The sequence below is a fragment of the Paenibacillus nanchangensis genome, assembly GCF_046543445.1.
Lineage (GTDB): Bacteria > Bacillota > Bacilli > Paenibacillales > Paenibacillaceae > Paenibacillus_AQ > Paenibacillus_AQ nanchangensis.
The window spans coordinates 1-115,343 of the sequence record NZ_JBHOFD010000010.1 but is presented as its reverse complement, the minus strand read 5'-3'; the positions used below and the strand labels follow the sequence as shown (position 1 = coordinate 115,343).

Here is a 115,343-nt window from a genome sequence, read left to right as displayed (position 1 = left end):
CACTTCAAAATCGTTTGACATGCCCATCGACAGCTCGGTAATCGGCTCGCGCGTCAGGCCTTCTCTGTTCAGCCGGTCGCGCAGCTCCCGGAGCCCCCGGAACACCGGGCGGGTCGCCTCCGGCTCCGCTTCGTAAGGGGCCATGGTCATCAGTCCGATCACCTTGATCCGGTCCATCGCCGCAATCTCGTTCAGGAAGGCGGGAACATCCTCCGGGCGCAGTCCGTATTTGCTCTCTTCCCCCGAAATGTTCACCTGAACAAAAGCCTGAACGGTCAAATCCTCCGCGGCCGCTTTGCGCTGCAGTTCTTTCGCCAGCGACAGCCGGTCCAGCGAATGTATATATTGAAACTTCCCGATGACATCCTTCACCTTGTTCGTCTGCAGGTGTCCGATGAAATGCCAGACGCCCTTGTCCCCAAGCGCACGCCACTTGCTTTCCGCGTCCTGCCAGCGGTTCTCTCCAATGTGCAGCAGCCCCTGTTCCAGCACTTCAGCCGTCTTCTCCAGCGAGACATATTTCGTTACCGCGATGAGCTTGACTTCTTCAATGCTGCGGTTGCTGTTCCGGCACGCGCGTTCGATGCGCTCCGTTACTTCGGCGATTCTGTCATGCAGTGTCAAGGCCAACGTTCAACTCTCCTTTAATCCGACGAAGCTGGCCATCCTTCCGGTCGTCCCTCCATCCTTGCGGTAGGAGAAGAACTCATCATGGTTGCAGCTTGTACACCAAGTAGTACATTCGATATGCGTCGGCAAAATTCCTGCTTTAATCATAATCCGTCGATTTAATTCTTTCAAGTTCAGCACGGACTTGCCGCTGCCTGTCCCGCGGGCCACGGGTAGATCACCTATCTGATCCTCGTCCATCCCCTCCAGCACCCGCCGGACCTCAGTCATTACCCGTTCGTCCACCTCGTAACAGCATTCGCCGATACTTGGGCCGATGGCGGCCAGCAGCCGTTCGGGCCGGGTGCCGTACGCTTCGCCCATCCGTTTCACCACAGCCGCGGCAATTTCGGCAACGGTGCCTTTCCAGCCGGCGTGGGCCAGCCCGACCGCCGGGCGGTCCGGATCAAAAAAATACAGCGGCACGCAGTCCGCATAAAACGACGTCAGCAGCACGCCGGGGACATCCGTCACCAGCGCATCCGTATCGGCAAAAGCGGAAGCCCGGTCCAGGCTGCCCCGCCCTTTATCGGCAGCGGTGACTACGGCCGCTTCGGACCGGTGCACCTGCTCGCCGCAGGTCCAGTCCTGCAGTCGGTAGCCCAATGCCCCGGCTACGGCCTCCCGGTTGCGGATCACATCCGCCGGGTCGTCTCCGACATGAAACGCAAGATTCAGGCTCGTGTAGGGAAATGAGCTTACGCCGCCTTTTCTTCCGGTGAAACCGGCGGTAATCCGGGAATCCCGGGCTCCCCAAGGCTCCAACAGATAGATTTCGGGTTCTTTGTTCTTCAAAACAAACGGTTCCATCCTCTCACCTCCGCTCCAGTGTACCATAAAACTGCCGGAAGCCGCTTTGGCGCTACATAAAAAAGGCGCTTCGTCAATACGAGCGCCGATCCATCCGGTCCATCCGGTCTCCCCGCTCCAGGTAGACGGTTTCCCGTTCCTCCGGCGGCAGCTTGACCTCATCCATCTTCACCAGCACGACATCCGAGCCGATCTTGACAATGTTCCGCCACGGGATGATCAGATCCGTCCCCCCGCCGAACAGCCCCATGAACCGCGTGTAGCCGGGCACAACAATCGCCTCAATGACGCCCCGCCGGAGATCAAGCTCCAGGTCGCTGACCTGGCCGAGCCGTTTCCCGTCCACAATGTTGATGACATCCTTTGTCTGAAAGTCGGAAATCTTCATTTTTTTGCCGGAAGCCGTATCCTGATTCACCCTGCCGCCTCCTCCAGGCCGTTATCGCTTATTACCCATTTATATGAGGTCTGCAGGGGGGAACATGTCAACCCGGACAAAAAAGAACGCCAGCGGCAGATGCACTCCCCAGTCGCACGGCGAGGCTGTCCGCTTGCGGCGCGCAAACGGGACAGCCTCGGGATTCCTGCCGAATGCTCCGGTTAGCCCGCAGCGGGCGGGAAGAGCATTCGCTTTTAGGTTTTTACATGCTTTTGCATTTGCTGAATCGCCGACTTCTCCAGCCGTGACACCTGTGCTTGGGAGATGCCGATTTCCTCCGCTACCTCCATTTGGGTTTTCCCTTCAAAAAAACGCATGGACAATATCCGTTTTTCCCGCTGGCCGAGCCGCTGCATCGCTTCGCGAAGCGCAATTTCTTCGATCCAGGATACATCTTTGTTTTTGTCGTCGCTGATCTGGTCCATCACATAAATGGGATCGCCGCCGTCATGATAGATCGGCTCAAAGAGTGATACCGGGTCCTGTATCGCATCCAGCGCGAACACGACATCCTCTTTCGGCACGCCCAGCGCTTCGGAAATTTCGAAGATGGTGGGCTCCCTCGAGTTTTGGTTCGTCAGGTTGTCCCGAACCTGCAGCGCCTTGTAGGCGATGTCCCGCAGCGAACGCGACACCCGGATCGGGTTGTTGTCCCGTAGATACCTGCGGATTTCGCCGATAATCATCGGCACCGCATACGTGGAAAATTTGACGTTTTGCGATAAATCAAAGTTATCGATGGCCTTCATCAGCCCGATACAGCCGACCTGGAACAAGTCGTCCACAAGCTCGCCGCGGTTGTTGAACCGCTGGATGACGCTCAGGACCAGTCTCAGGTTTCCATTAACCAATTTCTCTCTGGCGGACCGCTCGCCCTGCTGCTGCAGCGACGTGAACAGCTCCCGCATCTCCACGTTCGTCAGAACGGGCAATTTGGCGGTGTCCACCCCGCAAATCTCGACTTTATTTCGGGTCATGATGATTAACCTCCCAAGGAGAAACATTAATGTACATTATCTCCCCGGCGGTCCATTTTATTCCTTGCTGAGCGTCCTCAAACCATCTTGTTGAACTCCTTGCGCAGGCGTTTGATAATCCGCTTCTCCAATCGCGAGATATAGGATTGGGAGATGCCGAGCAGGTCGGCCACATCCTTTTGCGTCTTTTCCTCGCCGCCTCTAAGGCCGAAGCGCAGCTCCATAATCAGGCGTTCCCGCTCGGTCAGCTTCTCCAGCGCTTTTTGCAGCAGCTTGCGGTCCACCTGTTCTTCGATGTTCCGGTAAATCGTATCATTTTCGGTGCCCAGCACGTCCGACAGCAGCAGCTCATTGCCGTCCCAGTCGATATTCAGCGGCTCATCGAACGAGACTTCGCTGCGCGTTTTGTTGTTGCGGCGGAGGTACATCAATATTTCATTTTCGATACAGCGAGAGGCATAGGTGGCGAGCTTGATTTTTTTTTCGGGGTCAAAGGTGTTGACCGCCTTAATCAAGCCAATCGCTCCAATCGATACCAGGTCCTCAATATTGATGCCGGTGTTCTCAAATTTCCGTGCGATGTAGACGACCAGCCGCAGGTTGCGCTCAATCAGCATGGCCCGGACGGCCGCATCGCCGCTTGGCAACCGCTGCAGAAGAAAATCCTCCTCCTCCCGCGTTAGCGGCGGCGGCAGCGCCTCGCTGCCTCCGATATAGTAAATCTCCTGGCTTTTCAGCCCAAGCAGAAACAGCACCCGGTAGTATTGCAGCTGCAGTCTCATTCTCCAATTCAGCATGTTACGTTCCTCCTCCAAGAAGTGGGCGGTCCGGCAGTCCACGCCCCTCGTAGGCAAGCGGCCGGTTTATGCCCCTTCCCCTGTCCGCGCCAAGTCCGGATGAATGACGGCGCGGTATGCCCCTTCGCCGGACAGCGTGCCGCCGTCCAGCCCGATCAACGCCCGTTCGCTTCGGTACACTGCTTCGCCCATCGTTACCGTCACCTTATCGGGCTTCAGCGCCAGCATAAAAGCGGACGCGCGGTTGATGCCCCGGTAAGGGACCAGCCGCACCCTGTCCTGCCAGGCAAACGCGGGCCCGTCCGTTTCCAGCAGCAGGCGGTCCGCTCCGTCTTTCGAGAGCCGGCCTTTCCAGGCAGCCGGCAGATGATCCTCCCAGAGCTCCGCCTCCATCACCATCACGGGAGTGCGGGTCAGAGGGTCGCTCAGCCGGTTGCCCGTGTCGAGCAGCCCTTGGCAGGTAACGGTAACCCCTGCAATTTCCACTTCCACCGTCCCGATGTACGACATCAGCCGGTCGCGCCGTATCCGCGAAGCATACACGGCCTTGAATCCGGCCAATACAACCGCCAGCGCGGCGAGCACAAACCAGAAGCCGATCTTCAGCCGGTGGGCGATGCCGCCGGAAGAGGTAAACAGCAGGCCGTTCCAGATATCGCCCGAGCTTTGCAGCAGATAATGCAGCCCCAAAATCCCGCCTGCTGCCGCAAAATTGATAACATAAAACGCTCCCACAGCCCGGGTGAAGCCCTGCAGTCCCGGATAGCCAAAGGTAATCAGCAGCATGACCAGGGACAGCGCAAATTTCACCAGGAACATATACAGGAACGACAGCTCGGGCACAAACATCATCAGCACATACGACGCGCCCGCCAGTGCGCCAAGCAGCAGCCTGCGCAGCCTGAGCTTATGCCGGATCATCCAGCCGGTCAGCCACAGGAGCGCCCCGTCGATCAGCAGATTGGCGGCAAACATCAAATCGAGATACACGGTCAATGCATACACCTGCCCAACTGCGCTTGAGCCGGCCGCCATAAGACGGCTGCGCTCTATTTTTTGGACGATATGCTTAGTATAGGAAGTACGAGACTCAATGTCTGTCTAATCATGGGTGCAGAGACGGACTTTTTTTGTCGAGAAAAAAAGCAGCCTGCAGTAGTCTGTCCGGATGCAAAAAAAACCGCAAAGCGATCCCCTTCCCTCTAACGGGTTCGGGTGCTTTGCGGGAAATTTCGGGAGATTATGTTTGGTGGTCAGACAAAAAACACCGCGTTCCTGCCGGAGCGGGAGCGCGGTGTTGCGGATGCTGTGTCTAGAGAATGATAGAAATCAGTCATTGTTGTGCGTACCGCGGGTGCGGTTGCGCAGGAAAGTCGGAATATCAAGCTGGTCGGGACTTGTGTTATTCCCGAATGGACGCAGGTTCGCATTCTTGTCTTGTGCCGGCTCGCTTTGAGGCGTGGCAGGACGGCGTCCAGGTACGACAGGCGGAGCTTTGTGCTCAAAACCCGTGGCGATTACCGTTACTTTGATATCGTCTTTCATGTTCTCGTCGATGATTGCGCCGAAGATCATGTTCACTTCCGGATCGGAAGCGGAGGTTACAATTTCGGCGGCTTCGTTGACTTCATAGAGCGAGAGATTGATGCCGCCGGTGATGTTCATGATTACCCCGCGCGCGCCTTCAATCGATGTCTCCAGGAGCGGCGACATAATCGCTTTGCGGGCCGCTTCCGCTGCCCGGTTCTCGCCGTTGGCGATCCCGATGCCCATCAGGGCCGATCCGCGTTCGGTCATAATGGTCTTCACGTCAGCGAAGTCAAGGTTAATCAGGCCCGGTACGGCGATCAGATCGGAAATGCCCTGAACGGCCTGCCGGAGCACGTTGTCCGCTTCGCGGAACGCTTCCAGCATCGGGGTCTTCTTGTCTACAATTTCGAGCAGCCGGTCGTTAGGAATAACGATCAGCGTATCGACTTTTTCCTTAAGGGCTTCGATTCCAAGCTCCGCCTGGTTCGACCGCTTACGGCCTTCAAAGGTAAACGGACGGGTGACGACACCTACTGTCAACGCTCCGCATTCTCGCGCGATTTCAGCGATAACCGGCGCGGCTCCCGTTCCGGTGCCTCCGCCCATGCCCGCGGTAACGAACACCATATCCGCGCCTTTCAGCGTATTCGAGATCAAATCGCGGGATTCTTCAGCGGCTTTTTTGCCGACCTCCGGATTCGCTCCGGCTCCCAGCCCCCGGGTCAGCTTGTCCCCGATTTGCAATTTATGCTCGGACTTGGCCATGTGCAGCGCCTGGGCGTCTGTATTAACCGTGATGAATTCCACGCCCTGCACACCGTTCTCGATCATCCGGTTGACCGCGTTGCTTCCGCCGCCCCCTACGCCGATGACCTTAATCTGGGCCAAGCTCTCCATTTCGAAATCAAATTCCAACATATTGTTCCATCTCCCCCTCGATTAGTGCCTGGATGGCCGGTCCGAGTTTATTTGGACTTACGCTTATATGAAATCGCTGAAAATATTCTTGAGCTTGTCCATGATTCCCTGCTTGCGTTCCGCCGGTTCCGGCTTCGGCGCTGCGGTTGCCGGCTTGTTGCGGGCCGCCGTCTTCTTGTTAGCGCCGGCAGGAATACTCCGGCCTCTGAAGCTGCGGACCACATGGTGAAGAATACCGACACCTCCGGTGAACCCGGGATCGCGCACGCCAATGTAATCCGGCACGGCAATGCGCACCGATGCGGCAAGCTCCGATTGGGCCGCCTTGAGAACACCCGGCATGGACACAGTGCCGCCCGTAAGTATATAACCCCCGGGGAGCTCCGTATAACCAAGCCGTTTCACTTCCTGGCGGATCAGTTGGAAAATCTCCTGCACACGCGGCTCGATAATTGCTGCCAGGTCCTCCTGGTTGAACTCTTTCTCGACATTGCTGCCGATTCGGACGACTTTGAATACGACGTCCGCCGCGGCGTCGTCGATCCAGGCGCAGCCGTACTTCAGCTTCACCTTCTCAGCCTGATCGGTCAACGTCCGCAGACCGTAGGCAATGTCGCTTGTCACAAACTCTCCGCCGATCGGGATCGTGGAGGTAGCGACCAGGGAACCCTCTTCGTATACGGCTATCGTTGTTGAACCCGCACCGACATCCACCAGTACGGAGCCCATGGTCTTCTCGTCCTTGGAAAGGGCCAGACCGCCGGCTCCAAGCGACATCAGCACAAGATCCTTGACTTTCAGTCCGGATTTCTCCACACAGCGCAGCAGGTTATGTATGGGGGTCTTGGCACCGGTGATAATCGTCGCATCCGCTTCCAGCCGTACGCCGATCATTCCCCGGGGATCCTGAATGCCTTCGAGTCCGTCAACGATATATTGCTTGGCGACAACGTCAATGATCTCGCGTTCCGGGGGGAGGGCGATCACTTCCGCGGCCTTCAGCACGCGTTCAATGTCGTCTTCCCCGATCTCCCGGTCTTCGTTCTGCACGGCCACAACGCCATGGCTGGACTGGAGACCGATATGGTTGCCGGATATGCCGACATACACCTCGGATATCTGAATGCCGACCATCTGCTCCGCATGGTCCACCGCATTTTTAATGGACTGCACCGTCTGGTCGATATCAACGATTGCGCCTTTGCGTATACCCTCTGAATCGGCTGAGCCGACTCCGATAATATTTAAGGTTCCATTGGTTACTTCTCCGATGATTGCCCGAACTTTGGATGTACCGATGTCCAAACTAACAATGATGTCATTGTTGCTCAAGCCCTATGGCACCTCCCGAATAAAAAAATGAATGATAAAGAAATTGGCGGGCGTAAAATAGCTCTTCTACATATTCAACGCGCCCTGACCTTTCCCTCTTTTTTCTACAAATTTTTTGGCTGGAAGGTTATGCCTATCCGCTAAAAAATCCGGAGAAAAAAGAGGGAGACAAGCGTTACAGCCCATAAAACCGATTGTAGCATTTTTTACTCCCCATTAGTAGGGACTTTTTACTCTTGTGCAGGATCTGCATCCTCAGTCTGGCCTTCTTCGTCAGGTGCCTCCACATAAAACGGCACATAAGAATCAGCCTCAAGCATCTTGATTAATCCCGGCTGTTCAGTCTCGATGACCTGATTTAAATATTCCACCTTGTCCCCCAGCAGCGAAATTGAGGTGATGACCTCAAACCGGGAACGGGTGTACAGCTTAATCCGGTCGGGAAAAGACAGCGTCGGCGACGGCACGATCTCCGAAATGTCGCTGGTCAGCTCATTGGGTATCTCGCCAAGCACCTTGCACAGCTTGGCTTTGAAGCTTGCAGAGCTGTCCCAGCCGGTAAGAATCGGCTTCTCCACCGCAATCCCCGCTTCATCCACAGGAACGGAGGCGCCGCTGGAGAGAATCGCCTTTAAGCTTCCCTGCCCGTCCAATTCATAAGCGACAGCCGGAAACTCTTCGACCGTGATGGTGACATCTCCCGGAAATTTGGTCTTGACGACCGCATCCTTGACGGTGCTCAGCTTCTTCAGCTCTTCCGCCACCTCCTCCTCCGACACGGCAAAAAATTGTCCGCCTATGCGGATTCCGCTCTGCTGCAGGAGTTCGGCTTCCGTCGTAAACTTGTTTCCTTGGAAGTGAATATCCGTAATCCGGCTCACGGACGAACGGAAAAAAATCACGGCAAGCAGCGCGATAAACAGCAGCAGAAGCAGCAGCGTGAGCTTGCGGCTCGGTTTTCTTTTGGGCTTGTCCTCTTTCAGGACGGGAAGTCGGGTAGTTGACATGTTCGATTTCTCCGTATTGTATCCCGTCTCCCCCACTGCCGGGTCCGCACGCGGGAGGAGACAGGTCATATTAATTGGCCAAGTCCAGCGGTCCGGGCACCGGTACCTTGCGGCTGATCCGCCCGCCCAGCTTCTGAAACAGCTGCTCGATCCGGTCGTATCCCCGGTCGATATGATGAGCCTGTTCCACGATGGTTGTGCCCTGGGCGGCCAGCCCGGCGATGACAAGCGCGGCTCCCGCGCGGAGATCCGTCGCTTCGACCGTGGCTCCATACAGCCGCTGTACCCCGCGGATAAATGCCCGGTTCAGATCGGTTGAAATTTCCGCTCCCATGCGGTTCATTTCCTCCACATGCTTGAAGCGTCCCTCGAATACTGTTTCCTTGATGACGCTGAAGCCGTCGGCCAGCGCCAGCAGCACCATGACCTGTGACTGCAAATCCGTCGGGAAGGAGGGATAAGGAGAGGTCACCACGCGTTCCACCGCGCGGGGCCTGCCCATACAGCTGATATTAATTATATCATTGCAGACTGCGATTTGAACACCGGCGCGCTTGAGCACATGAATCAGGGAGGTCAGATGCGCCGCGTTGGTCCCGGTCAAAGTTACATTGCCGCGCGTCGCGGCGGCAGCAATCATCACCGTGCCCGCCACAATCCGGTCGGGAATGATTTCGTGCGTGCAGGGCGTAAGTCTTGTGACTCCCCGGATCGTGATCGTATCGGTCCCCGCTCCGATGATGTCAGCGCCCATGGCGTTCAGAAACTGCTGGAGGTCCTGGATTTCGGGTTCTCTGGCCGCCCCGGAAATCGTAGTTGTGCCTTCCGCGGTGGCGGCGGCCATCATGATATTTTCCGTTGCGCCCACGCTGGGATAGTCCAGATGGATCTCGGTCCCTTTCAGCCGGGCGGCCCGGCAGACGATCTGCCCGCTGCGTTCCTCAATGCTCGCTCCAAGCGCCTGCAGCCCCCTTAAGTGCAGGTCGATTTTGCGTTCGCCGATCGCACAGCCGCCGGGCTGATAGATCGTCACTTCGCCAAACCGGGCGAGGAGCGGGCCCATCAGAAAGATCGACGATCTCATCTGGGACATCAAATCTTCCGGAACATGCGCCGTATGGGCGGGCGCCGTGTCGATCGTCACCGTTCCGCCTTCATGTCTGGTGCCGCAGCCCAGCCGGTTCAGGATGCCGAGCATTGTCTCGATATCCAGCAGCTTCGGCACATTGTGCAGTGAGTGAACGCCTTCGGCCAGCAGGCTCGCCGCCATAATCGGCAGCGCGGCATTTTTCGCTCCATGGATACGAATGGTGCCTGACAGGGGAAATCCGCCCTCAATCACCAATTTGTCCAATGTATCACCTCCGAGTTCACCGCTCACCCACCACAAACACTTTTGCAGCCAGCTTGCAAGGAGCTTCCGGCTGGCCGCGTTAGACGGCTGCATGCGGCCGGACCGTACAGCAGGCCAATCAAGCTTGCCAGCCAGGCAAGCAGGGACCGTCATGCGGCCAACAAGCAGGCAAAGACCGTCATGCCGGTCAGCCGGCAAGCGAAGACCGTCATGCCTGCCAGCAAGCGGGGATCGTCATGCCTGCCAGAAGCAGAGACCCTCATGCTGGTCAGCCAGCAAGCAGTAACCGTCATGCTGGTGCTGGTCAGCCGGCAAGCGAAGACGTCAGCCGGGAGGGCTAGAAGGCCCCGCCCCCGGCAAAGCGGCCGACCGGCTAAGCAAGCCGGCATTGTCTGTTACGCCATAGTCCTGCTCCGCGCTATCCTGCCTGCGGATACAGCCGCCGGACCGGCTGCCGCGTTCCTTACGGCCGCGATCCGCTTGCCGTCCGGTTCTTAGGCCGCCTGCTCTGCTCTCCCCCATATCCGCACTGCCGCCGCAGCGGAACAAAGCGGCAAAACATGGAGGCAGAGCGTCAAGAGCAGCCTTTAAAAAACGGTCTAAAGGGGGCCCGGATACGCCGCTGACTGCTGTGCAAAAGTGTCTGGGTGATTGTCACGATTATAGGATATCCTATGTAACATGACCTTAGGTGGTGACTGGAGGCCCCGGAGGCGGCCAAATGTGCGCCACATGCCGTTATTTGCGCCGGGCAAGCGCCCGCAGTTCTTCGGTGATCAGGGATGCCGCATCGCGTTTGCCCAGCCGGCGGGCCGCCGCGGACATCCGCATACGGACCGCTTCGTCTCCGATCACGGCGCGGACCGCCTCATGCAGCTTCTGCCCCGTCAGCTCGCGCTCAAGAATCACCGAAGCGGCGCCTTCCCGCTCAAGCTGGCGGGCGTTCGCTTCCTGATGGTTGTTGGTCACATTTGGCGAAGGAATCAGCACGGATGGAATGCCAAGCGCCGTAATTTCGGCGAGAAACGAAGCGCCGGCCCGGTTGACGATCAGCGAGGTAGCGGCAAGCACCTCCGGCATGTTGTGCACATAAGGGAGCACATGCAGCCAGTTTGGCAGCCCGCCGAGCTTTTCGCGCAGTCTTTTTCGCGTCTCCTCGTAATAGGGTTCGCCCGTAACATAAACGTAATGAACCCCTTTACCCTTACCCGCAAGCGGGGCCATGTCAATCATCGCTTCGTTTATTGCCTTCGCTCCGCGGCTGCCGCCCACTACAAGCACAACCGTGCTGCCGGAAGGAATGCCGAGACTGGCGAAACCCCGTTCGGGATTAGCCGCCGCCACCGTCGTCGCCCGCGGATTGCCTGTGTAGATGACCTTTTTTCCTGAAGGAAACGCGCTTTCGGTCCCTTCAAAGCTGACGGCCACCGTATCGGCGTACCGGCTCAAAAATTTGTTCGTCAGTCCCGGAATCGCATTCTGCTCGTGGATCATGCAGGGAATGCCGAGCTTGGCGGCGGCGTAAACAACCGGACCGCAGACATATCCGCCGGTCCCGATGACCGCATCCGGCTTGAACTCTTTCAGCAGCTTTTTGGATTCTTTGACTCCGCGCAGAAACCGCATGACAGTCCGCACATTCTCCATCGACAGCTTGCGGCGGAACCCCGTAATGTCGATCGCTTCAAAAGGAAGGTTCTCCTGGGGCACCAGTTTGCTCTCCAGCCCCCGGGTCCCTCCGATATACAGAAAAGCGGAGCCCGGTTCCTCGGCCTCCATCTGCCTTGCAACGGCGACGGCCGGGTAAATATGTCCGCCCGTTCCGCCGCCGGATAATACGATGCGCATAGCGCTCACCTCGCATAACGGGATAAATTCAGTAAAATGCCGAGCGCGGTCAGCATCAGCGTCAGCGAAGAACCTCCGTAGCTGATCAGCGGCAGCGTAATGCCGGTGACCGGCATCAGTCCGATGACCACGCCGATGTTGATGACCACCTGAACGGCAACCATCGAGACAATCCCGACGGCAAGGTACCCGCCGAAACGGTCGGGCATCCCCATTGCCACGCGCATGCCGCGCCACACCAGAACCATAAACAGCGCAAGCACCGTGATCCCTCCGATGAAGCCCAGCTCCTCCGCCAGAATCGAAAAAATAAAATCCGTCTGCGGCTCCGGCACATAGCTGTATTTTTGCCGGCTCATGCCAAGTCCAAGCCCGCCGAGGCCGCCGGGGCCGATGGCGTACAGCGACTGGATGATCTGGTAGCCCGCTCCAAGCGGATCAGACCAGGGATCAAGGAAAGCGGTGATACGCTTCAGCCGGTAAGGCGCGGCCGCAATCAGTCCGGCAAAACCGGCGACCCCGGTAAGCCCGAGCAGCGCCAGATGCTTCAGCCGTGCGCCAGCCGTAAACACCATCATCAAAGTGGCGCCAAGCATCACCGTGCCTGTCCCCAAATCGGGCTGCAGCATAATCAGGCCAAACGCACTGCCGATCAGCGCCAGCGGCGGCATCAGCCCTTTCATAAACCCTGAAATGTCGTAATCATCCCGTCCCAGCCAGTTCGCCAGAAACAGAATCATCCCAAGCTTCATGAATTCGGACGGCTGAATGCCGAAGGAGCTGATGCCAAGCCAGCTGCGCGCGCCGCCGCGCACAACCCCGATTCCCGGGATCAGCACGATCACCAGCAGAATGAAGCAGACAATCAGCGCGGGCCGCGCCATTTTGCGCCACACCCGGTAATCCGTATTTGCCGTCACATACATTGCCACAAGGCCGAGGCCGGCGAACAGCAGCTGTCTTTTGACAAAATAAAACGGATCGCCGTAATTGCGGAAGCCAAGGACCGAGCCGGCGCTGTAAACCATGATCATGCCGATCGTCAGCAGACACAGAATCGGAATCAGCAGCCAGATATCGGGTGCGGGCCGGGATTTGTTCATGGGAGCACACCTCTTGCTTGCGTAGTAGGGGCTTATCCGCCCCCCTACTTACAGGTTATGCACCGCCTCTTTAAAAATACGCCCGCGCTCCTCATAGGAAGCGAACATATCCCAGCTCGCGCAGGCCGGAGACAGCAGCACCACGTCTCCCGTGTCCGCGAGACGGTGCGCTTCCCTTACGGCCTGCCGCAGCACATCGGCGGCGCTCTCCCCAGCATCGACCGAAACGATGCGTTCTACACCGGCCAGCTTCGCCACACCCGCCAGCTTCCCGCGGGTCTGTCCCAGCGCCACAACCGCCTTGACCCGGCCTTCCAGCACCGGCAGCAGCTCCATATAGTCGGAGCCGCGGTCCAGGCCGCCGCAGATCAGCACGATCGGCTGGCGGAAGGAGACAAGCGCCATAGCCGTTGCTTTGGAGTTGGTCGCCTTCGAGTTGTTGTAGTAGGCCGCGCCGTCTTTGTCGGCAACATACTCCAGCCGGTGCTCCACACCGCGGAACGACCGCAGCGGCGCTTCCAGCTTGTCCGGAGCCGCGCCGGCAGCAATGGAAATGGCGCACGCCGCCAGCGCGTTTCCGACGTTGAACTGGCCCGGAAGCGCAATGTCGCCGATCCGGACAAGGGTATGCCGGTTCCCGTCCGCATCGCGGTAGACGATTGAACGCTCAACCTGGTCCTCCGTATCCGGCAGATAGCTTGGGCTGGCAAAAACGCCTTCCTCCAGCTCCTCGGTCATCGAAAACGGCAGAATCCGGCCACGCATATACGGAACGAGGCTGCGGCAGAACGGGTCGTCCCAATTGAGGACGGCCGTGTCGCCTTCGCCTTGATTCGCGAACAGCTTGGCTTTGGAGCCGACGTAATCCTCCATGCCGCCGTGATAATCCAGATGCGTTTCGGCAATATTCAGCAGCGCGCCGATCCGCGGCCGGAATTCCTGCGTCCCTTTCAGCTGGAAGCTGCTCAGCTCGGCCACCATCCAGTTGCCGGCGTCGGCTTCCTGGGCGGCTTCGCACAGCGGGGTGCCGATGTTGCCGGCCACAATCGGCCGGAGTCCGGCCGCCCGCAGCATTTCGCCCACCCAGGTCGTCGTCGTTGTTTTGCCGTTCGAGCCGGTGATGCCGATGATGGGGGCCGCGCAGATGCGGGAGGCGATTTCCACTTCGGTCACCACTTCAATCCCCAGCTCCAGCGCCCGGGCTACCGGCGGCGCACTGTACGGAATGCCGGGATTCTTTACGACCAGCGCCACACCGGCATGGATCAGCCCTTCGGGGTGTCCGCCGCATAGAACAGAAATTCCCAAAGACTCCAGCTCGGAGGCTTCGGGACACTGTTCTCTATCTTTTTTGTCATTGACTGTAACGATTGCTCCGCGTTCATGCAGCACCTTCGCCGCCTGCACGCCGCTCTTGGCCAGTCCAAGAACGACAACTTCCTTGCCGCTGTATTCATCCGGATGTTTCATGGTTTACAACCCCTTGCTGATATAAAGTCCCAGACCGGCGAGCACCAGGCCTACGGCCCAAAATGTCGTGACAACCCGCCACTCCGACCATCCGCTAAGCTCAAAGTGATGGTGAATCGGGCTCATTTTGAAAATCCGTTTGCCGCGCGTCTTGAACGATGTCACCTGAATGACAACCGACAGCATTTCGACAACAAACACGCCGCCGATTACGAGGAACAGCAGCTCGCTTTTGGTGACGATGGCAATCGCGCCAATTGCGCCGCCGATTCCAAGCGAACCGGTGTCGCCCATAAACACCTTGGCAGGGTGCGCGTTAAACACCAGGAAGCCGAGCACCGCGCCGATCATGGCCGCCGCGCATACGCCCGCTGCAATCGAGGTCGCCTGCATCGCGACAACCGCGTAGGCTGCCAGTGCGATGGCGGACGTGCCTGACAGCAGGCCGTCCACGCCGTCCGTAAAGTTAACAGCGTTCGTGATCGCCATCATCATCACCACGATAAACGGGTAGTAAAACCAGCCGGTCCAGTCGAAGCTGATGTCTGTGCCCGGTACGGCAATGGCCGTACTGTGGCCTGCGGAGATCAGCAGCGCGCACATCGCGGCGCCTACAACAAGCTGGCCCAGCAGCTTTTGTCTCGGCGTCAGTCCCAGCGACCGTTTAAAGACGATTTTGATGTAGTCGTCCAGGAAACCGATCAGCCCGTAACCGAGCGCGGCGACAAGCAGTACGTAAAAGTCGGTGTTGACGACGGAAAATTTCAGAAAGGCCAGCGTAAACGCAACTATGATAATGATGCCGCCCATCGTCGGCGTGCCCGCTTTTTTCAAATGGCTCTGCGGCCCGTCGTCTCTGACCTGCTGTCCGAATTTCATTCGCCGCAGCAGCGGAATAAAGAGCGGAGCGGCAATGACCGCAAGGATAAAGGATACGGCGATAGTCAGTAGTAGCAGTTGATAATCCATGGGTTCACCCCCTCCAAAAGTATGATCAGCTCCGCTGTGCGGAGGCCAGCAGCGCGGCCGCCGCTTCTTCCAGTTTCATCCCGCGGGACGCCTTGAACAGCACGATGTCGCGTTGTCCCGCTAGCTTCGCCAGCTCGCCGATCAGCTCAGCTTTGTCCTCAAACGCGTGCACCCGGTCCGTTCCAAACACGGCAGCGGCGGCTTCGGCTGTATGCCGGGACAGCGGTCCGTATGTGAACAGGCGGTCCACACGGTCCGGGTCGAGGTATTCGCCGATTTCAGCGTGGAATCTGGCTTCGTCCGGTCCCAGTTCCAGCATGTCCCCCAACACGGCGATCCGGCGGCCGCTGCATTTCATGCCCTGCAGCACATCAATCGCGGCTTTCATCGAAAGCGGACTCGCATTATAGGCGTCGTTCAGCACGGTCAGCCCGGACGGTGCGGTGATGACTTCAATCCGCATGCCCGTCAGCTTGAGCTTCTCCAAGCCGGCGGCCATTTCTTCTGGCGTGACGCCGAAATGCCCGGCCACCGCCATGGCCGCAAGCGCGTTGACGACATTGTGCAGACCCGGCAGCGGAAGCGTAAAGGCGCGTTCGCCATACTTGAAGGTGGTGAAGGTCACGCTTTGCCCGTGGTTCATAATGCCTGTAGGGTAGTTGTCGTTGTCTTGGGACAGGCCAAAACGGTAAGGAACAGCATCCCCCGCAGCAGCGAACTCCGGTTCCTGAAGAGCGGCCGCCAGCAGCGGCTCGTCGCCATGGTAGACGAACAGGCCGCCCGGACGGAGTCCAAGGACAATCTCCAGCTTCGCACGGGCGATCTCTTCCCGTGAACCAAGCTGCAGCAGATGCGCTTCGCCCACGTTTGTGATCACCGCCGCATCCGGGCGGGCGATGTTGGTCAGCACCGCGATTTCGCCCCGGCCGCTCATGCCCATCTCCAGCACCGCGATTTCCGTATCCTCCGGCATCGACAGCACCGTCAGGGGCAGTCCGATATGATTGTTGAAATTGCCGGACGTCTTATGTACGCGGAAACGGGTCTCCAGCAGTGCAGTGACCATGTCCTTGGTTGTGGTTTTTCCGTTGCTGCCCGTAATGCCAACGACGCGGCAGCCGGTTTCCGCGAGATATGCGGAAGCCAGCGCCTGCAGCGCGGCCAGCGTATCCTCGACGAGGATAACCGCTCCGTCCGGCGCTTGACCGCGGCCTCGCTGCCAGAGCGTTGCTGCTGCGCCCGCTTCCAGCGCGGCGGCGGCATAGCCGTGCCCGTCATACTTGTCGCCAACCAACGGCACAAACAAGCTGCCCGGGACAAGCTTGCGGGAGTCGGTAACGACTCCCGCAACCGTTATATTGTCATCCTCCGGACGGCTCAGTTCTCCGCCGCACATGGAGGCAAGCTGTGCGAGTGTTCTTTTTATCAATGTCTCCGGCCCCTTATCCATTCTTTGGCAACCAGCCTGTCATCAAAATCCAGCACGGCGCCCTGAATCAGCTGGTAGGTCTCATGACCTTTCCCCGCAATCAATACTACATCGCCGGAGCTTGCCATATCAATAGCCTTTCCGATCGCTTCCTTCCGGTCCACAATCAGCTCATACCGGTCCGAAGACACCCCGTCTTCACGCAGGCCGGCTTCGATATCCTGAAGGATGAGCTGCGGATCTTCCGTGCGCGGATTATCCGAGGTTACCAGCACATGGTCGCTGTAACGGGCTGCGATTTGGCCCATAATCGGCCGTTTGGTCCGGTCGCGGTCCCCACCGCAGCCAAATACGGTCAGCACCCGGCCTTCCGCAAATTCACGCACGGTGCGCAGCACGTTCTCCAGTCCGTCCGGCGTATGGGCATAATCGACGATGACCGCGTAGGGCTGGCCTTCGTCCACCGGCTCGACACGTCCGTCGACACCCGGCACCGCTTCAAGGCTGGCCTTGATCTGCTCCAAAGGGATATTTTCCAGCAGCGCGGCTGTGATGGCGGCCAGCGCGTTGTATACATTGAACTTGCCGACCATCCGCAGCTTGATATCCGCGGCGCCCGCAAAGGACTCCACATGGAACGAGGTGCCTTTGGCGGTAATCGAAATCTGCGAGGCTCTCACGTTGGCAGGTCTATCTATACCGTATGTAATTACCTCGGCCGCCGTCTGGGCTGCAAAGTAACCGGAGGCTTCATCATCCGCGTTAAGAACAGCGTATTTCCGCTCTTCCTTCCAAGGAGAAATGGCATTGCCCAAACGGGAGAAAAACAGCCCTTTTGCTGCCCGGTATTCCTCCATCGAATGGTGATAATCCAGATGGTCCTGCGTCAGGTTGGTGAATACCGCTGTCCGGTAATCCGTCCCTTTGACCCGTCCCTGCACAAGCGCATGCGAGGAAACTTCCATCACACAGCAGGCTACGCCCTGGGAAGCCATATTGTGCAGATGGCGCTGCAGCTCCAGCGCTTCCGGCGTTGTCCCGGACGTCGGATAGCTTTGTCCGCCGTAGCGCATCTGGATCGTTCCGATCAGACCGGTCTTGATGCCATGGTCGAGCATAATTTGTTCGATCAGGGAGGTGGTTGTCGTTTTGCCGTTGGTCCCCGTAACACCGATTACTTTCATCCGTCCGCTCGGCGAGCCGAAAAAGACATTGGCCAGCACGGCCATCGCAAACCGGCAGTCGTCGACGACGATCTGCGGCAGGCCGGTTTCAAGCGGCCGCTCGGTTACCAGCGCAACAGCTCCCGCCGCTTCCGCCTGCGGCGCGTAATCATGTCCATCGACCGTATGTCCCGGCAGACAGATAAACAAGTCGCCGGGCTTCACTTTGCGGGAGTCGATCTGCAGGTCGGCTACTTCCACGGAGCCGTCTCCGATCAGACGGGCGGCTGCCAGACAGGAAGATAATTCGTTAAGCTTCATCACTATCCCTCACTCTGCGTTTTCATTTCCTCATGCTACCATTATGAACCGGGCGAGCCCATATAAATCCGGATCGTGGAACCCCGCTCTACCCTTGCGCCGGGTTTGGGCGCCTGGCTGATCACGGTATTGCCGGTGCCCGAACGGGCCAGGTTGAAATTCATGTTAAGTTCCTCATAAAGGTCCTGTACCGTCGCACCCACCAGGTTCGGCACGGTAACAAGAGGCGTTTCCCCATATTTGTATTCCTTCGGAATCTGGTCGGTCCGCGGCGGCACTTTCAGCACGTGCAGCGCGTCTTCCAGAATGTTTTGCACAATCGGTGCGGCTACCACGCCGCCAAACTGGATGCCCTTCGGATTGTCCACAGCGGTGTACACGACCACTTGCGGATCGTCCGCCGGCGCAAAGCCGATAAATGAAACTATATGCTCGGTCGGCGAGTAGCGTCCGTTAATGACCTTTTGGGCCGTACCGGTCTTGCCGCCGACCCGGTAGCCGTCGATAAACGCCGGCCGGCCCGTGCCTTTGGCGACCACGCTCTCCAGCGCGCTGCGCACCTTGGCCGAAGTTTCGGCGGAAATGACCTGCCGGACCGGTTTGTTGTCCGTCTCGGACACGGTTTCGCCGGTTTCGGGGTTGATCCAGGCTTTGGTCACATGCGGCCGGTACAGCTTGCCCCCGTTTATCGCAGCAGACACCGCGGCAATCTGCTGGATGGGGGTAACCGATACCCCCTGCCCGAAGGAAGTGGTCGCCAGCTCGACCGGACCTACCCGCGACGGCTTAAACAGGATGCCGTTTTCTTCGCCGCCGAGATCAATGCCGGTTTTGCTGCCAAAACCGAAGTTCCGGATATACTGGAACAGCGAATCTTTGCCCAGCCGCTGGCCCAGCGCCACAAACCCCGGGTTGCAGGAGTTCTCCACCACCTGCAGGAAGGTTTGGCTGCCGTGGCCGCCTTTTTTCCAGCAGCGCAGCCTCGCTCCGCCCACTTCGACATACCCCGGGTCAAAAAACCGCTCCCGGTTCAGGTCCACCTTGCCTTCCTCCAGCGCCGCGGCCAGCGTAATAATCTTAAACGTGGACCCCGGCTCGTAGGTCATCCAGATCGGCAGGTTCCGGTTATATACTTCCGAATTGTAGGCTTTGTAATTACCGGGTTCGTATCCGGGCCGGCTGGCCATCGCCAGAATTTCGCCGTTTTTCGGGTTCATGGCGATGGACCAGGCGCCCTTCGCCTGATATTTGACCATCGCCTGATCCAGCTCGCGTTCCATAATCGACTGGATCTGCTTATCGATGGTCAACATCATAGTCAGTCCGTCTTCCGGTTCGGCGTACTTCTCCGACGAGCCGGGCATCAACCGTCCCCCCGCGTCCGAGAGATACGAGATATTGCCGTTTAGTCCGCTTAGCAGCTTGTCATACTTCAGCTCCACGCCTGTAATCCCTTGATTGTCGATGCCGGTGAAGCCAAGAATATGGGCGGCCAGGCCGCCATAAGGATAATAACGTTTGTTGTCCTCAGCCACAACGATGCCCGGAAGCTGCAAATTACGGATTTTCGCGGCAAGCTCCATCGTAATTTTGCGGCCGCCGGGCTGAAGCTTCACTGTGGATTCCCGTTTGGACAGCAGGGCCGTCAGCTTCTCGCGGCTCATTCCAAGCAGCGGCGCAAGCGCTTCGGCCGTCTTTTCCTTCTCCTTCACCTGCACCGGTATGGCCAGCACTGTCGGCGAACTGATGTTATAAGCCAGGGAGATCCCCTCCCTGTCCACAATTTCGCCGCGTTTGGCCGTAAAAGGAATGTTGCGCCTCCATGAATCTTCGGCCCTGGCGGACAGCTCCTTATTTTTCGAGAGCTGCACGTAGCCGAGCCGGACCGCAAGCGACGCGAACAGCACGGCCAAACCAACCAGACTCCAGAGCATCCGGCGTCTGGTCACCACTCTAGATCCTTTCACTTCCGTCCCCCGCTTTCGCCCCGAGAGGCCATGAATTGTTTGATTCATGACTATTCGGGACAACCCGGGGTTAGAACCGTTTGTCCGGCGCGGAGGTCCCGCCAGGGCCTGTTAGCCCGGCGGGACCTCCGCTTCCTCTTCGCCTTCCTCCGGATCCGGAGTCACGGGAATCTGCTCGCCGTAGGAATTAACCGGCTTCAGCTTCAGGGTGACCGTTCTCTGTCCGTCCTTGGTGTCTTCGGTTTGACTCTCGACATACCCTTCGCCTTCAATCCGGATCCCGATTTTCATCAGCGACAAAATTTCCAGCGCATCCCGCAGCGATTCGCCCTTCAGATCGGGCAGCTTCATCTTGTCGCTTTGTTCGCTCAGCAGGAAGATCCGCTGCCCGGGGGCAAGCTTTGTTCCCGCCGCAGGATATTGGCTGACCACGTCCGCCCCTGTACCGACGGCTTCAAAATCGTAGCCGTCTTTCAGCAGCTGCTCGCGCGCCGCTTCCACGCTTTTGCCGGTAAGGTCCGGCGCGGAGCGGAGGGCTGCCGTGGCGGCCGTACCCGCTGCGGGGTCCGAAGCCTTGTCTTTGCCTTTGGTTTCCGTCACCTTGGGGACGCCCATATACGGCAGCGCCTGGCTGACGATCTTCTGGAAGACCGGCGCAGCCGCCTTGCCGCCGCCGTCCGAGTCCTTCGGCTCGTCGATAATAACGATCATGGCAATCTTCGGATCATTGACCGGCGCATAACCGATAAACGAGGCAAGCACCTTGGAACGGTCGTAGTCGCGAAGCGACTGGCTGTATTTAATTGCCGTCCCCGTCTTGCCCGCAACCCGGTAGCCTTCAATATAGGCATGACGTCCCGTGCCCTTCTCCTGGTCGGATACGACTGCTTCCAGGTAGCTGCCCGTTTCTCTTGCTGCGGACTCGGAAATTACCTCGCGCACCACTTCTGGCTGAATCAGCGTTTTATCACCCGTGTTTGGATTGGTAATTTCTTTAACCAAATGGGGTTTCATCAGCTTCCCGCCGTTGGCGATCGCCGCTACCGCCGCAAGCTGCTCGATCGGTGTAACCTGCACCTTGCCGTGCCCGTACGCCAGGGTCGCGTACTCCACATCATACTGCGGCGTTATCCGCCCGCTGACTTCGCCTGGAAGATCGATACCCGTCTTTTCCTTGAAGCCAAAGTTCGTGATATAGTCGACCAGCTTTTCTTTGCCCAGCATTTCAAAACCAAGCTTGACGAACGCAACGTTACTCGAACGTTTTACGCCTTCAAGGTAAGAGATTTCGCCCCAGCCGCTGTGGTTAATGTCGCGCAGTACCCGGGATGAGCCTTTGATCCGGATTGACCCTGATTTAAAAAACGCATTCGGGTTAAATAGCTTCTCCTGTACCGTTCCCGCCAGCGTAACGATTTTGAAAGTGGAACCGGGCTCGTAAATAGATTTGATGGCGTGATTATAGAAGTTCCCGTAGTCCGTGGTTTTCCAAAATTCGTTGGGGTTAAACGTCGGCAGGTTGGCCATACCCAAAATGTCCATCGTTTTCGGATCGGCGGCGATGACCGTCATGCTTTTCGGCTGGTATTTGGCAAAAGCCTCTTTCATCGCATTCTCGATATAATACTGGATTGTACTATCGATTGTCAGCCTGAATTTACTTCCATTGACAACCGGCTTAAAGGTCTCTTCGGCATCAGGAAGCTTGGTGCCTTTCCCGTCACTTTTGTAATTCAGGGACCCGTCCGAGCCCTTCAGCTGCTTGTCGTAATAGGCCTCCAGCCCCGCCACCGCCTTGCCGTCCCGGTCAGTATAACCAAGGATATGAGCGGCAAGCTCGTCTTTCGGATAATACCTTTTCTGCTCGCGGACGAGATCGACGCCAGGCTCCTGGACGCCATGTTTGTCTTTCAGTTCTTCCCGGAAATCCCGGACCTTCTGGGCCAGCTCCTCGTCGATTTTCCAGCCCTCGTTGCGGACCTCACGGTTCTTCGCATACTTGCCGGTCTCCTTGTCCTTGTACTCTACAATCTTCCGCAGCGATTCCTTGTCTTTGCCAAGGATGGTATGCAGGCCGTCGATTACCTCGTCGGTAAGCCCGTGCTCATGAATGACATCCGGCATGACGACCACCGTGGAAGTGGGGACATCGCTGGCCAGTACAATGCCGTTGCGGTCAACAATTTCACCCCGTTCCGCCTTGATGATCGAGGTGTGGGACCACAGCTCCGCAGCCTGTTTCTGCCAATATTCCCCCTGCACAATCTGAATAAAAAACATTCGTCCGACCAGAACAAGAAAAAAGAGGGAGATAAATCCCCCTATGAGCAGTGTGCGAAGTTTTATTCTTTTCATCATAGGCAATTCTCACAACCCTTTATAAATAAAATTCCGATGATACGCCGGTTCAGTTGCCAGCGGATTTTGTTTCCGTCCGGGGAACGTGAATCGTCTTGCCTTCGTCGGGCACCTGCCAGCCCCAGCTTTGGGCAATTTCAACAACCTTTTGTTCCAGCGTCTGCTTCTGCATCTGCAAAGTCGAAATTTCCTTTTTGTACTTCGCCGTGTTCTTGTCCAGTGCCTGTGCTTGCGCGTTCAGATCGTAAATGTGGGCATAGCGCCCGATCAGCACGGCCGAGACCGCAATAAATACGGCAAGCGTCACCAAATACAGCAGCTTCTCCTGCATGGGCAGCGCCAGACGGCGGGTAACGACCTTGGTCTTCTCGCGGTATCGCGGGTTTGTTTTTTCGTTTTGTTGCTGCTGTACAGCCAGATTTCCGCGGGTATACGCCATGTGCGACTCTCCTTTTGTCCTCATTTACGTGGGTTGTCCAATTTCTCCGCTACGCGCAGCTTCGCCGAACGCGCCCGGGGATTCGCTTCAAGCTCTTCTTCCGACGGGACGATAGGCTTACGGTTGACAAGCTTGATGATGCCTTCACCGCCGCAGACACAAACCGGAAAATCAGGCGGACAAGTACAGCGTCCAACATATCCGTTCAGTATCTGCTTGCAGATCCGGTCTTCCAGGGAATGAAACGTAATGACGGATACTCTGCCGCCGGGCGCCAGGCAGCGGACCGCGCTGTGCATGGCTTCCTCCAGTGCGCCAAGCTCATCGTTAACCGCGATGCGCAGTCCCTGAAAACTCCGTTTGGCCGGATGGCCGCCAGTGCGGCGCGCGGCCGCCGGGATGCCCTCTTTTACCAGTTCAGCCAGTTCGCCCGTCGTTTCAATGGGCTGCTTGCTGCGCCGTTCCGCGATGACCCGGGCAATTCTGCGGGAAAATTTCTCTTCCCCGTACTGGAACAGCACTCTGGCAATCTCCTGCTCCGGCCATTCGTTGATGATCTCATGCGCGGTAAGCGCTGCATCCTGATCCATCCGCATATCGAGCGGCGCGTCGTGATTGTAGCTGAAGCCGCGCTCGCCTTCATCGAATTGGGGGGAGGATACGCCGAGATCGAACAAAATCCCGTCGACTTGCGGAACCCCGTCTGTCTGCGGTACGCCTTCCATTCCGGCCAGCACCTGTTCTAAATCTCTAAAGTTGGTTTTGACCAGGGTCACCCGGTCGCCGTAAGGCGCAAGTTTCGCCTTGGCGTTGTTCAGCGCCCAATCGTCCTGATCCAGGGCGATCAGCCTGCCGCCGGAACCCAGCTGGGAGGCGATCAGGGAGCTGTGCCCCGCCCCACCAAGCGTACAGTCAACGTAGATGCCGTCCGGCCTGATGCGCAGCCCTTCTGTCGCTTCTTTTTTTAGCACCGTGATGTGATGAAACAAAGCCGCAGCCCTCCAGACCGGTCACATTAATGATGTCGTGTTTATAAATCGAAGTTGAAGTCAACCAGCTTCTCGGCGATTTCGTTAAACGAATCCTCCGATTGTCCGAAATACTGCTCCCATAGGTCCTTGTTCCAGATCTCCACCCGGTTCGATACCCCAAGAATGACACAGTCTTTCTCCAGCTTGGCATACTGGCGCAAATTGGCCGGCAAATTTACCCTTCCCTGTTTGTCCCAAACGCATTCCGCTGCCCCCGAGAAAAAAAACCGGGAGAACGCGCGGGCGTCCGACTTCATGAGCGGCAGACTTTTCAGCTTCTGTTCCATGACTTTCCATTCGTCCATGGGGTAAACGAACACGCAGGAATCAAGGCCACGGGTTGCCACAAAGGAAGCGCCAAGCAGCTCGCGAAATTTGGCCGGGATAATGATGCGGCCTTTATCGTCAATCGCATGCTGGAATTCTCCCATGAACATCGGCAGCCCACTCCTAACCCCTTAATCCCCACTTTACCCCACTTTCCACCACCTAAGCATAATAGATTCGCTATTAAAAATCAAAAACCTTTTTTACCGTTCAGGAATTTTTTTCCTGTTCAAAAAAAGAAGCTGCTTCACAAGGTATAGGATCAGGCTTAGGCTCTTTACGGGCCAAAGGATCCGCCTTGAAAACAGCTTCTTTTAACCCTCACAGAAATTAGCTTTCTGCGAGGGCGATATGTGTAATCCGCTTAAGCCAAATTCCAGCTGTCGAGGTAAGCAATTTGCTCGGGAGTCAGCGTGTCAATGCCAAGCCCCATGCTCTCCAGCTTGTAGCGGGCGACCTGCTCATCCAGCTCGTACGGCACGTTTTCGACTTTGACGCCGATTTCCTGGTAACGGTCGTTAACATATTTTAGCGACAACGCCTGCAGCGCAAACGTCATGTCCATAATTTCCGCCGGATGGCCGTCCGCGGCGCCGAGATTGACCAGCCGGCCTTCCGCCAGCAGATACAGCTTGCGTCCGTCGCGCATCTCATATTCTTCGATGTTTTTACGCACCGTCCGCTTGCTCACCGCCCGCTCGGACAATTCCGGCTTGTTCACTTCTACGTCAAAATGTCCCGCATTGCACATAATCGCGCCGTCCTTCATCACATCGTAATGCGGTCCGCGGATCACATACCGGTTGCCGGTTACGGTCACGAAGAAGTCGCCCAGCTTGGCTGCTTCCAGCATCGGCATCACATGGAAGCCGTCCATATGCGCTTCAACCGCTTTGATCGCATCCACTTCGGTTACGATGACGTTGGCGCCCAGGCCTTTCGCCCGCATGGCAACCCCTTTGCCGCACCAACCGTAGCCGACGACAACCACGGTTTTGCCGGCAACCATCAGGTTGGTTGTGCGGATAATGCCGTCCCAGGCGGACTGGCCTGTGCCGTAGCGGTTGTCGAACAAATGCTTGCAGTACGCATCGTTTACCGCCACCATCGGGAACTTCAGCACTCCCTGCTTCTCCAGCGCTTTAAGGCGGATAATGCCGGTTGTTGTCTCTTCGGCTCCCCCGCGCAGATTCTCCATCAGGTCGGGACGCTCCGAATGCAGCAAGGTCGCAAAATCGCCGCCGTCGTCAATAATAAGATCCGGCTTGGATTCGAGCGCCTTAATGTTGAGAGCTTTAAATTCCTCGGGACTCGGGTTGTATTTGGCAAACACAGTAATACCGTCTTCGACAAGCGCCGCACAGACATCGTCTTGGGTCGACAGCGGGTTGGAGCCGGTAATCGTTACTTCCGCTCCGCCGGCCTGCACGACTTTGGCGAGGTAAGCGGTTTTGGCTTCCAGATGGAGCGTAATCGATACCTTCAGCCCTTTGAACGGCTGCTCCGCTTCAAACTGCTTGCGAATCCGGTTCAGCACCGGCATATGGCTCGAAGCCCAGTCGATCTTCAGGCGGCCTTCCGCTGCAAGCGAGATATCGGCGATAATGCTGTTTTCTTTCGATAATGAACTCATTGATCTGCCTCCTTTAGGTTCATTGAATTACATATGCAGAATCCGATGGGTACCGCTGAAGTCCGGTTCCAGCTCCAGCAGCTGGTCAATCCACTCGAACCCGTAACGGTTTAAATAAAATAGCACGTTGTACACCCGCTCCTGCGGCTTGCCGAGCGGATACAGCCCATGCTCAATCCGTTCCCACTGCCGCAGCGCGGCTTCGTGCTGTTTGGCCGCCGCTTCGGCGGTTTTGCCGGCCAGGAAATTAATCTGGTCAACAATTTTATCGCGGTTACTGCCCCCCAGCTTAACCAGCCCCGGCTGAACCGTGCCGATTTTGCCGATCAGCGGCTCATACAGCGCCAAAAATGCCGCTTTTACCTCTTCAAACTGGCGGTCCAGCTGCAGTTCATCCTGCGCTTTCAGCCAATCGGCCCGTTTCTCCGCCATCCGCTCACGTACATCCGCAAACGTTAGCCCATATTTATCCATGTGCTTCTGCAGTGTACCTTCCACCATTGTATAGGACATCCGCGGAGCGATCAAAGGCATCTGCAGCCCCGCCACTCCAAAAGCGCGGGATGTGATCGCCCAATACGCGATTTCCCCGGGTCCAAGCACTGTTGCCAGAACAGGCAGGACGTAATCCTGCATAAGCGGACGGCTCAGCACATTGTTGCTGAACCGCTCGGGATGAGCGTCCAGCTCCGCCAGCAGCTCAGCTTCGGTGAAGCTGACGATTCCCTTCCGGTCCAAAAAACGGCCATCCTGCTTATGCAGCAGCAGCCTGCTTCCATCATGCACATAAAACAGATTCGCTCCGCCATCCGCTACCTCGGCCTGAAGGGTATAACCCGCTTCCCGGATTCCGGCGGCCGCTTCATGATACGCCTGCTCATATTCATCGTTTCTCTGAATGAACTGGCGGAAAAACGGCTGCTCCAGCCCGCGCAAAGCGGGATCGGCCGAGTCCAGCAAAATCAGCCCGTAGCGGCCGAACAGCGCCCCGATCAGCTTTGCAAAGCTGTCCGTCATCGTTTCCGCACTTTCGATCGATGCCCTTACCGTCTGCATCAGCTCTTCTTTGAAGTCGCTTGGCTGCAGCAGCTCATCCAGCTGGCCAATCGCTTCTTCCCAATGCTCCGCCCCGACGGGAACCTGGCTGACCGGCGCCCGGCCGGCGCCGGCCGCTTCAATCTTGATTTTCGCGATTTCATTGGAGCGGCCAAGGACATACGTATGATTCACTTCGTCCCAATCATGGTCCTCGCCGGCAATCCAGAAGACGGGGACGACTGCCCGCCCCAGCTCGGCCGCCGCTTCGCGGGCCGCCATAATGAGGGTGGCCGCCTTGTAAATCACCAAAAGCGGGCCGGTAAACAGCCCGCTTTGCTGGCCTCCCGCCACCGCCAGCGTTCCCGGCTGCTCCAGCCGTTCGATCGCCGCCATCACTTCAGGGCGGGCGTTATGTTTGCTATTGTAAGCGCGCAGTACCAAGGCCAGCTCCTGCCGCGACGCTCTTTGATCTTCTGTTTGGTCCAGCCATTCCGCCCGGTTGCGGCGGCTGCCGGAATCGCGGAAGTCTCCGCCGAACCATTGCTGTGCCGCCGGCTCTCCCTTCACCAAATCACGGGTAAGCGCGGGTCCGTCCCGCAGCGGTTCCGTCACTGCTTGCATCGCCAGATAGCCTCCTGTCTTTTCGCCTTAGCTTATGTAATGCCGAATGATGATACCCGAAACAAATACTCTATGATTGTAGCGGAAGACAGCCATGCCGTCAAAACGGTCTGTTTCTCCAGGAGGGTAAACAAAACCGCCGGCACTTTCTCCGGCGGTTCCATCCAAATGGTTATGCGTATTTTTTGGCGACCCAATGTCCTTTGGACACTTCCACCAATTCTGTTTCCGATTCGTCGGTTTTGTCGTCCACCGAATAAATCGGGCTGCCCAGCTCGTCATGCAAAATGATCCGTTTCTTGTTCACTTCGATTTCCGGGTCCGGAATCGGAATCGCCGATAAAAGCGATTTGGTGTAAGGGTGGATCGGGTTGGCGTACAGCTCTTCACTTTCAGCCAGCTCCACCATTTTACCCAGATACATTACCGCTACCCGGTCACTGATATGCTTAACCATGGACAGATCATGCGCGATAAACAGGTAGGTGAGACCAAGACGGTCCTGCAGCTCTTTCAGCAGGTTGACGACCTGCGCCTGGATCGATACGTCGAGCGCGGAAATCGGCTCGTCGCAGACGATAAATTTCGGATTCACCGCCAGCGCTCTTGCAATCCCGATCCGCTGGCGCTGACCGCCGGAAAATTCGTGCGGATAACGGGTGGCGTGGTCATGGTTCAGACCAACCATATCCAGCAGCTCTTCAATCCGTTTTTTGCGTTCAGCGCGGCTGCCGGCCATTCCGTGAATATCCAGCGCTTCCCCAATGATGTCCGATACAGTGAACCGGGGGTTCAGCGAAGCGTACGGATCCTGGAAAATCATCTGCATATCGCGGCGGATCGCCTTCATTTTGCGCGGAGCCAGCTGGTAAATATCCGTGCCGTTGAACTTGACGCTTCCCGCCGTCGGCTCATACAGCCGCAGAACGGTACGTCCAGCTGTAGTCTTGCCGCAGCCTGACTCGCCTACCATGCCAAGTGTTTCCCCTTCGCGGATCGAGAAGTTCACATTGTCGACGGCCTTGAGCACCTTGCCCTTGCCGACATTAAAATATTTTTTGAGGCCTTGGACCTCGATCAGTTGCTTTGTCAAGATTGGTGCACCTCCTTGGCCATCGGATGAAGATTCCAGCAGCGCGCCATATGCGAATCGCTGAATTCCGTAGCGCCCGGATCAATGCGTTCGCAGACCGCCATTGCTTCACTGCAGCGTGCGGTGAACGGACAGCCGATCGGCGGCTTGATCAAATCCGGCGGGGTTCCCACGATCGGAATCAGCGGTTCGCCTTTCTTCTGGTCAAGCCGCGGCATGGAGCGCAGCAGGCCTTTGGTGTAAGGATGCTGCGGGTTCTTGAAGATTTCCCAGCGTGTTCCCGTCTCCACCACTTCTCCCGCATACATGACGATGACGCGGTCGCACATCCCGGCCACAACGCCAAGGTCGTGCGTGATGAGGATAATGGAGGTGCCCAGCTTTTGCTGCATATCCTTCATAACGTCCATAATTTGCGCCTGGATCGTTACGTCGAGCGCAGTGGTCGGCTCGTCGGCGATCAACAGCGAAGGCCGGCAGGCAAGCGCGATCGCAATCATTACACGCTGGCGCATACCGCCCGAGAACTCGTGGGGATATTGGTAAAAGCGGGATTCGGCGTTCTTGATGCCGACAAGCTTCAGCATTTCGATGCCCTGCTGCTTGGCTTGGTCCGCTGACATTTTCTGATGTTTGATGAGCACTTCCGTAATTTGTTTGCCTACTCTAATCGTAGGATTAAGAGAAGTCATCGGATCCTGAAATATCATGCCGATATCTTTGCCGCGAATCGCTTCCATTTGTTTCATGCTTTTCTTCAGCAGGTCCTGCCCCTGAAAAATAATTTCACCACTTTTCACTTTCGATGGAGGCGACGGAATCAGCCGCATGATCGACTGGGCTGTCACGCTTTTGCCGCTGCCGGATTCACCGACGATTGCCACTGTCTCTCCCTTGCCGATTTCAAAGTTCATCCCGCGGACGGCCTGCACTTCTCCGCCCTTTACAAAAAACGAAACATGCAAATCTTTAACCTGCAAAATGGGTTCCATTTACGTTCACCTCCTATTTCTTCAATTTGGGATCAAGTGCGTCGCGAAGACCGTCGCCGAAAATGTTAAACGAAAGCATCGTCAAGCTGATAACCAGCGCCGGGAAAATCAGACGCCAAGGATACAGCATCCAGCCTGTGAGCGAGTCGTTGATCATAGAACCAAGCGATGCAACCGGAGCCTGGATACCCAGACCGAGGAAGCTCAGGAAGGCCTCGGCGAAAATGGCGCTTGGAACGGACAGGGTTACCGTAACGATAATCGGGCCCATGGCGTTCGGCAGCAGGTGACGGAACAGCAGACGTTTCCAGTCGGCGCCCATGGAGCGGGAAGCCAACACGAATTCGCGGCTCTTCAGCTGCATAATTTCACCGCGGACAATCCACGACATGTTTACCCAGCCGGTAATGGTAAGGGCAAGGATGATATTGAACAAACCGGGTTCAAATACCACCAGCAGCATGATAACAACAAGCAGGTAAGGAATGGAATACAGAATCTCGGAGAATTTGTTCATAATCAAATCGACGCGGCCTCCAAAGAATCCCATGATTCCGCCGTAAATAACGCCGATACAAAGGTCGATCGCCGCTGCGACAACGCCGACGATCAGCGAGATCCGCGCGCCCATCCAGGTGCGGACAAACATATCACGTCCATAATCATCCGTTCCGAACCAATGCGCGCCGGAAGGACCTTTGTTGGTATTCATCAAGTCATTGGAGTCATACGTATAAGGAACAAGATGAGGCCCGATAATAGCCATGATGACGATCAAAACGATAAATCCAAGCGCCGTCATCGCCATTTTGTTCTGACGCAGGCGCTGCCAGGCGTCCTGCCATGCCGACAGACTTTCCCGCTGAATGACTTCAGCTTCTTTTTCGTCGACGCCGATTTTGCGGAAATCATCCGCCGTCAAATTGATTCCGGATACTTGCTTTGTGTGCTCAGATGCCAACGTTACTCCTCCTTCCCGCCGGTAAGCTTAATGCGGGGATCCACTGCTACGTACGCAAGGTCGGTAATGAAACGCGCAACCATCAAAATAGCGCCATAGAAAATCGTAATCCCCATGATAATCGGATAATCCCGTGTGTTAATCGCTTGGACGAACTGTTTGCCGATGCCGCCGATACCAAAGATCTGTTCAATAACAACCGAACCGGTAATGATGTTGGCAGTCATAGGGCCTACATACGTAATAACAGGCATAATGCCGTTGCGCAGCACGTGACGGACCAAAATCGCTGGCCAGCTGAGACCTTTGGCCTTGGCAGTTTTGATGTAATCCGAATGCAGCACTTCCAGCATACTGGAACGGGTCAGCCGCGCAATAACCGCGATAGGAGAAGCGGTCAGGGCCATAACCGGCAGGAAATAGTACATCGGTCCGTTAAATCCGCTTACAGGGAAAATCGTCCATTTGAAGGCAAACACATACTGCAGCATTGAGGCCACGACGAAGCTGGGCACTGCAATTCCCAACACCGCCAGCACCATTGCAACATTATCTATAAGCCTTCGGTGATAAAGTGCCGCCATCATCCCTAGGAAGACGCCGACGATAACAGCCACGATGATAGCGATAACCCCAAGCTTAAGCGATGCCGAGAACGTCTGCGAAATAATGCTGGATACATCCTGATTCAGCATTTTCATCGAGATCCCCAGATCCCCTTGAGCTACATCCTTCAAATACAAACCATACTGCTCCCAGACGGGCTTGTCTAAATTGTATTGCGCACGCAATCTTTCCAGAATTTGTTCCGGAACTTTTCTTTCGGCGGTAAATGGATCACCTGGAATAGCTTTGGTCAAGAAAAATGTAATGGAAACCAGCACAAAAAGAGAAACAAACATAAACAGAAATCGGTTAATTACATAACGAAACATGCCCGTCATCACCTCCTCATTAATAATAAGTCAGAAAACACGGAATGTGTAGGATTCTGTTATTTCCTGTACTTCTATAAAATAGCAAAAAAACACCTATACAAAAAAAAGGGATATATATGGAAGTCCACATATATATCCCGAAGTAATATAACACTTCAGATTATATTACTTATCCAATTGTAAGAGGTTTTTGCTTATTTTTCGATCTTGTAGGCACGAGATACATCAAGCGCTCCGCTGAAGTCGATGTTAACGCCCTTCAGGTTTTCTTTCTGGAGCGAAATGCTTGTGTAGTAGTAGATCGGCAGAAGGATCATGTCGTCCATCATCATCTTCTCGAGCTGTTTGAATTTCTCCAGACGAGCAGCGTCATCGGACAGCGTGATAACTTCAGATACAATCTTGTCGTACTCAGGGTTTACATAGCCAGTGTCGTTATTGTTGTTGTCGGATGTCCACATATCCAGGTAAGTCATCGGATCGTTGTAGTCAGCAGACCAACCGGCACGTGCTACTTGGTAGTTCAGAGCTTGCTTATCAGCCAGGAAGACTTTCCATTCGCTGTTAGCCAGCTTCACGTCGATTTTGTCGCCGAAAGTCTTTTTCCACATGTCGGCTACAGCAACCGCGATCTTTTGGTGGCCTTCGCTTGTGTTGTAGGACAGGCTGAAGCTCAGTTTATCAAGACCTTCTTCTTTCAGGCCTTCATCAAGCAGTTTCTTAGCTGCTTCTACGTCTTCAGTAAAGTAGTCGTCTTTCACTTGTGTACGGTATTCTTGACCACCGATTTGGATGCCCGGAGGTACAAAACCGAATGCAGGCGTTTGACCGCCAAGTACGATGTTGTCGATCAGAGGCTGACGCTGGATACCCATAGCCAGAGCCTTACGGATCTTCACGTTGGAGAACGGTTTGTCTTTTACGTTAAACTGGTAGTAGTAAACGCTGGAAATGCCTTTTTTGTGGAACTCGTTAGGCAGTTCTTTTTCTACAACAGGGAGCTGTTCGCTCGGAATACCGCTGATACCGCCGCCGACCATATCGATCGAACCGCTCTTGTAGTTCAACAGTTGCGTTGCATCGCTCGATACGATCGAGAAGTTGATCGTTTGAGCTTTGATGTCATCAGCTGCATAATAATTCGGGTTTTTTGTATAAGATACCGATTGGCCCGTCGTCATGGAAGTCAGGGTAAACGGTCCGTTTACGATCATAGTGTCCGGCGAAGTAGCCCAGTTTTTGTTGCCTTCAACGGAGCTGTGAACCGGATAGTACGTGTAGAAGCTCAACATGCTCAGGAAGTAAGGCGTCGGGTTTTTCAGCTTAACTTCAAGCGTTTTGTCGTCGATAGCTTTTACGCCAACTTGCGAGAAGTCAGTAACTTTACCTTCGTTGTATTCTTGAGCATTAGCGAGGTATTTGGAAATTTGGGTTACATACGGTGCAGGCTGTTCAGCCTTCGGATCCAGTACGCGCTGCCAAGCAAATACGAAATCTTTAGCAGTTACAGGATCGCCGTTGCTCCATTTAGCGTCGCGGATTTTGAAAGTATAAACCAGGCCGTCAGCGGAAACTTCCCAGCTCTCAGCCATACCAGGCTCAGGCTGCCCGGTTTCTGCATTAGGACGAGTCAGTCCTTCGTAAAGCAGTTTCAACATTGCGTTCGTCGTGCTGTCCTCAGCCAGCGCCGGATCGAATGTTGGGGGTTCAGACGTCAAAGTGAAATTCAAGGTTTGATCGGCGGCAAGCTTCTCTCCGGTAGAAGCTGTGTCTCCACCTGTGTTCTTGCTGCCTTCGCTGTCTCCGGCAGTTGCCGTCGGAGCTGTCGTCGAGCTGGCCGTGTTGCCGCTGTTGCCGTTGTTTCCGCCGCAACCGGCAAGCACTGTGCCGATTACAAGAACGAGTGCGAACAGAAGCATTAGACTTTTACTCTTCTTCATCTAGCAGTTCCCCCTAAATAGAATGTGGTATATGGTTTATGATTATACAACCAGTGGTCAAAAAAATCTAGATAAATGTTTTCTGAAAACACATTTTTTTTAAAACTTTAAATTTATGTGACAGTGACGCTTTACCGAGGCAGTGAAACATTACATTGTCTGTGATATGTACTTGATAAGACCAACGATCATAAATAGCAGATAACCCGCGCCCATAAACAAAAAACTGAATCTCCACACGGCCCGCAGCAGTCTTTTTCCGTTCACCTGCCCCTTCAGCCGGGTCTGAGCGCCTCCGATCAGGCCGGTAGCAAGCAGGACAATCAGCAGCGTCAGATAAAATCCGTAGCTTGCCGAAAACAGATTGTTAAACAGCGCGGAGACGGACAGCATCAAAAAAAGCGTCGTAACATCCATGGCAAGCATCAGCGCCTTCCGTGGTTCGCGGCCTGTGGCGACGCTGATGAAATATACGAGCAAGAACGGAAATATGGGGATCACGCTTAGGGTGATCAACGAATTGCGCAGCAAATCCAAAGCTTATTCCCTCCTCCTTACGTCTTCATGCCTTCCACCAGCCGGCAGATCATCCGGTGGGCGGGCACTTCAACTCCCGCTGATTGGGCCAGTTCCACAATCCGTCCGTTAATCCAGTTGATTTCTGTCGGGCGTCCGGCCAGTATGTCGGCCAGCATGGACGACACGTTCGCCGAGGTAGACTCGCATACCCTCAGGATGCCGTCCCAGTCCGCCGGAATTACCGGAATGCCGCTGGCTGCGTATACCGCAGCCGCTTCGTCGAACAGCTCCTTCATCAGCGACACTCTCCGCGCGTCAGCAAGCAGCTCTCCGTTTGGAATCCGCCAAATGGCCGTCAGCGGATTAATCACCGCGTTGATCAGCAATTTCCGGTAAATGATGGTATCCACTTCATTCGACAGAATGACCGAAAATCCTGCCGCTTCCAGCACTTCGGCCAAACTTCTTGCCGGATCGTTATCCGCACCCGCCGAAGCGGCGGCAGCGAACCGGTCTTTCTCCGTACTCCGCCAGCGTCCGATAGTCGTAACGCCCCGGCCGGATCGGACTACTTCGGCCGTGCCCGAGCGTTTGGCGCCTTCCGTGGTAATGGCTGCATACAGCGAAGCTTCCGGCAGCGCTTCATGCAGCCGTTCGAGATGTCCGCTGCCGTTCTGCAGACAAACGATCCGCAGCGGCCCGCCGCCGGAGGCTTCCGCAAGCAGGGGAAGCAGCGGCTCCACCGCCTGCTGCTTCACGGCAAGCAGCAGCCAATCCCCCGGGTGCCGCCGCGCCGTCTCTGCATATTTTTCCGCCTCCGCTGCTTCAATCCGGTCAGCCGGGACCTGCTGCGGCTCAGCTCCGCCGGAAAAATTGACCGTAATGCCGCCTGCACGCACGGCTTCCGCCTGCTCCTGCCCTCGGCACCAGAGGCGGACCCGCTGCCCCGACGCCGCAAGGCCGCCGGCAAACAGCAGACCCAAAGAACCCGCGCCAATGATATCGATGATCATAAATTCAGCCCGCCATTTCTGTTTTTCTACCAGTATATCCCGGGCTTGGTCAAATTCAAAGACAGAGGATAGCCTCCCCAGCCTTTCCTATCAATCTCAGGACTATGGAAAAACTGGGCACCCGTCCGCAGTAAAAGCTGTACACGCAAAAAATCCCGCTTGCGCGGGTTCGTGACCGGCGCAGTGCGGGATACCTGCTTGCTTTTTATTCAATTCGCTCCAGATTGCCGTTTGCATCCATTTTAAACCGGGTCCCGAGCTCGTCATCATCTTCATTAAGGAAGGCCAGCCGGCGGGCCCTGTCCATAATTTGAATCAGCGCCTTGTAGTCGTCGTTCACGACCCGGTAATCGGTCTGCGCCGTGTTCACTTCCTTGGACAGCCGCTCGTTTTCCATCCGCAGCTCGGCCAATTCCTCATCCTTTTCCCGCAGCTCCCGCTCCAGCATTTTCAGCTGTCTGCCGGCCTCCTGAAAGGTGCCCTTCCATTGACGCAAAAAGCGGATGACCGCGTCGATCGAAAGCGAACTTTCGCTCGCGCTATCGCTTCTTCCGTAATCGGCATCCTCCGGTCCGAGGGCGAGTCCCGCTACCTGTACGCCACGAGCGGACGATTGCTTTTTCAAGTAACTGCGTTTCTGGCGCTGCCCTTTGGCGAGCACAATCGCATCCTCGTAGCTTTTGCGGACACAGCTGTTCCACCGGAATCCGCACGCGGCGGAGGTTCTCCCGATTTTTTCCCCTACTTCCTCAAATGCGGCAAGCTGGGTGCTGCCTTCCCGAATATGGCGGAGCGTCACCTCGGCGAGAATCAAATCGTCTTCCGCGCTCCATGCATCTTGTCTAACGGCTGTCATAAAAGCCCTTACCTCCTAACGACATCTTCAAAGTCACCATCTTCATCCAGCCGGTTGCTTGCTCCGGCGCTTGAATTAGGTATAAAAGCTGCTTACTCCATTTCTATGCCTCTTAAAGAGTTCATAGAATCTATTTGATACTAAATTGTATTTCCAAATCAGAGGCCAAACATACCCGCATGCCTGCAATTTCTCTACATCAAAATAAGGCACTCAGTTCTGTCTATATATTTTGTCACTTAAACTCAGGAAATCGTTTACACTTATTTGTCTACCGGGTATAATCAGGGTAACTAAGTTTCGAGTGGTACATAAGGAGGGGATTTGCGGGTGGCTCGCATGTTTCGGGTGCTTGGCTTCTTCACGCTGACGATCGGACTGATGGCATTCGCCGGAGATTTAACCGAGATGGCCTTGCTGTTCTTTTTACAGACTGCCTTCTTCGTTGTTCTGGGGTATATGAAATTTACCGAGCGAACGTATATCCTGCTATTCTGGGGATACATGATCGTCACCTTTACCGGATTCAGCTATTGGACCATATTCGAAATGGGGCTGCCGCTGTAAAACGCAGAGCCCCGGGTAAGAACGGACGCGCTGCCCGCCATAACCGGGAAGCGCGTCTTTTTTTGTATACTGGCTGTAAGCGGAAATCCTAATCCGTCGGAAGGGACAGCCCCACCATATATAGACTGAATTATTGAAAGACAGGAAAAAGGAGATGTCAAGGAGGTGTTTGGGACTGCATGACCGGCTGCTTAAGCCTTATCTTTGGAGTTCTACGTCCTATCCAGACTGAATTCTAGAATTACAGGAGGCGGGGATGGCACGGAGGGAATTTAGAGATGGAGGAGCGAACGCGTTTGCCTTTATTTTCGGAGTTCTCCCGCTAACTTAAATACCAATCAAGAACTCCGAAAATAACAGCAACCGGAAGTCCCAAATTCGCCGCAGTGCCAGCCCCGCCCCACCTGTATGCCATTCATTCAGTCTACACTGAGCATTGTTGAACTCCGAAAATAACAAGCCAGCTCCGCTTCACATGTCCCACTTAAGCCCAGTCTATGTAACAAAGAGAGTTTTTCCCTGTCTTAGAATTTTGGGGCTAGGTGCGCGGCCCAAAAAGGGGTATGATATTTTATTGGGAGCTGACATATCATTACATAGACATATAACGGTGCCGAAGCTATCATTTCAACCCACAAAGGAGGCGATGCACATGCTCTCCGTAAGACGGACGCTGGCCAAACTGCTGCTCCCGTTATGCTGTCTGCCGCTGCTGCTGCCGCAAGCCGCGGCGATATCCGCCGGGCCGGGCACACATGCTCCCCCTCTGTCCGCACCAGGTGTACCCGACGACGAACAAACGCGCGCGCTGCTTCAAAAAAGCCTTTCCGTCGCCGAACTTGAACGCGATATCGCAAGAATTGCCGCCGACCAGGACCGGCTGGAGCTGCAGATTGCCGATTTACAAGAGGAAGCGGAACGAAAACAGGTGTCGATCGAGCAAAAACAGGAGAAAGCCGGCGAAATTTTGCGGGCTTATTATATGGGGGAACGGGACGGGCTTGTCGTGGCCATGCTGACCTCCAGGAATTGGCGGCAGCTGTTGGCGCTGTTCGAATATTACGAGCTTACCGCCGGAAGAGAACAGGAAGAATTAAAGGCTTTTGCCGCCGATTACCGCGATCTGCAGAAGACGCTGGGCGCAGCGCAGCGGGGGGCCGAGGAGCTTGCCGCGCTCCGGACCGCACTGGAAGAACAGCGGCTGCGCGTAGCCCGGCTGGATGAAGAGATTAAGACGGATACCGCGGACAGCGGGGACCCCGAGAGTCTTCAGTCCCTGCTGGAAGAATTTACGCGTTACTGGGAGACCATCGGACTGCACGAGGTAAAAACCTATTTTAAAGCCTTGTCCTCTGCCATGAATTCCCTTCCGTCTTTTGTGCAAAATACCGAAGGGCTGCTCACCCGCAAAGGCGGTTCCTATCACCTTGCGCTGCGGGAGGATGATCTAAATGCGTTCCTCCGGTCGCAGAACAAGCTGTTCCAGGATTTTGGCTTCCATTTTCAGGACGGTTCGGTCAGCGCCACCGGCAAAAGCGGCAATCTTACCCTCACCCTTCAGGGGCATTATACCATTCAGGACAAACCGGTTAACGGACTTATTTTTCATGTAGACCGCATTGTCTTTAACGGCCTGGACCTGCCCGATACAACCCGCACCGAGCTGGAAAACGAATTTGATCTTGGTTTTTATCCCGAAAAAATTGTGAAGATGCTGCGCGCGACGGAGGTCGAGAGCGCGGACGGCGTATTGCGCGTGAAGCTTTCGTTGTCCTTCTAGCTAAAAAGAAGAGGCCGGCTGTGCGACCCTTTCCTGGGTCCACAAGCCGGCCTCTTTGCCGTAACCGGCAGTGTCGAGCTTGCCGGTGAGAAATGCGGTAACCGCCGCGGCGAGGCGGCTCCAATGCAGGCCGGCCGCCTGCGGAAGCGCCGCTTCTTCGAGCAGCTGGGACGGCTGAAGCGGCGACAGGCCGGAGGCATCCAGCTGCGGCGTCCGGTACATTTCATCCAGTGCCGGCAGCCTGCCGGTCTGCTCCCGCCATTCGCGCTGTACCGCCGCGGAGGTCATATGCGTGACCCAGGCCACAGCCTCTTCCGGACTGGAGGATTGCGCGGATAAGGCGAAGCAGCGGCTCTGCAGCGCTTGCGGAGCGGAGCCTGCGGACAGCGCGGAAGCAGCAAGGCCGCTGCTGGAGTGTCCACTCCATACGGACAATGGTACAATCGCGGCAGCTACTTCTCCGGTGTGAAGCCGCTCCCATAATTCAGGCCGGTCCGAGGCCGAATAATACATGCGGCTGCGTGCGCCGCGGATCCAGTCCAGCAGCGCCGGATCCGCTTCCGCCAAGCCGCTCCCCAAGCTCTCGAGCAGCGCGCCCATTCCGTATGGACTGCGGGGATCGATGGAGAGCATGTATTTTCCCTGCTTCCCCGCGGCCGCCAAAAGCTGCTGCCATTCTTCCCGGCTGCCCGGAGGTCCGCCTATACCCAGTTCCCGCAGCCGCTCAGGCGCGTACACGATCACCATTGGATCGATATCGAGCGGCACGCCCCAACCATATCCGTTCCACTGCACCTGAGACAGCAGACGGGGGAGCGGCGTGTCGCCCGGAACACTCTGGTAGATGTCCACCGGGAGGAGATAACCTCCCGACGCCAGCTCCAACACCCGGTTTCCGTCCGTCATGACGATATCGGGGCTGTCCCCGGCAGTCAGGTCAGTCATCAGTCCCTGCCTGGGCTCCTCCGGCTCCCGGTTGCGAAGCTCCACCTTGATCCCGCTGGACTCCGCGTAACGGCTGCTGATCGACTCCAGCACAGCAAATTCCCGCTCAGGCAGGGAAACACTGATGCGGATCATCCGCTCCCTGCCTTCCGTATTGGTGGAGGGGCGGTCCGACATCCGCTGCGGTGTCCGCATCGAATATAATTCCTGATCCGTATCCAAACGGATCGAAGGCGACAATCCGGTCAGCGCCAGCAGCAGAATCGCAAACAGCGCCCAATAATTTTTGCGTTTCAGGCTGTTCCCCTCCCCCGGTCATTTTCACTTGGTTCCCCCATTTTACCAGAACCTGTACAGGTTTGTCTGCGTTTCGAAACGTGTTCCTTCTATATAATAGTAGAAAAAACTTACGTGGTTTGTAAGCTGGCGTTATACAGTCTGCCCAGCGTTTCTGGCTGAGCGAGCTGCCGGAACAAAAAAACGCCGGGCGCTTAAGTTCGCCCGGCGATTATTTGAAGTTATTTCATTTGCCATGTCCGGCATGCACAGCACTGCCGGCCAAAGCACTACAGCAGATCGGCGGCGAGCTGGGCCAGCTTGGAGCGCTCCCCTTTTTCAAGCGTGATATGTCCGCCAATCCCCTGCTGCTTAAACTGCTCGACGATATAGCTGAGCCCGTTGCTTGCGGCGTCCAGATACGGGTGGTCGATCTGTTCCGGATCGCCCATGAGGATGACCTTGCTTCCTTCCCCGGCGCGGGAGACAATCGTCTTCACCTCATGCCGCGACAGATTCTGCGCCTCGTCGATAATGATAAACTGGCCGAGGATCGACCGCCCGCGGATGTAAGTGAGCGCTTCGACCTGGATGCTGCCGAGGCCCATCAATATTTTGTCGATGTCGCCAGCTTTTTTTGTATCAAACAAAAACTCCAGGTTGTCGTAAATTGGCTGCATCCACGGCCGCAGCTTTTCGTCCTTTTCGCCCGGCAGGTAGCCGATATCCTTACCCATCGGTACGACGGGCCTTGCGATCAGCAGTTTTTTGTACCGGTGTTCATCCTCCACCTTCATCAGACCGGCCGCCAAAGCAAGCAGCGTTTTGCCCGTACCGGCCTTGCCCGTGATGGTCACAAGCGGAATTTCGTCGTTCAGCAGCAGCTCCAGCGCCATCCGCTGCTGGGCGTTGCGGGCCGTGATACCCCAGACCGGCTCGTTGCTCAAATACAGCGGCTCCAGCCGGGCGGCCTCCCCGTTTACTTTCAGCAGCGCCGACTTGCCGGTGCCGATTTCGTCTTTCAAAATGATGAACTCATGCGGATAAACCGGATAATCCAGCCCCAGCTGGCTGACCTGCAGCGAACGGTTGCTGTAATATTCGTCAATCAGCGAAGGATGAACCCTCAGCGACTGGCAGCCCGAGTACAGTTCATCGGGGTCCGCCGTCCGGCCGGACAAGTAATCCTGAGGCGTGATGCCGAGGACATCCGCTTTCACCCGGACCAGCACATCTTTGCTGACCAGCACAACCGGTCTCGGGGACGCTTTTTCATTCTCCTCGTTCAAATAATTCAGGGCAACCGCCAGGATCCGGTTATCGTTGGATTCCTCGCCGAACATTTCCTGGACTTTAACGAAGCTGCGGTGGTTTAGTTCGACCTTAAGGGTTCCTCCATGCTCCAGCTTCACTCCGCTGTGCAGGTGACCAAGCGAGCGAAGGCCATCCAGCAGCCGGGACACGGATCGCGCATTGCGGCCGATTTCATCAGCGTTGCGTTTCTTGGAGTCAATTTCCTCGAGGACGATTGCCGGTATGATCACTTCATTCTCCTTGAACGCAAAAATCGAATTGGGGTCGTGCAGCAGCACATTGGTATCAAGTACAAAGATCTTGTTCATCGAATCCCCTCCACAGCGCCTCATTTTGATGGATCATACATAATTCATACGGCCGGCGGCCACACTACAAATGCTTCGTCCCACACGGATGGAATTCATTGAAATGGAAGTGGCATGAGCCTTTCAACCATCGCAGCTGCGAATTTCACGGCTAATAAAGGAGCGATTCTCTATGAAAAAATCCATAACACTGCTGCTGGCGATGCTGCTGCTGTCCAGCTGCGGCGCTGCCAGAAACGCCTCCCCGTCTCCCAACCAGCCAGCCGGCCAGCCGGCGGGTGTGGAGACCCGGCAGGACACAGGGCGGGTGCGGCCGCTGGCAAACGATGGCGGCAATGCTGCGAATAACGGTGCCGGAGATACAAGCGACAATGCTGCGCTGCGCGATCATCTGGAGCAGCTTGCCGCAAGGGTTCCCGGCGTAAACGGCGTCAACTGCGTGGTTCTTGGGCGCACAGCTGTCGTCGGCATCGACGTTGATTCGAATCTCGACCGGGCCCGTGTCGGCACGATCAAATACACCGTAGCCGAAGCGCTGCGTGAAGACCCGAACGGCGCCCGCGCCCTGGTAACCGCGGACGCTGACCTGAACGGCCGCCTGGCGGACATGCGGCGCCACATCGATGAGGGCCATCCGGTCTCCGGCTTCGCCTCCGAGCTGGCCGACATTATCGGCCGGTTGATTCCCCAGCTTCCCGATGATATGGGAAGACAAAACGAACGCCGCTGATCCCGGCGGGCTTACCCCTCCGTCAAACTTCGCCATAAAGCGCAAAAAAGCCCAGTGAATAGTCACTAGGCTTTTTTCATGGCGTCAAACACTTGTCCATCAAGTTTCTCGGCCGCACGTACATCATACACCTTGGCGTACCGCGGAGCGGCTTCCAGCTGGGCCCCGTAAAAAAGCGCATTACGGACCGCTTCGACGCCGACATCGAAACAGCACATGTTAAAGGGCACGCCCGCAAGCGGGTCCTGGCGCACCTCGGCTCGGCCGTTGATCGCGAACACCGTCCCTTCGCCAAAAACCGTAATCGTAACCAGCGGATTCGATTTCATGTTCCGGACCAGACGGGAACGGTGGTCGACCGCAAGCCGGATTACCGCAGGGCTGACCGCGTACACCCAGGAAATGGCCGTTGACGTTGGCCCGCCGGTCTCGGCATCCACCGTGTTCAGGAGGACAAACGTTTCGGATTGGAGCATCTGGCGCAAGGATTCAGTGAGCTGTGCTACGGCTTCGGACATCAGTGCTAGCCCCCTTAATGTTGCAAAAATGCTTTCAATTTTATTGTATTATAGCATATCCGTGAACTTGCATTCAATTTTGTCCGGCTGGCAGTCAGGGTGCTGCCGTCCCCCCGGCAAGCCGGTTCTTAAGCGCCTGCTTCGCACGGTCCAGCTCGGATTCGTTCAAGTATACGTACGGGCTGCGCCAGCTGCCGGTGACCGGAACAAATTCGACATCTTCCTTGGAGATGTTCCAGTACTTTGCGATCATGTCCTTCAGCTGCGCGTTCTCAATATCGGTCAGCATGTTATTGTCAACCGCATCCAGGATGTCCCCCATTTTGGACAAGCCGTCAAAAGACTGGAGTTTGCCAATCAAGGAATGCAGCACCTCGCTTTGCCGCCGGTTCCGGTCAAAATCGTCCGAAGCGGCCGTACGCGGCTTACAGTTGGATTTGCGGTAACGGACATAATCGAGCGCTTTATCGCCGTCCAGCTCCGCCGGTCCTTTTTTGAGATTGATGTTGGTGCCGTCCGCTGTGTCTTTGTAACACATATCGGCGCTGACGTTGACCGATACGCCGCCCAGCTCGTCCACAACCTCGCGGAAGGCCTGGAAATCCAGCACGACGGTGTAATCGATCGGCACGCCGAGATAGGTGCCCAGCATTTTTTTCATCGCGTCTTCGGCCTTGCTGTTGCCCGCCTCCTTCTCCTGAGCTTTGAAGGCGCCGTAATAGGCGTTGATCTTGCGCGTCTTGTAGCCGTCAAGGTCGAAGTAGGTGTCCCGGGGAAGCGAGACGATAGTCGCCGATTTGGTGTCCGGATTCAGCGAGGCGACCATAATGACGTCCGTCAGGTAGGATTGGTGTTTCGGCCGGCTGTCTGTTCCGAGCAGCAGCACGGTCAGCGGCTTAACCTTGGCCGATTGCCCCGGAGGCACCGGTTTGTCGATTCCGGTATCGAGGATGCCTTGATCCAGCTTGTAATACAAAAATGCGCCGTATCCCAATCCTCCCAGCACCGCCAGCAGGAGCAGAATCAGGAACATGCGGAGAACCCGCCGTCCCGCCGTCAGCTTTTTCTTCTTTTTTGTACGTTTCGGATTTGCAGGTTTTCTTGCTACAGTGCCCGGCTGGGGTTTGCCTGCTGTCTGCTTGCCCGCCGGTTGTCCGTTTTTTCTGGGCGGAAGTCCGCCGTTGGATGAACTCATGTTAAACTACACCTTTTTCTTTAGCATTTAATTTTCACATATAAAAGCGCAAAAAGACCTCCGCCGGAAGTCGGCAGCGGCCCCTCTCGCTAATGTATAGACGATGTTTGCGGCAAAAAGTTGCGGCTTTCGCGCCGGAAGCAGCTCCGTTCCGGTCTGCCGGACGGCCGCATTACGAAACCTCAAACGGCTTAGCCCGGCGGCCGTGCCTGCTTAAGAGGTACGTTTGGCGGAGGCAGCGGCTTTACGCTTTTGCCTTGCTTCGGCGAAATGCCTTACTCGCACAAGCAGCATCAGGCCAACAGCCACAAGCAGACACTGAATAATCGGCAGCTTGTCATGCTGAAAAATGAGCAGCATGCCTGAGCCGAGCGCCATCATAATATACAGGGCAATCTCTTTGCCGATCGGCAGCCTCTCGTGGTTGGCCCGGAACACCTTATTATATACGTAAGTGATTAGAACAAAAATAACGATATACGCGACCACGGGATGGTCGGCAAACCAGCGCTGCAAGGCGTCCACTCCTTCCCTTTTGGCGAAAACTTCACAATCTGTTCATATTATACCATCCCGTCAGCCAAATAGGATACTGCAATATAGACAGAACATAAGAAGGAGCGGCGGAGCGAAGCTGCCATTCAATATACTTTCAGACCCATGGCTTGTCAGTTGCAAAAAAGCGGACCGCCCCATGATCGGGCAGTCCGCCGTGTTAACCGGAGCAGCCGCTCCGGTTATATTCAGGAACAAGAGCGAATAAGGAGATTAGGAATTGGCCTCTGCCATTTTGCGGTGCTTCTCGGCACGTTCCCGCTCACTCTTATTCAGGATTTTTTTGCGCAGACGAACGGACTTCGGTGTAATTTCGCAGTATTCGTCGTCATTCAGGTACTCGAGCGCCTGCTCCAGGGAGAAGAGACGCGGCGTCTTCAGCTTGACGGTCTCATCTTTTGTGGCGGAGCGCACGTTGGTCAGCGCCTTTTCTTTACAGATGTTGACGACGATGTCGTTGTCGCGCGTATGCTCGCCTACGATCATGCCTTCGTAAATTTCCGTACCCGGCTCGAGGAACAAAATCCCCCGGTCTTCCACGCCCATCATGCCGTAGAAGGTGGACACGCCGGTTTCGGTCGAAACCAGCACGCCTTGATGGCGGCCGCCGACCTGCTCGCGGATCAGCGGAGCATAGCTGTCGAACGCATGGTTCATTACGCCATAACCGCGCGTCAGCGTCAGGAAATACGTGTTGTATCCGATCAGGCCGCGTGCCGGAATCAGGAACTCCAGACGGACTTGTCCGGTACCGTTGTTGATCATATTGACCATTTCGGCTTTGCGTGTGCCCAGACTTTCCATCACCGCGCCCATGCTCTCTTCCGGAATGTCGATCATCAGGCGTTCAACCGGCTCCATTTTCACGCCGTCGATTTCCTTGACGATAACCTCCGGTTTGGATACCTGCATCTCGTAGCCTTCACGCCGCATGTTCTCGATCAGGATGCCGAGGTGAAGCTCGCCGCGTCCGGACACGATAAATGCGTCAGGGCTGTCGGTTTCCTGCACGCGCAGCGATACGTCCGTCTCCAGCTCTTTGAAGAGACGCTCGCGGAGCTTACGGGAGGTAACCCATTTGCCTTCCTTGCCCGCAAACGGGCTGTTGTTGACGAGGAATGTCATTTGCATGGTCGGCTCGTCAATTTTCAGCACAGGCAGCGCTTCAGGATTTTGCGGATCGGCGATGGTCTCTCCAATGTTGATATCCTTGATGCCCGCGATGGCGATAATATCGCCCGCACCGGCCTGTTCTATCTCGACACGTTTCAGTCCTTGGAAACCGAACAGCTTCTCAATCCGCGCCGATTTGTTTTTGCCTTCACGCGTAATGACCGTAACCGGCTGGCCTTGACGGATAATGCCGCGGTTCACACGTCCGATGGCAATCCTGCCCAGGTATTCATTGTAGTCCATCAGCGTTACGAGGAACTGCAGCGGCTCTTCGACATTTTCAGTCGGCGCCGGAATATGCTCTACAATCGTTTCATACAAAGCCAGCATGTTGTCGTCCTGTTTCTCGGCGTCAAGGCTCGACGTGCCGTTCAGCGCGGAGGCGTATACCACCGGGAATTCCAGCTGCTCGTCATTGGCTTCCAGCTCGATGAACAGGTCAAGCACTTCGTCGATAACTTCCGCCGGGCGTGCAGCCGGACGGTCGATTTTGTTCACAACTACAATCGGAGTCAACTTCTGTTCCAGCGCTTTGCGCAGCACGAATTTCGTCTGCGGCATGCAGCCTTCATAGGCGTCAACCACCAGCAATACGCCGTCTACCATCTTCATAATCCGTTCCACTTCGCCGCCGAAGTCGGCGTGTCCCGGCGTATCGACAATGTTGATCAGGAAATCTTTATAGGTAATGGCCGTATTTTTGGCCAGAATCGTAATGCCGCGTTCCCGCTCCAGGTCGTTCGAGTCCATCGCCCGTTCCTGTACTGTCTCGTGTTCCCGGAAAATACCCGACTGCTGCAGCAACTGGTCAACCAGCGTTGTTTTGCCATGGTCAACGTGGGCGATGATCGCGATGTTGCGGATCTGTTCTCTTGATTGCATGATTTGTATCCAAATCCTTTCATTTATCAAATTCAAAACATTGAAATTTTGAGTATATTCCGGCGTTGTCACAAAACAACCCCACAAAGTGGGGTTCAGCCACGAAGCGGATGTGAAGCTTGAGCGGCAAATCCTTAGTCAGCCTATCAGACAGATCAAGAAAAGCACCGGTAAAACGGTGCCCGCAGACGGACTGCCGCAAGAGCTGTTCCCCGCAGCAGTCCCAAAAGAAGCGCCGGGCGGAAAGCCGACGCTTCAACATATCAACAATTTTATAATGAAAGCTCTATGAAAAGCAAGTCTTTTCAGAAAAAGAGCTTACCAGCCCCGGTTCCATTTTCCACCGCTGCGCGCGGTTCCTTTTCCGGCGACCATCCATATCCCTGCAATGACGAGCAAAATCCCCACTACATACATAATTCCGCTGCCAGCCAAGGTGAAGAACAGCAGCACAATGGAGATCACGCCAAGGATAGCGCCCCCTGCCGTTACCCCGGGCACCCGGCGGGAAGAAAACATTCCGTATTCATACACGCCGGCCGCGATGCCAAGGAGCAGCATCGGCCACAGCAGTTTCATCAAATCCCAGCCCCAGACGTTGCAGATTCCAAACAGCAAGCCGTACACCGTCAAAATACCTGCGGGCACCAGCGCGCTCGCCGGCAGCCGGCGGCCAAAAAACAACGCATGCAGGATCAGACCCGGCACCAGCAGCACGAGCGGCCATAGCGTCCGGCCCAAAAACCCGAATACGCCAAGCTTGCCCAGCAGGATCACGATACCGGCGGCTGCAATCAAGAGGCCGAGCTTCACATCGTTTTTGGAAGACATCCGTACCACCCGTCCCTTCAACGTTTAAATGTTCGTGTCATTTCTCCGGCCCCGTTATGATTGCACCGGGCTGGAGTTCTCTTCCTATTTTAGCCGAAAAAACGACAAAACACCACTTGGAGCCATATTTTCACCGAAAAGCCGCAAATTAGCCAGCTAAAGCGGCGTTATGACCCGTAAATCGGTTGTGCGCAGCTGCTGCTTTTGCTGACTGCTCCATTGTATGGCGCCAAAACTCCACGCAAAAAACAGCGGCAGGCGGGCTCTCCCCTTGTCCTGCCGCTGTACTCTATTGCTGCCTTATGCAAAGCGGCTCGCCGGGCAGCCTTACGCTTCCGCAGCACAAAGTGTGCGGGCGTAGCTTCGGGCAGGTCCGCTCCGGCGGCTCGCTTCGGCCGCGCCGTGTCCGCTGCGCGGCTTTCGCCTCTGCGCGGCTTTCGCCTCCGCAGCGGAAACATCAGCGGCCGCAGGTTACCGCGCCGCTGTACGGCGGCGCATCCCGCCCGCCGCAAGCACCGCCACGCCAAGCACAAGCGGCAGAACCGTGTGCAGCGTCGGGAGCGCGTAAGCCAGAATCGGCCCAAGCTTCGCGTCTTCAAGCAGCATTTTACCGCCCGTAAAGGCCAAAATATACGCTCCGATATACACAAGCACCGGAAAACGGTGCAGCCAGCCAACGATAATTCCGCTGCCCCAGACCACGATCGGAATGCTGATGGCGATGCCGATAACCACCAGCATCATGTCACCGTTCGCCAGGCCCGCAATCGCCAGCACATTGTCCAGACTCATGATGAAATCAGCGGTCAAAATCAGGCGGATCGCCCGCCACACCGACGAGACTTCCTCCACCCGCATGTCCTCTTCGCGCTCAGCCAGCAGCTGGTAAGCGATAAAAAGCAGCATCAGTCCGCCGCCCGCCTGCAAATACGGAATTTTCAGCAGCAGCACGGCCGCAAAGGTCAGCAGGCAGCGCAAAATCACCGCACCCGCCGACCCCCACCATACCGCCCGCCTGCGCTGCCGTTCGGGCAAATCCTTGCTGGCCATCGCGATTACCATCGCGTTGTCTCCGCTCAGTACCAGGTTGATCATTAAGATTTCGCCAAGCAGCCAAATCGATTCCATAAGCTCCCCTCCCCGGACTCCTCGTAACTACATGTATGTCCAGGGAGAACAAGCTATGCCCGTTTCCTTAAAACCAGTCCTCTTTGATTCCCGCGGCGCCTGCCTGAACTTCGGAAGGCTGCTCGTTACCGTAAGGCGTAATGACAACCGTCTCCGTCGTTTCGACGGCTTTCGTAATCCGCTCGGCCAGCCCCGGCAGCGTCGCCTCAATTTTTTCCACAATCCGCAGATTCGGGTTGGTTGTCGGCGATTTCGGCACAAACAGCGTGCAGCAGTCTTCAAAAGGCAAAATCGACAGCTCGTACGTACCGATCGTCTGCGCCATCTCGATGATGCTTTGCTTGTCCGACATCACCAGCGGGCGCAATATTGGCAGCTGTGTTGCTCTGCCGATAACGTTCATGCTCGGAAGCGTCTGGCTGGCCACCTGGCCCAGGCTGTCGCCGGTAACAATGGCAAGCGCGCCTTCCTGCTCCGCCAGCCGGGTGGCAATCTTCAGCATGGAGCGCCGCATCAACGTAATGATCAAATTGTCCTGGCCAATGCCGGTAAAGGCAGTCTGCACGTCCGTGAACGGCACGAGATGCAGCCGGATCGATCCGCAGTACCGGGACAGCACCCGGGCCAGATCAACCACTTTTTGCCTAGCCTGCGGGCTGGTGTAGGGATAGCTGTAAAAATGCACGCACTCCAGTTCAAGGCCCCGGCGCATGGCGGACCACCCGGCAACCGGGCTGTCGATGCCGCCGGAGAGCAGCAGCATCGCTTTCCCATTAGTACCAAGCGGAAACCCGCCGACCGCCGGAAAGCTGTCGCAAAAAATATAGGTTTCCCGCTCCCGGATTTCCACTTTGAGCTCCAGCTCCGGCTGCCGCACGTCAACGGACAAGCCGGGGTTTGCCTTCAGCACCGGCCCTGACACAAGCCGGTTCATCTCCTGCGAGCCATGCGGGAACTCCTTCCACACCCGGCGGCAGTCCACCTTGAAGGTCGTGCCGGCGGACGGGGACGCGGATTCCATAAACCGCAGCGCGGTTGCAATAATGGCTTCCAGTTCGGATGGCGAAGTCCGGACAGGGCTGATTGAAACGATGCCAAACACATTTTTTAACGTCTCCAGCAGCGGAGCCGCAGGTTCCCCGCCAAGACGCACGTACAGGCGCCCGTATTCCCGGATCAGCTCCGCTTTCGGGTACGGCTCAAGCAGTGCTTTGACCTGGCGGAGAATGGTTTTTTCAAACCGGGTGCGGTTTTTGCCCTTCAGCGTAAACTCGCCGAAGCGCAAGAGCAGCATATCCGCCTGCTCTAAACGGCCGTAAGCCGCGTCATCCGGCAGCTTCGTCCGGCGGGGGACAGGGTGATCTATAGTCATGAACGGTTCAGGCCTCCTTGAATCGATTTCAATGAATGTACCGCTTCGGCAATGGCCTCTATAAGCTTATCCACGTCCGCTTCAGTATGCGTATCGCCAAAGCTGATGCGAATGCCGCCGAGCGCCTCCGGAACACTCCGGTCCATGGCCAGCAGTACGCGGCTTGGCTCGGCATGCCGGGAGGAACAAGCCGACCGGGTCGATACCAGCATGCCGAGCTGCTCCAGCTTCCGGGCAAACACTTCGCCGCTCATGCCCGGGTAAGAAAAATGCACGATATGCGGCGCGCCGTCATGCCGGCTGTTGACCGTCAGCTCGGGGACGCCTTCCAGGAACCGGATCAGCCGGTCCCGCAGCGGGGTAACCCCGCGCACAAAGGTTTCCCGACGCTCCTCCGCAAGCCGGATGGCTTTGGCGGAGGCTGCAATAGCGGGAACGTTTTCGGTGCCGGCCCGCATGCCGTTCTCGTGGCTGCCGCCGCTGAGCAGCGGGAACAGCCGGACGCCTTCCCGTTTGTACAAAATGCCGGCGCCCCGGGGGCCGCGCAGCTTATGCGGCGACAGGCTGTACAGATCGGCCTGCCAGTTCCCGAGCCGGACCGGCAGCTTCCCGAAGCCCTGCACGCCGTCGACATGGAACAGCGTAAGCCGGTTGGCCTTTTTGATCCGGACGCCGATTTCCCCGACGGGCTGGACGGCCCCGGTTTCGTTGTTGACATGCATGACACTGACCAGCACGGTGTCCTTGCGCATAGCGGCTTCCACCGCAGCGGGATCAATCTTCCCGTCTTCACCGGGACGCAGGAAGGTCACCTCCCAGCCAAGCGACTGCAGCTGCTTGCAGGTTTCGTAGACGGACGGGTGCTCGATCTCCGTCGTAATAAGATGTCTGCCCCGGTCCTTGTATTGAAGCGCGGCGCCTTTAATCGCCAGGTTGTTGCTCTCCGTCGCTCCGGAAGTAAAAAACACTTCCGGGGAGCTGGCGCCCATTGCGGCGGCGCAAACTTCCCGGGCACGCCGGATGACTTCGGCGGCTTCCGCGCCGGCCTGATGCAGCGAAGAAGGATTCGCGTATATGCGCTGCATAATCTGTTCCATCGTCCGCACCACCTCATCGTAAGGCGGCGCGGCGGCGGCGTAATCCCAATAAAGCATCCTGATATTCTCCTTCGCCTGCTTGTTTGGATAACGTAAAAGAACCGTGCACTGGAAGGGGTCTCCCGGCACGGTCCGTACGGAAGTTCGTGATAAGGACAAGAAAGGACCAAACGAATTCCCGCGCGGGCAGCTCCCGCCGGACAATTCATTTGATCCTATATATTATAACGCGTATTTGGCGCGAGCGCGCTCGATTTTGCCGATATAAGCCTGGGTTTCTTCCGGAAGCCGTTCCAGCTGCTGCATTAATTCTTCATCGCTGCTTACACCAAGCTTCAAAACACGGCCCGGTCCGGCGTTGTATGCCGCAAGCGCCATATTCTCTTCGCCGTCAAAGCGCTTAAGCTGGTAGGACAAATACCGTACGCCGCCGTCTATGCTTTGGGCCGGATCAAACGGATCCGATACGCCGAGTCCCGCCGCCGTTCCGTCCATCAGCTGCATCAGGCCTTTGGCGCCAGCCGACGACACCACATTTGGATTAAAAGAGGATTCCGTATCAATTACCGCTTTGATTAAATCGGTCGGAACGCCATATTTGGCGCTTGCCGCCGCAATCAAATCGTCATAATCGGTCGGTTTGCTTGGTCCCGAGCCTTCCGATCCGGCTGCCGGTGCGGCCGCCTCAAAGGTTCTTGCCGTCTCGGTCTCTCCAGCGGCGCCGATCGTCATCCACAGCAGCTGCGGATCGTCTAGATCCGGGAGCGGTGCCGTTCTGGCGGTTTCGTTCGCAGATGCGGTAGCAGCTGCGGCTTGTCCGGCCAGCATGGCCGAAAATTCGGCAGAACCGCCGTCATCCTTCTGCTTTGGCTTTTGCGCGTTATGTGCACGGGTCTCCGCCGTCACGCCCTTCAAATTGATCCATTTCAGTTGGCCAGCGGAATAGCTTACGGCCGGATTAACTGTCATACTGACGCATTCCCTCTTCCTGCGATCATGCTGGGATATAGATCCTCCCTTTATATTACAGTTTAAACGACAGAATGACCAGATGATTCGACAAGAAAACAGACTTCAGTCCCTGAAAATTAGGTCCTGAAGCCTGTTTGAAAGCTCGTTAACGTGGATTCCTTGTTCGCATTTCGCTTAACGTGCGAATGGAATCATCAGCAGCTGGCTGACGGCGGACAGCAGTCCAAGGCCGATCGACCAGGCGCCCAGTGTCTTCTGCCCTTGGCTGTAGGCATAAAACCCGATAACCGCAGCGGCCGGGCCCAGCAGCAGCGAGAACATGAACAGGGAAGCGATACCAAGGCCAAGGCCGATATATCCGGCCGTCTTTGAGCCGGATGCGGTTTTTGATCCGGCTGCAGAGCCTGCTCCCTGCTGATCTTGTGCTTCTTGCGACCGCTGCGGCTCAGGCCGGCTGGTTACAGGCATAGGCGCTACCTCGGCGGCATACTCCTCGCGGTGCGGCTCCCGTTCGATCCGCGGATAATCGACGCGGCGCGGGCGCAGGTATACCGTTTTGCTTTTGCGGTCGCTGCGGCCGTTTGCGGACGATTTGTTGTCACGGTCCATAGCGGTTTACGCCTCCCCCGTCTTTGGCTTAAAGGTAAGGCAGCAGGTAGCGGAGGAGGTGCTGGCTAAGTCGTGATGGTCGCCCTTCAGGGTCATGTCTTCGGCATACTCTTCCATATGCCGGCTGCGGACGTGCTTGTCGATCTCAATAATGATTTCTTCGGCGCGGCATACGTTTTGTTCTCCCCAATAATGACAGTTGCTGACACTGCAGTTTACATATGTTTTCGCCTCTGTCGGCATGGTTATCACCTCGGGAGTCATTATGCCCGCGCGCCGGTTCCCCTATGCTGCATCCAGCCTGCCAGTATGTTGAAGCCAGACGTTTAGTCCCAACATTTGCACAAAAAAAGAACCGGCTGTTTCAGCCGGCCCTTCTGGCGCTTCCCGTTACACCTGATTCTGCATCCGGCGTTCGGTTAAATAGTCGCTCTCATAATAGGTCAAATCGTCGCGAAGCTCCTCATAGACCTTCGTGATCTCCAGGATGATATCCCGCGCCGGACGGACCGGCTTCTTACGGAACCGGATTGCGTCTTGACCCGTGTACGCGTATCTTCCGTCCTCGGAATAACTTTCGTTCTTCGGGTAGAAGAAATTGTTGACGCCGTAGTGATACACGTTATAAAGCGCCTTGTGGGCGAAAGATTCGTCAAATGTCGCACGGCGGAGCGCTACCCCGAGCTTCTCATAGGACATTTCCGAGAAGACAAGCAAATGGCGCAGGTCCGACAGGAAGCCCTGGTAAAAATGCGTCATTTCCTCGTCCTGCTCCGTGGCCAACTGCGGAAGCGCATGTTGATTCAGGAACAACTCCATTTTATCAATGGCGATTTTCAGCTTTTCTCTCGTCGTTTCACACAATTTCTGCAAATTGGCTGGCATGGCGGCTGCTCCCCCTTATTCATCCTTGCATGGTGGTGGTGTTCACTGATCGTTCACTCAAGTCATACATTTGTCAAAAAATCGTTTTCATGTACTATCCTATCACAGATTTCCCGCCGGCGGTATCCCTTTTGTTGGACATTCCGCCCCTGCCCCGGACCAGCCGTAGCTTCCTCCAAGTTAACGTGCATAAAACACTGCGGCTCATCCCAACCTACGAACATTACATTCGACTGGAGGCTGGGCATTATGTTCGGAAAAAAGCTGGCGATCGGAGCGATGGCGGTGATTGCCCTCGCAGCGGGTGTGCTGATCCGGTCCTCGCGTCCCCCCGCTCCGGAGGCGGCTCCGGAAGCGGCAGTGCCGGCTCCGCCGCAGGAAACCCGGCTGAAGCAGGCGTCGCTCAGCCGCGACCTGGAGGCCACAAGCAGGCTATGCCGGCTTGATGCGGACAGGGATTTGACGGCGCTGCTGAACCAGAGCGGGGACCGCAAGCGGCTTGCCGCCGGCTCGGAAGCGCTGCTGCGCTCCCACCGGCATATCGCTCTTTTGCAGTGGTATGATCTTGGAGGCCGGCAGGACAAGCTATACAAACCCCGCATCCCCAGCGGCGGCGAACGGGAGCTGCAGCTGATGCGGTCTTACCTGTCAGCTGGCCGCAAGGCCGCTTCGGCGGGCCGGGCTTATGAATCGCCATCCTTTTCCATCGGCGGGCGGCAGTATTTCGTGATGGCCCGTGCCTCGGAGAACCGGAAATTCGGCACCGTGGCACTGTTTAGCCAAAGAGTGCTGGAACGGGTATCGGATCATCAGCGAAAAAATTTGCGGCTTGTGCCTTATCCGAAGGAAGGCAGCTACCGGATGGAATCGGTCCACGCGGATACGCTGCGGGAGCTGACCGTCCGTACCGGACATGACAACGAACAGGCCAGCCATTATTACGAAAACGAAATCGTCGTCCGGTTCCGGAATAACGCCCCGTCGGCTGGCGAATTACAGCGCATCGCCGGCGACATCCAATGCGGGACACCGCGCAAGCTTGGATACGCGTATATTTTTAAATCCCGGAAGATGCGGTACCCTGAACTGAAACAATATTTCGCGGACCGCTGGAATCCGGCCTACATGGAACCTCACTATATTTACTTAACCAATGAAACTGAAGGTGAACAAGCGATTCCCGCCGCTCCGAACGACCGTTTCTTCGCCGAATACCAATGGAACTTGCCGGCCATTGAAACGGAACGCGGGTGGAGCCTGACCCGGGGCAGCAAAGAGGTCATCATCGCCGTCGTGGACACCGGGGTTCAGGCCGACCATCCCGATCTTAGAGGCCAGCTGCTGACAGGCTATAATGCGGTCGGCGGGGGCAAAGCCGAGCCGTTTGACGATGTTGGCCACGGCACCCATGTTGCCGGGGTAATCGGAGCGCTGGTGAACAATGCCGAGGGCGTTGCAGGCATCAGCTGGTACAATAAAATTTTGCCGGTCAAGGCGCTTGACGCCACGGGCGTCGGCACCACTTACACCGTTGCGGAAGGCATTATTTGGGCAACGGACCACGGCGCCAAGGTAATCAACTTAAGCCTTGGCAATTACGCCGATTCTGATTTTTTGCATGACGCTATCCGCTATGCTTACGACCGCGATGTCGTGCTTGTGTCCGCCGCCGGGAATGACAATACCGAACGGCCGGGTTTTCCGGCCGCTTATCCCGAAGTATTCGCCGTTGCGGCCACAAATGCCTCCGGTGAAAAAGCGTCGTTCTCCAACTACGGCGATTACATCGACGTAGCCGCGCCGGGCGAAGCAATCGCCAGCACCTATCCGGACAACCAGTACGCCGCTTTGTCGGGCACTTCGATGGCCAGCCCGCATGTCTCCGCATTGGCCGGGCTGATCCGTTCGCTAAACCCCGAGCTGACCAATACCGAGGTGATGGAGCTGATGCGCGGCAGCACGGTCGATCTCGGAGATCCCGGACATGATCCCTACTTCGGCTGGGGCCAAATCGATATTTACCGCGCGCTGCAGGCCGCGGGCGGCGGCGATACCCCGCTGCAGCTGTACCCGCAGCATGTCGCGGAACGAATGGAGAACCTGCGGCTGCAATTAAACAAAAACAAATAATTACTTCTGCCCCTTCCGCTTCTGTGAGGGGGCTTTTTTATGGCCGTTTAGCCTTATGCACCGGTGTTTACGTTCTACCGTTCACTTCCTCAAGCTCCGCGTCTAGCGCCCGCAGGAACACTTGCAGTCCGCACTCGAGGTCTTCTTCCGTTGTGCGGGCATAGCAGATCCGCACATGCTGCTGGCCGCCTTCGCCGGCAAAGCAGACCGCGCCCGGCAGGAAGGACACGCCTTCCTGTTCGGTCCGGCGGGCGAGCCGCGGGATGCTGCATCCGCGCGGCAGCTCCAGCCACAGGTTCAGCCCGCCGCCTGGGAGCAGCCAGCGCAGCCCTTCGGGAGCCTGCAGCTTAAGCAGGGAGGCTGCCTTGTCTCGGCGGCGGCGCAGCGCCGTCCGCAGCCGTGCGGCATGGGCTTCGTATTCCCCGGCGATAAACGGCAGGAGCGCCCGCTGGGTGAGCAGCGGACTGCCAAGATCGGTCGCTGATTTGGCGGCGATCAGCCGGGCGAGGATGTCCCTTCCGGCTGCTACGGCGGCGAGCCGGGAACCGGGAGCCAGCACTTTGCTGAAGCTTTTCATGTATACCACCGTGCCCTCATCGTCGAGCGACTTGATGGGCGGAGGCGGAGGATTGTCAAAAAATAAATCGCTGAACGGATCGTCTTCGACAATCAGACAGCGGTAGCTTCGGGCCAAATCCAGCAGCTGCCGCCTTCTGGCCAGACTAAGCGTCAGTCCGCTCGGATTCTGGAATGTCGGTACGGTATAAATCAGCTTCGGCGGCCTGTCGTCGCACATTCGCGTCAGCGCATCAAGCTTCATTCCTTCCCCGTCCATCGGAACCGTGATAATGTCGGCACCCCGTCCGGCCAGCACGTCAATTGCTCCCGTATAGCTTGGGCCTTCCACATAGACCGCATCTCCCGGACCAACAAACGTCCTTGCTACAAGATCAATGCCCTGCTGCGCGCCGCTTGTGATCAGGAGTTCTTCGGGCGGCGTATGAATTCCCCGTTTTGCCAGATGTGTGCTCATAACCGCCCGGAGCTCGGCGTCGCCTTGAAAATTCCCGTAATCCGCCATCAGCTCCGGGTGCTCCAGCACAAGCGAGGCCATATGCCGCCCAATAGCGCCAAGCGGCAGCAAATCGGCATGGATCGCCGCCACATGGAACGGGCAGCGCATCGAGGAGGAATTAAAATGATGCCACAGCTGGGCGCGCGGCAGATAGTCGGGGAGCTCTCTGCCATGCCGCCCGTCCGTCTTCCCGCCTTTCAAGGTGTCCGGCACCCGGCCTTGTCCCCCGTCCGCTCCCCTGCCAGCCTTCTTGCCGCTTTCCGCTCCGCCTGCTGCCGCTCCACCCCTCAGCTTCATCCCCAGAGAGGCCTCCGTTTCCCGGACATAACAGCCTTTTCCGTGCAGGCATTCGATGAGTCCGCGCCGTTCCAGCTCGCCGTACGCTTTGCTGACCGTCATCTGGCTGACGCCGAGCGTCACGGCCAGCCGCCGGACCGAGGCAAGCCGGCTTCCCGGCGCCAGCAGCCCCGATTCGATCCGGTGCCCAATCGTGTCTCCGATTTGTTTGGGCAGACTTTTGCTTCCTCCCCGCGTCAGATCGATATGCATGTTCCGGCAGCCTCCTTCCCTCTCCAACTGTTATCATCGTGCCTTTACTGTTATACGCTTCTGCCGCTATGATACCATCAAATCGAACAAGTGGGGGCACAAATCATGAAGATCACCTATTCCAAAACAGCGGGGTCGTTTGGTTCATCGGCTGTCCGCGATATCCTGAAAGTTACGCAGGGCCAAAATATGATCTCGCTTGCGGGGGGCCTTCCTGCCGAAGAGCTGTTCCCCGCCGAAGCGATCCGCGCAGCCTACGACCGGGTGTTCTCCTCGGGTCCATCCGTCCTTCAGTACGGCTTGACCGAAGGCCACCGCCCGCTGCGCGAGCGCATTGCGGCCCGGCTGGAAACCAAAGGCCTGTCCGCCGGTCCGGACGATCTTCTGTTGACCACCGGTTCCCAGCAGGCGATCGACCTTCTCTGCCGCGTGCTGCTTGACCCGGGTGATGCGGTGCTGGTCGAGTCGCCGACCTACCTGTCGGCCCTTCAGACACTGAGCGCTTACCAGGCGGATATTCATGCGGTGGACAGTGACCGGGAAGGGATGTGTACGGACGACCTCGAGTCTAAACTCCGGACGCTTCGACCGAAGCTGCTGTATGCGGTGCCAACGTTCAGCAATCCGGCGGGAGCGCTGTGGAGCGAACAACGGCGCGAAGCCATTGTCCGTCTGTGCAGACAATACGGCACACTTATTCTGGAGGACGATCCTTACGGGGAGCTAGCGTTTGGAAAAGGTCCGGTTCCGCCTTCGATGGCGGCGATTGACCGTCGGATCGCAGGCGGAGACGGACCTGCGGTGGTGTACGTCGGCTCATTTTCCAAAATCGTCGCCCCCGCCCTCCGGACCGGCTGGATGACGGGGAACCGCGAACTGCTTGCGGCCGCGGCCAAAGCGAAGCAGGCCGCCGACCTGCACTCCAGCACCATCGACCAATGCGCGCTAGGCGAACTGATGGACCGCTTCGATTTGGACGGCCATATCGCCGCGGTCTCCGCCGAATACGGCCGCCGGATGCGGCTGTTGTCGGCGGAGCTTGCCGCCCGCAGCTGGACCGGAGCCGAGTGGCAGGAGCCCGAAGGCGGCATGTTCCTGTGGCTGCGGCTGCCGGAGACGGTCCGGACAGCGGAACTGCTGAAGCTTGCGGTCGAGGAGGGGGTGGCGTTTGTGCCGGGGGAAGTATTTTATGCGTCGAACCCGGTACGCAGCGCGATGCGCCTGAACTTCACGCATACCGCGCCCGGGCGGATTCCGGAAGCCGTGGACCGGCTGGAGCGGGCGCTCCGGCGCTGGCAGGCCGGGGAGCTGAAGCAGACAGGAGAGCTGAAGCAGGAACCCGCCGCCAGCCAAGTTCGCCAACCTTCTATATAGACCGAACCACAAAAACGGCGGCGCTTCCGTTACCGGAAGGCGCCGCCGTCTGTTCATAACCGTATGAAAAATCATAACCGTTGCAGTTGGGAAAGTTTGCCGTAAGCCGGGTTCTGTGCTCGTTGTGGTTCAAACGGGAACTACCCTCCCACCTTAAGCGACAATCATCTATCTAGGCTGTACATTGCTGCACAGCTCCAGCGACCAACCCAGACGCGCCTCAGGCGAAGGCTGCCGCGTGGTTAGCGGCTGCGTCTCATTAGGTCTTGCTCCGAGTGGGGTTTACCAGGACCGATGTCACCATCGCTCCTCGGGGTCTCTTACACCTCGGTTCCACCCTTGCCTGTGCCGCTAAAGCGGCCATCGGCGGTCCGTTTCTGTGGCACTATCCTTCGGCTCGCGCCGACTGGACGTTATCCAGCACCCTGCCTTATGGAGCCCGGACTTTCCTCCCGCGGCCGCAAAGCCGCCGGCGATTGTCTGTCAAACTTTCCGGACAACATCAAATATTATACAGGCTGGCACGTCTGCGCACAAGCCTGTTTTGCTGGATTTGCAGGAACTTTTCTCCGTACAGCTGCATACTCAGCTGCTGACGTTGCTGACGCCGTCGTCTTTTCGCTTACATAAACTGAAACGGCTCGGTATCCAGCTCCGATGCATGAACGGCGGTGGTATACTTATTTTCCGCCAGCTTGCCGGCCATCCAATCCGCCACATGCCGCTTCATGATTTTTTCGGCGTTGTGCCCGGGATCGATCAGCGCGACGCCTGCAAGCAGCGCGTCATGCGCTGTATGATAGTCGATATCGCCGGTAACCAGCACATCGGCTCCGCGGAACGCCGCACTGGACAGGAATTTCGCCCCCATGCCGCCGAGCACCGCAACCTTGCGGACCGGCTTGTCGAGATCGCCCACTACGCGCACATGGCGCACGTCCAGCCCTTTTTTAACCGTCTCCACAAAATCCCGCAGGCTAACCTGCTCCTGCAGCTTGCCGATCCGGCCCAAGCCGAAGCTGCGGCCCTTCAGATCCATCGAATACAGGTCGTAAGCCACCTCTTCATACGGATGCGCCTTCAGCATCGCCTGGACAACCTTGGCGCGGACACCTTCGGGTACAATCGTTTCGATGCGGATTTCTTCCGCCCGCTCCATTTTGCCCTGCTCACCGATGTAAGGATCGGTGCCTTCGCGCGGTACAAACGTGCCGAAACCTTCGATGTTGAAGCTGCAGTGGCTGTAATTGCCGATCCAGCCCGCCCCGGCGTTCAAAATGGCGTCAAGCACCTTCTGATGATGATCCTTCGGCACAAACACAACTAGCTTCGACAAACGTTCCGTGCTGCTGTCTTTTAGCGGACTGGTCTCGCCAATACCCAGCGCCTCCGCCATCCAGTCGTTCATGCCGCCTTCGGTCACATCCAGGTTCGTGTGGCTGATGTAGACGGCAATATCGTTTTTGATCAGCTTTTCGTACAACCGCCCCATCGGCGTATCGGTCTGAATATGGGACAGCGGTCGGAAAATAATCGCATGATGGGCGATAATCAAATTGCAGCCAAGACGGATTGCTTCGTCCACAACCGCTTCGGTCACATCCAGCGCCACCAGCACTCCGGTAATGTCTTTGCGGAGCGTCCCGAGCTGAAGCCCGATTTTGTCGCCTTCTTCGGCCACATGCTTAGGCGCCAGCTGTTCCATATACTGAATTACCGTTTGTCCTTTTGCAAGCATTGCAGCACCTCCGTGATTTCTTCGATTTGCCGCGTCAGCTCTGCCCGCTTGGCTTCAGCGGAGGCCAGCTCCGAACGCGACAGGGAGCGTAGAATTCCTTCGAGCTTGCCGATTTCACTGTTCCATTTGGCAAAAAAGACCGGGTCCGGCTCGCGCAGCAGCCAAGGCCCAAACCGGAGCAGCGATTCCCGCTCCAGCACCAGGCGCCCGCCGTCCAGCGCCAAAGGCGCGTACAGCGCTGCGTTGGTCAGCGGCAGCTCGCCCGAAGCCAAGCCGGCGGAGTCCCCCGGCGGCACAGCGGCTGCACTCTCTTCGCGTACGGCGTGCAGCACTTCGTAGATTTTGCCGTCTTCCTCCAAAATCCGCTCCGACACCAGCAGCCAGCCATTGTCGGCCAGCCAGCGCCGCAGCATGTCCTCGCCGACGTTTGGCTGCAGCAGCAGCCGGCTGACGCCTTCCAGCCGGCCGAGCCGGCGTCCGCGCTCCAGGATGGACGCGATTAGCGCGCCGCCCATCCCCGCAATCGTCACGCAGTCGGCTTCGCCGGGCTGAAGCACCTCAAGCCCGTCTCCCAGCCTAACTTCAATCGTACCGGTATAACCGCTGTCCTGCACGCCTTTGCGCGCCGCCTCAAACGGGCCGGCGTTAACCTCCCCGGCGATAGCGGATACCGCTCTGCCGCTCTGCACGGCAGCCACCGGCAGCAGCGCGTGGTCCGATCCGATGTCGGCCAGCCGGCTGCCCGGCGGAATTTGCTCGAGCAGCTGTGTCAGCCTGCGCGAAAGTTTGGTATTGTTCATGAAGCCACCCACGTTATCCATTTTTTTCGGAAGCCGAACAGCAGCGCCCCCGCCGCCGCCAGCTTCACAATGATCACCAGCGCAATCCAGCCCGGCGCCGTATCCCGCAGCAGCATGCTGTCGATTTCGGGCATCATCCAGATCGTCGCCCCTACGGCAAAATAGACGGAAGACATTCCTTGTGTCCGGTGATGCAGCAGCCAGCTAAGCCAGATCATCAGCACGCACAGCGGCAGCCAGAAGAGCTGCAGCTCCCACACCGACGCATCCGGACGAATCTGGATAAAAAAGCCCGCATAAAGAAGCAGCATTGCGCCGAACCCGCAGTATTGCAGCAGGCCGATCCGCAGCAGCATGCCCAGCACGGCCCACACAATCCCGCACAGCGTCACCAGAATCGGCAGCCACAAGCCGCGGTTTAGATCATGCAGTGAAATGAGCCATACGCCAAATCCCAGCATCAGCACACTCCCGGTTCCGGCCAGGAGCAGGCTGGTCAGCGGCTGCCGTTTGCGGAGAACGCCCGCATAACCGTAAACAACAATCAGCGTCGATACGGCCACAGCAAGTTGCAAACCCCAGGGAAACACGCTAAAATAAAAAGCGATTAAGAAAATAAAGGAAATAACGCCAAAACAAAGCAACCAAATTTTGATGCTTCCCTGCTGCAAATTTTCCAGCGACAGCGGATTACGGCGTGCCGCTTCCTTGTCGTCATACAGATTGGTCAGGAAATCGCAATACTGCTCAGGCAGCAGGCGGTTCCGGCGCCAATATTCGATCTCGTTCAGAATAATTTCGCGTTTGTCCGCGTTCACGGCCCATTCCCTCTTTCCGGTTGGCACAGGTATCCATAGCTCAGCCGCCGGCGTTTACCGCCAGCCGGGACATCCTTCTCAGGCCCGTCCCACAAAAAAGACCTCCTGCCACCCTTTCAGCAGAAGGTCTAGTGCCGAACTATTCGAGAAAATCTTTCAGCCGTTTGCTGCGGCTGGGGTGACGCAGTTTACGCAGCGCTTTGGCTTCGATCTGACGGATCCGCTCCCGGGTAACGCCGAACACCTTGCCAACTTCCTCCAGCGTTCTCGTCCGGCCGTCATCCAGTCCAAAGCGGAGACGAAGCACATTCTCTTCCCGCTCGGTCAGCGTGTCGAGCACATCCTCCAGCTGTTCCTTCAGCAGCTCGTAAGCCGCCGCGTCCGCAGGCGCAAGCGCCTCCTGGTCCTCAATGAAGTCTCCCAGATGCGAATCGTCTTCCTCGCCGATCGGCGTCTCCAGCGATACCGGCTCTTGGGCGATCTTCATAATCTCCCGCACCTTCTCAACGCTCAGTTCCATTTCAGCCGCAATTTCTTCCGGCGTAGGTTCACGCCCCAGCTCCTGCAGCAGCTGACGGGAAACGCGAATCAGCTTATTGATCGTTTCGACCATATGCACAGGAATCCGGATCGTCCGGGCCTGGTCCGCAATCGCGCGCGTAATCGCCTGCCGGATCCACCAGGTGGCGTACGTACTGAATTTGAAACCTTTGTTGTGGTCAAATTTCTCCACAGCTTTGATGAGGCCCATGTTGCCTTCTTGAATCAGGTCAAGGAACAGCATACCGCGGCCGACATAACGTTTGGCGATGCTGACGACCAGACGCAGGTTCGCTTCGGCCAGACGGCGTTTGGCTTCCTCGTCGCCGTTCTTGATCCGCATGGCCAGCTCCACTTCATCGTCCGCGGACAGAAGCGGCACCCGTCCGATTTCTTTCAGATACATGCGGACCGGATCGTTGATTTTAATGCCTGGCGGCAGCGACAGGTCGTCGTCGAAATTAAAATCGTCGCTGTCTCCTTGTTCGTTGTCTTCGCTTTGACGGAGAGTCGTCACTTCTTCATCGTTTTCATTGACCACCTCGATGCCGAGGTCGCTGAGCTGTTCATAAAATTCGTCCATCTGCTCGGGATCCTGATCGAATGGCGACAACTTCTCCATAATGTCTTTGTAGTTCAGGGTGGATCTTTTTTTGCCGTGCTCAATCAGTTGGTCCTTGACCTGGTCAAGCGTAAATTCGGTTTCCAGCTCGGTGTGCTGATCGTTCGCCATAATACGACTCCCTCCTCCCTAGGATCTTCCTGCGTACAGTTTATTGTCTCTCTAGGGCTATAATCTCACTTGCTATTTGTGCGGCACGCAAAAAATCGCCGGATTTATCCGCCTGGATCATTTCCTCCCGCTTCTGCTCAATCTTGCGCTGTACGGGGTACTTCCTCACTTCCCGGATGCAGTCGTCCAGCACCTGGGGACTCCAGTCCGGCGGAAGCTCCATCATGGATATGGAAGTGGCGGTTTTCTCCAGACGGTCATCCTGGAGCGACGACAGAAACCGGCTGATATCCGGCGGTTTGCCTTGTGCGTAATAAGCGTATAGATAAGCGGCGATTGCCGCATGATCACTGATGTTGAACTCCTCGCCGAGGCGGTCGCCGACATATTTGGCAGCCTCGGGATCCTGCAGCATAATGGATAGCAGCCGGCGTTCGGCTACATGATAAGCGGGCAGCAGCGTCGGCGCCTGGACCTGCCCTTTTTTATGCCTACCATTATTCCACCTTTTGTCGTTATTATCCCCTTCCGGCATGTTTTTTTGCATGGAGGCCCGGAGCAGGTTGCAGTCCTGTTTCAGGCTGTCATAAGACAGCTCGAGTTCGGATGCCAGTTCTTTCAGGTACACTTCCCTTTCCGTCGAGGACGGAAGAACGGCGATAATCGGCAGCGCCTCCTTGACATAGGCGACTTTCCCGTCTTCTTCTAGCAGTATATGGTTTTTTCTCAGATATATAAGCTTAAATTTTACGGTTGAAACGGCAGTGTCAATTACCTGATCCCTGAACCGTTCCCCGCCGTGCCGGTTGATAAAATCGTCCGGATCGAGCCCGCTTGGCAGCAGCGCCACCTTCACGCGCAGCCCGCCGTTCTCCAGCATCGGCACCGCCTTCATGGCGGCCGCCTGACCCGCGCGGTCCCCGTCGTAGCAAACTATAATTTCATCGGCCATCCCGCGCATCACGGCGATATGACTTTCCGTCAGCGATGTGCCCATCGTGGCCACGCCGTTCTGAACCCCCGCATCCCAAGCCGAAATGACATCCCCGTATCCTTCGAACAGTACGATTTGCCGCGTTTTGCGGATGGACGCTTTGGACTGGTGCAGGTTGTACAAGACCCGGCTTTTGTTGAACAGCCGGCTTTCCGGCGAATTTAAATACTTCGGCTGACCCTCCCCCAGAATGCGTCCGGCAAACGCAATCGCTTTGCCGCTGCGGTCAAAGATCGGAAACATAATCCGGCCGCGGAAGCGGTCGACGTAACCTCCGCCTTCATTCCGTGCGGACAGCAGCCCGCCCTTCTCCATCTCCTGAAGCGGGAATCCCCGTTTCTCAAGAAATTGCAGCAGTGTATCCCAGCGCTCCGGAGCGTAGCCGATCTGGAACTGGTCGATCATCTTGTCGCTGAAGTTTCTGGACCGTAAATAGTTCATCGCGGCTTGGCCGTGTTCCGTATTCTTCAGCAAAAAATGATAAAACTTCGCAGACCATTCATACGCCTGAAGCAGACGTTCCCTCTCCGGATCGGGGGGTACGCCAATGCCTCCTTTTCCTTCGGGAAGCGCGATGCCGCTTTCGTCGGCCATGATTTTGACGGCTTCCGGAAACGAGAGACCTTCGATCTCCATTCTAAACTTGATGGCGTTGCCGCCCATCCCGCAGCCAAAACAATGGAACACGCCCCGGTCGGGCGTCACGGTAAAGGAAGGGGTCTTCTCGGAATGAAACGGGCACAGTCCCTTCATATATTTACCCTGTTTGGTCAGATGGACAACCTTGCCGACGGTATCGACGATATCGTGCTTGGCAAGCACGCTCTCGATGACTTCCTCGGGAATACTGCCGTGTCCGGTACCCATACGCAACCACCTTCATCCCTTAACACGTAAATAATATTCGATGCTTTTACTGAATCTCCTGCAAGTTTTCCAAAAGTTTTGTCAGTTTATGTTGAAATAAGGTCTTTTCCTCCGGCGTGATGGGCTTCGGCCCCTTTCCGTAACGGCCTTTTCTCCGTTCCCGGGCGGCTGCATGCCGGGTTTCGAGCATAAAATCCATTCGTTCGGGTTCAAACACAAGCCCCCGGGGAGAGAGGGCAAATGCCCGTTTGCCGAGCGCAAGCGCGGCTAACCCGTAATCCTGGGTGATGACGATATCTCCCGGCTTCATATGATTGGCGATATACAGGTCGGCGCTTTGATCGCCCCGGTCCACCCGGACCGCGGTCACTCCCGGCCCTCCCTTCAGCTCATGGTCATAAGAGGATACGAGCAGCACCGGCACACCGAAGCTGCGTGCCGCCTCGGCCGTTTCCCGCTTGACCGGGCAGGCGTCTCCGTCGACCAAAATCGTCCTCTGGCGCAATTCCGTCATAGGCATCACCGGTTTCCTGTAATATATACGCGTTCTGCGGACAAAAATCCTTCTTTGCCAAAAAAGCCTCATAGCGTAAATACGGAACGGTGCCAAAGCGAAAACGCCGGTGCCACCGTTCCGTATATTTATCCCCTTACTTCCCGTTATTTATCTGCTATATGCCGCAGTTCTTCGTAAACCTTGCCTTGACTGCCGTACGGCTTACTGCCACACGAGTTTGTTGAAGTCGGCGAACCGTTTCAGACCTGCGTCGATTCCAGCCAGCAGGGCCAGCCGGTTCCGGCGCACTTCCGGATCTTCCGCCATGACCATAACCGAATCAAAAAATTCGGTTATGCTTGGCGTCAGTCCGGAAAGCAGCGTCAGCGCTTCATCCGCGTCGCGGCGTTCCAGTGCTCCGGTGTAAGGAGTCTGCACGGCCTGCCACGTTTCGAACAGCTTTTGCTCCGCTTCCTCGTTCAGGGATTCGGCCCGGACCTCGCTGGACTCCGCTTTTGCGGCCAGATTGCCAACCCGGTTGAACGATTCCACCGTGGTTTTGAAGTCCGCCCGCTCTTCGAGCGCCTTCATCAGTGCGCGGCTGCGGGATACAATCGCAGGGATATCATCAAAGCCCGCCGCGGCCCCCGCATCAACGGCGTCGTACCGCACGCCTTGATCCAGCAGAAGCCGTTTGACGCGCAGTCCGAAGAACTCGTACAAATGTATACGCAGCTCCTCGCCGGAATGTTTCTGTTTCTCCGTATTTTCATACGCTCCGATCGCCATGCCGAAAATTTCGCCAAGCGTGACGGGAAGTCCGCGCTCCAGCAAAATCTGCACGATACCGGCCGATTGACGGCGCAGGGCGTAAGGATCCTGCGAGCCGGTCGGGATCATGCCAAGCGAAAAGCAGCCGACGATTGTGTCGATTTTGTCTGCGATGCTGACGAGCGCGCCTGCGTCGGTGGACGGTACCGCGTCCCCGGCAAAGCGGGGCTGGTAGTGTTCGAAGACCGCTTTGGCTACCGCTTCGGGTTCACCCGCTTTGCGGGCGTAGTCTTCGCCCATCGTGCCCTGCAGTTCCGGGAACTCATAGACCATCTGGGTAACGAGGTCGAACTTGCAGATGTCCGCGGCGCGGGACACTTCGGCGCGCGTTTCGGCCGGCAGTCCAAGCCGGTCCGCCAAACGGTCGGCCACACGGCGGATCCGCCGGACTTTGTCGCCGATGCTGCCGAGCGCTTCCTGGAACACGATCGTTTCCAGCTTCGCCAGCGCGTCGGCAATTGCGAGCTTCTGGTCTTCTTCATAAAAGAATTTGGCGTCCGACAGCCGTGCGCGCAGCACCTTCTCGTTCCCTTTGGCGATGACGTCCAGCGACTCGGCGTTGCCGTTGCGCACCGTGACAAAATACGGCAGCAGCTTGCCCGCCTCGTCGAATACCGGGAAGTACCGCTGATGCTCCCGCATAGAGGTAATCAGCACCTCCTGCGGAATATTCAGGAACGCCGGGTCGAACGTGCCGAACAGTACCGTCGGCGTTTCGACCAGGAACAGAACCTCTTCCAGCAGATCCTCCTTGACTCCAATCGTCCAGCCTTTCGATTGGGCCAGCGCTTCGATCTGGGAGACAATCAGCGCTTCGCGCTCCTTCACATCCGCAATAACCTTCTGGGCCCGCAGGCTTTCCACGTAAGCCGCCGGCTCCGCAATCACGGTTTCTCCGCCCAGGAATCGGTGTCCCCGGCTGACAGTGCCGGACTTCACGCCCGCAATTTCCAGCTCCACAAGCTCTGTTCCGAACAGCGCAACCATCCAGCGGATCGGGCGGACGAATTTGAACTCATAGCTGCCCCAGCGCATGTTCTTCGGGAACGTCATCGAGTGGACGATGCCGGACAGACCTTCGGCCAGCAGCGATGCCGTTTCGACGCCGGCGCTGTTTCTGACGGCGTACACATATTCCACGCCGCCCAGCTCTTTAAACGTGAACTGCTCGGGGTCCACGCCCTGGCTGCGCGCAAATCCCAGCGCCGCTTTGCTCCATTCGCCGTTATCGCCGAGGGCGATTTTGCGGGACGGGCCTTTCACTTCTTCGCTGACATCCTCCTGCTTCTCGGCAACGTCCTTTACAAGAACAGCCAAGCGGCGGGGCGTAGCATAAGCCAGCACTTCCCCGTGAGCGAGGCGGGAGGATTCCAGCCATTTGGCTGTCTTCTCCTGCAGTTGATCCATCGCGGCGCGCAAGAACCGCGCGGGTACCTCTTCAAGTCCAATTTCAAACAGCAGATCCTTAGCCACGGACCTCGCCCCCTTTCTTCAGCAGCGGGAAGCCCAGCTTCTCGCGTTCCTCCAGATAGGTCACGGCCACATGCCGCGCCAGGTTCCGGACTCTGGTGATGAATCCGGTCCGTTCCGTCACGCTGATCGCTCCGCGCGCATCCAGAAGGTTGAAGGTGTGCGAGCATTTCAGCACATAGTCGTAAGCCGGGAACACCAGATGATTTTCCATCGCCCGGTGCGCTTCAGCCTCGTACATGTTGAAGAGGTTAAACAGCATAGGAACGTCCGAAACCTCGAACGTATATTTGGAATGCTCGACTTCCGGATGGTGGAAGACGTCGCCGTAGGTCAATCCCCCGACCCACTCCAGATCGAACACATTTTCCTTATCTTGAATATAGGACGCAAGCCGTTCCATACCGTAGGTGATTTCCACCGCGACCGGATTGGTTTCGATGCCGCCGACCTGCTGGAAATACGTAAACTGGGTGATTTCCATTCCGTCCAGCCATACTTCCCAGCCGAGACCCGCGCAGCCGAGGGACGGGTTCTCCCAGTTATCCTCGACAAAACGGATGTCATGCAGCAGCGGATCGATGCCAAGCCGCTTCAGGCTCTCCAGATACACCTCTTGGATGTTATCCGGGGAGGGCTTGATAATCACCTGGAACTGGTGATGCTGATACAGGCGGTTCGGGTTCTCCCCGTATCGTCCGTCCGACGGACGGCGGGAAGGCTCGACATAAGCGACCTTCCAGGGCTCTGGCCCGAGGGAACGCAGGAACGTCATCGGGTTCATCGTACCTGCGCCTTTTTCCGTGTCGTACGGCTGCACGATCAGGCATTCATGGCCCGCCCAAAATTCCTGCAGCGTCAAAATCATTTGCTGAAAGTTCATGTTACCGGCTCCTTCGCATGGATTTAGGAATCAGCCGCGCGATGGAGGCTAGCCGTTTGGCGCTGTGCACTAAAGCCCGCACAATTCGCGCAAAAAAGCTCCCGCCCCCATGCCTGCTGTACAGACATAGGGACGAGAGCCGTATTTATGCTCCCGCGGTTCCACCCTACTTGATTCTATCCCCGATTCCCATATCGGCAACCGCTTCGCGAGAGTACCTTCGCATAAGGTCCTTCACGAACATCCGGATAAAATCCACTTTTGGCCGTTGTTTCCTTCACGCTCCCGGGTGCCAATTTCATGAACACTTGTTCCACCGGGCTCGCACCCTCCCCGGTTCGCTTACGAAACTGCTGGTCCACTACTTTCCCGATCTTCGCGCGTCTTTCCGCCTGACTGGCAGACGAAAAAACGGAAACTGTTCCTAGTTTACCGGAAATCGGCCGATTCGTCAAATATTATACCGGTCCAGCTGATCCAGGAAGCTCTGCGACTTGAGCCGCAGCCCGAGCTGAACATCCATAAAGGCCCGCATCAGCTTCTTCAGCTCCGCTTTGGTCTCTTCCTTGACGCTCACGCTGCCGAGCCGGGTAAGGTCCAGCCGCGCAAACAGCCGGAGCAGCTTCAGCGCCCGGGCGGATACCTCCGGCGCAGGCGGGTCGTTATGCCTGCATGCCCGGCACAGGACGCCGCCGAGCCGCGGGCTGATGAACGTTCCTTCCTCTGGGCACTCCCTGCCGCAAGCGACGCAGTTATCCAACTGCGGACCGTAGCCCGCCGCCTGCAGCACCTTCATATCAAAAACATTTAGAATAACGCCGGGGTCTTTATCTTCTTCTAGCGCGTCCAGACAAGCGGACAGCTGCCGAAACCAGAAGACGCCGGTCTCCTCGTCATGCAGCACCCGGTCCAGCAGCTCGCAGGCGTAAGAGGCATAAGCCGCCTTCACCAAATCTTCGCGCAGCGGATGATGGGAATTCGAAATTTCACCGGCATTCAGCGTACCCAGCCCGCCGCTGTTCCGGAAAAACACATATTCGCCGACAGTAAACGGCTGGATCAGAGCCGCATGGCGGCTCTTTACTTTTTTGGCGCCCCGGACCAGCACGCCGACCTTGCCTGCATTTTCAGTGCAAAGGGTAACAATTGCGTTCCCTTCCCCGTAATCCATGCTGCGGATGACAATTCCCTGCACCCTGTATAGCATGCCTTTTCCCCCAACCGTCCGGCCAGCCAGTTCCTACTGCGCTTCCTCCTCGTACTCCGGCTCTTCGTCTTCCAGGACCCCTTGATCGCCCGCCGGCGCTTCCGTCTCCCGGTAGAGCAGATAAGCATCGACATCTCCAGTCATCGCAAAATACTTCCACGAAAAATCTCGCATTCGTATTCATCCTTTCTTCGGAAACACGATGTCTTTTCCATTCCCAAATTAGGATGTGCGCTTAAGCGGGATCTATCCTTGCAATTCCTGCCAGCCGGCTCGGCCCGGTCCTGTCCGGACGATTACAGATCGCGGTGGAAGCCCAGATCGCGCAATACGCGTTCCTGGTTGCGCCAGTCTTTTTTTACTTTCACCCACAGCTCCAAAAATATCTTCGAGCCCAGCAGGTTTTCGATATCCGTCCGCGCGCGCCGGCCGACTTCCTTCAGCATCGCGCCTTGTTTGCCGATAATAATCCCTTTTTGCGAATCCCGTTCAACAAAAATAACGGCGGAAATATGCACAACCCCGTTGTCCTCCACCCGCATGTCCTCAATCGTTACGGCGATGGAGTGGGGCACTTCCTCCCGGGTCATATGCAGAATCTTTTCGCGGATCAGCTCCGCGCAGACAAACTGCTCGGGATGGTCCGTAACCTGGTCCTCCGGATAATATTGCGGGCCTTCGGGCAGGTATTTCTCCAGTTGGGCCAGCAGGGTATCCACATTGTTCCCCAGCTTGGCCGAAACTGGCACAATCTCCGCAAAGGTGTGCAGCTTGCTGTATTCCTCAATCAGCGGAAGCAGCGCTTCCGGCTCCAGCTTATCGATCTTGTTCATGACCAAAATAACCGGCGTGGACACGTCCTTCAGCTGCTCGGCGATATAGCGGTCGCCCCCGCCAAGGCCGTCGGCGGCGTCGATGAGAAACAGCACCGCTTCCACCTCTCCCAGCGTGCTGATGGCCATCTCGTTCATATAATCGCCCAGCTTCGACTGGCGTTTATGAATGCCCGGCGTGTCCAAAAAGACGATCTGCGACTCGTTTGTCGTGTAGACGCCGTGAATTTTGTTGCGTGTCGTTTGCGGCTTGTCCGACATAATGGCGATCTTTTGTCCGATCACCTGATTCATCAAGGTGGACTTGCCGACGTTCGGTCTGCCGATAATGGCGACGAACCCGGATTTAAATGTCATAATCTCTTCCTTCCGGCGAATCCTATAAAAGCCGCGGCCATTTCACATAGCCTCACGCGAGCTGTCTGTACAACCGCTGGCGCAAGGCTATGCTGACTGAGCGCAAAAACACACTTATTCCAGGTCCGCCTTGTGTATTCGTTTTATTCATGATGGGCTTATACAGGATCGGCATTTGCTTTGGCTTGTTCCAGAGAATCGGGGCCAAAGCCGCCGGGAAGCAGCTCGCCGACGGTCGTCTCGGTATAATCCCCTTTCATATTGCCGAGGACCACCTTCATCTCCGGACCGCACAGCTCCAGCATCACCTGCCGGCAGACGCCGCAGGGCGCCACCGGTCCGTCCGTGTCGGCAATCACTGCGATCATCTGAAAGGAACGGGGCGCGGATCCGTCCGCTATAGCACTGAACAAGGCTGAGCGCTCCGCACAGTTGGTCGCGCTGTAAGCTGCGTTTTCGATGTTGCAGCCGTGGTGCACCCGGCCTTCCCGGTCCAGGAGCGCCGCGCCGACACCGAAGCCGGAATAGGGAATATAGGCTTTGACCCTGGCTTTGATTGCTTCTTGCAGCAAGGTAATGGAATCCATAGTGCCCCTCCTGAAATGTGATTATTCCCCTAAGGTACAACGATTATCGCATAACCGCGGCGATCCAGTCCATCACCGGACCGTAAAACACGAAAATACCCGTAATAACGGCAAAGACCGCCGTCAGAAGCACGGCTCCGGCGGCGGTATCTTTTGCGATTTTGGCCAGGGGATGATAATCGGGCGACACCAGATCCACCACCGCCTCAATGGCCGTGTTCATCAGCTCAGCCGACAGAACCAGCGTAATGGCAAGCAGGAGCTTCAGCCAGCTGGAAGGCGGCAGCCGCAGCAGTCCGGCGCACAGCAGCACAAGCACGGCGGCCCCGGTATGCACTTTCATATTCAGCTCGCTCCGGAACGCCTGCCGGATGCCTTGGGCCGCATAGACGAAAGAGCGCCAAAATTTGCGGGGGCCGGCAGCCGTATTTTTCATTAGCGGGTCAGCCCCACCTGGGCCAGCACATCTTCCTGCTTCGCCATCATCACCGCTTCGGCTTCTTTGTCTTCATGGTCATAGCCCAGCAGATGCAAAAAGCCGTGCACAAACAGGAAGCCAAGCTCACGCTCCAGCGAATGGCCGTATTCCTCGGCCTGTTCACGGGCGCGTTCCACGGAAATGATGATGTCGCCGAGCATTTCAGGCAGGTCGGACAGCTCTTCCTCTTCTTCGATTTCGTAGACGATATCCGGCTCCTCTTCCCCGCCTTCGTTCATCGCAAACGACAGCACGTCGGTGGGCCGGTCGATCCCCCGGTAATCCCGGTTCAGCTCATGGATGCGTTCGTTATTCACGAACGTCAGCGCCACTTCGCCGTCCTGGACGCCTTCCGCTTCCCCAGCTTTCGCCAAAATCGTCTCGAGCAGTCCGATCAGGCTGTCGCCGATTTCCAGCTCCTCTTGTTCATTGCTCCACACCAGCTGCAGGCTCATGCGTTAACGGCCCCTTCCTCTTTCTTTGGTTTGCGCGTTTCTTCGGGATATTCGATCCGGGAGTGGAAAATACCCATTACAGCTTCCTTCAGCGTCCGCGCAATGACGTCCAGCTCCTTCATCGTCAGGTCGCAGTCGTCGAACTGGTGATCGTCGAGCCGGCCTTTGATGATCTTGGCAATCATGGTCTCAATCTGCTCCACCGTAGGCTTGCGCAGCGAGCGGACGGCGGCCTCGACACTGTCGGCAATCCCCACCACCGCGGCTTCTTTCGATTGTGCTTTGGGGCCCGGGTAGCGGAAATCCTCCTCCGTAAAGTCCGGCTCCGTTCCGTTTTCTTCGGCGATCCTTAGCGCCTTATGGTAGAAATAATGCAGGAACGTTGTGCCGTGATGCTGCTCCGCGATATCGCGGATCGGCTTCGGCAGCTTGTATTCCTTCAGCATTTCCACGCCGTCGCGGGCATGGGCAACGATGATGGATTTGCTGAGCATCGGCTCAATCGAATCATGCGGGTTATCCATATTATTCTGATTTTCGATGAAATAAAAAGGCCGTTTGGTCTTGCCGATATCATGGTAATAGGAGCCAACCCGGCACAGCAGCCCGTCCGCGCCGATCGCTTCGGCCGCAGCCTCGGACAGATTGCCCACCATCACGCTGTGGTGGTAGGTGCCCGGCGTTTCGGTCAGCAGCTTGCGCAGCAGCGGATGGTTTGGGTTGGACAGCTCCACCAGCTTCAGTGCGGACAAGATACCAAAGGTAGCCTCGAAAAACGGCATCAGGCCGATCACGAGCACCGCGGTTATCAGACCGCCGGCAAACGCAAAGCCGACCCCGTACAGCGTATCGATCTCCTTCCAGTTCCCGCCCGCGAGCAGACTGGTCACGAACACCGTCAGCGCGCCAAACAGGCTGACCATAATGCCTCCCTTAAGCAGCGTGGAGCGCTGGCCGGCCCGGTGCGTGGCGAACACGGCGACATAGGAGACGATAAGGGCAAGAAAACCGAACGTAAAATCAAACACGGTATTCTGCTGCACATTCAGGATAACGCTTGCCATCACAGCGAACAAAATCGAGCAGAAATAAGCAAGCGAAATATCCAGCAGCATCGCCAGCAGCATCGCGCCGATGGCAACCGGAGCGCCGAAGCCGATAAATATCCGGTCATCGGTCTGAAGCAGAGCGGTCAGCCGCAAGCAGACAAGGGTGATGACAAAAACGAACACAAGCATCAGCAGCTGCGAGTTGTTGTACTTGAAGCCCGAGGTTCCCGTCTGCCGGATAAACATCAGCAGACCTACGGCGAGCATAGCGGACAAAAGCAGCAGCCCCAGCTCCGGCCAGTAATTGACCTCGTTGTTCAGCAGGCCGTTTTCGTCCAGCAGCTGGTACAGCTCGGGCGTAATCAGCTGGCCTTTGGAGACCAGGACGTCGCCCTGCTTGATATACATCGTGGGCGTATTCTCGCGGGCTTGTACCTCCGCCTCTTTTGTGGCTTCCTCATCGTAGAACTTATTGCTCACAATGGCGAGCCGGGCGAGCTCCTGAACCACTTCCCGAGCCGTGCGCTGGGACAACGAACTGATGCTGACCAGCTCCGCCACCTTGGCGCGGGCCGTCTGGGCATCCGTAACCTGATCGTTCATCAGCTGGGTGACAATATTGCGCGCCACCGGCTTCATCTCAATGATGTCCTCCGTCGTCAGCCGCGGAATCTTGATGAAGGTCTCCTCCGGAATCACGTACGTCTGCTCCCGGATCTTTGACTGCATTTCCTTAAGCAGCGTCTCCGAGTAGGTGCCGTTCTTGCGGCTGCCCGCCACAAAGTTCAGCACAAAATCACTGGCCCGGCGCGGAATTTCTTCCCGGTAAATCGTCGTTTTCTCCCTCTGGGAGATGGTTTCGTCCTGATTCAGCCGGTCGATCCGGTCGAGCAGCGACGTCACGAGATTTTCGGTGCGCAGCGGAATAATCTCATACCTTGGCTGCACGTTTTCGGCCGCTTTCTCCTGGGCCTGCAGCGTCGCTTTTGTGTCGGGAATCTGCATCGGCGCGGTGATTTCTTTGGCGCTGTGTGTTCCTTCCCGGATATCATACCGCTTTGGCAGCAGGTCGGGCGCCAAACCAAAGTAGAGAATGACGCCAAGCAGCACAAACAGCGTGTACCGGACCGCAGGGCTGTATTTCCAGCCGCCGCCATTCTGAACAAAGCCGCTGAATTTAGACGGTTCCTTTGAAGCCATGGTGACAATCCCCTTTATTCGAGGTTTTCGGCAGATCGGTCATAGGCAACGATGATTTTCTGCACCAGGGAATGCCTTACTACGTCTTCTTCCGCGAACTGGACAAATCCGATCTCTTCGATGCCGGACAAAATCGTCTTAGCTTCGATCAGGCCGGATTTTTTGCCCCGCGGAAGGTCGATTTGGGTAACGTCGCCCGTAATGACCATCTTCGAGCCAAAGCCGAGCCGGGTCAGGAACATCTTCATCTGCTCCGGCGTCGTATTCTGGGCCTCGTCCAAAATAATAAACGAGTCGTCCAGCGTCCGTCCGCGCATATAGGCCAGCGGAGCAATCTCGATCAGCCCGCGCTCCAGCGCTTTGGCGACCTGGTCCGGGCCCATTACGTCGTACAGCGCGTCGTATAGCGGGCGCAGGTACGGATCAACCTTCTCCTGCAGGTCTCCGGGCAGGAAGCCGAGACTTTCGCCCGCTTCCACAGCCGGCCGAGTCAAAATAATGCGTTTGACGGAGCCTTCCTTCAGCGCCGCAACCGCGAGCACGACGGCAAGATACGTCTTGCCGGTTCCCGCCGGTCCGATGCCGAACACAATGTCGCGTTTCTTGATGGTGGTCACATAATGCTTCTGACCAATGGTCTTGACGCGGATCGGGCGTCCGCGGAAGGTCGTCGTAATCTCTCCCTTAAACAGGTCGAGCAGCTGGTCCGCCCGGTAATCCTTCGCCAGCTCCACGGCGTACTGCACGTCGCGTTCGCTAAGGATATAACCGCTGCGGATCAGCTGGAGCAGCACGTCGAACAGCTGCTGCAGCTTATCCACTTCCCGCTCTCCCCCGCGCACGTTCAGCTCCGCTTCACGCGAAGCGATGTGTGCGGGAATTTCGCTCTCGATGATCTTCAGAAATCCGTCCTGCGGGCCGAATAATGCAAGCGCCTCTGCCGCGTTCTGCAGCGGGATCTTTATGCTTGAAGTCTTATCTGACAAATAGCCTCATTCTCCTTGGTTGTATACTATGGGAAGCTCTTGGGCAATTCTCTCTTCCACCTCAAAAAGCACTTTCATATAAACTTTACCATTCTCTTTCTTCTCATGCAAAATTTTTTGGCTTTTGACAGCGCTGTCCGTCCCGTAACGGGTCAAGAGATCCGCTTTGGCCAGCCGGATTCCTTCGTTCCTCGCTTCCTCCGGCGTGCGTGTCCGGCGGCTCTCACGGACCTCCAGCTCCTTTTCCGTCATCCAGCCGAGCGGCAGCGGCTGCCCCCGCCAGGTCAGCGGACGAAGCTCCTCCAGCAGGCGCGTCTCGGCGTATCCGCTTTTGCCGTAGCCCCACAGCTGAACGGCCCAGTTCCCAAGCACCAGATAATACCGGTCCTTGCGTTCGCCCGTATAGGTGCCGCTGACCGCTTCCAGCGGAACGGCGATGTTGTATTCGTGCCACACCAGGCCCCGGACCTCGCCTTTGGCCACCACCAGCTCCGAATTTTCTTCGTCCCCCAAAATGCCCGAGATGAGGATGTCGCCTTTTTTCACCCGGGTGTTGCGGGAGACGGCGGGACGCCCCTGCTCGGCGATGATCTCCGTAATAACAGCGTCGCTGCGGCTGACGAGATGCCGGGGGCTGTACAGCTCCTGCTTTTCCGGTTCGGCGGATTCGACAACCTGGATATTTACCGCTGTTCCCTGGCGCTCCACACCGACCCAGGAGACGCCGGGCAGCCGCAGCGTCAGCGCTTTGGACAGCTTGTCCGGCGTCTCCAGTCTCCAGATCCACTGGTAGGGCCGGATGCCCTCTAGTTTGGCGGCCTCAAGAATGTCTTCCGAGGCGATGCGTTCGTTGCCTGAGACGCGCACCGTCCACACCATGGAGGACAAGAGGACAAGCAGCACCGCGAAGCAGACCGCACCGGCGACAAAAAACTTCCGTTTCCACAGCCGGGCCAGCCGAAACGGCAGGCCTGTCCGGCCGCGGATGCGCATGCGGCAGCCTGTCCGCTTCAGCAGCGGACGCAGCGCATAAAAATCAGGCAGCAGCAGATGCAACCGGACGCCCTCCGGCTCCGGCTTGACCCCCCACAGGGGAATCCCCGCCTCGCCTAATGCGTTGATCAGCTCCTCCACGCGCGGGCCGGAGACGCTGACCGTAACCACTCCCCGCAGGGAAGACAGAGCGGGACCCTTCATTTACGTTTCCTCGCTTTCCTTGAACTTAATTTCGCTAATCCGGCCCTCAACCGCCAGCTCCCGCCCCAAAATGGACGAGATGGACAAGTCTTCGCCGGTAATCTCCAGCAAACCCCTGTTTAACGCGAGCGTAAGCCGCCCGGGGGAGAAGCGCAGCACGCCGCGGTGGTTCTCGATATACAGCTCCCTGTCGCCGATCAGGGTGATCCGGGGCAAATCGTGCACAATATCCTGCGGCAGATTCAGCATCCCACTAGACCATCCCCGCAGCCTGACGCCGATCCGGGTCATAGGTAGACGTTCCCCCTTCCTGTATTACAACCTTATGCGGGCGATGTCTGATTTATGAGAGGATGGGTACCGCTGAAATGGCGAATGAACTGCATTAGGATATGACCGGGCCTACCCGAGACATTCCGCTAAAAAAATAAACCGGCCAGCTAAGGAAATTTCCCTAACCGGCCGGTTGGCCATACAGAAGTATTCGATTAATATTTAGGCCGCTATAACCGGGATTCTAAGCTGTGCCGCCCGCCTCTACCGCCGGCTGAGCCTCTATAGCTCCGGAACCGGCATCCTGGAACAGGGCCGCCGCGCCGATCAGGCCGGCATCGTCGCCAAGCTCTGCACCTGTAATCCGGTACGTGCCCCGGTATGGCGCCATTACATATTGCTCGGTCCGCGTGCGGACAGCCGACAGCAGCAGTTCGCCCGCCCGGCTGACCCCGCCCCCGATCACCAGAACATCGGGATTGTAGGCATGCACGATGTTGGACAATCCCAGCGCCATATAATGAACTGTGCGTTCAAAAACTTCACCGGCTACCCGGTCCCCGCGCCTTACCGCTTCAAAAACATGCTTCGCCGACAGGCTCTCGCCCTGTTCATCCGCGATTTCCGCGATCAGGGAAGTCTGCTGCGCAAGCCGCCGCAGCGCCTCGTTCCGGATCGCCGTGCCGGAAGCAAACGTCTCCCAGCAGCCCCGACGGCCGCAGCTGCAGACCGGTCCGGCCGGGTCAACCACCGTATGCCCCAATTCGCCGGCGAACGAATGGGAGCCAAGAAACAGCCGGCCGTCCAGGACAAGCCCCGCGCCGATTCCGGTGCTGAACGTGATATACACCATATTTGTGCTTCCGCGCCCCGCTCCGCGCACAAATTCTCCCCAGGCGGCGGCGTTTGCGTCATTGACAACCTGGACTTCCGTCCGCAGTTCGGCTTCCATCCATTCCTTCAGCGGCACCCCGTTCCATTCCGGCAGGTTGGTTCCGTTCAGGGCAATGCCTTTGCGGCTGTCCACAGCTCCCGGAGAAGCGAGGCCTACACCGGCAAGCGGCTTTCCGCCTGCAACCGAACGGATCATTCCGTTCATCCGGGTGACCAGCTCCCTGGCCGTCCCTCCTTTGCCGGTCTCCAGCTGTTCTCGCCCGATCAGCACGCCGCGGGCATCAAACAGGCCCGCGGCGATTTTGGTTCCCCCCAGATCCAATCCGACGACATAGGTTTCCGCTTGCTGCATCACGCCTCACCCTTCTCTTCTGTCTATTCTCATCCCTTCCGTGTGTAGACGCTCCGCCAAAGCGCGGAGCGCTTCCGGATCGATCGGCGCAAGCCCCGAACGCTGAAAGCGGATGGAGGAGCCGAAATGAACTTCGCCGACTCCGGTTTCCCGGCAAAATCCTTCGATTCCCTCCGGCGTAAGGCCATGCCCCGCCAAAATGCCCAGCGGGCCGTCCCCGCAGCGCTCCACCAGTCCGCGGATGACCGGAACCGACTGAGGGGCGGGGAGCAGGCCGCCAGATGTCAATACCCGGGTAACCGCCGGGTATTGTTTTAATACGTCCAGCCCTTCGAGTAAATCCGCCAGCTCGTCGAAGGCCCGGTGAAACGTGACCTGCATCCCGTCCGCAAGCGGGAGCAGACGCTCCAGCAGACGGACGTCAATCCGGCCGTCCCCGGTCAGAGCGCCGACGACGATGCCTGCAGCGCCCGCCGCGCAGACCGCTTGAATTTCCTCCGCCATGGTGTCCGCGTCAGGCGGACCGTACACAAAGGAACGGCTGTGCGGCCGGATCATTACATGCACGGGAATGCTCAGCGCCCTTACCGTCTGCCGGACCAGGCCGATGCCGGGCGTCAGGCCGCCTTCGGTCATGGCGGTAATCAACTCGATCCGGTCCGCGCCGCAGGCTTCCGCCGTAAGCGCGTCGTCTATACAGGTCGCGATAACCTCCAGCTTCATCATACAGGCCCCTCCTCTCCCGGCATTACCGGCCCTTCCTGCGCACGCGCAGCCGCATAGTCGGCCAGCAGGCGGACGCCGTATCCGGTCGCCCCTACCTCTGCGTAGGGCAGCTCCCGTTTGTACTGAACGGTGCCTGCCATATCGATATGCACCCAGCGCATGGAGGGGGACACGAACTTGCGGATAAACAGCGCTGCCGTTATCGCCCCCGCATACACGGAGGTTCCGACATTGCGCAGATCCGCGTAATCGCTCTTTAGTTCAGATTCGTAATCGTCAACCAGCGGCATCGGCCACAGGCGTTCGCCGTTCTCCTCGCCGATGGCGGCCAGCTGCCGGGTCATTCCGGCATCCCCCCAGATCCCGGCAAGGCCGAGGCCAAGCGCCTGGCCGACGTTTCCCGTCAGCGTGGCGATATCGATCGCCTCCTCTGCGCCAAGGGCGGCGGCGTGCAGCAGGGCGTCCGCCAGCATCAGCCGCCCTTCCCCGTCGGTGTTGGCCACCTGAACGGTCAGCCCGTTCGGGTAGGTGACGACCGACGAGGGCAGCATCGCCGCCGCGCCCGGCAGATTGTCGGCGATGGCAATCAGCGCCGTCACCCGCACAGCCGCGCGGGTACGGGCCAGAATCTCCATCGCCCCGGCTACGGCTGCGGCGCCGCCCATATCCATCCGGGCGTCGCTGATATCGCGGCCCGTCTTAACGTTCATGCCGCCCATGTCGAAGGTGACGCCTTTGCCGACGAGGGCAAGCAGCGGCGAGCCGGAGTTACCTTCATACGCGATTTCCACAAGCGCGGGCGGGTGCGGACTGCCTGCACCTACCGCCAGCAGTCCGTTCATGCCCCGCCGGACAAGCTCTTCTCCGCGGTACACCGTGACCTGCACCGGCAAATCAGCGAACTGCTGCTTGATCCGCTGGACAAAGCTGTCCGGATTCAGCCGCTCCGGCGGTTCGTTCACGTAGTCCCTCGCCTGCCGTACCGCCCGTTCGCGGATCTCCGCCGTCATCAGCGCGCGCATAGCGGCGGCTTCGTCCAGGCCCGGCCACTCCTCAAGCCGCAAGCTGAGCCTGACGGCACCCGGGCGCTTCGTTCTCCCCCGGCTGGCATCGTACCGGTATTGGCCCATCCGCCATCCTTCCGCTGCCGCCTGCAGTCTGGCTTCCGGCCCGGCGCTGCCGGGGACGCCGCCGGTCAGCCGCGCGCTGCGCCGTTCCTCCCGCAGCAGCGCCCGCGCCGCAGCCCCTGCCGCCCGCCGGAGCGTCTCCAGCGAGGGTTCTTCTGCCGCCCCAAGGCCAACCGTCAGCAGATCGGTCTCCCCGTCCCGCCGACCATAAAACCAGGTGACCGCTCCCTCGCGGGCCTGCCCGGAACGCAGCCGCGGTCCGTCTGTTTGGCCTTCCTTGACGAACCGGAGCTCCACTTCAGCCGCTTCCCAAGCATCAAAAACCACTTCCATCCCAAAGCACCTTCTTCCGCTGCTTATTTCACTGCCCCGCTGACTTCAGCGCCGCTTCATCATACAGATGGCAGGCCACCCAATGCTCGGGCTCCGCTTCCTGGAACACCGGCTCTATCCGCTTGCAGATCTCCATGCAGGACGGACAGCGGGTGTGGAACCGGCAGCCAGTAGGCGGATCTACCGGACTTGGCAGATCGCCTTTCAGGATGATCCGTTCTTTCTTCAGCTTCGGGTCCGGCACGGGCACGGAAGACAGCAAGGCCTGCGTATACGGATGCAGCGGGCGGTCGTACAGCGCATCCTTGGGCGCCGACTCCACCAGCGTTCCGAGATACATCACGCCAATCCGGTCGCTGATATGCTCCACCACACTGAGATCATGCGAGATAAAAAGATACGTAAGCCCGTACTCCTCCTGCAGATCCTGCAGCAGGTTCAGCACCTGCGACTGGATGGACACGTCAAGCGCGGACACCGGCTCATCGGCGACGATCAAGCTCGGCCTCACCGACAGCGCCCGGGCAATGCCGATCCGCTGGCGTTGACCGCCGCTGAATTCGTGCGCAAAGCGTTCCGCATGCAGGCTGTTCAGGCCCACTGTGTCCAGCAGCTCGCCGGCCAGACGGTCCCGCTCTTTTGGACTAAGCTTCGTGTGGATCAGCAGCGGTTCAGCCACCAGCTCCTTGACCTTCATCCGCGGATTCAGCGACGCGTAAGGGTCCTGAAACACCATCTGCATCTCTTTGCGCAGGGGTCTCATTTTGTTATCGCTGAACGAGCTGATATTTTGACCGTTAAACCAGATTTCGCCTTCGCTTGGCGTCAGCAGCCGGGTGACCAGCCGGCCGGTCGTCGATTTGCCGCAGCCGCTTTCTCCCACGAGACTGAAGGTCTCGCCTTTACGAATGGCAAAAGAGATGCCGTCCACCGCACGCAGCCGTTTCGACTGTCCAAAAAAGCCTTTTTTAATCTCGAACGATTTCCGCAGCCCTTTGACTTCAATCAGCGCCGGTTCATTCATCCGCGTCCCCCTCCTTCCGCTGCCGGCGTTCCGGCCGGCTGGGTCAACCAGCAGCGGCTCAGCCGCCCAGCCTCTCCGCCTGGCGGCAGCAGCGCTGGTTCGGCCGCTGTGCACCGGTCCATCACATGCGGGCAGCGCGGCGCGAATTTGCACCCGGCCGGCATCTGGGACAGATCGGGGACGTTGCCCGCGATCGAATCGAGCCGCCGCACCTTTTGGCGCAGCTTCGGCACAGACCGGATCAGTCCCTGCGTATACGGATGCTGCGGATTCTCAAACAGCTCGCCCACGGCGGCTTGCTCGACCACCCGTCCGGCGTACATCACCACAACGCGGTCGCACATTTCCGCCACGACGCCGAGATCATGCGTAATCAGCAGCATGCCCATGTGCTGCTCTTCCTTCAGCCGCTTCATCAGGTCGAGAATCTGCGCCTGAATCGTTACATCAAGCGCGGTCGTCGGCTCGTCGGCGATCAGCAGCTTGGGATTGCACGACATGGCCATCGCAATCATGACCCGCTGCCGCATCCCGCCGGACAGCTGATGGGGATAATCGCCGGCCACCTCTTCGGCGCGGGGGATGCCGACCTGGCGCAGCATATGGACCGCATGTTCTCTTGCCTGTTTCCGGTTGTATTTTAAATGCAGCATAATCGGCTCTTCGAGCTGTTTGCCAATCCGCAGCACCGGATTCAGCGACGTCATCGGTTCCTGAAAAATCATCGCCAGGTCCTTGCCGCGAATCGACCGCATTTCATTTTCTTTCAGCTTGGTCAGATCGACGCCGGCGAAACGGACCTCGCCTCCCGTAATTTCGCCGGGCGTGTCTTTCAGGAGCCGCATGATCGACAGCGAGGTGACGCTTTTGCCGCAGCCCGACTCGCCAACGAGTCCAACAACCTCGCCCGGGTTAATGGTAAAATCAATCCCGGCGACCGCCGTAACGCTGCTCCGCCCGCGTCTGAATTCCGTTTGCAGCTGACGTACTTCCAGCAATGCCTCAGCCATGGCCGCCCCTCCTAGTTTTTGGATTTGGGATCCAGCGCGTCCTGCAGTCCGTCTCCCAACAGATTAAAAGCAAGTACGGTGATAAAAATAACCGCGCCGGGGAAATACACGATATGCGGAGCAATACTCAGATAATCGCGCGCCATACTCAGCATCGCGCCCCAGTCCGGTTCGGTCGGCTTTGCGCCCATGCCGAGGAAGCTCAGCGAAGACGCCGCCAGAATCGCCGAACCGATTTTCATCGTCACGTTGATGATAATCGTCGGCACCGTCTCCGGAAAAATATGCTTCCAGATAATCCGGCCGTTTTTTGCTCCCATGGAGCGGGCCGCTTCCACGAACAGCGTCTCCTTTGCGGACAGCGTCACGCTGCGGATAATCCGGGCAAACGACGGGATGCCGAAGACGGCAACGGCGATCACGACATTCGACAGACCCGGCCCGAGAATCGCCACAATGCCGATGGCCAGCAGCAGGTCCGGGAACGAAAACAGCACATCGCTTCCCCGCATGATCAGCCGGTCCAGCCAGCCGCCGTAATACCCGCTGATCAGTCCGAGAAACGTCCCGGCCACCGCGGCAATGGCCACTGAGCTGAGGCTGACACCAAGCGACAGCTGCGCCCCGATGATCAGCCGGCTCAAAATATCGCGTCCATATTCGTCGGTTCCCGCCCAATGCTTGGCCGAAGGTCCGGCCATCAGGGCGTCATAGTCCGGCGCGTTGGGATCGTAAGGCGCGATAACCGGCGCCAGCGCGGCAATTATAAACAGCAGCACAATAAAAACCGCCGCTGCCAGGGACAGCTTTTGCCGGCTGAATTTGGCGGCGAACTGCCGGACTCTGCCTTTGGGCAGACTCTGCGGCGCCGCTTGCGCGGCCAGCGCGGGGCCGGCCTCCATCACGGTCGGTTGTTGACTCATGGCGTTGTCCTCCTTTTAGTTCGCCGCGTATCTGATCTTCGGGTTCAGCACTCCATACAGCAGATCGACGGCCAGATTAATCAGAATAAATTCGGTTGCAAACAGCAGCAGTTCAGCCTGGATGACGGTGTAATCCCGGAATTCGATTGAATCGACAAGCAGCCTTCCGAGGCCCGGAATACTAAAGACGGTTTCCACCATAACCGATCCGCCCAGCAAAAAGCCGAACTGCAGGCCCGCTACCGTGACGACTTGGATCAGGGAATTGCGCAGCGCATGCCGTCCTACGACCGCAAATTCCCGCAGCCCTTTGGCGCGGCCGGTCCGGATATAATCCTCGCGCATCGTTTCAATCATGGACGAGCGGGAAAAACGGGCCAGCATAGACATGATCCCAAGGCCCAGCGTAATGGACGGCAGCACATAACCTTTCCAGGTGTCTACGCCGCCTGTCGGGAACCAGCCCAGCTCCACTGAAAAAATCTGAATCAGCACCAGGCCGCTCCAGAAGCCCGGGATAGACAGTCCGGAAATCGCGGTCACCATGGTGACGTAATCGGGCCAGCGGTTCCGTTTGACCGCGGCGACAATGCCCGCCAGCACGCCGATGACCAGCGCCCAGCCCATGCTGAGGAGCGTAAGCCATACCGTCGGCATCATCCGGCTTTGCAGCATTTCCGTTACCGGCAGACCGGACACCAGGGAGGTGCCGAGGTCGCCCCGGAACAGGTTGCCCATATAGTCCAGATACTGCTTCCACAGCGGAAGATCCAGCCCAAGCTGCGTCCGGATGGCGGCGATTTCTTCGAGCGTCGCTTCTTTGCCGGCCACCAGCCGGGCGGGATCGCCCGGAATCAGATGGATGAACAAAAACACCAGCACCGAAACGACGAACAGCAGCGGGATGACTCCGAAGAGCCTTTGCAAAGCGTATCGTCCCACGTGATTGGCCTCCTTCGGGTTGTCTAAATAAAAGCGGGGCCGTCTTCCCGGTTGCTATTCAGGAAGCGGCCCCTTTTTGAACCAAAGCTTGATTAAAGGACCGGATTCGCCTTAGGCTTACTGCTTCACTTCGGCGTTCAGCAGGTTGATGCTGCCGTCCGGATATACTTTTACGCCTTCCAGGTACGGCTTCTTGCCGGACACGATTTGGTCAACGCCCATGAATGCCCAAGGCGCTTCTTCCCAGATTGTCTTCTGGATATCGGCATAAATCGCTTTGGCTTTCTCCGGATCGGTCGACTTGTTTGCTTCGGCGATCCATTGGTCAACCTGTTCGTTTTTGTAGTAAGCCGTGTTGGAGCCGGCCGGCGGGAACATTTCGCTGCTGAACAGTCCGCGCGTCGCGCCATCGGCGTCGCCGGAGGACGGCGACCAGCTTACATACCACATTTGAATGGCCGCATCTTCAGGGGTAGCGGAGTTGATTTGATCGGACAACGTGGCGCTTTCCATCGACTTCACTTCCACATCAATGCCTACCAGCGCAAGCTGCTGCTGGAAGAACTGCATGCCTTTTACCGTCTCCGATTCATTGCCGCCCCAGATTTCGGCTTTGAAGCCGTCCGGGTAACCCGCTTCGGCGAGCAGCTGTTTTGCTTTTTCCGGATCATAGTCGTAGCCGGTCTGTTGGGAGTAGTACTGCGTCTTCGGGGACATCGTGGAATCCAGCTTGGTCCCGAGGCCCGAACGCACAACTTTTACATATGCTTCTTTATTGATGGCATAGTTGATCGCCTGGCGGATTTTAACGTCGTCGTAAGGCTTTTTCATCGTGTTCAGGGTAACGTACCGGACGATGGTGGAATCCACTTTGTCGATCACGACACTGCTGTCGCTCTCAAGTCCCGCCACCTGCTCTGCCGGCATCGGATAAATAAAATCGGCTTCGCCCGTCTTCAGCATGGCAATCCGCGCGCCGTTTTCAGGCACTGGCTTGAATGTCAGGCTGTCAACCTTCGGGAGCCCTTCCTGCCAGTACTCCGCGTTTTTCTCTACAACAAGCTTGTCGCCCTGCGTCCACTCTTTGAATTTAAAAGGACCTGTGCCTACCGGCTTCTGGGCAATGTCTCCGCCTTCCGCCAGCGCCTTCGGGCTGACGATCAGCAGCATGGCCATCTTGTTGAGCAGCGCCGCATACGGCTCGCTCAGCGTAATCACCACCGTTTTTGCGTCAGGCGTTTCCACCTTGCTGACTTTGGTGAAGCTTCTGCGCATTCTCAGGCTTTTGCTTTCGTCCAGCACGCGGTCCAGATTCGCTTTCACCGCTTCAGCGTTGAACTCCGCGCCGTCCTGGAACTTGATGCCTTCCTTCAGGGTAAAGGTATACACCAATCCGTCGTCGCTGATTTTGTAGCTGTCTGCGAGCACTTCTTTGAGCTGCATATTCTCGTCAAAACCCATCAAACCTTCATACATGGTGCGAACCGCAGTGATTGAATTCGTGTCGCTGATATTGTGGGGATCAAGCGTCGTAAAGTTGGCGTCCACACCGATCACAAGGTTGTTGCCATTTTTGGAGACCACCTTTGCGCCGTCCGAAGCCGGTGCGGTACCTTCCGGCGCCGACGAAGCGGCACCGCCGTTAGCCGCCGCGTTTCCCCCGCTATTGCCGTTTGAACCGCCGCCGCAGCCTGCTGCCGTAACGGCGATGGTGAGCAGCAGCATCATCATCGGCCATACTTTTCTTCTTTTCTTCATGTCCAATCACTCCCCTTGAAGTTTGATGTTATAGAGAAATACGCCTTGCGGGCGTGCTTTCACAGTTCCAGGGCCGCCTCTTCTTAAGAGCGTTCACGGCAAAAGAGTTCATCACGATTCAAGCTGGAACACCGCTCGGCGTTCGCCGACAGCCGCACCCGCGTCGTTCGTAATTTCATTGGGTACAAGCGCGTACAGACGGTCGATCGTCGCTGTGTTGCCGTAGCCGAGACGCTCCAAAATGGTGGCGATAATGCACGGCCAAACCTGCTCCGATCCGTCTGACACCTTCAGGGAAATGCCAATGCGTTCCTTGCGGAGACCGATCGCATATACGCCTTTGGCGCCGCCTTTTGCCACCAGATTGTCGTCCTTCAGCAGGGCCGAACAAACGAACTGCCGGTCGGCGATCATATCGGGATATTCGTTCATCAAGGCGGCGATATCCGCCGCTGCTTCCCGCGAAGCGGGATCGGAGATCAGATCGGGGCAGGCGAGCTTCAAATACACCCAGGCGATCCGGTCCAGCGGGAGGGCAAATACCGGCAGCCCGCAGCCGTCGACTCCCTGCGGAATCTCCTCCACCGGCAGACCGGACAGCTCGGCTGCGGTATTCATAATCTCGCGCTGCAGCGGATGGCCAGGCTCGTAATAAGTAGATTCATCCCAGCCGGCGCTGCGGCAGAGCGCGATCATGCCGGAATGTTTCCCGGAGCAGTTGTGGAACAACTTCCGTTTGGACTCTCCGGCCCGATACCGTTCTGCCTTAGCCTCTTCATTCAGCGGGTAGGTGCTTCCGCAGTACAGGCTGTCCTCGGGAATTCCCGTCTTGCGGAGAATCGATTCCAGCGCGTCAATGTGGTAGCTTTCGCCGCGGTGGGACGCGGTGAACAATGCGGTTTCCGCGCCCGTCAGCCCATATGTCTCCCGGACGCGCCGCTTCATCGCCGGCATCGCCTGAACCGGTTTGGCGGCGGACCGCAAAAACGTCATCCGGTGAGGGTCTCCCGCCCGGTACAGCACCGTTCCTTCCTCGTCCACAACGCTAACGGCGCCATAATGGACATTTTCAAGCAGTCCTCCACGGTACTCTTCAACCAGCGGTGTAAATCCCATAGGTAACTCCCCCCGTGTTTCGTATGTTCCTAGCAGCTGTTCGCGGCTGCTGTTCGCGCTGGTCTTCTGTTAATCCAGCCGGAAAAAACGGAGCTGCGCCAGAAGTCCCGATCCCGTGACCACGCTTTTGTCGCCCAGCGTAGACCGCAGCAGCTGAAAGGAATCCCGGAGCGGCTCCCACACATACCTGGAAGCGCACAGCTCGCCAATTCCTTCATACACCTCAGGAAAATCGTCCACCAGTTCGCCGCTTACGATGACGCAATCCGGATTGTACATGCAGACCAAATTGTTTACCGTGATCGCCATGTAAGTGAGAGCCCGGTTGACCAAATGAACGGCCCAGCCTTCCCCCGCCCGCTTGGCATCAAACAGTTCCTGGATCGTGCGGACCGGCCGGATTTTGTTAGCCTCCGACAGCAGCGCGCTGATGTTGATGTACGTCTGCAGGCAGCCTGCCTTGCCGCATTCACAAAGCGCTCCACCCGGGTCAACCGTCGTATGTCCGATCTCGCCGGCGCTGTTCAGATCCCCCCGGTAAATTTCTCCTTCGACGATTAGCGCTGAACCAACTCCGTTGCCGAATCCGGCAAGCACCGTCCGCTTCGAACCAATCGCCGAACCTCGAAGATGCTCCGCCAGCGCCATAACCTTCAGTTCATTGTCGATTGCGGCAGGAAGGCCGGTGAGCCCGGACAGCTTCTCTGCCAGCGGCACGTTTTTCCACCCCAGCTGAACCGAAAAGACAACAATGCCTGTCTCGTTGTTCACAATGCCCGGCAGTCCAACGCCAATGCCCTTTATCCTCGACCGGTCGATTTGCTCGCTTTCAATCAGGCTCTGCAGCGCTTCGGCGATCCGGCGAATCGTCTCTTCCGCCGGCTCCTCCGTCCTTGTAAACGAAGTTCCGCAGATGATTTGCCCCTGCAGGTTAACGATGCCGATATCAATCCGGTGCAGATCGACTTCAACGCCCGCCGCAAGCACCGATTCGTCTACCACGCCGAGCAGCGTGGACTTCCGGCCGAGCCCAGCGGTAGGCGCCTGGTCCGACTCGCAGATATAACCCTCATCAACCAGTTCTCCGACAATGCGGCCCACCGTAGTTGCACTCATCCCGGTTTCCTTGGCGATTGCCGCTCTGGAAATGGGATGCCGGTTCTTGATCATCTCGAACACGGTCAGCCGGTTCTGCCTTTTCATAAAGTCCTGATCATGCTTCTTCATCACAGGGTTCCCCCATTAATTTCACCATTGGATTAATTAGACAGACAAGCAGCTGATTTCTCTTAAAAAACTTATGTATAGACTATGTTTTAGGGCGATTTCGTGAGATTTAAGTTTTATATTCTCCAGTGATGTTAATAATATAAGCGATGCTTTTTGATGTGTCAATATAAATGACACATTTCTTTGCATTTTAATAAATAGTTGTGACTGTCTCAAAAGTAAAGCGGATACATTTGTGAATTTATTCCTTTAATCACTTTTTACACCCTGATACCTAACATAATGATGACATAAAATGCACAGGTTTTCAGGTAACAACGTCCTTATCGTCGCATGGCTGCTGTCCTCCCGGCACAAAAAAACACCGTATCCTTAATGGATACGGTGCAAAATATACCGCGCTGTTCCTGACTTTACGAATCTCTGCGCATGGAGTGCGGCCTGCGGGAACGGGGCGGGCCGAGGATTTCCGCCCAAATGAGCCCGCTTCGCAGCTGCTCCTGATCAGTCTGCAAGCTGCTTGCGGAAGACGTTGACGGCTCAGGCTTCCGGTTGCGCGTATTACGTTTCTCCTGCGGACTTTCACTCAGGCTGTCGCCATACTTGGCGATTCCGTCAAAAGAAGCATGCACCCGGCGAAGCTCTTCTTCCATCCGGCGGGTCCGGAGCTCTACGCTGTCTTCCGCCTGCTCCAGCGATACGCCTTCGCCGGTCTCATAGTCCGGCGAAGGGAACTGCTCGCGGGAGCTGCGTTGCGGCGGTTCAGCTGGCCGTGCGGTCCGTGACGGCTCCTCCCAGGACGAAGTCCCGGGCCGCTCCGCTTTTGGCGCCGGAAAGCCGCTGCCGCGGCCTGCCGTTTCCTGCGGACGGTTCGGACGGTTCAGTATAGGCCCGCCGCGTTCGCCGCCGCCGAATGTCGGCATTCCACCTCCGGACGGCTTGCCGGTTCCGCCTTGCTTCTTGGTTTTGCTCAAGCCGGAAATGACAGCAAACAAAATCACCGCCACGATGTAAATCAAGCTGCCCATGGGACTTCACATCCCTTACTTGTTGGTTTTGGATGAATCGGACCCGTCGCCCTGATCCCCCATTTTGCCGAGCGAGCCGCGCATCTGAGTGTCGGCTTCAATGTTTTTGAGGTTCATATAGTCCATCACGCCAATTTGTCCGGCGCGCAGCGCTTCCGCCATCGCCAGCGGCACCTGGGATTCGGATTCAACAACCAGCGCCTTCATCTCGACGACGCGGGCCTTCATTTCCTGTTCTTGAGCGACGGCCATCGCTCTGCGTTCCTCGGCTTTGGCCTGGGCGATCCGCTTGTCGGCTTCAGCTTGTTCCGTCTGGAGATAAGCGCCGATATTTTTGCCTACATCCACGTCCGCAATATCGATCGACAGAATCTCGAACGCCGTGCCGGCGTCCAGACCTTTGGACAATACTGTCCGGGAGATGGAGTCCGGATTTTCCAAGACATCTTTGTGCGAGTTACTGGAACCTACCGTCGTTACAATACCCTCGCCAACCCGGGCGATGATGGTCTCTTCGCCTGCGCCGCCGACGAGACGGTCGATATTCGCACGAACCGTTACCCGGGCTTTAACTTTCACTTCGATCCCGTCTTTCGCAACCGCGGCTACGGTCGGCGTCTCAATCACACGCGGGTTAACGCTCATCTGTACCGCCTGCAGCACATCGCGTCCTGCCAGGTCGATTGCTGCCGCACGCGTGAACTCCAGCGGAATGTTCGCCCGCTGGGCGGCGATCAAAGCGTTAACCACACGGTCGACGTTACCACCCGCCAAGTAGTGACTTTCCAGCTGATTGATATTCAAACCCAAACCCGCTTTGGTTGCTTTGATCTGCGGGTTGACAATCCGGCTTGGGGTTACCCGGCGCAGCCGCATCGCCACAAGGGTAATAATTCCGATCCGCACGCCGGATGCAAGCGCGGATATCCAGAGCATGACCGGGAAAAAACTGAAAAATACGCTGAGCACGATAATGACCACTACTGCGATCAGCAAACCTGTAATCAAAGTTGGTTCCATTTTGTCCCTCCGTTATAAGGTTTGGCATACCACAAGACATGGCGTGCCGGCAGAATGCCGGACACGTTCTATCCATAGTTTACCTTAATCTTTTACTTCTTTCACGATAATCCTGCCGCCTTCGACTTTGACAACGGCTACGGGGAGGTTCGCACCAACAAATCCGCCTTCGGTAACGACATCAACCCGCTCGCCGGCAATTAGCGCAGTGCCCGCAGGACGCAGAGGCGTAATGCTGACCCCTTTTTGTCCTATCAAACCGCTTTTCTCGAGCGAAGGCACAAATCCCTGATCAGTTGTTAGGCTTTCGCTTAAGATAAACCGGTTCCAGATCCCCCGCTCCTTGAAAACCACCGCGACAATCGTTACCACAACGGCCGCCGCCGCAAAGGCGATGCCCAGGCTGAACAGCGCATGCGTATAGCTGTAGGCTGCCCGGATGACGCCTGCGATAAGGCTGACCGAACCGAGTATCCCAAGGATGCCGAAGCTTGGAACAAACAGCTCAAGAACCATCATAACCAGGCCAAGAATAAACAGCAGCCACGTCTCCGAACCGGCAAAGCCGGCCACATAGTTGCCGAAAAAGTACAGCACAAACGCCAGGGTCCCGATAATACCCGGAACGCCAAACCCCGGTACGAGCATTTCAATGACCACACCGGCAATTCCGATAAAGAGCAGCAGCGTCATCACCACCGGATTGGTCAGAAACTGAGACATTTTCTCCGCCCCGGTATGCTTCACTTGAAATACATCGTCAGTCGAATACCCCATCGCCTGCACAGCCTCTTCCGGGGAATCGGCGATATAATCGGCGTAACCCGCTTTTTGCGCCTGTTCGCTGGTCAAAGCAATGATCTGCCCTTTTTCTTTGTGTACGCCGAGTTCAGGTTTGTCGACGACCATATTTACGTCGGTCATGCCGGCGGCCACATCCGGATCTCTGCCGTTCAGCTGCGCCGCGCCGGCCATTTTCGATTTCCAGAAGGAAATCAGCTTGGCGTCGTCAACCGGACTGCCCGTTCCGTCAACCAACGCAGCCGCTCCGATCATGCTGCCGGGCTTCATCGCAATTTGGTCGGCGTTCAGTGCGAGATAACTGCCCGCGGATGCGGCGTCGCCCTTAATGTACGCCAAGACCGGAATCGAACTGTCCCGAATCATGGTCCCGATCTCCTCAGCAGAGGCGACAAGCCCCCCAGGCGTATCAATCTCCAGCACAATCAGCACCGCTCCATAGTTGCCGGCTTCTTCAAATCCGCGCTCCAAAAAGCTCTGCAGTCCCTGCCGGATCTCCTGATCGACGGGGATAATAAACACAGGCCCCGTCTTCGGAGTAGACGCTGCTGCCGAAGCGGATGCTAAATACGTAGGGGCTGCCGATGCTGAAGCCGTTAGCGACGTCGATGCAGTTGGCGAAGACGATGCAGTTAGCGACGTCGAGGCAGTTAGCGAAGACGATGCACTTAGCGACGTCGATGCGATTAGCGAAGACGATGCAGTTAGCGACGTCGATGCAATTAGCGAAGACGATGCAGTTAGCGAAGGCGAAGCAGCCGCGGAAACCGCGGAAGCCGCCGCATTCCCGGCTCCGGTCACGAATCCAAACGGCAGCAGGAACAGGAGTACGGCGAATATTGCTCGAACGGCCGCCGGTAATTTGCGTAGTCCGGTCACTGGTGTGTCCTCCTTTTAGTGTAATAAAAGCGTATACCGAATGGGCGGCCGCTTATACATGGGACTGCACGGTCCTTCACATTCCGCCCTCCGCGAGATGTATCGGCAATACGCGGATCAACCCTTCACGAAGTAATACGTAAAAAATGCCCGTGCGTTTCATCAGGACCGGCACTGCTAAATGGATATGTAGGAGAAGAAAAGAAAAGCACCCCTTGGTTAAAGGGGTGCGTTCGTTATATTATTGCAGAAATTGCTGAACCGTCTGGTTCACAAGTTTACCATCGGCGCGTCCTTTGATCTTAGGCATCAACGCGCTCATCACCTTACCCATCTCACTTTTCGAAGAAGCACCGGTTTCCTGGATGGTCTGCTGTACAATGACTTTTAATTCTTCTTCGGAAAGCTGCTCAGGAAGATATTTCTGGATAATCTCGATTTCTGCTCTCGTACTTTCGGCAAGCTCGTCTCGGCCCGCTTTTTCAAATTCTTGGAGGGCATCTTTGCGCTGTTTGATCTCACGACTAAGGATATCAAGCACTTCGCTGTCGTCTAAATCTCTTTTTAGATCTATCTCAAGATTTTTTATCGTCGAACGAACCATTCGAATGGTGGAGAGTGCGAACTTGTCCTTACTCTTCATCGCTTGCTTCATATCTTCGTTCAATCGTTCGCTAAGATTCATGCTTGGGTGTTCCTCCTAAAACTTTCTCTTACGAGCAGCCTCAGACTTTTTCTTGCGCTTAACGCTCGGCTTCTCATAATGCTTGCGTTTCTTCACCTCAGCCAGTACGCCATCTTTAGCGATGGAACGTTTGAAGCGACGAAGTGCAGCATCAATAGATTCGTTTTTGCGAACTTTCGTTTCAGACACCAGTTTTCCCTCCCTCCGACCAGACCGTCCAAGAGCATAACACGGTTCATCAAATTTCATTATAGGTTAAACAGAAAGAGGGTGTCAACCTGCCGCAACGTCTTTTTTCCACTTTTCAAACTGAAACAAGCCGTACTTAGTGTCAAAATTACGCGTGGGAAGTCGAATTGCCGGTTAAGGCCCCCAATTTCCCGCCTCCCAGCAGATGATAATGCAGATGGAACACGGCTTGTCCGCTGTCCGGACCGCAGTTGTTGATCAGACGGTAGCCAGTATCGGCAATACCCAATTCCTTGGCGATTTGCTGGGCAACCTGGTGAATCTCGCCAATCACCGGCAGATCCTCTTCGGTCACGTCGTTCATCGACGGAATCGGCTTCTTCGGAATAATCAGCACATGCACTGGCGCAGCCGGCTGAATATCGTGAAACGCCAAAATCCGTTCGTTCTCGAACACTTTGTTGCAGGGAATCTCGCCTTTAATAATTTTGCTGAAAATCGTTTCCATCGCTCAACATCCTTTCGAAAAAATCGGTCGATAGCCGCAGGGCGGCCGTAAATTTGTTCCTTCCGGCTGCTTTGCCGACGTCCGCCCTGCCCTCACGCTATTTATCATACCGGATTCAGCGCCGGAACGAAAGGCGGGAGGGACAGCTGTGACGCAACTAATCCAGATCATTATATTGTTCGTTAGATAGTCATGTTTACTTATGCTGACCGGCATGTTATTTAAAAGTTGTCCATTGGTTAGACAGCAGAGTAGATAATAATTATACTTGTTCTCGCCTTTTTGTTCCTCGAGTTTGCACGGTACTCTAAAAAGAAAAAACGCTATGAAGGAATATCTATGTTAGAGATATACGAGCTATCGATTAAAGATAAGCCTGAGTATCGCCATATTATCAAATGATTTAGCAGGATCGTCTGCTCCGAAAAGACTTGTCACCAAGGAGGGCATATTCATTGACAGCAGTGAAAGAGGGAAGGGCCTAGGATCACTTCTTCTGCAGCACGCAAGAAAAACAGCTTTTCAGTTAGGAAACAAAAAGATTTACTTAGCAACGGATCATATCGGATACTACGAAAAATACGGTTTCCGGGAGATCGGTTTAAGTAATTTTGAGTGGGTCCGTCCGAGTAAACTATATGAGCACGATACTTTATTCTAGACTCTTTTCGTAGATATTGTTGTTAATGTGACATATGCAACAAAGCTTTGTTCCTAAACGAGAAATTTCCATGTTAATATGGAATTACTTGGATAACAAAAAGACATTGGGAGGTTCCGTTTATGGAAAATTGCTTGATTTGCAACCGAATTAACATGATTAAGGAAGGCACAAATAAATATTTTGTAGCTGAACTTGAAACGGGCTATGTGGTGATTGGAGATCACCAATATTTCAAAGGATACACACTATTTCTTTGTAAGGAACATAAGAATGAACTTCACGAATTAGATAGTGATTATAAGCAGAAGTTTCTGTTTGAAATGAGCAAAGTATCTGAAGCTGTTTATAGAGCGTTCAAACCAGACAAGCTTAACTATGAACTTCTTGGTAACGGCGATTCACATATGCATTGGCACATATTTCCAAGAAGGTTGTCCGAACCTACCCCCAAATATCCTGTTTGGTGGACACCAAAAGAAACCATGTATTCAGAAAGCGTAAGACCAAGTAATGACGCATTGGAAGAATTAAAAAGTAGGTTATTAGAAGAATTGAACAAAATTGTATAGTGCCTTAACAAGCCCGGCCTGAAAGATTGTACTGTGGTGAATGTGATGTTTTTTACAAGCTTCAAACACCATCGTTTGCTTAGCATGTTTCTTGTTTAAATGTTTATGCATTTCTAAGAATCGGAACCAAAACAAATAGTTATCGATGTATTTTCGTGCCGACACTATTGAAGCGTTCCATCCACTTTTTTAGTCGTTGATGATAGGCATTGACGTGCTGAATATGGAAAATGCCTTTTTACCCTAACCCCTTTGTTATTATTTAGAATTTCGTGGGGAATGTCCTTTTTCTTTTGCGAAGAACTTATTTTGGTCAAGTGATATGGTATTGATAGATCTCATCAGCAGAGAAAGAATTGAACAGGTCATTCAACACCTTATTGAAGACGATAGTTTCACCACTGTTTTCACCCTTTACCCTGATGTTCTGCCAGAAGATGATGAACATTATCCAGCCGGATTTTTTGTGCAGTTTTGAAGGTGTCATACAGACTTGAAGATCTGGCAGTTGTATGGTTCCCTTTTCCTCCATGCCCCAGCCCCATCTTCCTCCATCTTGTGGCTGCAAGTTTTTCTCATTAGCGTAAAAAATACTTTCCCATCCCGCTGCCTTGGAGAAGGTATTCCTGTTCCTGTCACGGGCTGCACCCAAGCGGATCTGTAACTGTCCCATAACAGTTTCTTCTTTCCGATGCCCCCGCTTCAATCTTAGGCGGAATGTTCGGTTACGAACTCAATCGTGAAATAAAAGCGGTAAAGGAGCTTAAGGGAGTAAAAGAGATATAGGACATTAAAGGACATGGGCAATAGCAATAGAGAGAAATAGAGAGAAATAAAGAGAACCAGAGGATAAAAGATAGAATAAGACAGTAAAAGACAAGGGGAACAATGGATAAGCGAGATAAAAACAAGTATGGTAATAAAACAAATACGGTAAAAAGACAAAAAAAATAGAAACACCCTGTCAGCTTATAAAAGCTGTTCCAGACAGCGGGCGTATGAGTGGGAGGTTCGCTCCCGGTCATACGTCCGCCGAGGTGTTTCTTAAATGATGTCGGCTTACCTGTATTATAACAGGGGGGTTATGCTGTCTCTGTGACGATAATCACATATTTTCCGTACGGCTACATTTTTTCCATAATGATCCTCGATCCCCCGCCGCCCTGTTCGGCCGGCACTACAACCAGCTTCCGCGGAAGCCGGGCCCGCAGCTCCGGAACGTGGCTGATAATGCCTACGGACAGCCGGTCGTTATGAAGCCGTTCCAGCGAGGTAATCACGGTGTCCAGCAGCTCGGTATCCAAGGTGCCAAACCCTTCATCCAGGAAAAAGAACTGAAGCGGATACTGTCCGCGCAACTGAATCTGGGCCGACAGCGCAAGCGCAAGCGACAGCGAAGTAAGGAACGTCTCTCCTCCGGACAGTGTGGATACAGGCCGCTTTACGCCGCCGTTGCCGTCATCCCGGATCACGAAGCCACCGCCCGAATCCACCTCAAGCGAATATCGCTGCTTGCTGAGAAAACGCAGCCGCTGGGATGCCGCCTGACAGACCTGCATCAGCTGTTCTTCCGCAATGTATTCTACAAACGCATTGCCGCGCAGACAGGACTGCAGCTTGGAAAGGCGCTCCCCTTCCTCCGCATAGCGGCGGCGGGAGGTTTCGAGCTCCGTCCAGCGGGCGTGCCGGTGGCGCAGATCCTCCAGATCGCGTTCGGCCCGGGCCCGAAGCTGGAGCGATTCCTCGTCCTCCTGCTTGCGCCGCAGCAGCTCAGCTTCCCCTTCCAGCCATTCCTCCTCCGTCAGTTCCGCTCCGTTCAGCTGCTCGGCCAGATGCCGCAGCCGCAGCGTCACCTCTGCTTCGGCTTCGCGGTGCGCAGCGGCCCGTGCCTGCATAACTTCGCGCTCCTGCACCGGCAGGACGGCCGCTTCGGCTTCACTGACGGATACAAACGGAGATTTCAGCAGGCTTTTTTCCCATAGTGCAGACTGCGCCGCACTGTGTTCTCCCGCAGACTCCGCCGCCTGACGGGAAATGGCTGCTTCGCGGACGGCCAGCTGCCGCCGTTCCTCCGCCTCCCGCAGCTTCCGCCGGCTGGACTCGGCCGCTTCGGCCAGCGAACGCAGCGTCCGTTCGCAAGCTTCCAGCAGCTCCCGGGCCGGGCGGCCATCCGTCCACTGCTTCAGCCGCTCTTCCCGTTCGCGTCCCAGCTCCTGCTTGCCTTCATACTGGGCGTTCCACTGCGCGAGTTCCTTGTCCAGCGAAGCTATGCGTTCGCGAAGCTGCTGTACGGAAGCACTTTTTTCGTCCAGGAACTTGACGGCAACTTCCAGACGGCCGCGGATTTCCTCCGCCTGCTCATCCTTGCGGCGCAGCTCGCCGCTGGCCTGCTCGGCTTCCTCCGGCGCGAGGCCCGAGAACCGCTCCCCCCATTCGCGGCGCAGCTCCTCCGCCTGGGCGGCGAGCTCGCTTGCACGCGCGGCAGCCTGAACGTCCCAGGCGCGCTCCGCTTCAAGCGCAGCCGAGGCAGCCAGGCGCCGTTCGCCGCTGTCCTGCAGCGTGCGGGCCCAGTCGGCCAAGGCGCGCCGCAGGCTGCGCGAAACGTCGCGCAGGCCGGCTTCGGCCGCGGTGATGGCCGGGACGGTGTCCGCGGCCGGAGCGCCCGGCGAGGCGGCGTCTGGCGAGACGGCGTCCAGCGAGGCGGCGTCCAGCGAGGCGGCGTCCAGCGAGGCGGCGTCCAGCGAGGCGGCGTTCCCTGGGTGCGCAGCACCGGGGAGGACCGCTGCGCCGTGCAGGGCGCTGGCGCCAAGCGCGCCAGGCGCAGCGGCGGCGCCGGACACGGCCGCATCGGCCGCGGCGTGCGGCGCTTCGCCGGCCGGAGCGGCTTCCGCCGCCGCGGCAAGCGCGTCCGCGCCGTACGCCTGCTCCAGCCAGTCGCGGTCCTGCTCAAGCAGCGCCTGCAGCTTGAGCCGTGTCTCGCGCAGGCTGTCGGCCTGGCGGCGCAGCGCCTCCAGCTCCCGCTCCTCATCCGCGGGAGCCCCCTCCTCCGCCGGCGAGGCCGGCGCAGGGTGGTGCGTGCTGCCGCATACCGGGCACGGGCTGCCGTCCGCCAGCTCCCGCGCAAGCGCAAGCGACAGGCGGTGCAGCTCGCGCTCCTTCAGCGCGGCAGCCAGCGCGGATGCGCGGGCCTCCAGCCGTTCGCCGGCCGCGCCGGCGGCGTGCTCGGCGGCCTCCAGCCGCTCAAGATGCTGCAGGGCCCCGCCCAGCAGCATGCCGCGCTCGGCGGCATGCTGCCGCTCCGCCGCCTCAGCTTCGGCGAACCGCCGCTCCGCCGCGGCAAGCGCTTCGGCCCGCGCGGCGCGTTCGGCGTCCGCCTGGGCCTGCTGCTCCCGGGCGGCCCGCAGCCGCTGAAGCAGCTGCACCGCTTCCTGGAGTGTCTGCCGCTCCTGCGAGCGGACCTCCAGCGGCAGCAGCGCCTCCTGCAGCTCCTGCTGGCGCCGGCGGCCCTTGTCCAGCAGCGCCAGCTCGCGCTCCAGCGTTCCGCTCTGCGCAGCGAGCGCCGCCTCCGCCTCTTGCCGGCGGACGGCCAGCGTCTCGATCTCGCGGCGGAGCGCTTCAAGCTCGCCTTCCGTCTCGGCCGCCCTGCGGTAGCGCTCCATCGATTCACGGAGCGCAGGCTCCCGGTCCGCCAGCTCACGCTCGGCGTTCTCCGCCGCCGCCGACGCCGCGACCGCTTCGCGTTCCGCTTCCGCAGCGGACGCCTCCAGCTGCGCGGCCCGTTCCAGCTTGGCGCGCCAGGCCGCCTCGCTTTCCCGCCACGCGGTCAGCGCGGGCCGCAGCTTCTCCGCTTCGCCCGCCCGGGCCAGCCGGTCTTCAAGCACAGCGATGTCCGCTTCTTCCCGCTGAAGCGCCTCCTGCCGGTGCTGCTGACGCGACCGCTCCTGCACCCACTCCCGGATTTTGGCCATCCGTTCCATCCGTACGGCGGTTTCTTCCAGCCGGGACCGGCATTCGGCAGCCTGCTTCACCGCATCTTGAAGCCGCTCCTCGGCGGCCTGCACATCCTCTTTGCCTGCGCTGCCAAGGCCCTGCTGCTCGGCTTCAACGGCACGCAGCGCTCCTTCGTTCTCCTTCACGCGGCGGCTGAGCTTAAGGCTCAGCTGATCGCCGTACTGCTCCAGATGGAAGAGGCGCTGCAGCATCTGCCTGCGCTCCACCCCTTTTAACGACAGGAATTCGGCGAATTTGCCTTGCGGCAGTACAACTGCCCGGGTAAAATCATCCATTTTCAGCCCGATCCGTTCCTCCACGCAGCGGGTGACGTCGGCCAGCTTATCGGCCTTCACGCTTTCTTCGCCCGTCTCCCCGATTTCCACAAACCGGCTGACGCTATTACTCACCGACTGGTCGCCCGTACGCTTAAAACGCCGTTCCACCCGGAAGCGGCGCGGCCCCGATGGAGAGGACAGCTCAAAGGTAAACGCAACCTCCAGCGTATCCTCGGAATGGTTCATAATCCCCTGGGTGCCGTTCACCGCCCGCTCCACCTTGCCGTACATCGCCAGGGTAATGGCGTCCAGCAGCGTCGATTTGCCGCTTCCCGTAGGGCCAAAGATCCCGAACAACCCGGTCTCGCACAGGCTGGCAAAATCAATTTCCTGCGTCTCCCGGTAGCTCTGCAGCCCCGACAGCTTTAGCTTAATCGGCTTCATTTAAGCATTCTCCTCCCCGCTGGACTCGCCCTTGTCTTCCGCAGCCAGCTGAAGGAACAGCTCCACCAGGCTGTCCTCCGGCTCCGCGCCCCCTGTCTGCCGCTGGTAAAACTTGCGGAACAGCTCCTGCACCGGCAGTCCCGAACGCATAACAGCTTCCGCTTCCCGCTCCATTTCAGGGTAGATGGGACGGATATGGACGATGCCTTCTCTCGCTTTTCGCAGCCGCTGAATATCAGCCATGGACATCGCTTCGTTTAACCGGATCTGCAGATCGATAAAAGCGGACGCATCCCGTCCTTCGTCCAGCCACCGGTACACTTCTTCCAGACCGCCCGTGCAGTCCCACTTTACAAGCGGCCGGCCGCAGGACAAATGAATCTCCTCCAGCACCGGCTCGCCGCCGGGCGCGACATCAATAAGCGTCACTGATTTTGCCTGTCCCGCCTCCGAAAAACTGTACGCCAGCGGAGAGCCGCTGTACCGGATCAGACCCGCTCCTTTTACCATTTGCGGACGGTGAAGATGCCCGAGCGCGGTATACTGCGCCCCGCAGTCCAGGGCCGAAGGGTCAACCGTATAAGCGCCGCCTACCTGAATCGGACGCTCCGAATCGCATTCGACACCGCCGAGCACATAGATGTGGCTCATCGCAAGATTGACCGTTTGCGGCGTGAACTCGCCGGCAAGTTGCTGCATAAGCTTCCCGACGCGCGCGCTGTAGGCCAGCCGAAGCTCGGACTCGTCCGTGTCTTTTGCCAGCAGCTCACCCAGTCTAGCTTCGGACGGATACGGAAGAGCCGCGATTTTGGCCGTCTCGCCCGTACGTGAAGCCTGAACGGTAATCGTCCGGTCTGTCGGAAGACCGATGAGCGTAATGCCGTGTCTGCCCACAAGCGGAGAGACAGAGGAAACCCGTTCGGGCTGGTCGTGATTGCCCGAGATGACGACGAGCGGACGTCCGCCTTCGGTCAGACGGGCCGCAGCTTCATAAAACAGCTGCTCCGCAGCGGCAGGCGGATTGACCGAATCGTACACATCCCCGGCCATAAGCACGAGATCGGCACGCGACTCGTCTGCCGCCGCCACCAGTTCGTCGATGAACTGCTCCTGCTCTTTTTGCCTGCTTCGTCCTTCCAGCGTCCGGCCCAAATGCCAATCGCCCGTATGCAATACCCTCATGTCTCTCTCCTCTTTCCCCGCCTTGCAGGCGTGATCTCCTTGCTGGTGCGGCAGCCGCGCATGGCGCATGCTTTACCGGACCTGTCCTAAATAGAGGAACCGGCGAACATCAGTGAATGTCACGGTGCCGGAGCCTCCAAATGCCGATCCAAGTGCTATAGGTGTTATACAAACTGCAGTTTGTTTATTGCAGAAAAATTTGCTCAGCCTGGAACAGGTTGCAGAGGTCTGGACCAACCGTTTGTTCTCAAAAATCCGGCCCAACATTAACAGTCTGATTTCATAGTACATCCTGACCTTATATTACAGCCTGACCTCATGTCCTCCGTCAAAAAAGTACAGCCAAGTTTCGGCTACTTCTTCGCCCAAAATATCGCGGATCGCCCGGCCGTACAGCTCAAGCTGGAACCGGTATCTCTCCTTCAGGGCAGGAAGGCCGCCCCGGTGCTCCAATACAGCATCGCTTTTGTAATCGACCAGGATTAACCGGCCGTTTTCCCGGAACAGGCAGTCAATTACGCCCTGGATCAGCACCCCGTTCGCACGATCCGGTCCGTTAGCTCCCATTCCCGCGCCCGCATCTGCCAGCGAAACCGCCGCTTCCCGCAAGCCCTCGGTTCCGGCATACGCCTCTTCCGCGGACACAATATAGCTGAAAGGCATCTCACGACGCGACCAATCCGCCGAGCACAGTCTCCGGCCCAAATTTGACGCAAGAAAAGCTTCAATGTCGGCAACGGCAACAGCGTCCGCCTGCTCCTTCGTCAAAATGTTCAGCCGCTCCAGCCGGGCGATGGTACGTTCCACCGTCCCCGCGCTGTTAGCCTCGTTGATCGTTCTGCCGCTATCCGTTTTGCCGTTATCGACTCCGTCGTTATCAATTCTATCGTTAACTCCGTCATTAATGGTTTTGCCGTTATCAACTACGTCGTTGTCAATCCTGTCGGTAATTCCGTCATTAAAGGCTCTGCCGTTATTGGCTCCATCGTTAACCGCTCCGCCGTTACCAGTCCTGACGTTAACTCCGTCATTAATCGTTCCGCCGTTATTGGCTCCGTCGTTAACCGTTCCGTAGCCCTCGCTTCCTTCATCCAGCGGCAGATGCTGCATGACAGTATGGTAAGCCGTCCCCCGTTCGGCAGGCGTCAGGCTGCGCTTCTCCATGAACTTTGGACGCCGGAGACGAAGGTTGTCCCGGTCCACCCCGGTTCTGCTTCCGCTCTCCGATTCCCCAGCGCCCTCCAAAAGATCGAACACCGGCGAATCCTCCGAAGCGAGCAGGGATTTCAGCTCAGTCACGGACGTCTTGGCAGGCAGGCTGCCTGCCGCGGCGAACGGATACGCCCACTCCAGGCGCAAGGCGATACCTGCCGGATCGGCAGACCACAGGTCGGCTACGGACTCGCCTTGTTGCAGGCGTTCCAGCGCGGTTTCCCGCTCACCGCCGGCCGCGTCGTCCGCCGTTTCGGCAAGCTGCGCATGTAGATTGGAAGCGTTCAGCACCGCGATACTCCAGCTCGACGGATCGTCAAGCAGCGCCGGACCCGCGCCCTCCCGGCCGGCCAGCTTCCGCAGCACCGATGCAGACGGGTGGCGGATCAGCGACGGGCCTACCCAATCGAGGTAGCTCGTCCCCCGGGCCAGCAGATGGTCCTGCAGCACAAGCTCGGGATGATCCTGAACCTGCGCCCAGTTTTGCGCTTTGCGGGTTAAGTCGCGGACCGTGCCGACGAGAATCAGTTTTTCCCGCGGCCGGGTCAGCGCCACATAAAGCACCCTCATCTCTTCAGCCAACAGCTCCAGCCGCGAACGGCGGTGGATCGCTAAAAACGGAAGCGTCGGATAGCTGACGCGTGTCTCCCGCTCCAGGAAGCGGGGACCGAAGCCCAGCTCCTTGTGCATCAGGAAGGAAGCATTCAGATCCTGCCGGTTGAACGCCTTGGACATGCCGGCGACAAACACGACGGGGAATTCCAGCCCTTTGCTTTTGTGGATCGTCATCAGCGTAACGCCGCCGCCCGCGTCTGCAGTTCCTGCGCCGGCTCCAAGGTCTCCTCCATTTTCCCGGAGACGGGCAATAAACACGAGGAAACGGAACAAGCCGCGCGAAGACGTATCCGCTTCGAACTGCAAAGCACGGTCATACAGCGCTTTTAGATTGTTCTGCCGCTGCGCCCCGCCGGGCAGTCCGCCCACCCAGTCCAGATAGCCGGTATCTCCGTAAACACGCCAAATCAGCGCGCTTACGCTTCCCTGCCGTGCTTCGTCCCTCCATGCTGCAAGGTCTGCCAAAAAACCGGCCAGCTTCCGGCGCAGCTTCGCCGGAATGGAAACCCGCGGCTCAGCAGTGGACAGTGCCGGTTCCGGCAGAGGACTGCCTCCAGTCAAGTCATATTCATCAGGCAGAGGACTGCCTCCCGACGAGTCATATTCTTCAGGCAGAGGGGTGTCGTCCGCCGGAGCATATTCTTCAGGCAGAGGGATGTCGCCTGCCGGAGCATATTCCTCGGGCAAAGGAACTTCGTCAGCCGAAAAGTCATAGTCCTGCTCGAAATTGCGCTCTCCCGTAAGGAAAAGATCATCTTCAATTCTGCTTGTTTTCTTCACCTGAGTGTTTGCTGCAGGGTAATCTCCTCCAGCTTCCTCAAGGCCGTGTTCCTGCTCAGGCTGCACGGCCGCCAAAACCGCATCGTAATACGAGCCGGGCGAGGCCAGCCGCACCTGGGCCAGCTCTTCTTCCGACAGTCCGTAAATCGGCGAGCGGAGGACGGAGGCGAGCGGTATATCCTGCTGCGGATTGTCAATCACCTTAAGCAGCGACAGCATGATTTCGACTTCCGTTGCCTGAAAATAACCCTGACTTGTGTCCCCCTGCGCCGGTATTCCCGCAAGGCGCAGCTCTTCAATCATCAGCGGCGCCCAGATCCGGGCGGAACGAAGCAGGATAACGATGTCACCGTGCACAACCGGACGCAGCATCTTCAGATGCTTGTCATAGACCAACAGCGGTTCTCCGCCGCCAGCTCCCGTCAGCGACGCGATCCGGCGGGCAATGGCCCGCGCCTCAAGCTGCGCGGTCTCAGTCTCCGCCGCTTCGGCCTCTACTTCTCCGCCCTCTGTCTCGGTGTTCTCATCGGAGGAAGGCATTCCCGATCCGCCGCGGTCGATCAGCATCACTTCGGGCGTATACGCCAGCTCGCCGCCAGCTCCATAATAAGATGCGCCGTATACCAGCTCCGCCCGTTCATCGTAGCCGATCTCGGCCACCGTCTCGTTCATAATTTGGCGGAACACCATGTTGACCGCATGCACCACCTCAAGCCGGCTGCGGAAGTTCCGCGCCAGATCGATCACCCGCCCGGCTCCTGCGGGTACCGCTTGAACGGTGGGGCGTTGGTCACCTGTTCCTGCTTGAGCGGCGGTGTATTGGTCACCAGCCCCTGGCTGTAGGGCGGCATCACGGTTGTCACCTGCCCCTGTTCGTGCCGCGGGAGCGGCGGCGGTATTATCCCGATCGCTGGTAAGACTTTCACCAGCCCCCGCTTGTCTCGCACTCCCGAAGCCATCGGTACCTTCCCGTTCAAACGCCTGCGCGGCCGGGTCGGCAGCGGAGGCAGAAGCATCCTGTTTTTTACCGTATGAACGGTATTTGTCCAGAAAAAGTCCCGGCTCCGCCAAACGGAAGCGGTAAATGCTCTGCTTCATGTCCCCTACCATAAACCGGTTCCCCGGCTCCTCGCGGGAGATCAGCCGCACGATTTCTTCCTGCACGCTGTTCGTGTCCTGGTATTCATCCAGCAGCACCTCGTCAAAACGGCTCCGGTACTCCATCGCCGCATCGGAAGGCAAAGAACGTCCCGGCTCCGATTCTTCATGACGCAAAATCCGCAGACAATAATGCTCCAGATCGCTGAAGTCGACAAGCCCTCTGCCGGCCTTCTCCGCGCGGTAGCGCTCGCCGAACTCGATTACCGTCTCCGCCAGCTCTTTCATTAGAGGGGCCGCTTCCCGCATCTCTTCAAGAAAAGCGTCCGCCGGACGGCCAAACAGGGTTGTCTGCAGCTCGGTTACGGTTTTTTTGGCGCTTTCCCGCAGCTCCTTGACACTTGCCTGCAGCTCGGGGTCGGCCGTGTCTTTCTTAACCGGCTTCAGCTTGCCAAACGCGGCTCCGGAAAACAACCCGTACAGTTCTTCCCAAGGCCGCTGTGCAATCGCCTCCCGAAACGCCTGTACCTGCGCCAGATCGCCGGAGAGCGTCTCCGCATATGGAGCGGGACCGCCCGGCGATAAAGCCAGTCTTATACCCTGTTCCAACTGGGCGGCCGCGCCGGCCAGACTCAGCTCCGCTTCGCCAAGGATACTCTTCACCCAGGCCGTGCCGCCAAGCGCCGCTGTATCGGGCTGCATAAACGCATCCGCCGTCTCGTGGAGCCACGCCTCCGGCCAGGGGTGGCTTCGGGCAAAATTATACAGCCGCTGGACCAGCGCATGGACTGCATCGTCGCTGCGTTCGCCGCTGAACCAGTCCACAAGCTTCACGAACACGCCGTCTTCCCCGGCTTCCCCGTATTTATCCTCAAACAGCTCTTCCAGCAGCTCCTGGCGCATGATCTCCGCTTCCTGCTCGTTCAGAATGCGGAAGCCAGGGTCCAGCGGAATAAGCTGATAGTAACGCCGAATGACTTCCAGGCAAAAAGAGTGCAGCGTCGTAATCGACGCCTTCCCCAGCAGCGCCAGCTGCCGCTGCAGATGCTCATTCCCCGGGTTCTGCTCCAGCTCGCGGTCGAGCGCTTCGCGGATCCGCTGGCGCATCTCGGACGCCGCCGCTTTGGTGAACGTCGCCACCAGCAGCCGGTCAACGCTGAACCCGTTCTCTTCGCGGCTGATTTTGCGGATAATCCGCTCCACCAGCACTGCAGTTTTGCCCGAGCCCGCCGCCGCGGCCACGAGGATGTCGTCTCCGCTTTCGGCAATCGCGCGCCACTGATCGTCGCTCCATATGCTCCCTGCCGGTTTCTCTAAAGTACTCATTAAGACGGTTGACCTCCTTCGCCGCGGGACAGCAGGTCCCAGATTTGTTCTTTGCCGGGTTTGCCCAGCAGGTGATAACCGTTGCCCTCCACCGCCTCGTCAAACTGGCAGACCGGACGAAACGCACAAAATGTGCAGGCCGTCTCCTGCTGAATCCGGTATGGGGTAATTTCCACATCGCCTTCGGTGATCCGGGTGCCGATGTCCTTAATTGTGCTCCGGACCGAGGTCAGCAGCCGGTTCCACTGCTCCGGCGTAGCGACCGACGAGCTGCTGTAAAAGCTGCCGTCACTCTTGACCGCTGCCGGGACAATGGACGAATGTCCTTTGTCCAGTCCCGTATCCATCAGACCAACCGCTTCCTTGTCGGCAAGCAGCAGCCCTTTCATTTTGAACCGCTTCAGCAGCTCCTGTTCCGCCTGGCTCCGGTCCATGCCGTTTGCCGCCGACAGCAGCGGTTCGTGCACGTGGAAATACAGCGTGCCCGCAGGCAGCGCCGGCCGGCCGATCCACTCCTCGGCATAGGTCAGCAGGACATCCAGATAAGTCAGCATTTGAAGGGCAAGACCGTAATAGACCTCGTGGAGCTTCAGATCCTTTTGGCTGGATTTGTAGTCGATGACGCGCAGCAGCACGCCGTTCTCACCCTCCGCCATATCCACCCGGTCGATCCGGCCCACCACTTCCATCACACAGCCGTTCGGCAGCGTCAGGCGCAGCGGCGGCAGTTCTTTGCCTGGCCCGAAGTCCAGCTCCAGGCCGATCGGCTCAAAGCTGCCCCGCCGGGCGTGCTCGCCCAGGATGACCGAAGCCCGTCCGACGATGTTCTTCAGCTTGCGGGTGATGTAGCCGTACCGCTTTGAGCTCATCAGGATTTCGCCCTGCAGCATCGGCGACAGCCGGTCGACCGTCGCATCCGCTTCCCGGCGGCATTCCTCCGGCGACAAGCTGCCCCAGCCGCGGCCTTCGTTCTTCAGCCTGAGCGCCATCTCGCTCAAGGCGGCGTGGAACAGCTGCCCGATGTCCGGCGCCTGGAGCCGGTACAGCTGGCGTTCTTTTAGCCGCAGCCCGTACGAGGCAAAATGTGAAAACGGACAGGAAACAAACCGCTCCATACGCGACACGCTGCCGCGCAGCGTTCGTCCGCCGTACAGCCTCATGCTTGTCTCGCGGCGCAGCTTCACTCCCCGGTTGCGGTAAAACAGCGAACGCAGCAGCCGCTCCAGCCTCGGCTTCCACTCAGGATCGGAAGCAAACCAGTTGTACACATCCCACCAGAGGGCGGGGATGTCTTCGCCCTGCCTCCACCGTCTAAGCTGAACGACAAGCAGCCGCAGCGTATCCGCCGGGCCGCTGACAAATTCCGTCTGCTCCTCGTCCGGTTCGCCGGGCAGCGGCAGCGCCGCCAGCGGCCGTTCCTTCAGAAACGGGAACATCCGGCGCACCTGGCGGATCACCTCGGACGGCAGCATCGGCCGTCCTTCCGCATCCGTCAGGCTGTAGCTGATCCACAGTCTGCGGCTGGCCGCCGTCAGGGCGTTGTAAACCAGGAACCGCTCATCAAGCATCCGGCGCGACGAGTCCGGCGCCAGCTCCATACCCGAACGCTCCAGCATCTCCCGTTCGGGATCGGACAAAATGCCGTCTTCCTGCGGCAGCGCCGGAACCACGCCTTCATTCACGCCAAGCACAAAAGCATATTTCACATCTGCCGTCCGCGTCCGGTCCATGCTGCCGACGAGCACCTGGTCCAGCGAAGGCGGCACAAGACCAAGCCGCAGCTCAGCAAGACCGGTCTCCAGCACGCCTGCAAACAGGTCAAAGTCCATCGCTTCGCGGCCCATCATCTCGTGAATCTGGTCAAGCAGATCCAGCACGGCGCCCCACAGCTGCCGGTGCTCGCGGGCAGCTCCGGCGCGGCCTTCCAGCTGTGCGCTCCGGCTCCACTCTTCCAGCTTGCCGGCTGCGCCGGTTTCCTCGAGCAGGCGGAACACCGCCGCACACAGGTCTTGTCCCGTCTTGCTGCGTTTCACCCGCTTCTCAAATGCCTGCAGCGGCAAGACCACCGCTTCCCGGCACCGTTCGATCCGGTTCATCAACTCCGGGTCGGTCACGCGCTCGCCTTCCAGCGACAAGCTCGGGATGCCCCGCCAGGAGCGGCCGTCCGTCCAGCGGTAACCCTGGATGCCGCAGGCCAGCACGTAATTCTCCAGCGTGTCCATATCCGCCCGGCTTAAGCTGCCGTCTTCCGGCAGCAGCAGATCGGTCTTCACGCAGCGGAACACGTCTTCGTACCGCCAGCGGCGGCGGATAACGTCCAGCGACGAACGGATAAACTCGGCCAGCGGATGATGCAGCTCGCCCACCTTGCGGTCAATGAAGCAGGGCACGCCATAATCGCGGCTCAGCGTCTCAAACAGCTCGGCATAGTCCTCCAGATTCCGGACCAGCACCGCCATCTCACCGTACCGCGCGCCTTCCTCGCGTGCCAGCCGGATCATCTCGCGCAGCGCCCCTTCCGCTTCCGCGCGCCGGCTGGCGGCGGCATGCAGCGTAATCCCCGCGTCGCCCGGATCCGGTCCGCTCCAGACGAGCCGCCGCTCAAAGCCCCGCTCCAGATGGCGGAGTCCCGGACTTGCGCTAAACCGCGGCAGCGGATCGGGAGCGATGATCTCCTCTTCGACATCGGCCCCAATCTCCTCCGCCATCCCGCGCAGCTTCGCGTACGAGGTGGCTGCCGGATGGAACATGTCGAGCTCCCCGGGCTGGATGCCACCGGCATACCGGCCGTCAAGCGTTAACGAGAGGGTGACTTTTGCGGCATGCAGCATCAGCTGGCGGAGTACCGTGAATTCCTGCGGTGTAAACCCGTGGAACCCGTCCACCCAAATCTCGGCATTCCGGATCAAATCGGAGTCCGGTATATTGGCGGCAAGCTCTCCAAGCCGGTCCTCCTCATCCATGTACAGCTGGGACATTTCCCGCTCCAGTTCGGCAAACACCACGCCCAGGTCCTCCAGCTTGTTCATCAAAATCGGACTGTTCTCCGCATCCGAGCGCAGCTGTTCAAATTGTCCCTGCACATCCTCCGAACCGAGACAGCAGCGCTTCATCTCGGTGTGCAGGCGGCTGAGCCGCTCCACAAAGCCGGGGCGGTCGGCGGAAGCTCCAAACAGCTTCAGCTCGTCTTTGCGGCGGCGGATGATGTTGTAGATGAGCATTTTTTTGCCTTCATCGGTAATCGGCACCGCTCCGCTGCCTCCCGTCTCCAGCTTGACCCGGTGGGCCAGCCGCGAGAAACCAAGCGTATGCACACGAACGCCGCCCTTCAAACCCGCATGAGCGAGCAGCCCGCGCTCCGCCTGAAACGAGCCCTGCTCCGGCACCAGCTGAAGAATCGGCGGGCCCAGCGGCTCCCGCTTCAGCTCAGCCGCGATCCGCTCCCATATTAATGTGGTTTTGCCGCTGCCCGAACGGCCCAGCATGAACGCTACAGACATCTTGAGAACTCCTTCCGACGGTTCATTTCCTGATCCGAATTTACAATCTCCGACCATTATACCATAAGCGGACAGGCCAAAACAGAACATATGTTTGTTGGAACGAGTTTACGTATCGATCGTTTACATGGACAAAAAAAGGCCGGCGCCCATTACGGAACACCAGACCCTGTATTTGATACGTGACGGAAAATGAAACGACCTCCGTGATGCATGACGAAAAACGACCCGTCCGTTGATGCATGTCGGAAAACAAACCTTCCGATGCATGTCGGAAAATGAAGCATACGTCATTGGATGCGGCCGAAAAATGAAACGTCCATTATTGATGCGGCCGAAAGATCTACTCTTCCCTGCTGCGCACTTCAAAAATCGCGAACTTCAAATAATGCCCCTCGTCCACGCCGAGGATCTGCGGATGATCTTTGCCGGCCGCCCGCCATTCGATCAGACGGAGCACTTTGCCCGCATCTCTGGCCGCTTCCTGAATCGTCTCCAGGAACAGCTCAGGCCGCATGTGGTACGAACAGCTGGCTGTCACGAGATAGCCGCCTTCATTCACCAGCTTCATGCCGTGCAGGTTAATGTCCTTGTAGCCCCGGCAGGCGCCTTTTACGGCGTTCTTCGATTTGGCAAAAGCCGGCGGATCAAGAATAACGACATCCCACGTCCGTCCGCCTCCGGCGGTCATCGGCTTTGAGGTATCGGCCTTTTCCGTTTGGCCCGAGCGTTCGTTCCGCTCTTCCAGCCCTTTGACCTGATTGCGCAGATACTGGAATGCGTCGTCCACAACAAATTCAACCCGATCGCCGAAGCCATTCAGCTCGACATTCGTTTTTGCGCTTTCGATCGCATGGGCGGATACGTCGAGGCAGGTGACTTTTTTGGCGCCGTATTTGCAGGCATGCAGCGTGAAGCTGCCCGTATGGGAAAAACACTCCAGCACCGTTGCCCCGTCCCAGTATGGAAAAGTGACCTCTTTGCCGTTGCGGTTAACGGGCGCCTCACGCACCGTACCGTCCGCATCCGAAACCGGCTGCAGCATAATGCCGCTCCGCTCGCCCCAGCCGGTCATCAGCGGCGCAATCGACGCGCGGTTTTCGCGTTGGTCGAAGAAATAACCAGTCTTTTGCCCCTGTTCGATGTCAACGACCAGCTTCAACCCGTTTTCGGTAATCGTCACATGACGCGGGCAATCGCCGTACAGCACGCCGGTCGTCTGTTCAAGACCTTCCAGCTCGCGGACGGAGACGTCGCTGCGTTCGTAGATACCTTTTGGCCCAACCACCTGCACCAGCGCCTCCACGATTTCCTGCCGCCGCTTGTCCATTCCGAGCGTCAGCAGCTGCACCACCAGCACATCGCCAAACCGGTCAACAATCAGTCCCGGCAAAAAATCCGCTTCCCCGTAAACCAGCCGGTACGCGTCCGCTCCGGGCAAAAACCGCTCCCGGTGCCGCAGACAGCGGGTGAACCGCTCAACAAAAAACGCCGTATCCATTTCGGCCAGCGGGGAGCTGGACACGACCCGAACCCGGATTTGCGAAGCGGGGTTATAATACCCTGTTGCCAAATGCCGGCCTTGATGATTATGCACGTGAACAAGCTCTCCCGGCTCCGCTTCTCCTCTTATTTCCGCGATTTCCGTTGCAAATACCCAGGGATGCCCCTGCTCCAGCCTTTTCTTGCGGGCGCGCTGCAAAATAACTTCTGCCACGATTGATCCACTCCTGTTCTGTTCTTACGGTTCTGTTCTTACGGTTCTGTTCTTGCTGACTTGTTCATACTGTCTTGTTCTGCGTCTTTCTTATCGTCGTCGTCCATATCTTCGTAATTCTGTTCTCGTGTACTTGTTGCTGTTCGCTGTTCACCGCTCACTATTCACCGTTCACTGTTCGCTGTTCGCCGTTCACCGCTTCCGCGCCGCAGCCGGACTTGCTGTCATGGCCCGGCCCGAGCGCTCATATATTGGGTGTACAAACCCGGGTTGTCCTTTTGTTCTTAAGTGTACCTGCCTTCGTTTCTAGGTAGGGGCAGCAGAAGGCTGCACGTCCACGTCTTGCCGGTCGTGTGCAGAAACCGCCGCAGACCATTGTCCAAAAAACCATTTCAGCCGACGCTTTCACCGAAAGGAGTCCTGATCATGCCGACTTTCATCCGTGAGATTCTCTTCCCCGTCCTTTACGGTGTCGTGATTTTCCTGGCAGGGATGAAGCTGATGGAGACGGCCATGTCCAAGCTCGCCGGCCCGCTGCTGGACCGCGGCATGAAAGCGGCCGCCTCCACTCCGCTAAAAGGCCTTATCTCCAGCACGCTGCTGACCGCGCTGCTCCAGAGCAGCACGGCCGTGACGGTGCTGACGATCGGGATGGTTAACGCCGGGCTGCTGACCTACGCCCGCACCCTCGGCATCATCCTCGGCAGCAACATCGGCACCTGCCTGACGACCGAGCTGGCGGGGCTGAATCTCGGCCGGATGGCCCCGCACCTCCTCGCCGCCTCGGCCACGCTTTGGGCGGCGGCGGTTATGGGCGGCGAGCTGCCGCCGTCCGGCTCCCGCGCGCGGGATACGCTGCGCCGGCTGTCCGCGCCCCTGCAGTTCATCGCCTTGGCGGCGGCAGGCTTCGCGTTTGTCCTGCTCGGCATCGCCGTCATGCAGTCGGTCGGACCGGCACTCCAGGACAGCGGCATGTTCCGCTGGTTCCTGGAGCGGGCCGCCGCGAGCAGCCTGTGGGGACTCGCCGCCGGCGCGGTCCTGACCGCCGTGCTGCACAGCAGCTCCGCCGTCATCGGCATGGCGATGGGCATCGCCGCTTCCGGCGCGCTCCCGCCGGAACTGGGCATCGCCATCGTGCTGGGCGCCAATGTCGGCACCTGCGCCACAGCGGTCATCGCCTCGATCGGCGGCACAAAAGCCGGCGTGCTCGTCGCCTGGACGCATGTGGCGCTGAACGCAGGCGGGGCGCTGCTGTTCCTGCCGCTGACCGGCGTGCTGCAGGAGATTGCCGCCTGGATTGGCGGCGGAGCCGGCGCGCAGGTGGCGCATGCGCAGACGATTTTTAACGTGGCCTGTTCGCTGCTTGCCCTGCCGCTGTGCTATCTGCCCGTTTGGGACCGGATCGACCGCCGGCTGCGGCACTAAAAATCTCCATGTCCCGCAAGAAATCCGGCTCCCGTAACGTTCGCTGTATTATTATACTCTAAACGACGCCATTTCCACATTAAACCTGCCGGCTTCCCGCAAAAAATGTCGTAATCGGGGAACACCCCAGCTTCTGTGACAAACCTTGTTTTCTGAAACAAACCTTGTCTTCCGGAACAAGTCCTGTCTTCCGAAACAGCCTTGTTTTCTGAAACACCCCTGTCTTCCGGAACAAGTTCTGTCTTCCGAAACAGCCTTGTCTTCTGCAACAACCTTGTCTCCCGAAACAACCGTGCCTTCCGAAACAACACTGCCTTCCGAAACAACACTGCCTTCCGAAACACCCCTGCCGCTTCCGGAAATTTCTCCAGCGTTTGGAGAACTGCCGTTTTCGCATAAAAAACGCCCTCCTCCGCATCAACGGAAGAGGGCGCGCTTGTTTTGTATTATATTACTTTGACGGATACGGAAACTGTTTTGCCGCCAAATTTGCCTTTAATGGAAGCCGAGCCTTTGGACACCGCAATTACGGTGCCGTCAGGCAGCACCTTGGCCACGGAAGGCTTGGAGCTGGTCCATGTGGTCACACCGGTAACTACTGTAGTCGCTCCGGTATCATACAGTGCCATTGCTTTCAGCGTCTGGGACTGACCGGGAGCCAACTTCAGCTTGTTTTCTTCCACAGTCAGTTTGGTCAGCTTCGCTGTAACTGTTACCGTTGAGCTCACGTTGATGCCCTGGTAGGAACCTGTCATCGTCGCGGTGCCTGTGCCTACCGCTTTGACGGAAGTGCCTTTTACCGTCGCCACATTTTCGTCCGAAGACTTCCAGTTGATCTGGGTGCCCAGATTGACGGTTTTGCCGTTGTTGTAATAGCCTGTCGCTTTCAGCGGCTTGGACTGCTTCAGGTTCATCGCCAGTTTGGCCGGCTCGATGACGATCTTCACGATTTTTTGCTCAACTGCGACCGGAATGGTGATTGTTCCGTTCGAATAGGTGCCTTTCAGTGTCGCCGAGCCTTTAACCAGACCTTTCAGGGATTTGCCCTTAATAACGGCGGTGGAGCCGGTAAGCTTCCATTCGATTTCGCTGGTTACATCTTTTTCTTCCCCGCTCTCCATAACGGCTGTTATGGTAGGCAGCGGCTGTTCTTCACCGGTCACAAGCTTCAGGTTTTCTTCCGGACCCATGAGCAGCAGCACTTTTTGTTTCACGGTGATTTTCACGCTTACGGACTGGCTGCGGATCGAAGCGGCTGCGCCGGAGAGGTCTGCGCCTTTCAGCTTGCCGGTCAGTGTCGCGGTGCCGGGAGCGATGGCTTCGATTTTGCCGTCTTTGACGCGCATAATATCTTCATTATCCGAACTCCATTCGATTTCCGGGGAGATGTCCTGCTTGCTTTCGTCCAGCTTGGTTCCGCTGACCTTCGGCAGGCTGGCGTTTTCGCCCAGGTAAAGCGACTGTTCTTTCAGGTCCGTCGTCAGTTGGGTCAGTGTCGGATAGACGGTGATCTTCACGTCTTTGGACACGCCGCGGTAGTCGGCTTTGATATTCGAAGTACCGGCCACTTTGGCCGTTACCACTCCGGCTTCAGCACCGGCAGTTACCGTTACCGACATCGGGTTGGAGGACGTCCAGGCTGCCGAGGACGATACATTGGCAGAGGTATTTACGCCGTCCCGGACTTCGGCCTTTACGTTCAGCGTTTCGTTGATGAACATCATCCGGTCGCCCGAAGGGGACAGGATCAGCGCTTCATAAGGAGAACGCACATAGACCGTGACCGACTTGGTGAGGCCCAGGTATTTTGCCGTAATCACGGCTTTGCCTGGCGCGTTGACTTTGATTTCGCCTTTGGTTACTTCCACAACGTTGCTGTCGGAGGTAGACCATTCCGCAGAAGACGTAATGTCCTGCCCTGCAGAGGACGATTCCTTGGTGAACGCCTGAATCGCCAGCGGCTGGTCGCCTGCGAGCAGTTCCAGCTCTTCAATCACAGCTCCTGCACGCTTCATTTCAAGCGCGGAATAAGGCAGCTGGACCTGTGCTTTAAAATTGGCAGTCTGCCCGTTATACTTAGCCGTTACTGTCGCCGTTCCTTCGCTTACCAGCGTCAGCTTGCCTTTGGAGACGGTCAGCACGCTGCTGTCCGAGCTGCTCCATTCGGCGTCGTCCGTCACATCCTGAACCGCGGTTTCGGATTGGCCGCCTGTTACGTTAGCTTTCACCTGCAGCTTGTCTCCGCTGTCGCCCAGTTTGTAAATGCCGCTCTCGGCATGCTCCAGCTTCAGATTCTTAACTGGATACGTGACCGCAACCTCGATAGTCGCCACCGACTGGTTGTAGGTCGCCGTAATCAGAGCGGTACCGCTTGCCTTCGGTGTAATCAGGCCGTTAACCACCTGCACCACACCGGTGTTAGACGAGGTCCATGTAGCCGCACCAGTAACATCGCGTTTGGATGTGCTGCCTTCTACATTGGCCATGACTTTCAGCTGTTTCGGCGTTTGTCCGACGGTCATCGTTACCTTGGCCGAGCTCTCGAACTCAATGGAGTTCACGTCGCCTGCGGCAGCAAATGCTCCAGCCGGGAACAGGACGGTCAGCAGCAGCGCGGCAACAAGAAACCAATTCGTCATTTTGCGGTTTGCAATCATCATTCTACTCCTTTGACTATGCGTTTTCCGGTGCCTCAAACACCACTCAACGTCTTTTATCGACAAATGGGGCGGAAAATGTTACCTTTTCATGGAAAAATGTTCGCAAGTACTGTTCATCCGTATGGAATGGAAAGAATGCCAAGTCGGGGACGGATGTGGCGAGGTCACCAGTTTATTGTCAGATCGATCTCCATTATACATAATACTTTGGAACGAATCTTCTCCTGTGACACACCCGCAGCGAATTACCACGGAAACGGAACGCGATACAGAGGTCTTTCCGGACTCAGAGGACGTTATTTCTGAAATTCCTGGGCTTTTCGGTTGCCTTGCGGACTCCAGATCCGTTATTCGTGCCGAAAACATCCAAACGATGAATTTTCCTCGTAAATAAGGGAATCTGAGTCCGTCTCTTTGCC

96 protein-coding genes, 1 other RNA gene and 1 pseudogene (1 of these 98 running past the window's edge) are annotated in these 115,343 nt (G+C 57.3%); 9 read left to right on the top strand and 89 right to left on the bottom strand.

The annotated features are described in order from the left end of the window. The 10 genes from ACE6ED_RS09735 to murA form a co-directional block, all read right to left on the bottom strand. Positions 1–624, bottom strand: the 5' portion of a protein-coding gene (locus ACE6ED_RS09735; protein WP_410826993.1) for a YggS family pyridoxal phosphate-dependent enzyme. 69 nt of this gene lie to the left of the window's left edge; the window shows 624 of its 693 coding nt (coding positions 1–624); the start codon lies at positions 622–624; its stop codon lies beyond the left edge, outside the window. A 9-nt stretch (positions 625–633) separates the two neighbouring features. Further along, on the bottom strand, positions 634–1,479 hold the full coding sequence (gene pgeF / locus ACE6ED_RS09730) for a peptidoglycan editing factor PgeF (protein WP_410826918.1): 846 nt from the start codon (positions 1,477–1,479) through the stop codon (positions 634–636). A gap of 73 nt (positions 1,480–1,552) precedes the next feature. Next, positions 1,553–1,867, bottom strand: a complete 315-nt coding sequence (locus ACE6ED_RS09725) for a YlmC/YmxH family sporulation protein (protein ID WP_410826992.1) — start codon at positions 1,865–1,867, stop codon at positions 1,553–1,555. A 245-nt stretch (positions 1,868–2,112) separates the two neighbouring features. Next, entirely contained in the window at positions 2,113–2,895 is a 783-nt protein-coding gene (sigG, locus tag ACE6ED_RS09720) for an RNA polymerase sporulation sigma factor SigG (RefSeq protein WP_410826917.1), read from the bottom strand. A 77-nt stretch (positions 2,896–2,972) separates the two neighbouring features. Continuing rightward, the gene (sigE, locus tag ACE6ED_RS09715) at positions 2,973–3,692 is read right to left on the bottom strand and encodes an RNA polymerase sporulation sigma factor SigE (protein WP_410826916.1); all 720 of its coding nucleotides are present in this window, start codon (positions 3,690–3,692) and stop codon (positions 2,973–2,975) included. 66 nt (positions 3,693–3,758) lie between these two features. Further along, complete coding sequence (spoIIGA, locus tag ACE6ED_RS09710; RefSeq protein ID WP_410826915.1) at positions 3,759–4,727, bottom strand: sigma-E processing peptidase SpoIIGA; 969 nt, start codon at positions 4,725–4,727, stop codon at positions 3,759–3,761. 294 nt (positions 4,728–5,021) lie between these two features. Continuing rightward, complete coding sequence (ftsZ, locus tag ACE6ED_RS09705; RefSeq protein WP_410826914.1) at positions 5,022–6,140, bottom strand: cell division protein FtsZ; 1,119 nt, start codon at positions 6,138–6,140, stop codon at positions 5,022–5,024. Between the two features lie 63 nt (positions 6,141–6,203). Continuing rightward, on the bottom strand, positions 6,204–7,472 hold the full coding sequence (ftsA, locus tag ACE6ED_RS09700; RefSeq protein ID WP_410826913.1) for a cell division protein FtsA: 1,269 nt from the start codon (positions 7,470–7,472) through the stop codon (positions 6,204–6,206). Between the two features lie 230 nt (positions 7,473–7,702). After that, complete coding sequence (locus tag ACE6ED_RS09695) at positions 7,703–8,479, bottom strand: cell division protein FtsQ/DivIB (protein ID WP_410826912.1); 777 nt, start codon at positions 8,477–8,479, stop codon at positions 7,703–7,705. 70 nt (positions 8,480–8,549) lie between these two features. Beyond that, on the bottom strand, positions 8,550–9,833 hold the full coding sequence (gene murA / locus ACE6ED_RS09690) for a UDP-N-acetylglucosamine 1-carboxyvinyltransferase (RefSeq protein WP_410826911.1): 1,284 nt from the start codon (positions 9,831–9,833) through the stop codon (positions 8,550–8,552). A 180-nt stretch (positions 9,834–10,013) separates the two neighbouring features. On the opposite strand from murA, the gene ACE6ED_RS09685 reads away from it, so the two are divergent. After that, positions 10,014–10,331 (top strand): hypothetical protein, encoded by a 318-nt coding sequence (locus ACE6ED_RS09685; protein ID WP_410826910.1) that lies wholly within the window; start codon positions 10,014–10,016, stop codon positions 10,329–10,331. Between the two features lie 240 nt (positions 10,332–10,571). Here ACE6ED_RS09685 and murG read toward each other — a convergent pair whose 3' ends face one another. The 21 genes from murG to ACE6ED_RS09580 all read right to left on the bottom strand — a co-directional run bounded on the left by murG (position 10,572) and on the right by ACE6ED_RS09580 (position 35,862). Continuing rightward, on the bottom strand, positions 10,572–11,681 hold the full coding sequence (gene murG / locus ACE6ED_RS09680) for an undecaprenyldiphospho-muramoylpentapeptide beta-N-acetylglucosaminyltransferase (protein ID WP_410826909.1): 1,110 nt from the start codon (positions 11,679–11,681) through the stop codon (positions 10,572–10,574). 5 nt (positions 11,682–11,686) lie between these two features. Continuing rightward, entirely contained in the window at positions 11,687–12,784 is a 1,098-nt protein-coding gene (spoVE, locus tag ACE6ED_RS09675) for a stage V sporulation protein E (protein WP_410826908.1), read from the bottom strand. A gap of 48 nt (positions 12,785–12,832) precedes the next feature. Beyond that, positions 12,833–14,254, bottom strand: a complete 1,422-nt coding sequence (murD, locus tag ACE6ED_RS09670; RefSeq protein WP_410826907.1) for a UDP-N-acetylmuramoyl-L-alanine--D-glutamate ligase — start codon at positions 14,252–14,254, stop codon at positions 12,833–12,835. A 3-nt stretch (positions 14,255–14,257) separates the two neighbouring features. Then, positions 14,258–15,223 carry a phospho-N-acetylmuramoyl-pentapeptide-transferase gene (mraY, locus tag ACE6ED_RS09665; RefSeq protein ID WP_410826906.1) on the bottom strand — a complete coding sequence of 322 codons (966 nt, stop codon included), beginning with the start codon at positions 15,221–15,223 and terminating at the stop codon, positions 14,258–14,260. Between the two features lie 25 nt (positions 15,224–15,248). Further along, positions 15,249–16,652 (bottom strand): UDP-N-acetylmuramoyl-tripeptide--D-alanyl-D-alanine ligase, encoded by a 1,404-nt coding sequence (locus ACE6ED_RS09660; protein ID WP_410826905.1) that lies wholly within the window; start codon positions 16,650–16,652, stop codon positions 15,249–15,251. Beyond that, the gene (locus ACE6ED_RS09655; RefSeq protein ID WP_410826904.1) at positions 16,649–18,136 is read right to left on the bottom strand and encodes a UDP-N-acetylmuramoyl-L-alanyl-D-glutamate--2,6-diaminopimelate ligase; all 1,488 of its coding nucleotides are present in this window, start codon (positions 18,134–18,136) and stop codon (positions 16,649–16,651) included. Before ACE6ED_RS09655 ends, ACE6ED_RS09660 begins: the two co-directional genes overlap by 4 nt. 41 nt (positions 18,137–18,177) lie before the next feature. Next, positions 18,178–20,103: a stage V sporulation protein D gene (locus ACE6ED_RS09650; RefSeq protein ID WP_410826903.1), complete on the bottom strand. Its 1,926-nt coding sequence runs from the start codon at positions 20,101–20,103 to the stop codon at positions 18,178–18,180. Positions 20,104–20,214: 111 nt separating this feature from the next. Continuing rightward, a complete protein-coding gene (locus ACE6ED_RS09645) occupies positions 20,215–22,461 on the bottom strand; it encodes a penicillin-binding transpeptidase domain-containing protein (RefSeq protein WP_410826902.1) in 2,247 nt (748 codons plus the stop codon). 49 nt (positions 22,462–22,510) lie between these two features. Further along, positions 22,511–22,900 (bottom strand): hypothetical protein, encoded by a 390-nt coding sequence (locus tag ACE6ED_RS09640; protein WP_410826901.1) that lies wholly within the window; start codon positions 22,898–22,900, stop codon positions 22,511–22,513. A gap of 20 nt (positions 22,901–22,920) precedes the next feature. Next, entirely contained in the window at positions 22,921–23,889 is a 969-nt protein-coding gene (gene rsmH / locus ACE6ED_RS09635; protein ID WP_410826900.1) for a 16S rRNA (cytosine(1402)-N(4))-methyltransferase RsmH, read from the bottom strand. Positions 23,890–23,930: 41 nt separating this feature from the next. Further along, a complete protein-coding gene (mraZ, locus tag ACE6ED_RS09630) occupies positions 23,931–24,368 on the bottom strand; it encodes a division/cell wall cluster transcriptional repressor MraZ (RefSeq protein WP_410826899.1) in 438 nt (145 codons plus the stop codon). A 254-nt stretch (positions 24,369–24,622) separates the two neighbouring features. Beyond that, positions 24,623–25,891 carry an adenosylhomocysteinase gene (locus tag ACE6ED_RS09625; RefSeq protein ID WP_410826898.1) on the bottom strand — a complete coding sequence of 423 codons (1,269 nt, stop codon included), beginning with the start codon at positions 25,889–25,891 and terminating at the stop codon, positions 24,623–24,625. 27 nt (positions 25,892–25,918) lie between these two features. Continuing rightward, on the bottom strand, positions 25,919–27,550 hold the full coding sequence (gene bshC, locus ACE6ED_RS09620; protein WP_410826897.1) for a bacillithiol biosynthesis cysteine-adding enzyme BshC: 1,632 nt from the start codon (positions 27,548–27,550) through the stop codon (positions 25,919–25,921). Positions 27,551–27,722: 172 nt separating this feature from the next. Next, positions 27,723–28,643 (bottom strand): ABC transporter ATP-binding protein, encoded by a 921-nt coding sequence (locus tag ACE6ED_RS09615; RefSeq protein ID WP_410826896.1) that lies wholly within the window; start codon positions 28,641–28,643, stop codon positions 27,723–27,725. Then, entirely contained in the window at positions 28,640–29,635 is a 996-nt protein-coding gene (locus tag ACE6ED_RS09610) for an ABC transporter ATP-binding protein (RefSeq protein ID WP_410826895.1), read from the bottom strand. The genes ACE6ED_RS09615 and ACE6ED_RS09610 overlap by 4 nt, the downstream gene beginning before the upstream one ends. Positions 29,636–29,648: 13 nt before the next feature. After that, positions 29,649–30,596, bottom strand: coding sequence for an ABC transporter permease (locus tag ACE6ED_RS09605; protein WP_410826894.1), 948 nt, complete (start codon positions 30,594–30,596; stop codon positions 29,649–29,651). 2 nt (positions 30,597–30,598) lie between these two features. Beyond that, on the bottom strand, positions 30,599–31,531 hold the full coding sequence (locus tag ACE6ED_RS09600; protein ID WP_410826991.1) for an ABC transporter permease: 933 nt from the start codon (positions 31,529–31,531) through the stop codon (positions 30,599–30,601). 197 nt (positions 31,532–31,728) lie between these two features. Further along, positions 31,729–33,474 carry a peptide ABC transporter substrate-binding protein gene (locus ACE6ED_RS09595; RefSeq protein WP_410826893.1) on the bottom strand — a complete coding sequence of 582 codons (1,746 nt, stop codon included), beginning with the start codon at positions 33,472–33,474 and terminating at the stop codon, positions 31,729–31,731. 150 nt (positions 33,475–33,624) lie between these two features. Next, positions 33,625–34,011: a DUF3397 domain-containing protein gene (locus ACE6ED_RS09590; RefSeq protein ID WP_410826892.1), complete on the bottom strand. Its 387-nt coding sequence runs from the start codon at positions 34,009–34,011 to the stop codon at positions 33,625–33,627. Positions 34,012–34,028: 17 nt separating this feature from the next. Then, positions 34,029–35,006 carry a ketopantoate reductase family protein gene (locus ACE6ED_RS09585; RefSeq protein WP_410826891.1) on the bottom strand — a complete coding sequence of 326 codons (978 nt, stop codon included), beginning with the start codon at positions 35,004–35,006 and terminating at the stop codon, positions 34,029–34,031. 205 nt (positions 35,007–35,211) lie between these two features. Beyond that, positions 35,212–35,862: an RsfA family transcriptional regulator gene (locus ACE6ED_RS09580; RefSeq protein ID WP_410826890.1), complete on the bottom strand. Its 651-nt coding sequence runs from the start codon at positions 35,860–35,862 to the stop codon at positions 35,212–35,214. Between the two features lie 330 nt (positions 35,863–36,192). Here ACE6ED_RS09580 and ACE6ED_RS09575 point away from each other — a divergent pair, with 330 nt between their 5' ends. Next, a complete protein-coding gene (locus ACE6ED_RS09575) occupies positions 36,193–36,429 on the top strand; it encodes a DUF2626 family protein (RefSeq protein ID WP_410826889.1) in 237 nt (78 codons plus the stop codon). A 652-nt stretch (positions 36,430–37,081) separates the two neighbouring features. Continuing rightward, on the top strand, positions 37,082–38,209 hold the full coding sequence (locus ACE6ED_RS09570; protein ID WP_410826888.1) for a hypothetical protein: 1,128 nt from the start codon (positions 37,082–37,084) through the stop codon (positions 38,207–38,209). Here ACE6ED_RS09570 and ACE6ED_RS09565 read toward each other — a convergent pair whose 3' ends face one another. Then, positions 38,210–39,349 (bottom strand): extracellular solute-binding protein, encoded by a 1,140-nt coding sequence (locus tag ACE6ED_RS09565; RefSeq protein WP_410826887.1) that lies wholly within the window; start codon positions 39,347–39,349, stop codon positions 38,210–38,212. 371 nt (positions 39,350–39,720) lie between these two features. Continuing rightward, a complete protein-coding gene (locus ACE6ED_RS09560; RefSeq protein WP_410826886.1) occupies positions 39,721–41,052 on the bottom strand; it encodes a PhoH family protein in 1,332 nt (443 codons plus the stop codon). A gap of 172 nt (positions 41,053–41,224) precedes the next feature. Here ACE6ED_RS09560 and ACE6ED_RS09555 point away from each other — a divergent pair, with 172 nt between their 5' ends. Further along, the gene (locus ACE6ED_RS09555) at positions 41,225–41,782 is read left to right on the top strand and encodes a YhcN/YlaJ family sporulation lipoprotein (protein ID WP_410826885.1); all 558 of its coding nucleotides are present in this window, start codon (positions 41,225–41,227) and stop codon (positions 41,780–41,782) included. Positions 41,783–41,847: 65 nt separating this feature from the next. Here the strand turns inward: ACE6ED_RS09555 and ACE6ED_RS09550 are convergent, their stop codons facing one another. From ACE6ED_RS09550 to ACE6ED_RS09495, 12 genes are all read right to left on the bottom strand, one after another. Then, positions 41,848–42,300: a pyridoxamine 5'-phosphate oxidase family protein gene (locus ACE6ED_RS09550; RefSeq protein ID WP_410826884.1), complete on the bottom strand. Its 453-nt coding sequence runs from the start codon at positions 42,298–42,300 to the stop codon at positions 41,848–41,850. A gap of 94 nt (positions 42,301–42,394) precedes the next feature. Then, positions 42,395–43,495, bottom strand: a complete 1,101-nt coding sequence (locus tag ACE6ED_RS09545) for an LCP family protein (protein ID WP_410826883.1) — start codon at positions 43,493–43,495, stop codon at positions 42,395–42,397. Positions 43,496–43,708: 213 nt separating this feature from the next. Then, positions 43,709–44,011, bottom strand: a complete 303-nt coding sequence (locus ACE6ED_RS09540; RefSeq protein WP_410826882.1) for a YlaH-like family protein — start codon at positions 44,009–44,011, stop codon at positions 43,709–43,711. Between the two features lie 252 nt (positions 44,012–44,263). After that, complete coding sequence (typA, locus tag ACE6ED_RS09535) at positions 44,264–46,105, bottom strand: translational GTPase TypA (protein ID WP_410826881.1); 1,842 nt, start codon at positions 46,103–46,105, stop codon at positions 44,264–44,266. A 318-nt stretch (positions 46,106–46,423) separates the two neighbouring features. Next, positions 46,424–46,936, bottom strand: a complete 513-nt coding sequence (locus tag ACE6ED_RS09530) for a hypothetical protein (protein WP_410826880.1) — start codon at positions 46,934–46,936, stop codon at positions 46,424–46,426. Positions 46,937–47,407: 471 nt separating this feature from the next. After that, positions 47,408–48,064: a TerC family protein gene (locus ACE6ED_RS09525; protein WP_410826879.1), complete on the bottom strand. Its 657-nt coding sequence runs from the start codon at positions 48,062–48,064 to the stop codon at positions 47,408–47,410. Between the two features lie 67 nt (positions 48,065–48,131). Further along, positions 48,132–49,358 carry a tRNA uracil 4-sulfurtransferase ThiI gene (gene thiI, locus ACE6ED_RS09520; RefSeq protein WP_410826990.1) on the bottom strand — a complete coding sequence of 409 codons (1,227 nt, stop codon included), beginning with the start codon at positions 49,356–49,358 and terminating at the stop codon, positions 48,132–48,134. A 74-nt stretch (positions 49,359–49,432) separates the two neighbouring features. After that, on the bottom strand, positions 49,433–50,590 hold the full coding sequence (locus tag ACE6ED_RS09515) for a cysteine desulfurase family protein (protein WP_410826878.1): 1,158 nt from the start codon (positions 50,588–50,590) through the stop codon (positions 49,433–49,435). A gap of 165 nt (positions 50,591–50,755) precedes the next feature. Further along, on the bottom strand, positions 50,756–51,502 hold the full coding sequence (locus tag ACE6ED_RS09510) for a lytic transglycosylase domain-containing protein (protein ID WP_410826877.1): 747 nt from the start codon (positions 51,500–51,502) through the stop codon (positions 50,756–50,758). Positions 51,503–51,679: 177 nt separating this feature from the next. Next, positions 51,680–52,114: a hypothetical protein gene (locus ACE6ED_RS09505; RefSeq protein ID WP_410826876.1), complete on the bottom strand. Its 435-nt coding sequence runs from the start codon at positions 52,112–52,114 to the stop codon at positions 51,680–51,682. Between the two features lie 6 nt (positions 52,115–52,120). Then, the gene (locus ACE6ED_RS09500; protein WP_410826875.1) at positions 52,121–52,357 is read right to left on the bottom strand and encodes a DUF1540 domain-containing protein; all 237 of its coding nucleotides are present in this window, start codon (positions 52,355–52,357) and stop codon (positions 52,121–52,123) included. Between the two features lie 147 nt (positions 52,358–52,504). Further along, complete coding sequence (locus tag ACE6ED_RS09495) at positions 52,505–52,999, bottom strand: YpuI family protein (protein ID WP_410826874.1); 495 nt, start codon at positions 52,997–52,999, stop codon at positions 52,505–52,507. A 249-nt stretch (positions 53,000–53,248) separates the two neighbouring features. On the opposite strand from ACE6ED_RS09495, the gene ACE6ED_RS09490 reads away from it, so the two are divergent. Then, positions 53,249–55,129, top strand: a complete 1,881-nt coding sequence (locus ACE6ED_RS09490; RefSeq protein WP_410826873.1) for a S8 family peptidase — start codon at positions 53,249–53,251, stop codon at positions 55,127–55,129. A 67-nt stretch (positions 55,130–55,196) separates the two neighbouring features. Here ACE6ED_RS09490 and ACE6ED_RS09485 read toward each other — a convergent pair whose 3' ends face one another. Further along, positions 55,197–56,753, bottom strand: coding sequence for an aminotransferase-like domain-containing protein (locus ACE6ED_RS09485; protein ID WP_410826872.1), 1,557 nt, complete (start codon positions 56,751–56,753; stop codon positions 55,197–55,199). A gap of 105 nt (positions 56,754–56,858) precedes the next feature. On the opposite strand from ACE6ED_RS09485, the gene ACE6ED_RS09480 reads away from it, so the two are divergent. After that, positions 56,859–58,127, top strand: coding sequence for an aminotransferase-like domain-containing protein (locus tag ACE6ED_RS09480; protein ID WP_410826871.1), 1,269 nt, complete (start codon positions 56,859–56,861; stop codon positions 58,125–58,127). Positions 58,128–58,214: 87 nt separating this feature from the next. Here the strand turns inward: ACE6ED_RS09480 and rnpB are convergent. The 35 genes from rnpB to ACE6ED_RS09305 all read right to left on the bottom strand — a co-directional run bounded on the left by rnpB (position 58,215) and on the right by ACE6ED_RS09305 (position 93,464). Further along, positions 58,215–58,619, bottom strand: an RNA gene (gene rnpB, locus ACE6ED_RS09475) — RNase P RNA component class A. Positions 58,620–58,749: 130 nt separating this feature from the next. Continuing rightward, on the bottom strand, positions 58,750–59,865 hold the full coding sequence (locus tag ACE6ED_RS09470; protein WP_410826870.1) for a Nif3-like dinuclear metal center hexameric protein: 1,116 nt from the start codon (positions 59,863–59,865) through the stop codon (positions 58,750–58,752). Further along, complete coding sequence (locus ACE6ED_RS09465) at positions 59,841–60,665, bottom strand: tRNA (adenine(22)-N(1))-methyltransferase (RefSeq protein WP_410826869.1); 825 nt, start codon at positions 60,663–60,665, stop codon at positions 59,841–59,843. Before ACE6ED_RS09465 ends, ACE6ED_RS09470 begins: the two co-directional genes overlap by 25 nt. Next, a complete protein-coding gene (locus tag ACE6ED_RS09460; protein WP_410826868.1) occupies positions 60,662–61,483 on the bottom strand; it encodes a hypothetical protein in 822 nt (273 codons plus the stop codon). Before ACE6ED_RS09460 ends, ACE6ED_RS09465 begins: the two co-directional genes overlap by 4 nt. Positions 61,484–61,622: 139 nt before the next feature. After that, positions 61,623–62,756, bottom strand: coding sequence for an RNA polymerase sigma factor RpoD (gene rpoD / locus ACE6ED_RS09455; RefSeq protein WP_410826867.1), 1,134 nt, complete (start codon positions 62,754–62,756; stop codon positions 61,623–61,625). A 40-nt stretch (positions 62,757–62,796) separates the two neighbouring features. Then, the gene (gene dnaG / locus ACE6ED_RS09450; protein WP_410826866.1) at positions 62,797–64,617 is read right to left on the bottom strand and encodes a DNA primase; all 1,821 of its coding nucleotides are present in this window, start codon (positions 64,615–64,617) and stop codon (positions 62,797–62,799) included. Between the two features lie 46 nt (positions 64,618–64,663). After that, complete coding sequence (locus tag ACE6ED_RS09445; protein WP_410826989.1) at positions 64,664–65,131, bottom strand: YaiI/YqxD family protein; 468 nt, start codon at positions 65,129–65,131, stop codon at positions 64,664–64,666. 204 nt (positions 65,132–65,335) lie between these two features. Further along, entirely contained in the window at positions 65,336–67,417 is a 2,082-nt protein-coding gene (gene glyS / locus ACE6ED_RS09440) for a glycine--tRNA ligase subunit beta (protein WP_410826865.1), read from the bottom strand. Continuing rightward, positions 67,410–68,297 carry a glycine--tRNA ligase subunit alpha gene (glyQ, locus tag ACE6ED_RS09435; RefSeq protein WP_410826864.1) on the bottom strand — a complete coding sequence of 296 codons (888 nt, stop codon included), beginning with the start codon at positions 68,295–68,297 and terminating at the stop codon, positions 67,410–67,412. The genes glyS and glyQ overlap by 8 nt, the downstream gene beginning before the upstream one ends. 451 nt (positions 68,298–68,748) lie before the next feature. Further along, on the bottom strand, positions 68,749–69,504 hold the full coding sequence (recO, locus tag ACE6ED_RS09430; protein WP_410826863.1) for a DNA repair protein RecO: 756 nt from the start codon (positions 69,502–69,504) through the stop codon (positions 68,749–68,751). Positions 69,505–69,537: 33 nt separating this feature from the next. Next, positions 69,538–69,678, bottom strand: a complete 141-nt coding sequence (locus tag ACE6ED_RS09425) for a YqzL family protein (RefSeq protein WP_410826862.1) — start codon at positions 69,676–69,678, stop codon at positions 69,538–69,540. Positions 69,679–69,800: 122 nt separating this feature from the next. Continuing rightward, the gene (era, locus tag ACE6ED_RS09420; RefSeq protein WP_410826861.1) at positions 69,801–70,694 is read right to left on the bottom strand and encodes a GTPase Era; all 894 of its coding nucleotides are present in this window, start codon (positions 70,692–70,694) and stop codon (positions 69,801–69,803) included. Between the two features lie 158 nt (positions 70,695–70,852). After that, positions 70,853–71,281: a cytidine deaminase gene (gene cdd, locus ACE6ED_RS09415; protein WP_410826860.1), complete on the bottom strand. Its 429-nt coding sequence runs from the start codon at positions 71,279–71,281 to the stop codon at positions 70,853–70,855. Positions 71,282–71,324: 43 nt separating this feature from the next. Further along, positions 71,325–71,717, bottom strand: a complete 393-nt coding sequence (locus tag ACE6ED_RS09410; protein WP_410826859.1) for a diacylglycerol kinase family protein — start codon at positions 71,715–71,717, stop codon at positions 71,325–71,327. Further along, positions 71,717–72,214: an rRNA maturation RNase YbeY gene (gene ybeY / locus ACE6ED_RS09405; protein ID WP_410826858.1), complete on the bottom strand. Its 498-nt coding sequence runs from the start codon at positions 72,212–72,214 to the stop codon at positions 71,717–71,719. The genes ACE6ED_RS09410 and ybeY overlap by 1 nt, the downstream gene beginning before the upstream one ends. Beyond that, on the bottom strand, positions 72,211–74,463 hold the full coding sequence (locus ACE6ED_RS09400; protein WP_410826857.1) for an HD family phosphohydrolase: 2,253 nt from the start codon (positions 74,461–74,463) through the stop codon (positions 72,211–72,213). The genes ybeY and ACE6ED_RS09400 overlap by 4 nt, the downstream gene beginning before the upstream one ends. 14 nt (positions 74,464–74,477) lie before the next feature. Next, positions 74,478–75,449 (bottom strand): PhoH family protein, encoded by a 972-nt coding sequence (locus ACE6ED_RS09395; RefSeq protein WP_410826856.1) that lies wholly within the window; start codon positions 75,447–75,449, stop codon positions 74,478–74,480. Between the two features lie 6 nt (positions 75,450–75,455). Beyond that, the gene (yqfD, locus tag ACE6ED_RS09390; RefSeq protein ID WP_410826855.1) at positions 75,456–76,646 is read right to left on the bottom strand and encodes a sporulation protein YqfD; all 1,191 of its coding nucleotides are present in this window, start codon (positions 76,644–76,646) and stop codon (positions 75,456–75,458) included. Continuing rightward, the gene (yqfC, locus tag ACE6ED_RS09385; protein ID WP_410826854.1) at positions 76,647–76,937 is read right to left on the bottom strand and encodes a sporulation protein YqfC; all 291 of its coding nucleotides are present in this window, start codon (positions 76,935–76,937) and stop codon (positions 76,647–76,649) included. It lies immediately after the preceding gene. A 226-nt stretch (positions 76,938–77,163) separates the two neighbouring features. Beyond that, a complete protein-coding gene (locus ACE6ED_RS09380; RefSeq protein WP_410826988.1) occupies positions 77,164–78,165 on the bottom strand; it encodes an ROK family protein in 1,002 nt (333 codons plus the stop codon). 6 nt (positions 78,166–78,171) lie between these two features. Further along, positions 78,172–78,888 carry a copper homeostasis protein CutC gene (locus ACE6ED_RS09375; protein ID WP_410826987.1) on the bottom strand — a complete coding sequence of 239 codons (717 nt, stop codon included), beginning with the start codon at positions 78,886–78,888 and terminating at the stop codon, positions 78,172–78,174. Continuing rightward, positions 78,888–80,351: a leucyl aminopeptidase family protein gene (locus ACE6ED_RS09370; protein ID WP_410826853.1), complete on the bottom strand. Its 1,464-nt coding sequence runs from the start codon at positions 80,349–80,351 to the stop codon at positions 78,888–78,890. Before ACE6ED_RS09370 ends, ACE6ED_RS09375 begins: the two co-directional genes overlap by 1 nt. A gap of 28 nt (positions 80,352–80,379) precedes the next feature. Then, positions 80,380–81,375 (bottom strand): ABC transporter ATP-binding protein, encoded by a 996-nt coding sequence (locus tag ACE6ED_RS09365; RefSeq protein ID WP_410826852.1) that lies wholly within the window; start codon positions 81,373–81,375, stop codon positions 80,380–80,382. Beyond that, on the bottom strand, positions 81,372–82,385 hold the full coding sequence (locus ACE6ED_RS09360; RefSeq protein ID WP_410826851.1) for an ABC transporter ATP-binding protein: 1,014 nt from the start codon (positions 82,383–82,385) through the stop codon (positions 81,372–81,374). The genes ACE6ED_RS09365 and ACE6ED_RS09360 overlap by 4 nt, the downstream gene beginning before the upstream one ends. Positions 82,386–82,396: 11 nt before the next feature. Continuing rightward, on the bottom strand, positions 82,397–83,308 hold the full coding sequence (locus tag ACE6ED_RS09355) for an ABC transporter permease (protein ID WP_410826850.1): 912 nt from the start codon (positions 83,306–83,308) through the stop codon (positions 82,397–82,399). A 15-nt stretch (positions 83,309–83,323) separates the two neighbouring features. After that, complete coding sequence (locus tag ACE6ED_RS09350) at positions 83,324–84,250, bottom strand: ABC transporter permease subunit (protein WP_410826849.1); 927 nt, start codon at positions 84,248–84,250, stop codon at positions 83,324–83,326. 117 nt (positions 84,251–84,367) lie between these two features. Further along, positions 84,368–86,008, bottom strand: a complete 1,641-nt coding sequence (locus ACE6ED_RS09345) for a glutathione ABC transporter substrate-binding protein (RefSeq protein WP_410826848.1) — start codon at positions 86,006–86,008, stop codon at positions 84,368–84,370. Between the two features lie 111 nt (positions 86,009–86,119). Further along, on the bottom strand, positions 86,120–87,124 hold the full coding sequence (locus ACE6ED_RS09340) for an asparaginase (RefSeq protein ID WP_410826847.1): 1,005 nt from the start codon (positions 87,122–87,124) through the stop codon (positions 86,120–86,122). A 69-nt stretch (positions 87,125–87,193) separates the two neighbouring features. Then, a complete protein-coding gene (locus ACE6ED_RS09335) occupies positions 87,194–88,351 on the bottom strand; it encodes an ROK family transcriptional regulator (protein ID WP_410826846.1) in 1,158 nt (385 codons plus the stop codon). 416 nt (positions 88,352–88,767) lie between these two features. After that, positions 88,768–89,382, bottom strand: a complete 615-nt coding sequence (locus ACE6ED_RS09330; protein ID WP_410826845.1) for a hypothetical protein — start codon at positions 89,380–89,382, stop codon at positions 88,768–88,770. Between the two features lie 15 nt (positions 89,383–89,397). Next, the gene (gene floA, locus ACE6ED_RS09325) at positions 89,398–90,402 is read right to left on the bottom strand and encodes a flotillin-like protein FloA (protein WP_410826844.1); all 1,005 of its coding nucleotides are present in this window, start codon (positions 90,400–90,402) and stop codon (positions 89,398–89,400) included. Positions 90,403–90,486: 84 nt separating this feature from the next. After that, positions 90,487–92,082, bottom strand: a complete 1,596-nt coding sequence (locus ACE6ED_RS09320) for an NfeD family protein (protein WP_410826843.1) — start codon at positions 92,080–92,082, stop codon at positions 90,487–90,489. A gap of 241 nt (positions 92,083–92,323) precedes the next feature. Then, on the bottom strand, positions 92,324–92,767 hold the full coding sequence (locus ACE6ED_RS09315; RefSeq protein ID WP_410826842.1) for a GatB/YqeY domain-containing protein: 444 nt from the start codon (positions 92,765–92,767) through the stop codon (positions 92,324–92,326). Between the two features lie 15 nt (positions 92,768–92,782). Beyond that, positions 92,783–92,956 carry a 30S ribosomal protein S21 gene (gene rpsU, locus ACE6ED_RS09310; protein WP_036712328.1) on the bottom strand — a complete coding sequence of 58 codons (174 nt, stop codon included), beginning with the start codon at positions 92,954–92,956 and terminating at the stop codon, positions 92,783–92,785. Positions 92,957–93,104: 148 nt separating this feature from the next. Next, entirely contained in the window at positions 93,105–93,464 is a 360-nt protein-coding gene (locus ACE6ED_RS09305) for a histidine triad nucleotide-binding protein (RefSeq protein ID WP_410826841.1), read from the bottom strand. A 370-nt stretch (positions 93,465–93,834) separates the two neighbouring features. Between ACE6ED_RS09305 and ACE6ED_RS09300 the strand changes: the two genes are divergently transcribed. Both ACE6ED_RS09300 and ACE6ED_RS09295 read left to right on the top strand, forming a co-directional pair. Then, complete coding sequence (locus ACE6ED_RS09300; protein ID WP_410826986.1) at positions 93,835–94,125, top strand: GNAT family N-acetyltransferase; 291 nt, start codon at positions 93,835–93,837, stop codon at positions 94,123–94,125. Between the two features lie 122 nt (positions 94,126–94,247). Further along, complete coding sequence (locus ACE6ED_RS09295) at positions 94,248–94,697, top strand: HIT family protein (protein WP_410826840.1); 450 nt, start codon at positions 94,248–94,250, stop codon at positions 94,695–94,697. A 108-nt stretch (positions 94,698–94,805) separates the two neighbouring features. On the opposite strand, the pseudogene ACE6ED_RS09290 reads toward ACE6ED_RS09295, so the two are convergent. The 7 genes and pseudogenes from ACE6ED_RS09290 to ACE6ED_RS09260 all read right to left on the bottom strand — a co-directional run. Then, positions 94,806–94,935: pseudogene (locus tag ACE6ED_RS09290) on the bottom strand (IS1595 family transposase); the annotation flags it as partial. A 75-nt stretch (positions 94,936–95,010) separates the two neighbouring features. Beyond that, positions 95,011–95,370, bottom strand: coding sequence for a hypothetical protein (locus ACE6ED_RS09285; protein ID WP_410826839.1), 360 nt, complete (start codon positions 95,368–95,370; stop codon positions 95,011–95,013). 451 nt (positions 95,371–95,821) lie between these two features. Then, the gene (locus ACE6ED_RS09280) at positions 95,822–99,409 is read right to left on the bottom strand and encodes an AAA family ATPase (RefSeq protein WP_410826838.1); all 3,588 of its coding nucleotides are present in this window, start codon (positions 99,407–99,409) and stop codon (positions 95,822–95,824) included. Then, the gene (locus ACE6ED_RS09275; protein ID WP_410826837.1) at positions 99,410–100,591 is read right to left on the bottom strand and encodes an exonuclease SbcCD subunit D; all 1,182 of its coding nucleotides are present in this window, start codon (positions 100,589–100,591) and stop codon (positions 99,410–99,412) included. A 303-nt stretch (positions 100,592–100,894) separates the two neighbouring features. Beyond that, positions 100,895–105,622, bottom strand: coding sequence for a UvrD-helicase domain-containing protein (locus tag ACE6ED_RS09270; protein WP_410826836.1), 4,728 nt, complete (start codon positions 105,620–105,622; stop codon positions 100,895–100,897). Further along, positions 105,622–109,122 (bottom strand): helicase-exonuclease AddAB subunit AddB, encoded by a 3,501-nt coding sequence (gene addB / locus ACE6ED_RS09265; RefSeq protein WP_410826835.1) that lies wholly within the window; start codon positions 109,120–109,122, stop codon positions 105,622–105,624. Before addB ends, ACE6ED_RS09270 begins: the two co-directional genes overlap by 1 nt. Before the next feature lie 343 nt (positions 109,123–109,465). Further along, positions 109,466–110,839: a class I SAM-dependent rRNA methyltransferase gene (locus tag ACE6ED_RS09260; protein WP_410826834.1), complete on the bottom strand. Its 1,374-nt coding sequence runs from the start codon at positions 110,837–110,839 to the stop codon at positions 109,466–109,468. Positions 110,840–111,265: 426 nt separating this feature from the next. Here ACE6ED_RS09260 and ACE6ED_RS09255 point away from each other — a divergent pair, with 426 nt between their 5' ends. Beyond that, complete coding sequence (locus ACE6ED_RS09255; RefSeq protein ID WP_410826833.1) at positions 111,266–112,264, top strand: Na/Pi cotransporter family protein; 999 nt, start codon at positions 111,266–111,268, stop codon at positions 112,262–112,264. Positions 112,265–112,710: 446 nt separating this feature from the next. Here the strand turns inward: ACE6ED_RS09255 and ACE6ED_RS09250 are convergent, their stop codons facing one another. Further along, positions 112,711–114,921, bottom strand: coding sequence for an Ig-like domain-containing protein (locus ACE6ED_RS09250; protein ID WP_410826832.1), 2,211 nt, complete (start codon positions 114,919–114,921; stop codon positions 112,711–112,713). Positions 114,922–115,343: the final 422 nt, after the last annotated feature.

Bases quoted from the DNA above. Each gene is read 5' to 3' on its own strand.
- spoVE (WP_410826908.1), bottom strand. From the start codon at position 12,784: ATGAACAAATCCCGGCCCGCACCCGATATCTGGCTGCTGATTCCGATT.
- ACE6ED_RS09490 (WP_410826873.1), top strand. From the start codon at position 53,249: ATGTTCGGAAAAAAGCTGGCGATCGGAGCGATGGCGGTGATTGCCCTC.
- ACE6ED_RS09600 (WP_410826991.1), bottom strand. From the start codon at position 31,531: ATGTTTCGTTATGTAATTAACCGATTTCTGTTTATGTTTGTTTCTCTT.
- ACE6ED_RS09555 (WP_410826885.1), top strand. From the start codon at position 41,225: ATGAAAAAATCCATAACACTGCTGCTGGCGATGCTGCTGCTGTCCAGC.
- ACE6ED_RS09370 (WP_410826853.1), bottom strand. From the start codon at position 80,351: ATGGAAGTGGTTTTTGATGCTTGGGAAGCGGCTGAAGTGGAGCTCCGG.
- ACE6ED_RS09530 (WP_410826880.1), bottom strand. From the start codon at position 46,936: ATGTCTTCCAAAAACGATGTGAAGCTCGGCCTCTTGATTGCAGCCGCC.
- ACE6ED_RS09500 (WP_410826875.1), bottom strand. From the start codon at position 52,357: ATGCCGACAGAGGCGAAAACATATGTAAACTGCAGTGTCAGCAACTGT.
- sigE (WP_410826916.1), bottom strand. From the start codon at position 3,692: ATGCTGAATTGGAGAATGAGACTGCAGCTGCAATACTACCGGGTGCTG.
- ACE6ED_RS09515 (WP_410826878.1), bottom strand. From the start codon at position 50,590: ATGCTTTATTGGGATTACGCCGCCGCCGCGCCGCCTTACGATGAGGTG.
- glyQ (WP_410826864.1), bottom strand. From the start codon at position 68,297: ATGAACTTTCAGCAAATGATTTTGACGCTGCAGGAATTTTGGGCGGGC.
- ACE6ED_RS09410 (WP_410826859.1), bottom strand. From the start codon at position 71,717: ATGAAAAATACGGCTGCCGGCCCCCGCAAATTTTGGCGCTCTTTCGTC.
- ACE6ED_RS09505 (WP_410826876.1), bottom strand. From the start codon at position 52,114: ATGGACCGTGACAACAAATCGTCCGCAAACGGCCGCAGCGACCGCAAA.
- ACE6ED_RS09375 (WP_410826987.1), bottom strand. From the start codon at position 78,888: ATGAAGCTGGAGGTTATCGCGACCTGTATAGACGACGCGCTTACGGCG.
- ACE6ED_RS09480 (WP_410826871.1), top strand. From the start codon at position 56,859: ATGAAGATCACCTATTCCAAAACAGCGGGGTCGTTTGGTTCATCGGCT.
- pgeF (WP_410826918.1), bottom strand. From the start codon at position 1,479: ATGGAACCGTTTGTTTTGAAGAACAAAGAACCCGAAATCTATCTGTTG.
- ACE6ED_RS09400 (WP_410826857.1), bottom strand. From the start codon at position 74,463: ATGGCTTCAAAGGAACCGTCTAAATTCAGCGGCTTTGTTCAGAATGGC.
- ACE6ED_RS09585 (WP_410826891.1), bottom strand. From the start codon at position 35,006: ATGATCATCGATATCATTGGCGCGGGTTCTTTGGGTCTGCTGTTTGCC.
- ACE6ED_RS09545 (WP_410826883.1), bottom strand. From the start codon at position 43,495: ATGAGTTCATCCAACGGCGGACTTCCGCCCAGAAAAAACGGACAACCG.
- ACE6ED_RS09335 (WP_410826846.1), bottom strand. From the start codon at position 88,351: ATGAAGAAGCATGATCAGGACTTTATGAAAAGGCAGAACCGGCTGACC.
- ACE6ED_RS09655 (WP_410826904.1), bottom strand. From the start codon at position 18,136: ATGAAGCTTAACGAATTATCTTCCTGTCTGGCAGCCGCCCGTCTGATC.
- ACE6ED_RS09270 (WP_410826836.1), bottom strand. From the start codon at position 105,622: ATGAGTACTTTAGAGAAACCGGCAGGGAGCATATGGAGCGACGATCAG.
- ACE6ED_RS09495 (WP_410826874.1), bottom strand. From the start codon at position 52,999: ATGCCAGCCAATTTGCAGAAATTGTGTGAAACGACGAGAGAAAAGCTG.
- ACE6ED_RS09610 (WP_410826895.1), bottom strand. From the start codon at position 29,635: ATGGAACCCATTTTGCAGGTTAAAGATTTGCATGTTTCGTTTTTTGTA.
- ACE6ED_RS09445 (WP_410826989.1), bottom strand. From the start codon at position 65,131: ATGACGGAATTGCGCCAGAGGACGATTTTGGTCGACGGAGACGCCTGC.
- floA (WP_410826844.1), bottom strand. From the start codon at position 90,402: ATGGAACCAACTTTGATTACAGGTTTGCTGATCGCAGTAGTGGTCATT.
- ACE6ED_RS09250 (WP_410826832.1), bottom strand. From the start codon at position 114,921: ATGATTGCAAACCGCAAAATGACGAATTGGTTTCTTGTTGCCGCGCTG.
- mraY (WP_410826906.1), bottom strand. From the start codon at position 15,223: ATGGATTATCAACTGCTACTACTGACTATCGCCGTATCCTTTATCCTT.
- thiI (WP_410826990.1), bottom strand. From the start codon at position 49,358: ATGCTGCTCTTGCGCTTCGGCGAGTTTACGCTGAAGGGCAAAAACCGC.
- ACE6ED_RS09295 (WP_410826840.1), top strand. From the start codon at position 94,248: ATGGAAAATTGCTTGATTTGCAACCGAATTAACATGATTAAGGAAGGC.
- ACE6ED_RS09570 (WP_410826888.1), top strand. From the start codon at position 37,082: ATGCTCTCCGTAAGACGGACGCTGGCCAAACTGCTGCTCCCGTTATGC.
- era (WP_410826861.1), bottom strand. From the start codon at position 70,694: ATGACATTTAAATCCGGGTTCGTCGCCATTATCGGCAGACCGAACGTC.
- ACE6ED_RS09285 (WP_410826839.1), bottom strand. From the start codon at position 95,370: ATGGGACAGTTACAGATCCGCTTGGGTGCAGCCCGTGACAGGAACAGG.
- spoIIGA (WP_410826915.1), bottom strand. From the start codon at position 4,727: ATGGCGGCCGGCTCAAGCGCAGTTGGGCAGGTGTATGCATTGACCGTG.
- yqfC (WP_410826854.1), bottom strand. From the start codon at position 76,937: ATGACCCGGATCGGCGTCAGGCTGCGGGGATGGTCTAGTGGGATGCTG.
- ACE6ED_RS09340 (WP_410826847.1), bottom strand. From the start codon at position 87,124: ATGGGATTTACACCGCTGGTTGAAGAGTACCGTGGAGGACTGCTTGAA.
- cdd (WP_410826860.1), bottom strand. From the start codon at position 71,281: ATGGATTCCATTACCTTGCTGCAAGAAGCAATCAAAGCCAGGGTCAAA.
- ACE6ED_RS09355 (WP_410826850.1), bottom strand. From the start codon at position 83,308: ATGAGTCAACAACCGACCGTGATGGAGGCCGGCCCCGCGCTGGCCGCG.
- sigG (WP_410826917.1), bottom strand. From the start codon at position 2,895: ATGACCCGAAATAAAGTCGAGATTTGCGGGGTGGACACCGCCAAATTG.
- ybeY (WP_410826858.1), bottom strand. From the start codon at position 72,214: ATGAGCCTGCAGCTGGTGTGGAGCAATGAACAAGAGGAGCTGGAAATC.
- yqfD (WP_410826855.1), bottom strand. From the start codon at position 76,646: ATGAAGGGTCCCGCTCTGTCTTCCCTGCGGGGAGTGGTTACGGTCAGC.
- ACE6ED_RS09470 (WP_410826870.1), bottom strand. From the start codon at position 59,865: ATGCTTGCAAAAGGACAAACGGTAATTCAGTATATGGAACAGCTGGCG.
- ACE6ED_RS09345 (WP_410826848.1), bottom strand. From the start codon at position 86,008: ATGAAGAAAAGAAGAAAAGTATGGCCGATGATGATGCTGCTGCTCACC.
- ACE6ED_RS09695 (WP_410826912.1), bottom strand. From the start codon at position 8,479: ATGTCAACTACCCGACTTCCCGTCCTGAAAGAGGACAAGCCCAAAAGA.
- ftsZ (WP_410826914.1), bottom strand. From the start codon at position 6,140: ATGTTGGAATTTGATTTCGAAATGGAGAGCTTGGCCCAGATTAAGGTC.
- murG (WP_410826909.1), bottom strand. From the start codon at position 11,681: ATGCGCATCGTATTATCCGGCGGCGGAACGGGCGGACATATTTACCCG.
- ACE6ED_RS09305 (WP_410826841.1), bottom strand. From the start codon at position 93,464: ATGGAAACGATTTTCAGCAAAATTATTAAAGGCGAGATTCCCTGCAAC.
- ACE6ED_RS09725 (WP_410826992.1), bottom strand. From the start codon at position 1,867: ATGAAGATTTCCGACTTTCAGACAAAGGATGTCATCAACATTGTGGAC.
- typA (WP_410826881.1), bottom strand. From the start codon at position 46,105: ATGCAATCAAGAGAACAGATCCGCAACATCGCGATCATCGCCCACGTT.
- ACE6ED_RS09565 (WP_410826887.1), bottom strand. From the start codon at position 39,349: ATGCGGACACCGCAGCGGATGTCGGACCGCCCCTCCACCAATACGGAA.
- ACE6ED_RS09255 (WP_410826833.1), top strand. From the start codon at position 111,266: ATGCCGACTTTCATCCGTGAGATTCTCTTCCCCGTCCTTTACGGTGTC.
- ACE6ED_RS09425 (WP_410826862.1), bottom strand. From the start codon at position 69,678: ATGCGAGATTTTTCGTGGAAGTATTTTGCGATGACTGGAGATGTCGAT.
- ACE6ED_RS09645 (WP_410826902.1), bottom strand. From the start codon at position 22,461: ATGATGAAAAGAATAAAACTTCGCACACTGCTCATAGGGGGATTTATC.
- ACE6ED_RS09330 (WP_410826845.1), bottom strand. From the start codon at position 89,382: ATGGGCAGCTTGATTTACATCGTGGCGGTGATTTTGTTTGCTGTCATT.
- ACE6ED_RS09380 (WP_410826988.1), bottom strand. From the start codon at position 78,165: ATGCAGCAAGCGGAAACCTATGTCGTCGGATTGGATCTGGGGGGAACC.
- recO (WP_410826863.1), bottom strand. From the start codon at position 69,504: ATGCTATACAGGGTGCAGGGAATTGTCATCCGCAGCATGGATTACGGG.
- murD (WP_410826907.1), bottom strand. From the start codon at position 14,254: ATGAAACATCCGGATGAATACAGCGGCAAGGAAGTTGTCGTTCTTGGA.
- ACE6ED_RS09640 (WP_410826901.1), bottom strand. From the start codon at position 22,900: ATGGCGTATACCCGCGGAAATCTGGCTGTACAGCAGCAACAAAACGAA.
- mraZ (WP_410826899.1), bottom strand. From the start codon at position 24,368: ATGTTCATGGGAGAATTCCAGCATGCGATTGACGATAAAGGCCGCATC.
- ACE6ED_RS09280 (WP_410826838.1), bottom strand. From the start codon at position 99,409: ATGAAGCCGATTAAGCTAAAGCTGTCGGGGCTGCAGAGCTACCGGGAG.
- ACE6ED_RS09465 (WP_410826869.1), bottom strand. From the start codon at position 60,665: ATGAACAATACCAAACTTTCGCGCAGGCTGACACAGCTGCTCGAGCAA.
- bshC (WP_410826897.1), bottom strand. From the start codon at position 27,550: ATGCAAGCAGTGACGGAACCGCTGCGGGACGGACCCGCGCTTACCCGT.
- ACE6ED_RS09485 (WP_410826872.1), bottom strand. From the start codon at position 56,753: ATGCATATCGATCTGACGCGGGGAGGAAGCAAAAGTCTGCCCAAACAA.
- ACE6ED_RS09560 (WP_410826886.1), bottom strand. From the start codon at position 41,052: ATGAACAAGATCTTTGTACTTGATACCAATGTGCTGCTGCACGACCCC.
- addB (WP_410826835.1), bottom strand. From the start codon at position 109,122: ATGTCTGTAGCGTTCATGCTGGGCCGTTCGGGCAGCGGCAAAACCACA.
- ACE6ED_RS09365 (WP_410826852.1), bottom strand. From the start codon at position 81,375: ATGAATGAACCGGCGCTGATTGAAGTCAAAGGGCTGCGGAAATCGTTC.
- ACE6ED_RS09580 (WP_410826890.1), bottom strand. From the start codon at position 35,862: ATGACAGCCGTTAGACAAGATGCATGGAGCGCGGAAGACGATTTGATT.
- ACE6ED_RS09525 (WP_410826879.1), bottom strand. From the start codon at position 48,064: ATGGAATCGATTTGGCTGCTTGGCGAAATCTTAATGATCAACCTGGTA.
- ACE6ED_RS09275 (WP_410826837.1), bottom strand. From the start codon at position 100,591: ATGAGGGTATTGCATACGGGCGATTGGCATTTGGGCCGGACGCTGGAA.
- ACE6ED_RS09685 (WP_410826910.1), top strand. From the start codon at position 10,014: ATGCCGGTCAGCCGGCAAGCGAAGACCGTCATGCCTGCCAGCAAGCGG.
- ACE6ED_RS09595 (WP_410826893.1), bottom strand. From the start codon at position 33,474: ATGAAGAAGAGTAAAAGTCTAATGCTTCTGTTCGCACTCGTTCTTGTA.
- ACE6ED_RS09625 (WP_410826898.1), bottom strand. From the start codon at position 25,891: ATGAGTTCATTATCGAAAGAAAACAGCATTATCGCCGATATCTCGCTT.
- rpoD (WP_410826867.1), bottom strand. From the start codon at position 62,756: ATGGCGAACGATCAGCACACCGAGCTGGAAACCGAATTTACGCTTGAC.
- ACE6ED_RS09315 (WP_410826842.1), bottom strand. From the start codon at position 92,767: ATGAATCTTAGCGAACGATTGAACGAAGATATGAAGCAAGCGATGAAG.
- dnaG (WP_410826866.1), bottom strand. From the start codon at position 64,617: ATGGGTACCGGACACGGCAGTATTCCCGAGGAAGTCATCGAGAGCGTG.
- ACE6ED_RS09550 (WP_410826884.1), bottom strand. From the start codon at position 42,300: ATGTCCGAAGCCGTAGCACAGCTCACTGAATCCTTGCGCCAGATGCTC.
- ACE6ED_RS09510 (WP_410826877.1), bottom strand. From the start codon at position 51,502: ATGACAGTTAATCCGGCCGTAAGCTATTCCGCTGGCCAACTGAAATGG.
- ACE6ED_RS09360 (WP_410826851.1), bottom strand. From the start codon at position 82,385: ATGGCTGAGGCATTGCTGGAAGTACGTCAGCTGCAAACGGAATTCAGA.